Origin of the sequence: Hymenobacter nivis (assembly GCF_006439025.1) — a bacterium.
Classification (GTDB): domain Bacteria; phylum Bacteroidota; class Bacteroidia; order Cytophagales; family Hymenobacteraceae; genus Hymenobacter; species Hymenobacter nivis_A.
Genome location: NZ_RCYZ01000005.1, coordinates 395,129 through 478,215, shown reverse-complemented (window position 1 = coordinate 478,215; position 83,087 = coordinate 395,129). Strand labels below are relative to the sequence as shown.

Annotated in this window: 43 protein-coding genes and 1 riboswitch (1 of these 44 cut by a window edge); of the genes, 18 read left to right on the top strand and 25 right to left on the bottom strand. The window is 65.2% G+C overall.

Going from position 1 to position 83,087, the window contains the following annotated elements:
* A partial coding sequence (locus EAH73_RS23135; protein WP_205013009.1) for a malectin domain-containing carbohydrate-binding protein occupies nucleotides 1-655 on the top strand: 655 nt, incomplete at its 5' end.
* Nucleotides 652-6,540: a malectin domain-containing carbohydrate-binding protein gene (locus tag EAH73_RS14445; RefSeq protein WP_161599560.1), complete on the top strand. Its 5,889-nt coding sequence runs from the start codon at nucleotides 652-654 to the stop codon at nucleotides 6,538-6,540. The genes EAH73_RS23135 and EAH73_RS14445, both read left to right, overlap by 4 nt.
* A gap of 130 nt (nucleotides 6,541-6,670) precedes the next feature.
* Here the strand turns inward: EAH73_RS14445 and EAH73_RS14440 are convergent, their stop codons facing one another.
* The 9 genes from EAH73_RS14440 to EAH73_RS14405 form a co-directional block, all read right to left on the bottom strand.
* Nucleotides 6,671-8,011 (bottom strand): family 1 glycosylhydrolase, encoded by a 1,341-nt coding sequence (locus EAH73_RS14440; protein ID WP_170214090.1) that lies wholly within the window; start codon nucleotides 8,009-8,011, stop codon nucleotides 6,671-6,673.
* Nucleotides 8,012-8,100: 89 nt separating this feature from the next.
* On the bottom strand, nucleotides 8,101-9,792 hold the full coding sequence (locus EAH73_RS14435) for a GMC family oxidoreductase (protein ID WP_140467702.1): 1,692 nt from the start codon (nucleotides 9,790-9,792) through the stop codon (nucleotides 8,101-8,103).
* A gap of 96 nt (nucleotides 9,793-9,888) precedes the next feature.
* On the bottom strand, nucleotides 9,889-10,494 hold the full coding sequence (locus EAH73_RS14430; protein ID WP_140467700.1) for a gluconate 2-dehydrogenase subunit 3 family protein: 606 nt from the start codon (nucleotides 10,492-10,494) through the stop codon (nucleotides 9,889-9,891).
* 202 nt (nucleotides 10,495-10,696) lie between these two features.
* Nucleotides 10,697-10,837, bottom strand: coding sequence for a hypothetical protein (locus EAH73_RS23305; RefSeq protein WP_170214087.1), 141 nt, complete (start codon nucleotides 10,835-10,837; stop codon nucleotides 10,697-10,699).
* 36 nt (nucleotides 10,838-10,873) lie between these two features.
* Nucleotides 10,874-12,283 carry an OFA family MFS transporter gene (locus EAH73_RS14425; RefSeq protein ID WP_170214086.1) on the bottom strand — a complete coding sequence of 470 codons (1,410 nt, stop codon included), beginning with the start codon at nucleotides 12,281-12,283 and terminating at the stop codon, nucleotides 10,874-10,876.
* Between the two features lie 219 nt (nucleotides 12,284-12,502).
* Entirely contained in the window at nucleotides 12,503-13,348 is an 846-nt protein-coding gene (locus EAH73_RS14420; protein ID WP_170214089.1) for an SDR family oxidoreductase, read from the bottom strand.
* Nucleotides 13,349-13,523: 175 nt separating this feature from the next.
* Nucleotides 13,524-14,306 (bottom strand): MIP/aquaporin family protein, encoded by a 783-nt coding sequence (locus EAH73_RS14415; RefSeq protein ID WP_140467697.1) that lies wholly within the window; start codon nucleotides 14,304-14,306, stop codon nucleotides 13,524-13,526.
* Nucleotides 14,307-14,364: 58 nt separating this feature from the next.
* Complete coding sequence (locus EAH73_RS14410; RefSeq protein ID WP_140467695.1) at nucleotides 14,365-14,928, bottom strand: hypothetical protein; 564 nt, start codon at nucleotides 14,926-14,928, stop codon at nucleotides 14,365-14,367.
* A 14-nt stretch (nucleotides 14,929-14,942) separates the two neighbouring features.
* Nucleotides 14,943-15,419 carry a tetratricopeptide repeat protein gene (locus EAH73_RS14405; protein ID WP_140467693.1) on the bottom strand — a complete coding sequence of 159 codons (477 nt, stop codon included), beginning with the start codon at nucleotides 15,417-15,419 and terminating at the stop codon, nucleotides 14,943-14,945.
* A gap of 291 nt (nucleotides 15,420-15,710) precedes the next feature.
* Here EAH73_RS14405 and EAH73_RS14400 point away from each other — a divergent pair, with 291 nt between their 5' ends.
* Entirely contained in the window at nucleotides 15,711-16,004 is a 294-nt protein-coding gene (locus EAH73_RS14400; RefSeq protein WP_140467692.1) for a hypothetical protein, read from the top strand.
* On the opposite strand, the gene metF is transcribed toward EAH73_RS14400, so the two are convergent.
* From metF to EAH73_RS14385, 3 genes are all read right to left on the bottom strand, one after another.
* Complete coding sequence (metF, locus tag EAH73_RS14395) at nucleotides 16,001-16,957, bottom strand: methylenetetrahydrofolate reductase [NAD(P)H] (RefSeq protein WP_140467690.1); 957 nt, start codon at nucleotides 16,955-16,957, stop codon at nucleotides 16,001-16,003. The genes EAH73_RS14400 and metF overlap by 4 nt on opposite strands.
* Before the next feature lie 87 nt (nucleotides 16,958-17,044).
* Nucleotides 17,045-20,806, bottom strand: coding sequence for a methionine synthase (metH, locus tag EAH73_RS14390; RefSeq protein WP_140467688.1), 3,762 nt, complete (start codon nucleotides 20,804-20,806; stop codon nucleotides 17,045-17,047).
* A gap of 73 nt (nucleotides 20,807-20,879) precedes the next feature.
* A riboswitch (SAM riboswitch) is annotated at nucleotides 20,880-20,988 on the bottom strand.
* A 173-nt stretch (nucleotides 20,989-21,161) separates the two neighbouring features.
* Entirely contained in the window at nucleotides 21,162-22,370 is a 1,209-nt protein-coding gene (locus EAH73_RS14385) for a molybdopterin molybdotransferase MoeA (RefSeq protein WP_140467686.1), read from the bottom strand.
* A 174-nt stretch (nucleotides 22,371-22,544) separates the two neighbouring features.
* Here EAH73_RS14385 and moaC point away from each other — a divergent pair, with 174 nt between their 5' ends.
* The 3 genes from moaC to EAH73_RS14370 all read left to right on the top strand — a co-directional run bounded on the left by moaC (nucleotide 22,545) and on the right by EAH73_RS14370 (nucleotide 26,663).
* Complete coding sequence (moaC, locus tag EAH73_RS14380; protein ID WP_140467684.1) at nucleotides 22,545-23,027, top strand: cyclic pyranopterin monophosphate synthase MoaC; 483 nt, start codon at nucleotides 22,545-22,547, stop codon at nucleotides 23,025-23,027.
* Nucleotides 23,028-23,143: 116 nt separating this feature from the next.
* Nucleotides 23,144-24,328 carry an NTP transferase domain-containing protein gene (locus EAH73_RS23490; RefSeq protein WP_205013008.1) on the top strand — a complete coding sequence of 395 codons (1,185 nt, stop codon included), beginning with the start codon at nucleotides 23,144-23,146 and terminating at the stop codon, nucleotides 24,326-24,328.
* Between the two features lie 73 nt (nucleotides 24,329-24,401).
* Entirely contained in the window at nucleotides 24,402-26,663 is a 2,262-nt protein-coding gene (locus EAH73_RS14370; protein WP_161599559.1) for a S41 family peptidase, read from the top strand.
* A 10-nt stretch (nucleotides 26,664-26,673) separates the two neighbouring features.
* Here the strand turns inward: EAH73_RS14370 and EAH73_RS14365 are convergent, their stop codons facing one another.
* Nucleotides 26,674-27,096 (bottom strand): molybdenum cofactor biosynthesis protein MoaE, encoded by a 423-nt coding sequence (locus tag EAH73_RS14365; protein WP_140467680.1) that lies wholly within the window; start codon nucleotides 27,094-27,096, stop codon nucleotides 26,674-26,676.
* A 46-nt stretch (nucleotides 27,097-27,142) separates the two neighbouring features.
* Nucleotides 27,143-27,385, bottom strand: a complete 243-nt coding sequence (locus tag EAH73_RS14360) for a MoaD/ThiS family protein (RefSeq protein WP_140467678.1) — start codon at nucleotides 27,383-27,385, stop codon at nucleotides 27,143-27,145.
* A 135-nt stretch (nucleotides 27,386-27,520) separates the two neighbouring features.
* Between EAH73_RS14360 and moaA the strand changes: the two genes are divergently transcribed.
* A complete protein-coding gene (gene moaA / locus EAH73_RS14355; RefSeq protein WP_140467676.1) occupies nucleotides 27,521-28,561 on the top strand; it encodes a GTP 3',8-cyclase MoaA in 1,041 nt (346 codons plus the stop codon).
* Nucleotides 28,562-28,596: 35 nt separating this feature from the next.
* Here moaA and EAH73_RS14350 read toward each other — a convergent pair whose 3' ends face one another.
* Together EAH73_RS14350 and EAH73_RS14345 are read right to left on the bottom strand one after the other, a co-directional pair.
* On the bottom strand, nucleotides 28,597-28,980 hold the full coding sequence (locus tag EAH73_RS14350; protein ID WP_140467674.1) for a DUF3037 domain-containing protein: 384 nt from the start codon (nucleotides 28,978-28,980) through the stop codon (nucleotides 28,597-28,599).
* Nucleotides 28,958-29,752, bottom strand: a complete 795-nt coding sequence (locus EAH73_RS14345) for a HipA family kinase (RefSeq protein ID WP_140467672.1) — start codon at nucleotides 29,750-29,752, stop codon at nucleotides 28,958-28,960. The genes EAH73_RS14350 and EAH73_RS14345 overlap by 23 nt, the downstream gene beginning before the upstream one ends.
* A gap of 402 nt (nucleotides 29,753-30,154) precedes the next feature.
* Between EAH73_RS14345 and EAH73_RS14340 the strand changes: the two genes are divergently transcribed.
* Nucleotides 30,155-31,333, top strand: coding sequence for an MFS transporter (locus EAH73_RS14340; RefSeq protein ID WP_240047258.1), 1,179 nt, complete (start codon nucleotides 30,155-30,157; stop codon nucleotides 31,331-31,333).
* Nucleotides 31,334-31,508: 175 nt separating this feature from the next.
* Complete coding sequence (locus EAH73_RS14335) at nucleotides 31,509-35,831, top strand: FG-GAP-like repeat-containing protein (protein WP_140467670.1); 4,323 nt, start codon at nucleotides 31,509-31,511, stop codon at nucleotides 35,829-35,831.
* A gap of 269 nt (nucleotides 35,832-36,100) precedes the next feature.
* On the opposite strand, the gene EAH73_RS14330 is transcribed toward EAH73_RS14335, so the two are convergent.
* Nucleotides 36,101-37,372, bottom strand: a complete 1,272-nt coding sequence (locus EAH73_RS14330) for a tol-pal system protein YbgF (RefSeq protein ID WP_140467668.1) — start codon at nucleotides 37,370-37,372, stop codon at nucleotides 36,101-36,103.
* 234 nt (nucleotides 37,373-37,606) lie between these two features.
* Between EAH73_RS14330 and EAH73_RS14325 the strand changes: the two genes are divergently transcribed.
* The 4 genes from EAH73_RS14325 (at nucleotide 37,607) to EAH73_RS14310 (ending at nucleotide 43,230) form a co-directional block, all read left to right on the top strand.
* On the top strand, nucleotides 37,607-39,166 hold the full coding sequence (locus tag EAH73_RS14325) for an MDR family MFS transporter (protein WP_240047257.1): 1,560 nt from the start codon (nucleotides 37,607-37,609) through the stop codon (nucleotides 39,164-39,166).
* Between the two features lie 136 nt (nucleotides 39,167-39,302).
* Nucleotides 39,303-40,184 carry a formate dehydrogenase accessory sulfurtransferase FdhD gene (fdhD, locus tag EAH73_RS14320; RefSeq protein WP_140467666.1) on the top strand — a complete coding sequence of 294 codons (882 nt, stop codon included), beginning with the start codon at nucleotides 39,303-39,305 and terminating at the stop codon, nucleotides 40,182-40,184.
* Between the two features lie 93 nt (nucleotides 40,185-40,277).
* Nucleotides 40,278-40,616 (top strand): DUF7009 family protein, encoded by a 339-nt coding sequence (locus EAH73_RS14315; RefSeq protein ID WP_140467664.1) that lies wholly within the window; start codon nucleotides 40,278-40,280, stop codon nucleotides 40,614-40,616.
* Between the two features lie 52 nt (nucleotides 40,617-40,668).
* A complete protein-coding gene (locus tag EAH73_RS14310; protein ID WP_140467662.1) occupies nucleotides 40,669-43,230 on the top strand; it encodes an FdhF/YdeP family oxidoreductase in 2,562 nt (853 codons plus the stop codon).
* A 134-nt stretch (nucleotides 43,231-43,364) separates the two neighbouring features.
* Here EAH73_RS14310 and EAH73_RS14305 read toward each other — a convergent pair whose 3' ends face one another.
* From EAH73_RS14305 to EAH73_RS14295, 3 genes are all read right to left on the bottom strand, one after another.
* Nucleotides 43,365-46,481, bottom strand: coding sequence for a GH92 family glycosyl hydrolase (locus tag EAH73_RS14305; RefSeq protein ID WP_205013007.1), 3,117 nt, complete (start codon nucleotides 46,479-46,481; stop codon nucleotides 43,365-43,367).
* Nucleotides 46,482-46,652: 171 nt separating this feature from the next.
* Nucleotides 46,653-49,172 carry a BamA/TamA family outer membrane protein gene (locus tag EAH73_RS14300; protein ID WP_140467658.1) on the bottom strand — a complete coding sequence of 840 codons (2,520 nt, stop codon included), beginning with the start codon at nucleotides 49,170-49,172 and terminating at the stop codon, nucleotides 46,653-46,655.
* A complete protein-coding gene (locus tag EAH73_RS14295) occupies nucleotides 49,169-54,352 on the bottom strand; it encodes a translocation/assembly module TamB (protein WP_140467656.1) in 5,184 nt (1,727 codons plus the stop codon). Before EAH73_RS14295 ends, EAH73_RS14300 begins: the two co-directional genes overlap by 4 nt.
* Before the next feature lie 213 nt (nucleotides 54,353-54,565).
* Between EAH73_RS14295 and EAH73_RS14290 the strand changes: the two genes are divergently transcribed.
* From EAH73_RS14290 to EAH73_RS14275, 4 genes are all read left to right on the top strand, one after another.
* Nucleotides 54,566-57,340 carry a 4-alpha-glucanotransferase gene (locus EAH73_RS14290; RefSeq protein WP_140467654.1) on the top strand — a complete coding sequence of 925 codons (2,775 nt, stop codon included), beginning with the start codon at nucleotides 54,566-54,568 and terminating at the stop codon, nucleotides 57,338-57,340.
* 530 nt (nucleotides 57,341-57,870) lie between these two features.
* Entirely contained in the window at nucleotides 57,871-65,847 is a 7,977-nt protein-coding gene (locus tag EAH73_RS14285) for a beta strand repeat-containing protein (RefSeq protein ID WP_240047256.1), read from the top strand.
* A 601-nt stretch (nucleotides 65,848-66,448) separates the two neighbouring features.
* Nucleotides 66,449-75,013, top strand: a complete 8,565-nt coding sequence (locus EAH73_RS14280; RefSeq protein ID WP_140467650.1) for a T9SS type A sorting domain-containing protein — start codon at nucleotides 66,449-66,451, stop codon at nucleotides 75,011-75,013.
* A 137-nt stretch (nucleotides 75,014-75,150) separates the two neighbouring features.
* On the top strand, nucleotides 75,151-75,879 hold the full coding sequence (locus EAH73_RS14275) for an alpha/beta fold hydrolase (protein WP_140467648.1): 729 nt from the start codon (nucleotides 75,151-75,153) through the stop codon (nucleotides 75,877-75,879).
* A gap of 147 nt (nucleotides 75,880-76,026) precedes the next feature.
* Here the strand turns inward: EAH73_RS14275 and EAH73_RS14270 are convergent, their stop codons facing one another.
* The 4 genes from EAH73_RS14270 to EAH73_RS23405 form a co-directional block, all read right to left on the bottom strand.
* Nucleotides 76,027-78,336: a patatin-like phospholipase family protein gene (locus EAH73_RS14270; RefSeq protein ID WP_140467646.1), complete on the bottom strand. Its 2,310-nt coding sequence runs from the start codon at nucleotides 78,334-78,336 to the stop codon at nucleotides 76,027-76,029.
* A 306-nt stretch (nucleotides 78,337-78,642) separates the two neighbouring features.
* The gene (locus EAH73_RS14265; RefSeq protein WP_140467644.1) at nucleotides 78,643-80,091 is read right to left on the bottom strand and encodes a histidine kinase dimerization/phospho-acceptor domain-containing protein; all 1,449 of its coding nucleotides are present in this window, start codon (nucleotides 80,089-80,091) and stop codon (nucleotides 78,643-78,645) included.
* 102 nt (nucleotides 80,092-80,193) lie between these two features.
* Nucleotides 80,194-80,880: a response regulator transcription factor gene (locus EAH73_RS14260; protein ID WP_140467642.1), complete on the bottom strand. Its 687-nt coding sequence runs from the start codon at nucleotides 80,878-80,880 to the stop codon at nucleotides 80,194-80,196.
* A 106-nt stretch (nucleotides 80,881-80,986) separates the two neighbouring features.
* Nucleotides 80,987-81,862 (bottom strand): hypothetical protein, encoded by an 876-nt coding sequence (locus EAH73_RS23405; RefSeq protein ID WP_193560203.1) that lies wholly within the window; start codon nucleotides 81,860-81,862, stop codon nucleotides 80,987-80,989.
* A gap of 264 nt (nucleotides 81,863-82,126) precedes the next feature.
* On the opposite strand from EAH73_RS23405, the gene EAH73_RS14250 reads away from it, so the two are divergent.
* Nucleotides 82,127-83,038, top strand: a complete 912-nt coding sequence (locus EAH73_RS14250; RefSeq protein ID WP_140467640.1) for an ion channel — start codon at nucleotides 82,127-82,129, stop codon at nucleotides 83,036-83,038.
* 29 nt (nucleotides 83,039-83,067) lie between these two features.
* On the opposite strand, the gene EAH73_RS14245 is transcribed toward EAH73_RS14250, so the two are convergent.
* Nucleotides 83,068-83,087: the final stretch of a zinc dependent phospholipase C family protein gene (locus EAH73_RS14245; protein WP_140467638.1), read on the bottom strand. Its footprint extends 973 nt past the window's final position; the window shows 20 of its 993 coding nt (coding positions 974-993); its start codon lies beyond the right edge, outside the window; it ends in the stop codon at nucleotides 83,068-83,070.

Sequence of the window (83,087 nt, the reverse complement as noted above, 5' to 3'; positions counted from 1 at the left end):
CGAGCGGGCGGGCGGCTCGTTCGGCTACGCCCTGCCCGTGAGCAACGGCAAGTACACGGTGGTGCTGCACTTCGCCGAGACGTACTGGACGGCGGCGGGGCAGCGCGTGTTCGACGTGGCGGCCGAGGGGGCGAAGGTGCTCACGCGCTACGACATTGTGAAGAAGGTGGGGCCGCTGACGGCCACGAGCGAGACGTTCGCCGTGGCGGTGGCCGACGGGGTGCTCAACCTGGACTTTGCGGCCCCGTACGCGGGCGGCGGGGTGGACCAGGCCAAAATCTCGGCCATCGAGGTGCTGGTGCCGGCGGCGGGCAACCAGGCCCCGGTGGCCAACGCCGGGGCGGCGCAAACCGTGACGCTGCCCACGAGCAGCGCGGCGCTGGCCGGCAGCGGCACGGACGTGGACGGCGCGGTGGCGGCCTACGCCTGGGCGCAGGTGAGCGGGCCGTCGGCGGCGGTGTTTTCGAGCCGGGCGGTGGCGGCCCCGTCGGTGAGCGGGCTGGCGGCGGGCAGCTACGTGTTCAGCCTGGTGGTGACCGACAACCAGGGGCTGGCCAGCGCGGCGAGCACGGTGGCCGTGACGGTGAACCCGGCCACGACGGGGGCGGTGGCCTACCGCATCAACGCCGGGGGCCCTGGGCGGCGCAAACCGTGACGCTGCCCACGAGCAGCGCGGCGCTGGCCGGCAGCGGCACGGACGTGGACGGCGCGGTGGCGGCCTACGCCTGGGCGCAGGTGAGCGGGCCGTCGGCGGCGGTGTTTTCGAGCCGGGCGGTGGCGGCCCCGTCGGTGAGCGGGCTGGCGGCGGGCAGCTACGTGTTCAGCCTGGTGGTGACCGACAACCAGGGGCTGGCCAGCGCGGCGAGCACGGTGGCCGTGACGGTGAACCCGGCCACGACGGGGGCGGTGGCCTACCGCATCAACGCCGGGGGCCCYCAGGTGACGAACGSCATCGGCRCGTTTGAGGCGGATAAACTCTTTGCCGGGGGYACGCCCAACGCGGGSAACGCGACCATYGCGGGCACGGCGAACGGGGCGATGTACCAGAGCGAGCGGGCGGGCGGCTCGTTCGGCTACGCCCTGCCCGTGAGCAACGGCAAGTACACGGTGGTGCTGCACTTCGCCGAGACGTACTGGACGGCGGCGGGGCAGCGCGTGTTCGACGTGGCGGCCGAGGGGGCGAAGGTGCTCACGCGCTACGACATTGTGAAGAAGGTGGGGCCGCTGACGGCCACGAGCGAGACGTTCGCCGTGGCGGTGGCCGACGGGGTGCTCAACCTGGACTTTGCGGCCCCGTACGCGGGCGGCGGGGTGGNCGAGCGGGCGGGCGGCTCGTTCGGCTACGCCCTGCCCGTGAGCAACGGCAAGTACACGGTGGTGCTGCACTTCGCCGAGACGTACTGGACGGCGGCGGGGCAGCGCGTGTTCGACGTGGCGGCCGAGGGGGCGAAGGTGCTCACGCGCTACGACATTGTGAAGAAGGTGGGGCCGCTGACGGCCACGAGCGAGACGTTCGCCGTGGCGGTGGCCGACGGGGTGCTCAACCTGGACTTTGCGGCCCCGTACGCGGGCGGCGGGGTGGACCAGGCCAAAATCTCGGCCATCGAGGTGCTGCCCGCCACTACCTGCCAAGGCATAGCAACGCCTACCGTTGCCACGCCCCCGGCGTATTGCACGGGAGCCACGGCCGCTCCGCTCGGCAACAGCGTGACGCTGGCTGCAGGGGCTACCCTGGTGCTCTACAGCGCTGCTACGGGCGGCACGGCACTGGCTACTGGTTTTGTGCCTTCCACCACGGCCGCGGGAAGCACTACGTATTACGCCGCCCAGCTGGTGGGGGGGTGCGAAAGCGCCCGGGTACCCCTCGTGGTAACGGTTACGAATGGCCCGGCCGCGCCCGTGGTCACGAGCCCGCTGGCCTACTGCGTGGGCACTGCTTCCGACTTGCTCAGTGCCAGCGTTGCGCTGACGGGCGGGGCCACGCTGCGCTTGTACAGCAGCCTTACGAGTACGGCGCCGCTGGCTGATTTCCGGCCCTCAACGGCCGTGGTGGGCAGCACAACCTACTACGCAGCCCAGGCCACGAGCAGCTGCGAGAGCCCCCGCGTTGCCGTGGTTGTTACGATCGGCAACGGGCCTGCTGCACCAGTTGTGGCCACGCCGCTGGCTTACTGCGTGGGGGCCCAGGCCGCCCTGCTGAGCGCCAGCGCTACGCTCACGGCCGGGGCTACGCTCCGTTTGTATGCCAGCGCCACGGCCACGGCCGTGCTGGCTGATTTCGCGCCCGCGACGACGACTGCGGGCAGCACGACTTATTACGCGGCGCAGGCGATTGGCAGCTGCGAGAGCAGCCGGACCCCCATCGTAGTCAACGTCACCAACGGCCCGGCGGTGCCGGTCGTGGTGAGCCCGCTCACCTACTGCGTGGGGGCCCAAGCGGCTTTGCTAAGCAGCAGCGTGACGCTGGCCACCGGGGCCGTGCTGCGCCTGTACGCCGCTGCCAGCGGCGGTACGGCTCTGGCCGATTTTGCCCCTTCAACAACGACGGTAGGCACCGCTACTTACTACGCGGCGCAGCTGCTCAACGGCTGCGAGAGCGGGCGCACAGCGGTTGTCGTCAATACAACGAATGGCCCGGCGGCTCCCGTTACCGTAAGCACGGTGGGGTACTGCATCGGCGACCAAGCCGCCCCGCTAAGCGCCAGCGTTACGCTCGCGGCCGGGGCCACGCTGCGGCTGTACGCCAGCGCCACGGCCACGGCCGTGCTGGCTGATTTTGTTCCCTCCACTACGACGGCAGGCGTTACGGTGTACTACGCCGCGCAGCTGGTGGGCACGTGCGAAAGCGGCCGGACTGCCCTGACCGTTGCGGTTGGCAGTGGCCCGGCAAAACCAAGCGTAGCTACCCCGCTTACGTATTGCCAGGGCGCGGCTGCGAACCTGCTGAGCGCCAGCGTAACGCTGTCCTCCGGAAGCTCGCTGCGCCTGTACACTGCTGCCAGCGGTGGTACGCCCATCCCTGATTTTAGCCCTTCGACGGCCGCCCTGGGCAGCACCACTTATTACGCGGCGCAGGTGACGGGAAGTTGCGAAAGCGCCCGGGCCCCAGTGGTGGTGACGGTGGTAGAAGGCACGGCCGCGCCGGCTGTGGTGAGCCCGCTCACTTACTGCGTGGGGGCCCAAGCGGCCCTGCTGAGCCGCAGCATCACGCTGGCCGCTGGGGCCACGCTGCGCCTGTACGCTAGCGCCAGCGGCGGTACGGCTTCGGCTGATTTTGCGCCCGCCACAGCAACGCTGGGCACCGCTACTTACTACGCGGCGCAATTGCTCAACGGCTGCGAAAGCAGCCGGACCCCCATCGTGGTCAACGTTACCAACGGCCCGTCTGCACCGGTCGTGGCGAGCCCGCTCACCTACTGCGTGGGGGCCCAAGCGGCTTTGCTGAGCAGCAGCGTGACGCTGGCCACCGGGGCTACACTGCGCCTGTATGCCAGCGCAACGAGCACGGCTCCGTTGGCCGACTTTATGCCGACTACGGCTACGCTGGGCAGCACCACGTACTACGCGGCGCAATCGCTCAACGGCTGCGAAAGCAGCCGGACCGCCATTGTGGTCAACGTCACTAATAGCTCGGCGGCTCCCGTGACGGTGGGCTCTGTGGGATACTGCGTCGGCGACCAAGCCGCATTGCTGAGCACGGGTGTCACGCTCACCACCGGGGCCACGTTGCGCCTGTACGCCAGCGCCACGGGCACCACGGCTCTGGCCGACTTCATCCCGTCGACGGCTACGGTAGGCAGCACCACTTACTATGTGGCCCAGGTACTCAGCGGCTGCGAAAGCAGCCGCACTCCGCTCACCGTTGCCGTCACCAATGGCCCGGCAAAACCAGTTGTACTCACTCCATTGGCCTACTGCCAAGGCGCTGCCTCCAGCTTGCTAAGCGCTAGCGTCACGCTGACCACCGGGGCCACGCTGCGGCTATACGCCGCTGCTAGCGGTGGTACGGCTCTGGCCGATTTTGCCCCGTCGACGGCAACCCTGGGTACCGCTACCTACTACGCGGCGCAGGTCACGGGTAGCTGCGAAAGTGACCGGGCCCCCATTGTGGTCAACGTCACCAATGGGCCGGCCGCGCCGGTCGTCGTGAGCCCGCTCGCCTACTGCGTGGGCACCCAGTCGGCGCTAATAAGCAGCAGCGTAACACTGGCTACCGGGGCCACGCTGCGCCTGTATGCCAGCGCAACGAGCACGGCCCCGTTGGCCGACTTCATGCCTGCTACGGCGGCGTTGGGCAGCACCACATACTACGCGGCGCAATTGCTCAACGGCTGCGAAAGTGGTCGGGCCCCCATCGTGGTGAATATCACTAACGGCCCGGCGGCACCAGTTGTCGTGAGCCCGCTCGCCTACTGCGTGGGTACCCAGTCGGCGCTAATAAGCAGCGGCGTCACGCTCACGACCGGGGCTACGCTGCGGCTATATGCCAGCGCAACGAGCACGGCCCCGTTGGCCGACTTCATGCCTGCTACGGCAGCACTAGGCAGCACCACGTACTACGTGGCGCAATTACTCAACGGCTGCGAAAGCAGCCGGGCCCCCATTGTGGTTAATGTTACCAATGGGCCAGCGGCGCCGGCTGTGGTGAGCCCGCTCACCTACTGCGTGGGGGCCCAAGCGGCTTTGCTGAGCAGCAGCGTGACGCTGGCCACCGGGGCCACGCTGCGCCTGTATGCCAGCGCAACGAGCACGGCAGTGTTGGCCGACTTCATGCCCGCCACGGCCACGCTGGGCAGCACCACGTACTACGCGGCGCAATTGCTCAACGGCTGCGAAAGTGACCGGGCCCCCATCGTGGTCAACGTTACCAATGGGCCGGCGGCGCCGGTCGTCGTGAGCCCGCTCACCTACTGCGTGGGCGCTGCTTCCGCATTGCTGAGCAGCAGCGTCACGCTCACGACCGGGGCTACGCTGCGCCTGTATGCTAGCGCGACGAGCACGGCCCCACTGGCCGACTTCATGCCTGCTACGGCAGCACTGGGCAGCACCACGTACTACGCGGCGCAATTGCTCAACGGCTGCGAAAGCAACCGGGCCCCCATTGTGGTTAATGTTACCAACGGGCCAGCGGCGCCGGCTGTGGTGAGCTCGCTCACCTACTGCGTGGGAACCCAGGCGGCGCTGTTGAGCAGCAGCATTACGCTCACGCCCGGGGCCACGCTGCGCTTATACGCCACCGCCACGGGCCCCGGCACCTTAGTGGAATCTGCGCCCTCAACGGCAGTTGTCGGCAGCACCACTTACTACGTGGCCCAGCAGCTCAATGGCTGCGAGAGCGGCCGGGTGCCGATGGTAGTGAACGTGACGGCGCCGCCGAAAGCCCCGACTTTGCTCCCGCCCGCTGGCGTCAACGGCACCAGCATTGCGGCCTGGGGCGATTCGTTCACCGACGCCAACTACGGGCTTTACCCGCAGCTACTGGCCAAGCTCACGGGGGGCACGGTGTACAACGGCGGCATTGGGGGCCAGACCTCGGTGCAGATAAAGGACCGGATGGTAGCCGCTCCCGCCATGTACAACTGGCCGGTTATCATTTGGGTGGGACGCAACGACTCCAGCGTGCCGGCCCAGATCAAGGCCAGCATTGCCACCATGGTGGCCACGCTGGGCCATAGCAATTACCTGATCATCAGCATTTGCAACGGCTCGGGTGAAGGCATTGGAACCTACGGCTACGGCTTGGTGAAGCCCCTGGACGACGAGCTGGCGGCGATTTACGGCAACCACTTCCTCGACGTGCGCTCGTTCCTAGTCGACCATTACGACCCCACCCAGCCGCAGGACGTGGCCGACCATGCTGCCGACGTGCCGCCTACTTCGCTGCGGCAGGACTTCCTGCACCCCAACAAGGCCGGCAGCACGCTCATTGCCAACTACATCTATGCCAACCTGAACCAGCTGATGGCCGCAAACTACTGCCAGGGCGCGGTCGCCCAGCCCCTGAGCAGCGGCGTAGCCCTGTCGGCCGGTGCCAGCCTGCGCGTTTATAATAGCGCCACGGCTACCACGGCCACCGGCGACTTCACGCCCGCCACCACCGCCGCCGGCAACACTACTTACTATGTGTCGCAGGCCCTCGGCGGGTGCGAAAGCCCCCGCACTGCCCTGACGGTGAACGTGACCAACTGCGCCAGTGGCGCTACGGGCGGCGCAGCCAGCAGCTTGGCCACCAGCGTAGCGGGTAGCCAGCAGGTGGGGGCCCCATCGGCTTCCGCCGCCAAAGCCCAGCTCGAGGCGTACCCCAATCCGTTTGCCAACGAAGCCAGCGTAGACTTTGCGCTAGCTACCACGCAGGCGTATGCCCTCGAACTGTACGACTCCAAGGGGGTGCTGGTCCGGCACATTGCCTCGGGTACGGCCCAGGCCGGCACCAAGTACCACTACCAAGTGAGTGCCCACGACCTGGCAGAAGGCGTGTACCTGGTGCGGCTGATGGCCGGCAAGGACAGTAAAATGTTCAAGCTCACCCTGGCCCGGTAAGCCCCCCGGCTGCGGTCCACAATAGAAAGGGCCCCCGTTTGCCAGCTGGCAGGCGGGGGCCCTTTCTATTGCAACGAATGGTGGAGCAAGCGCGGGATTTAGGGCCCTGGGGCCCTAAACCCCGCGCTACTTAAACTTCTACCTTGAGGGTGGCGGGGCGTTCGGTTACTTCAAACAGCTCGCCGTGGGGCACAATGGTAATCTGGCCGTATTCCTGAAGCAGCATCTTGTAGGCATCGGCTACGGGGCGGGGCTTGCGGTCGAGGTCGAACAGGCCGCAGGCATTCACGGTGCCGGTTTTGGTGGCCATGCCCTTGTCCCAGTCAATCTGGTCGATGAGCGAGTACCACGTGAAGCCGAGCACCGGCACGCCTTCCTTGCGCATGCGCAGGATGTTGACCCACTGCTTCCAGAGCCACGTGGGGCCCTCGTTGGCATCGAACACGTTGGTTTCGGTGTGCATCACCGGCTTCTTGTAGCGCAGGTAGTAGTCGCGGGTGATGTTGTACCAACCCAACACGTCCATGCTGGTCACCATTTCGCCGTTGGGCAGCATGATCTTCTCGTTGCGACCGTAGTAGTCGTTGCCCATAATCTGGTACCCGGGGGGCTCGCCGGCCATAAACCAGTCGTACTCGCGGCGGGTCATACCATTGTCATACAGGTAGTTGAGTACCTCGCCCTCCGGGTGGTGGGCATACAGCAAGTCCAGCGACGTAAAGCGCAACAGGTTTTCCAGTTGCACGGCCGAGGTGTGCTCGGCGCGCAGTTCGTGCGTGAATTCGGCGGATTCGCTCTGCACAATTACGCAGTCGGGGCGGTGCTTGGCAATCTGCTGGTTGCCCATGATGCTGGCCGCCACGCAGTGCTTCAGGGCCGTCACGAAGGCCTTATCCGACTTCAGCTGCTCGTTCCAGATGCCGTCTTTGGCGCTCATCTTGGCCGTCACGTAAATCTCGTTCACGGGCGTGTAGTAGCGCACCCACGGGTAGCGCTTGGCCACCTGCTCGCAGTAGTCGGCGAAGTGCACCACCAACTCGGGGTTCTGGAAATTGCCCAACCAGTCGGGCACGCCAAAGTGCATCAGGTCGAGGATGGGCGTGATGCCCAGGCGCTGCATTTCGCCCATCGCCAGGTCGGCAAATTCCCAGTCGTACTTGCCGGGGCCCTGCTGAATCTGGTAGTAGGGCAGGCCGTAGCGCAGCACCTTCAGGCCCATTTCCTTCACCAGGCCCAGGTCTTCCTTGTAGCGGTTGTAGTGGTCGCACTCGGCCAGCATGTCGCGGCGGGTTTTGCCGTTGTCAATGGTCGGGTAGCTGCACTCGATGCCGGTGGCGAACATGAAGTTGTTGGGCAAGCCCGTGGGCAGGCCGTTGCCGTTGTGGCCCCGGGCCCCGCCAAACTGGTCGCCCTCGTAGTCGCCGCTGCCGTAACGGTCTTTTATCTCAGTGAGAAAGGATTTCATCGGAATTAGTTGTTAGTTGCTCGTTGTCAGTTGTTCAGCTCGTTGAATAGCTCAGTTGTACCTGGCAACCGACAACGGGCAACCAACAACTAAAATCAGGCGTCGCGGCGCATCTCGCGCTCCAAGAACTTGTCCGCCGTGCGCAGGCTCAGGGCCATGATGGTCAGGGCCGGGTTCACGCTCAGGGCGCTCGGGAACGTGGAGTTGTCGGAGATGTAGAGGTTGGGCACGTCGAAGGCGCGGCCGTCACGGTCCACCACGGCGTCGTCGCCGCTCAGGCCCATGCGGGCCGTGCCGATGACGTGGGCGTAGCGGTTGAAGGCCCAAATGTCGGTGGCCCCGGCGGCCTCCCAGATGTCGCGCATGATGCGCTCGGCGTGGGCGTTCATGCGGTGCTCGTTTTCCTGGGCCGTGAAGTGCAGGCGCGGCTTGGGCAGCTGGCGGGCGTCCAGCTCGTCGCTGAGCTCCAGGTAGTTGCTGGTGTGGGGCATGCAGTCGCCGAGGATGTTGATGCCGGCGATGTGGTTGAAGTTGCGCATGTAGTCGCGCAGGGGCTGGCCCCACATTTTGCGGCCCCGGGCCACCTGGCCGGCGAAGGTCACGGGCATCACGCCGATGCTTTGCAGCAGGTAGCCGCCGGCAAAGTCGGCGTCTTTGGGCCGGTGGGTATCCTGCGAGATGAGGCCCCCGGGAATGCCTTTGTTGGGGCGCACCTCGTCGGCAAACGTGCCCCAGACCTGCACGCCGGGGTGGGCCATCAGGTTGTGGCCCACCTGGCCGCTGCTGAGGGCCAGCTCGTTCATCAGCAGCAGGCGCGGGGTTTCGACCGAGCCGCCGCAGAGGAACAGGTTGCGGCAGGGCTGGCGGTACTGCTGGCCGTTCTGGGTATATACCACGGCCGTGATGAGGCCCTGGGCGTTGCGCTCAATCTCGGTCACGAAGCTGTTGGGGCGAATTTCGGCCCCGTACTTCACCGCCAGCGGGATAAACGTGACGTCCATGCTGGCCTTGGCGCCGTTGGAGCAGCCGGCCTGGCAGAAGCCGCGGTTGGTGCAGGCTTCGCGCCAGCCCACGCCTTCTTGGTAATAGCGGGCCGACAGGGCCGCGTTGGGCGCGGGCGAGGTGCGAATGCCGATTTTCTCGGCCCCGCGCACCATCAGCTGGGCGGCGCTATTGAGCGGCAGCGGGGCCAGGGCGTAGCCCTTGGGCCGGCTGGGGCCCCAGGGGTAGGGCGTGGGGCCCGACACGCCCAGAAACTGCTCCACCTCCTCATAATAAGGAGCGAGGTCGTCATAAGTAAGGGGCCAGTCCTCGCCCTTGCCGAAGTCGCGCTTGATATGCAGGTCGTCGGGCAGGGGGCGGGGCGTGTAGGCGGTGTAGTGCAGCGTGGAGCCGCCCACGCCGGTGCCCGAGTTGTTTTTGCCCATGGCCAGCGGGTCGCCGCCGGCCGAGAGGCGCTCGTCGTTCCAGAACAGGAAGTCCTGGGCCTGCTCGTCGGTGGCAAAGTCTTTTTCGGGGTTGTGCCAGGGGCCGGCTTCCAGGGCCACCACCTTCAGGCCGGCCTGGGCGAGGCGGGCCAGCAGCGGGGCCCCCCCGGCCCCAAGGCCGATGACCACGCAGTCCACTTCCTCAAGCGGGGCGGTGGTGGGCTGGGCTTTTTCCTGCGGAACTTCTAAAGCGGGGGCGGTGGCGGGCGCGTCGGCCATCAGCTCGCGCAGCAGCGGGTCCTGGATTTCCGGCTGCACCGGGTTCAGAACGCCTTCTTCTAATACTTCTTCGTCGGGCATCTTAGCAATAAATGAATGAGTGAATGAGTGAATGGACGGGGAAAGGGGCGAAGGAATGGGACGGCTTTTTGGCCAATCACTCCTTCACTCACTCGCTCATTCACTCATTGGTACTTCGCGGGCTTCTTTTTCGTTGAGGCCAATTTTCGTCCAGGCGGGCAGGTCGGCCATGCCCACGTAGCCAATTTCTTCCTGGGCCAGCGGGTGAGCGTAGTAGATGGTGGTGAGCTCGGCCAGCATTTCCTCAAAAAAGCGGTCGGCGTTGAGCGTTTGCCAAGTGGTGCCGGGCGGGTTGCCGCCGGCCAGGGCCCCCACCACCTGCCCTTGCTGGCCGGCGTCGAGGCGCTCAAAATCCTGCCCAAACAAAGCCTGCGCAATCTCCTGGATGCCGCCCAGGCCCAGGCGGTAGGCCTCGCGGTCGGGGGGCAGGGCGTCGTAGCGCCAGCCGTCGGAGCGGCCTTCCAGCAGGCGCTGGTCCACGGACGGGGCCAGCGGGATGGGCTGCTCGGGGCGGTCGGGCTGCGGAAACAGGCAGGCGGCCACGGCTTCGAGCAGGGCGAAGGTTTCGGGAGCCAGGAACTGCGGGACGTAGTCGGCGGGGGCGTCGAGGCGCTGCTGCAAGGCGGCGCGGGTGGCGTCGGACACGTGCGCGGTGGGCAGCAGGGCGCGCACCGTGCCGGCCGGGTAGTGGGGAGCGGTCATCGGAAACAGGGGGGGGTGGGAAGGAACGGGCGTTGAAACGGCAGGAACCAGTAAGCTCAACGGCAGACGGCCGCTGCTGGTTTCTGAAAGTCTTCAGAATTGGTTAAACCGCCCAGGGCCCCAATCGGTTGGCGGCGGGGCCCAAAAAAAAGCAGCCGGCGCGGGCCGGCTGCTTTTGGCAACGAAACGGGTACGGGCGCGCTTACTTGAACAGCGCCAGCGCCTTGAGGAAGGTTTGCGAAACGCCCCAGGCGAGGGGCAAGCCCACGAAGAGCCAGGCGAGAACGGCGGAGCCGCCCGCCGACGATTCGGAGGCGTTGGGGTTGGGAGCTTGCGGATTCATGATCAGAAAGAGCTTATGAGGGTGGAACGCCGCTGCCTAGTGGCCGCCGGCTTCGATGGTGACGGGGCCTTTTTCCTGGTACTTTTCGTTGACGGCGGTGATGGCCAGGTCGGCCAGCAAGCCCACCACCAGCAGGCCCGCCATGGTGTAGAACACGTTCTGGTACGCGGCTGCGCCGGTCAGGCCCTGCTCCTTAGCGTGGTCGTGCAGCTGGTGCACAATCAGGGGCCCCAGCACGCCGGCCGTGCTCCAGGCCGTGAGCAAGCGGCCGTGGATGGCCCCCACCTGGTACTTGCCGAACAGGTCGGACAAGAACGCCGGGGCCGTGGCAAAGCCACCGCCGTACATGCTCACAATTACGCAAGCCGCAATTACATAGAAGGTTAGCTGGAGGTTGCGGCCCAGCGTGGGCACCAGGGCGTAGAGCAAAATGCCGAGGCCGAAGTAGATGGCGTAGGTGGTTTTGCGGCCCAGCTTATCAGAAGCCGACGACCAGAAGAAGCGCCCGAGCAGGTTGAATAGGCTGAGCAGCCCCACGAAGCCCGCGGCGGCGGCGGCCGTTACGCCTAGCCCCGCGCCCATGGCCTTGTCCGAAAACGTGTCCTGGATGAGTGGCGAAGCCGTTTCGAGCAGGCCAATGCCGGCCGTTACGTTGGTGAGTAGCACCACCCACAGCAGCCAGAACTGCGGCGTTTTGATGGCGTTATCGGCCGATACGTTGCCGGTGGTGATGAGGGCGCTGTGCTCCTCGTTGGGCACGTAGCCGGCGGGCTTCCAGTCGTCGGCGGGCACCCGGATGGTCCAGACGCCGAACTGCATGAACAGGAAGTAGATGATGCCCAGCACAATGAACGTGGGGGCCACGCCCTGCGGCGCGCTGCCCTTAAACTGCCCCATGAGGGCCACCGAGAGGGGCGAGGCAATCATGGCGCCGCCGCCGAAGCCCATGATGGCCATGCCCGTGGCCACGCCCTTGCGGTCGGGAAACCACTTGATAAGGGTGCTCACCGGCGAAATGTAGCCGATGCCCAGCCCGATGCCGCCCACGAAGCCGTAGCCGAAGTAGAGAAGCCAGATGTTGTGCATGCTAATGCCCAGCGAGCCGATGAGGAAGCCGCCGCCGAAGCACAGCGCCGCCGCCAGCATGGCTTTGCGGGGCCCCACGCGCTCGAGCCACTTGCCAAACAAGGCGGCCGACAAGCCCAGCAGCACGATGGCGATGGAAAACGTGATGCCGATTTGGGTGGGCGTCCAGTCCAGGGCGTCGGGCTTGGCCGGGTCGCCGCTGATGAGCGAGCCCAGCGGCTTGTTGAACACGCTGAAGGCGTAGGCCTGCCCGATGGCTAGGTGAATGGCCAGGGCCGCCGGCGGCACCAGCCAGCGGTTGTAGCCGGGGCCCGCAATGGTGCGGTTCCGGTCGAGGAGTGAGGTCGAAGTATCGGCCATGAAGAGAGAGAAGTAAGGGTGGGAAAAAGTAATAGCCTGGCAAACCGGGGCCCCAAAGGCTCAACAGTTAGCAGGAAGAAAGGTAGGCGGGTTTACGGGCTTTCGGCCCTCGGCGGCCGGGAAAGGTTGCTAATCAGCTATACCTGCCCGGAGCGCCAACGAAAAGCCGGACCGCCCACCCCGAGGGGCAAGCGGTCCGGCCCGGGGGCCCCAGGGGCCCTATTCGTCGCTGCTGAGCTTGCCGCCCGTCACGTGCACGAGGCTACCGGTCATAAAGGAGCCGTCTTCCGACGCCAGCAGCACGTAGGCCGGGGCCAGCTCGTCGGGCTGGCCGGGGCGCTTGAGGGCCACCTCGTGGCCGAACTTCGCCACCTCATCCAGCGGCATGGTGCCGGGGATGTTGGGCGTCCAGACCGGGCCGGGCACCACGGCGTTCACCCGGATGCCGCGCTCGCCCAGGTACAGGGCCAGCGACTTGGTGAGGGCGTGGATGCCGGCCTTGGTGGAGGCGTAATCCACCAGCAGCGGGATGCCCACGATGCCCACGATGCTGCCCGTGTTCACGATGGCGTCGCCTTTTTGTAAATGCGGAATGGCGGCCTGCGCCATCCAGATGTAGCCCAAGATGTTGGTGTCGAACGTGCGGCGGATTTGCTCCTCCGGGATGTCCTCAAATTTCTCCTGCGCCATCTGGTAGGCGGCGTTGTTCACCAGAATGTTCAGCCGGCCAAACTCCTGCACGGTGCGGCGCACGGCCTGCTTGCACTGCTCGGGGTCGCGCACGTCGAGCTGGAGCACCAGGCAGCGGCGCTCCTCGGCCTCCACCATGGCTTTGGTCTGGTTGGCGTCCTCCAGGTTTTCGTTGAACACGATGACCACGTGGGCCCCTTCCTTGGCGAAGGCCACGGCCACGGCCCGCCCAATGCCCGAGTCGGCACCGGTGATGAGGGCAATCTTGTCCTGGAGCTTACCGGCGGCGCGGTAGGCCCGCAGGTCCGACTGCGGCTGCATTTTCATGTCGGCCTGCTTGCCGGGGTAGGGTATTTTTTCGGCCACGGCCTTCATGTCCGCGGCCGTGGGGCGCACGGGGGCTTTGGAAGGCGCGGGTTTCTTAGGCTTGGGAGCGTCGGTGGGGCCTGGAGGCACGGCGGCGGTGGGTTTTTTAGGGGGCATGGCGTAAAGCAGAAAAGGTGGGCTCCTTACTTTACGGGAAAATGCCCCTGGCGGCCATGCCGGGGCCCTAAGCTGTGGGGTCGGGGTACAGGGGCGGGCGCTCGGGCAGGGCCTGGCGGGCGCGGTAGTGCCCAAACCACGCCGCCGCCGCCCACATGGCCAGCAGGGGCCCCGCGAAGTACACCCACAGCGCCGGGGCCAGCTGCGCGGCCACCGCCGTGCCCGTGCTGCGGGCCGGGTTCAGGCTCATGCCCGACAGGGGCGACTCGAACACGATGAACACGGCCAGCATCAGCCCCGACAGGGCCCCGGCCCAGCCCTTGAAGCGCGCCGAGTGCAGGGCCCCCAGCAGCACCAGCAGAAACACCGCCGAAATCCCGATTTCGGCGCCTAGCGCCAGCAGCCAGCCGTAGTCGCCCGTAATGGGCCGGGTGATGTTGTAGTGAATGGCGGGGTAGCCAAACCACTGCTGCAACAGGTTGAACATAAGGAATCCCGCCCCCAAGGCCCCCGCAAACTGGGCCAGCACGTACCACGCCGCATCGGCGGTGCGGATGTGGCCCAACCGCCAAAAGCCCAGCGTGACGGCCGGGTTAAAGTGGGCCCCCGAGCGCTTGCCCCAAGGCGAGTAGGCCATGGCCATAATCAGCCCGGCGATGACCAGCCCCAGCCCCACGCGCTGCACCAACTCGCTGGGCCCCAGGGCGCGGGCCACGGCCGAGTTGGGGTGGTGAAAGATGACCGCCGTGGCGCTCGACACCACCAAAAAGGCGGCGGGCCCCGCGGCTTCCGCCAGGTAGTAGGGCCAGTGGCGGCGCAGGGCCGGAAGCAGTTCGCGGGCAAAACCCATGAGACAAAGAGCGTTGGTAGAACCTGCCCAACGCCGATAGCGCCCCCGATGTTTGGCGCTAGCGGCCGGCCGCCGCCGCGGGGCGGCGGGTGGCGGCGTGCAGCCCGGCGGCGGTGTGGCCGGCTTGCAGGGCCACAAACTCGGCCTGCCAGGCGCGCACGCGCAGTTCGTCGCGGGCCGGTAAGTCGAGCCGCACGCGGGCCAGGGCGGCGTTCACGTCGGCGTACACGGCGCGGGCGTAGTCCCAGTCGCGGTCGGTCCAGGCCTGGCGGCGGGCGCGGGTTTGCTGCAGTAGTTGCTGGTAGGGGCCCCCGATGGTGGCCGGCATCATGGCGTCGAGGTGCCCGGCGTAGGGCCCCAGCAGGTTGGCGGCCATTATTTTTTTGCGGGCCGGGCTGAGCGGCTCGGCGCGGCGGGCGCGGTTGGCGGCGTCGTACTGGGCGGTTTGGCGGCCCAGGCGGGCCAGGGTTTTGCCGCCCTGGCGGGCCAACGTGTCGAGCTTGCGCGACTGCTCGCGCACCACGGCCTGGCGCTCGCGCGGGGTCGAGTCGCAGGCCGTCAGCAGGCTGGCCAGGGCCCCCAGGGCCAGCGCGTGGGCGGCGAAGGAAGAGAACGTTTTCATGTGCGAAATGTACTTTAGAAAGCGCCGCCGTCTTCCAGCTGCTCGCGCAGGGCCAGCTGCTGCTCGCGCAAGCCGGGCAGGTGCGGGCACAAGGTTTCCAGCTGCTTCAGCGTGCGCAGGGCCCGGCGCGGGTCGGCGAGCTGCCGCAGAATGGCCGCCTGGCCCCACAGGGCCCCAAAGTGGCGGGGCTCGCGGCGCAGGGTTTCGGCAATGTCGGCGAGCGAGGCGCGGTAGTCGCCGCGCTGGTAGTAGGCGGTGGCGCGCTTGTTCCAGCCCTCGGCCAGGTGCGGGGCGGCGGCAATCAGCTCGTCAAACACGCCGATGGCGCGGGTGAAATCGGCGGCTTGCAGGGCGCGCATCCCGGCCTCCAGCTGCTTGTCGAGGGCCGCGTCGCCGGTGGCCAGCCACACCTGCCAGATGCCGTTTTGCAGGGCCTCAATCTCGGCCGGCGCAGTGGCCACGCGGAGCTGGGCAAAGAGGTTGTCGAGCATAGCAGAAGCAAAATGAAATAGAGGGCAGCCGAATCATACGGAATTACAACCGTTTAAAACGACGCCACGCCTGGATTTTACGGTTGGCTGGTGCTGTAGCCGCCACATTCAGGCGTGGCGTCGGCCGTGGGTCGCTGGTGGGAGGCATCTTCTGGCATCAGAAAAATCTGCTTCTCAGCGGACAAGATGTATTATATAATAAGTAAAATATATAATTTAATAAATAATTTCTCTATTTTGGGTATTCGTACACTAAGCCACTGCCCGATGGACCCTGCTGAACTTCCTCCGATGCGTCTTGACCTCTACTTCGCCACAGCAGCGGGGGTGCTGGTCAGCGTTATTTTGCCCCTGATCCGGCCCTTGCTGCCCAAGCCCGACGCTGCTGCGAGGTCAATGGCACCGAGCTTCTGGAAAGTCGTGTCTCCTTACCTCGCAACGGGCTTGTTCTCCTTGATAGTTGCCTGCCTGATAACGGCTTATTCGAACAGTGCCGGCCGGCCAATCGAAAATATCTACGCAGCTTTTATCGCTGGTTATCTAGCCGATTCAACTTTGCAAAAGCTAAGCCTACAGATGGCTTAAAACAGCTCCTTGGCCACCTTGCGGATGTTTTCCGACTTGCCCATTGAGTAGTAGTGCAGCGAGGGCACGCCGTGGGCCATCAGCTCGCGGCTTTGGTTGAGGCACCACTCGGTGCCGATGATGCGGGCGGCCTCGTTGTCGCGGCACTGGCTGATGGCCTCCACCAGCGGCTCGGGGAAGTTGAGAAAGAAGTTGCGGGGCAAGGCCGAAAGCTGGGCCTTGGTGGTGAGCGGCTTGAGGCCCGGAATGATGGGCACCATAATGCCGGCCGCGCGGCAGCGGCGCTCGAAGTCGAAGAATTGCTCGTTGTCGAAGAACATCTGCGTCACGATGTAGTCGGCGCCGCGGTCCACCTTGTGCTTGAGGTAGCGAATGTCGGCCCCGTAGTTGGGGGCCTCAAAGTGCTTCTCGGGGTAGCCGGCCGTGCCGATGCAGAAGCTGGTGGCCCAGGCGTCGTCCTGCTCCTGGTCGAGGTACTCGCCCTTGTTCAGGTCGGCTACCTGCCCGATGAGGTCGCAGGCGTAAGCGTGGCCGTCGGGCTCGGGCTTGAATACGCCTTCCGACTTGATGGGGTCGCCGCGCAGGGCCAGCACCGTGTCGATGCCCAGGAAGTGCAAGTCAATCAGTGCGTTCTCGGTTTCCTCCTTCGTGAAGCCCCCGCAAATCAGATGCGGCACGGTGTCCACGTCGAAGCGGTTTTTGATGGCCGCGCAAATGCCCACCGTGCCCGGCCGGCGGCGCACGGTTTTCTTCTCCAACAGGCCGTTGGGGTGCTGGCGGTACACGTATTCCTCGCGGTGATAAGTCACGTCGATGAACGGCGGTTTGAATTCCATCAGCGGCTCGATGTTCGAAAACAGCGTGTGGATGTTCTCGCCCTTTTTCGGCGGCAGCACTTCGAAGGAAAACAGCGTTTTGCCCTTGGCCTGGGCGAGGTGTTCGGTGACTTTCATGGGAAGGGGCCCCGTGGCCGGTTCTTAGCCGGCAGGGGTTGGCAAGCGGAGTGGAAGGATAAGGGCGTAGCGTAGTAGCGCTGGCCTTTAGGCAGTTGCGGCCACCGCGTCGGCGGCCACGGGTTCGTAGTTCAGGTTGGGCATCAGCCAGCGCTCCAGGTCGGGCAGGGCCATGCCCTTGCGCTGGGCCATGTCCACCACCTGGTCGCGGCCGATTTTGCCGAGGCCGAAGTAGCGCGAGTCGGGGTGGGCGTAGTACATGCCGCTCACGGCCGCCGTGGGGTACATGGCCAGGTTTTCGGTGAGCGTGATGCCCGTTTGGCGCTCGGCGTCGAGCAGTTGGAAAAGCGTAATTTTCTCGGTGTGGTCGGGGCAGCCCGGGTAGCCGGGGGCCGGGCGCACGCCCTGGTACTTCTCCTGGATGAGGTCGTCGCCGGTCAGCTGCTCGCCGGCCGCGTAGCCCCAGAACTCCTCGCGCACGCGCTGGTGCAGGCGCTCGGCGAAGGCCTCGGCGAGGCGGTCGGCCAGGGCCTTCACCATGATACTGGAGTAGTCGTCGTGGTCTTTCTCAAAGGCCTCCACCAGCTTCTCGATGCCGATGCCGGTCGTCACGGCGAAGCCGCCCATGTAGTCGGCGCGGCCGCTGTCCTTGGGCGCCAGAAAATCAGAAAAGGCGATGTTGGGGATGCCGGGGCCCTTCTCGCCCTGCTGGCGCAGGGTGAAAAACTCGGCCACGGGGGCCCCGCGCTCGTCGTCGGCGTAGAGCTCAATGGTGTCGTGGCCCACCGTGTTGGCCGGCCAGAAGCCCACCACGGCGCGGGCCGTGAGCAGCTTCTCGTCCACAATTTTCTTCAGCATGGCCTGCGCGTCCTCAAACAGTTTGGTGGCCGCTTCGCCCAGGTTTTCGTCGGTGAGGATGCGCGGGTAGCGCCCCTTCAGCTCCCAGGTGTGGAAGAAGGGCGTCCAGTCGATGTACTGCGCCAGCTCGGCCAGGTCGTAGTTGTCAAACGTCTTGGTGCCCAAGAATGTGGGCTTGGTGATGGGGGCCCCAGCCCAGTCGATTTTCACGCCGTTGGCGCGGGCGTCGGCAATGGTTTGGTAGTTCTTGTCGCGCTGGCGGCCGGCGTAGTCGGTGCGCAGGGCGGCGTAGTCGTCGGCCACGGTTTGGGCGTAGGCGGCGCGGCCCGAGCCGAGCAGGCCGGCGGCCACGCCCACCGAGCGCGAAGCGTCGTTGACGTGCACCACGGGGCCCCCGTAGCCAGGCGCAATTTTGACGGCCGTGTGCAGGCGCGAAGTGGTGGCCCCGCCGATGAGCAGCGGCACCGCGAGGCCGCGCTTCTGCATGGCCTGGCCCACGTACACCATCTCGTCGAGCGAGGGCGTGATGAGACCCGAGAGGCCGATGATGTCGGCGCCTTGCAGCACGGCCTCGTCCAGAATCCGCTCCAGGGGCACCATCACGCCCAGGTCCACGATGTCGAAATTGTTACAGGCCAGCACCACGCCCACGATGTTCTTGCCGATGTCGTGCACGTCGCCTTTCACCGTGGCCAGCAGGATCTTACCGGCCGTTTGGCGGTCGCCACTCTGCTTGTCGGCCAGCAAGTAGGGCTCCAAATACGCCACCGCTTTCTTCATCACGCGGGCCGATTTCACCACCTGGGGCAGGAACATTTTGCCGGCCCCGAACAGGTCGCCCACCACGTTCATGCCGCTCATCAGGGGCCCCTCAATCACGTCGAGCGGCCGGGCCACTTGCTGGCGCACCTCCTCGGTGTCCTGGTCGATGAACTCGGTGATGCCCTTGATGAGGGCGTGCTGCAGGCGCTCCTGCACCGGCAGGGCGCGCCAAGCGTCGGCCACCACCTCGGTTTTGTCCTTCTTCTTAACGGTTTCGGCGAAGTCCACCAGGCGCTCGGTGGCGTCGGCGCGGCGGTTCAGCAGCACGTCTTCCACCAGCTCCATCAGGTCCTTGGGCACGTCGTCGTACACGGCCAACTGGCTGGGGTTCACGATGCCCATGTCGAGCCCGGCGCGGATGGCGTGCAGCAGGAACGACGAGTGGATGGCCTCGCGCACCACGTCGTTGCCCCGGAACGAGAACGAAATGTTGCTCACGCCACCGCTCGTGAGGGCCCCCGGCAGGGTAGCTTTTATCCAGCGCACGGCCTCAATAAAGTCGAGCGCGTAGGTGCGGTGCTCCTCCATGCCCGTGCCCACGATGAGGATGTTGGCGTCGAAGATGATGTCTTCGGCCGGGAAGCCGATGCCCATCAGCAGGTCGTAGCTGCGCTGGCAGATGACCTTGCGGCGCTCCAGCGTGTCGGCCTGGCCGTCCTCGTCGAAGGCCATCACCACCATGGCCGCGCCGTACTGGCGCACGGTGCGGGCCCGCTGCAAAAACACCTCTTCGCCCTCTTTCAACGAAATTGAGTTCACGATGCTCTTGCCCTGCACGCACTTCAGGCCGGCTTCGAGCACGCTCCACTTCGAGGAGTCAATCATCAGCGGCACCCGCGAAATGTCGGGCTCCGAGGCAATTAAGTTCAGGAACGTGGTCATGGCCTGCTCCGAGTCGAGCATGCCCTCGTCCATGTTCACGTCGATGACCTGGGCCCCGCCCTCCACCTGGGCGCGGGCCACGGCCAGGGCTTCTTCGTAGGCCCCCGTGCGGATGAGGCGGGCAAACGCGCGCGAGCCGGTCACGTTGCAGCGCTCGCCCACGTTCACAAACAGGCTCTCCTTGGTGATGCCGAACGGCTCCAGGCCGCTCAGGCGCGTGGCCGGGGCCCCGGGGGCAGGTAGCGGGCGCGGCTTGTATTTCTCGGCCAGCTTGCTCAGCTCGGCAATATGCTGGGGCGTGGTGCCGCAGCAGCCGCCCACCACCGTGAGGATGCCGTCCTTGAGGTAATCTTCCACCAAGGCCGCAAATTCCTGCGCCGATTCGTCGTAGCCACCGAACGCGTTGGGCAAGCCGGCGTTGGGGTAAGCCGAGATGTGCACGTCGGAAATGCGGCTCAGCTCCTCCACGTACTGCTTGAGTTGGTTGGCGCCGAGGGCGCAGTTCAGGCCCACGCTCAGCAGCGGCAGGTGGCGGATGGAGTTCCAGAACGCTTCCACGGTTTGGCCCGAGAGCGTGCGGCCCGAGGCGTCGGTGATAGTGCCCGAAATCATGACCGGCACTTGGCGCCCGCCATCGTCGAAGAACTTCTGCACCGCGTACAGCGCCGCCTTGGCGTTCAGGGTGTCAAAAATCGTTTCGATGAGCAGCGTGTCCACGCCGCCGTCTACCAGCCCGCGCACCTGCTCCAGGTAGGCCGTGGCCAGCTCGTCAAAGGTCACGGCGCGGAAGCCGGGGCGGTTCACATCGGGCGAGAGCGAAGCGGTGCGGTTGGTGGGCCCCACGGCCCCGGCCACGAAGCGCGGCTTGTCGGGCGTGGAGTACTCGTCGGCCGCGTCGCGGGCTAGGCGCGCCGACTCGTAATTCAGCTCGTACACCACGTGCTCCAAGCCATAGTCGGCCTGGGCAATGGTGGTGCCCGAAAACGTGTTGGTTTCCACCATGTCGGCCCCGGCGGCAAAGTATTCGGCGTGGATGCCGCGGATGATGTCGGGCCGCGTCAGGCTCAGCAGGTCGTTGTTGCCGCGCAACGGCTTGGGGTGGTCGGCGAAGCGGGGGCCCCGGAAGTCTTCTTCCGTGAGCGGGTGGCGCTGAATCATGGTGCCCATGGCCCCGTCCAGAATCAGCAGGCGCTGGCGCAGCAGCGCGGGTAAGGGGCTGCTACACGCGGCGTCGGCCGTGGGTGTTTCGGGGGCGGTAAGGGCGGGGGAGGAAGCGAAACCGGACATGCTAACCAGATAAAAGCGGCGGACGAACGCGCTTATCCAGAAAGAAACCCGCTCCTATCAGGGGCGGTTCCGGCTGGCATCTTCTTCCGCCAAACGCGTTGGCAGAACGGGAGTTGGCACCTACTCAAAGCAGGTTGCCAAGACGTCACAGGGCCCAGTCCCTCGGTCTTTCTGGATAGCAGCTACTGCGAAGATACGCACGGGAAGGAAGTAATAGCCGGGCCGGGCTGCCGGCTTTTCATCGGCTGCCCGGTAATCGCTGCATGGCCGCTGCTTGGGTTTGGCAACGGTGGCAACGATTACCGGGCAGCCAGCGAAAAGCCGGCGGCCCGGCCCAATTGCTGGTCCTGGGGCCCTACAGCGGCCACGCCGGCCACGCGGTGCCAGCGGCAAAGTCCGTCAGTTCCGCCGGCAGCTCCAGAAACGCGTCGGCCCCGAGCAAGCCGGCCAGGTCGCCGGAGCCGCCCACGGCCACCGGCGTGGCGCGGCGCACGCCTAGCGCATCCACCGCAATTTGCACCGGCAGCAGGTGCGCCAGCGCGGGGCGGAACTGCACGGGGGCGGCGAGCACGGCCGGTGTGGGGCCCGGGGCCCCGGCCGCCGGCTGCTGGCAGGCCAGCAGCCAGGGCCGCACGTAGCGCGCCGCCGTCAGCAGCGTCGAAACGGGGTTGCCGGGCAGGCCGAACACCACGGGGCCCCCGCCGGCCCGGACCCCGAACCACATGGGCTTGCCGGGGCGCTGGTTCACTTCGTGGAAAATTTCTTCCACGCCCAGCTCGCGCAGCAGCCCGGGCAGGTGGTCGGCGCGGCCTTTGCTCACGGCCCCGCTCAGCACCACGGCGTCGAAGCCGGCGGCGAGGATGTTCGTCAGGCCCTGGCGTAGCGTGGGCAGGTCGTCGGGCAGGTGGAACAGGTGCACGTCGGCCCCGGCGGGGGCCAGCAGGGCCTGCACGGCGTAGGCGTTGGAGCGCCGGATTTGGTGGGGCAGGGGCGTGGCGGCCACGTCCACCAGCTCGTCACCGGTGCTCACCACGGCCACCCGGGCCAGGCGCGTCACGTGCACCTCGGGGGCCCCCACGGTGGCGGCCACGGCCAGGGCGGCGGGCGTGAGGCGGGTGCCGGCGGGCAGCAGCAGGTCGCCGCGGCGGCGGTCGGCGGCTTGGGCGTGCACGTTCACGCCGGCCCGGGCGGGCGCCGCGATGTTAATGGCAGCCTGCTGGTTAGCGATGGTAATGTCTTCGTAGCGCACCACGGTATCGGCACCGGGGGGCAGCACGGCGCCGGTCATCACCTCCGCGGCCACGCCCGGGCCGGGCAGCGGCCGGGCGGGGGCCCCGGCAAACTGCGCGTGCGCGATGGGAAACACCGTTTGGCCGCCGGCCCAGGCGGCGTGGGCCACGGCAATGCCGTCCATCGCCACCCGGTCGAAGGGCGGAAAGTCGCGGTCGGCGGCCAGGGCCTCGGCCAGGATGCGGCCGGCAGCGGCGGGCAGGGGCAGGGTTTCGGGCGGCAGCGGGTGGGCGGTGGCCAGCACGCGGGCGTAGGCTTCGGCAACGGAAATCATGGGTTCGGGAAGCGGTAATCGAGCAGCGCGTGGCGCCCGGCTAGGCGGCCGGCGGCCGCGTTCCGTAGAAGGTACGGCGCCCGGCTAGCTTTGTCTGGGCCTTTCGCACAATTTGGGGCCTTGGCTGGTTTTAGCCGGGGCCCCGCACGCCCACCCACCCGAACCACTCGCCTCATGCTGTCCGACAAATTCACCCACGTCAACGCCGCCAACCAGCCCACGATGGTGGACGTGGGCCAGAAAACGCCCACCCGCCGCCTGGCCCGCGCCCACTGCCGCGTGGTGCTGGGCCCCGAACTGCTGGGCCGCGTGCAGGCCGGCGAGCTGCCCAGCCACAAGGGCCCCGTGGTGCACACGGCCATCCTAGCGGGCATTATGGGGGCCAAAAAAACGGCCGACCTCATCCCGCTCTGCCACCCGCTGGGCCTGGATGATTGCCAAATCACCATCGAGCCCGACGGCCCCGACGCCCTGCGCGTGGTGTGCACGGCCGTGGTCACGGGCCGCACCGGCGTCGAGATGGAAGCCCTCACCGGCGCCAGCGTAGCCGCCCTCACCATCTACGACATGTGCAAGGCCTTCTCGCACGACATCACCATTACGGGCGTGCAGCTGATTGAAAAAACCGGTGGCAAGCGCGACTTCCTGCGGCCGTGAGCTTGTACCACCAAGCTGTGCTTGGTCTCGCGTATGCTGCCTTTAGGGCTCCTGGGGCAAAACCAAGCCCAGCTTGGTGGTACAACCCTGAAATTCACTGATTCAATACCATTACTATGAATCCTTCCGAAAACAAGCGCGCCAAGCACGCCGCCCTGGCCCGGCCCGACGTGGGCGAATTTGGCCGCCACGAACTGGCCATCCTGGGGGCCCCGTGCGGCGACATCCAGGCGCTGGTGGCGCGGCTGCTGCCCCACCTGGCCCCGGCCCTGCGCGTGGCCTACGTCGATGCCGACCACGCCGCCGGCGACGCCGCGCTGGGGGCCCCCGCGCCCGCCAAGCTGGTGCCGGCCGTGGGCGAAAACGGCCTCTCGGCCGAGCTGGTGGATAAAATCACGTACCGCCAGCTGAACACCGCCCGCGCCCTCGACAAGTTCTCGCAGCCCGAACTGCTGGCCCACGAAAGCGTGGTGCTGGTGAATGGCAACCACTTCCGCGCCCGCCAGCAAGTCGTCATCGTTGACCCGCGCAAGCCGCTGGACAAGAAGCTCGACCGCCTCACCGACGTGCGCCTCGTGCTGCTGGCCGATGGCCAAACCGAGCTGCCCGCGGTGCTGCTGGCGCACTTGGCGGGGGCCCCGCAGCCACCCGTGCTGCCGCTGGCCGACGCGGCCGGCATCGCCGCGTTCATCCAAAACTGGTACGCCGCGGCCGTGCCCGTGCTGCGCGGCCTGGTGCTGGCCGGCGGCCGCAGCGAACGGATGCGCACCGACAAAGGGGCCCTGCACTACCACGGCGCCGCCGACCAGCGCCAGCACACCGCCGCGCTGCTCCACGAGTTTTGCGCCGACGTGCGCGTGTCCGTCCGCCCTGATCAGGCTGACGAACTGCCCGCCGGCCTCGTGCCACTGCCCGACACGTTTGCCGGCCTGGGGCCCCTGGGCGGGCTGCTCAGCGCCTTCCGGGCCGACCCCAACGCCGCGTGGCTGGTGCTGGCCTGCGACCTGCCGCTGCTCACCCGCACCACGCTGGAATTCTTGGTGGGTAACCGCCAACCCGCCCGCTTCGCCACTGCCCTGCAAAGCCCCTGGAACGACTTCCCCGAGCCGCTCGTCACCATTTGGGAACCAAGGGCCTACGGCGAACTGCTGCGCTTCCTCAGCCTCGGCTACTCGTGCCCCCGCAAGGCCCTCATCAACTCCGACACGGCCGTGCTGGCCCCGCCCGTGCCCGAGGAATTGCGCAACGTGAACACCCCCGAAGAGCGCGCCGCGGCGGAAACAGCGCTGCAAGGAGGGTAGCCAAACTGCGGGACGCCGGGGTAAATGTTTGGTGCTAAGCAACCTTATGGGGCCCCCAGCCATCTGTGTTTTGATGAAACACCTCTTCCTTTGCCTGGGGCTGCTGGCCGGGTGCACGGCCGCGCGGGCCCAAACAACTCCTGCCGCGCTGAACCTGGATTTTGAGCGCATTGACCACCAAACCAACCGGCCCACCGGCTGGCGGGCGCAACTAAACGGGACGAACGGGGCCTATGAAATGGTCGCCGACTCGGTTGTGCGCCAGCAAGGAAAATATTCTTTGCGCATTCGTTCGGTAGATAAGAAGCCGGATAGCAAGGAGTTTGGCGTGGCTATTCTGCGCATTCCGGCCAACTTCCGGGGCAAAACCATCAGGCTGACGGGCTTCATGAAAACCGAGAACATCCAGGGCAGCTACGCCGGCCTCTGGCTGCGGGTGGATGGCGACGAGGGCACGCTGGACTTTGATAACATGAGCAAGCTGAACGTGCAGGGCACCACCGACTGGAAGCGCTACACCATCGAGCTTGCCCTGGACGCCAGTGCGCAATCCGTCTGGCTCGGCGGCCTCACGTCCGGCACGGGCACCATGTGGATTGACGACCTGGCGCTGACCGTGGACGGCAAGCCCCTGGCCAAGGCTCCGTTCAAGGAAATAAAGCGCTACAAGGCGGCGCAGGACACGGCCTTCCGGCGCGGCTCCGGCATCGCGCTGGACAACCTGAGCCCGACGCAAATCGATAATCTGGCCGTGCTGGGTCGGGTGTGGGGCTTCGTGAAGTACTACCACCCCGCCGTGGCCCGCGGCGACTACAACTGGGACGCTGAGCTGCTGCGCGTGCTGCCCAAGGTGCTCAGCAGCGCCACCCCGCAGGCCCGCAACGAAGTGCTGAGCGCCTGGCTGACCAGCCTGGGCCCCGTGCCCGCCTGCGCCACCTGCCGCCAAACCAGCAGCCTCCCCATCCGCCTGCAACCCGACCTGGACTGGCTGACCGACGAAAAGCAACTGGGCCCCGCCCTGAGCCAGCAGCTGGAGTACCTGCGCCGCAACCGCAACCAGGTCCCCCACTACTACGTGAGCGACGCGCCTTACTCGGGCAACCCCGTTTTCCACCACGAGCAAGCCTACGCCAGCCCCACCACCCCCGATGCCGGCCTGCGCCTGCTGGCCCTGTACCGCTACTGGAACATGATTGCCTATTTCTACCCCTACCGCTACGCCATTGGGGAAGATTGGCAAAAGGTGCTGCCCGCGTTCATCCCGCAATTCGCCGCCGCCCGCACCGACGAGCAATACCGGCTGACCGCACTAGGCCTCATTACCCGCATCCACGACTCACACGCCAATATTTTCGGTACTGACAAAGTGATGAGTGCTTACTACGGCCTGTATTATGCACCGGCGCAGGTGCGCTTTGCGGAAGGCCAGGCCGTGGTAACGGGCTACTACCACGACCAGCTGGGCCCGGCTACCGGTCTGCAAAAAGGCGATGTGGTGCTGCAAATAGATGGCGTGCCGGTGCCCGACCTAGTGAAAGCCCGGCTGCCGCTCACGCCTGCTTCCAACGAGCCCACTCAACTGCGCAACATCGCCCAAAACCTGCTGCGTGGCCGCACTGACCAAGTGAAGCTGCTGGTGCGCCGCGACGGCCGCGACTTACCTCTCACGGTAGCCCGCGTGCCCGCAGCGCAGCTCAACCTGGCCCTGAATAACGGCACGCCCGACCCCAAGGCCCCGGCCTGGCACGTGCTGCCCGGCAACATTGGCTTGCTCACGATGGGCACCCTGCACAAAGACCAGCTGCCCACCATTATGCAAGCCGCCAAGGCAACCAAGGGCCTAGTGATTGACGTGCGCAACTACCCGGCCGAATTCCTCGTGTCCTACGCCCTACCGCAGTACCTGATGCCCAAAAAAACGGCATTTGGGCAGTTCAGCGGCCCCCAGCTTAACTACCCAGGCGTGTTTCTAACTGCTCCACCCCTAACGATACCGGCCAGCAAAGGCGCGCCGTACGCAGGCAAAGTCGTCGTTCTGGTAAATGAGCTCACCCAGAGCCTGGCTGAGTTCACCGCTATGGCTTTGCGCGCCGTGCCGGGGGCCACCGTGGTGGGCAGCACTACCGCCGGGGCCGATGGCAACGTGTCTACTATCGTCCTGCCCGGCAACATCTCCAGCTGGATTAGCGGCCTGGGCGTGTACTACCCCGATGGGCGCGAAACCCAGCGCGTCGGCATCGTGCCCGATGTAGTGGTGCAGCCCACCATCGAGGGCATCCGCGCCGGGCGCGACGAAGTGCTAGAACGCGCCGTGCAGCTCATCGAAACCCCGTAGCTGCTCGCCCCTACGGGTGCGCCGCTACCCACTCGGTGCCGTCTTCGTATTCCTCGCGCTTCCAGATGGTTACCACCTGCTTGAGCGTGTCGATGATGAACTGGCACGCGGCGAAGCTTTCGGCGCGGTGGGGCGTGGCCACGGCCACCACCACGGCCACGTCGCCGAGGTTCAGGGTGCCTTTGCGGTGCACCACGGCCACTTCCTGCAGCATGGGCCACTTTTCGTAGGCCTGGGCCACCACGTGGCCGAGCTGCGTGAGGGCCATGCTGTCGTACGACTCGTAGTGCAGGCGGCGCACCCGGCGGCCCCCGCTCTGGTTGCGCACCGTGCCGATGAAGGAATTGACGGCCCCCGCGGCGTCGGTTTGCACGGCGGCCAGGGCCGCGGCCACGTCAATGGATTGGTCAGTAATGGAAAGGTGGGGCGTCATTTAAGGAAGAGAAGCGAGAAACGGGTGCCGATTAATATTTAAAAAACTAGCCGCCGGCCACGGGCGGAATCAGCGCGATTTCGTCGTTCGGGCCGATGGCTTGCTCGGCGGGGGCATATTCGTTGTTCACGGCCACGGCACAGCTGCGCAACTGGCCCAGGGCCGGGTAGCTGGCCCGCATACGGTCGAGCAGGGCCCCCACGGTGGCGGGGGCGGGGGCGGGCATTTCCAGCGTGGGCTGGCCCACAATGTCGCGGGTGATGCCGAATAAGGCGATTTTCAGGGCCATAATTTTTGGTAAATTTACCCGAGCGGAAACGCCCGCCGGGGCCGTTGGCGTTGCGCCCTTGAACACCGGCGGCCGATTAGAGGTTTAGCTGAACCCGCCCGCTTTACGTACGAAAGGGCAAAACAGGGACTGAATATGCTGACTTCTGCGCTTTTGCCGGCCGCCGCCACGCCGGCCACTACTCTTATCGACCAGCACGGCCGGCCGCTCGAGTACGTGCGCTTGGCCGTGACGGACCGTTGCAACCTGCGCTGCTTCTACTGCATGCCCGAGCAAGGCATCCAGTATATGCCGAAGAACGAGCTGCTTAGCTACGAGGAAATGCTGCGCTTGGTGGGCCTGCTGGCTGGCCTGGGCGTGCGCAAAGTGCGCCTCACCGGCGGCGAGCCCTTTGTGCGGCGCGACCTGGTGCCTTTCATGGAGCGCCTGGCCGCCCTGCCCGGCATCGACGACCTGAGCCTGACCACCAATGGCGTGCTGACGGCCCCCCACGTGCCAGCTCTGGCCCGCATGGGCGTTAAGGCCGTGAACCTGAGTCTGGACACACTCGACCGGGAGCGGTTTTTCCAAATCACGCGGCGCGACGAGCTGCCGCGCGTCATGGAAACTTTTCACGCGCTGCTGGCAGCCGGCATTCAAGTGAAAATCAACGCCGTGGTGATGGACGGCCGCAACATTGACGACCTCGTGCCGCTGGCCGACCTCAGCCGCGAGCTGCCCGTGGACGTGCGCTTCATCGAGGAAATGCCCTTCAATGGCGGCAGCCACGTGGCCACGCCGGCCTCGCTGCCCTGGCACCACGGCCGCATCCGCCAGCACCTGGAAAACCACTTCGGGGCCCTTGCGCCGGTAGCCACCGGCGCCGGCGCCACGGCCTCGGAGTACCGCATTGCCGGGCACCGGGGCACGGTGGGCATCATCGCGGCGTATTCGCGCACCTTCTGCGGCACCTGCAACCGCCTGCGCCTCACGGCCGAAGGCGGCATCAAAACCTGCCTTTACGACCAGGGCGTGCTCGACGTGCGGGCCCTGCTGCGCGGCGGTTCTTCTGATGCGCAAGTGGTGGAAGCCCTGGCCAACGCCTTCCGCCACCGCGCCGCCAACGGCTTCGAGGCCGAGCGCCAACGCCCGCTGCACCAGCTCAACTTCGAGAGCATGGCCACCATCGGCGGGTAAGCACGGCTAGCATTATGCAACCGGCGTTGGGGCCCCTACTCCACCAACTGCGCGTGCAGGTGGGCCAAGGTTTCAGCAGCGCTAGTGCATAGGCCGGGGTGCACGGGCGAGGTTTGCACCACGGTGCTGCGGGTGGCGGTGAGCCAGCGAAACCGCTCGGCAATGCCGAGCTGCCCGATGGGGCCCCCGGCGGCGCGGCCCTGGCAAATGCGCTCAAAGGCGTGCAGGCGCGCCGCTAAGTCGTCTAGGTCCAGCTCGGCCGAAAAGGCGCGCAGGCGGGCTTCGGGCAGCGCAAACCGGGTTTGCAAAAAGCCTTGGGCCCGGCAGTACACGATGACGCCCACGTTGAGGAATTCCTCCCGCTCGACGCGCGGCACCACGCGCAGCACGGCGTACTCAAATAAGTCCTTGGCGGGCATCGTCGACTTCCTGAACAAAGGTGGGGGAGGCCGCCAGGCGGCTTTCGAGGAAGCGCACGTAGCCGGCGCGCTGGGCCTCGGGCGGGGCGTCGTCCGTGAGCCATTCGTCGGGCACCAGGGCCACCACGGCCCGGATGACCTCGGGCGTGAGGCGGGCGTGGCCCTCGGCGTCGGCCGCGGCCAGTTCCGTGGCCTGGGGCAGCAGCACGTGGTTTTTTATTTGAGGAAACAGGCGCTGGCCGCCGGGGCGCTCGGCCCAGTCGGGGCTGGTGTGGTGAATGTAGAGGGCCGCGCCGTGGTCAATCAGCCACAACTCCTTGTGCCAGAGCAGCAAGTTGGTGTTGCGCACGGTGCGGTCCACGTTCAGCGTCAGGCAATCGAGCCAGACTACCAGCGAGGCCAGCTGGGCCCCCACGGGGGCCAGCAGCGGGTCGTAGGTGCTGGCACCGGCTAGGAAATGCAGGGCCAGGTTGCGGCCGGTGCTGGCCCGCAGCAGGTCCTGGATTTCCTCGTCGGGCTCGGTGCGGCCGAAGGCCTCGTCGAGCTCGCAGAACACCAGCTCGGGCATGCGCAGGCCCAGGGCCCGGGCCAGCTCGCCCACAATCAGCTCGGCCACCAGCGCCTTCAGGCCCTGCCCCGCCCCCCGAAATTTCAGCACGTACAGAAACCCATCGTCGGCTTCCACCAGCGCGGGCAGCGAGCCGCCCTCGCGCAGCGGCGTCACGTAGCGCGTCACGTGTACGGTGCGAAGTTCTAAAGCAAGGTCGGGCATAAAGGCAAGGGGAAACGGGGCCGCAAAGGACGCACGGATTGCCAGGTTTTGCGCCGCGCCGCCTCACTTGGGGCCCCACGGGCTGCCGGTAGCGTCGGCGTTAGGCAACGTTGTCTTTTTGTGAAATTTAGTTTACACGAAATAAAGCGCGCCGTACAGCTGCCGCGCGCTTGCTTCGGTGCTATGCGGTGCGCCCGGGGCCCTAAGCCGCGGCGGTGGCCGTACTTTGGGCCGCCGGGGCCCTAAATGGGCGCTGCCCGGCGGGCCGGCTTAAAAAACAATGGTTTGCGCCCGGCGAAAGCGCAACCCTGGCCGCCGTTTGGGGTTAGGTCAGATTGGTTTTATCGCGCCCGGGGGCCCTGCAAGGCCGCGGGCGCCAGCGGTGCACAGCGTATGATGGCTTTGGATTCTTCGGTTTTGGCAGCAGCGGCGGCGGGGCGCAAAAAGCACCGGGCGGCCGTGGGGGCCCTGTTTTTTCTATTAGGGCTGTGCTTTGCTACCTGGGCCTCGCGCATTCCCAGCATCCAGCAGCGCATGGGCGTCAGCGACGGCCAGCTCGGGCTGGTGCTGTTCGCCATTCCGGCCGGGCAGCTGCTGAGCCTGCCGCTGGCGGGGTGGCTGGTGGCCAAGCGCGGCAGCCGGCAGGTGGTGCTGGCGGGCGTGCTCATCTACGCCGGGGCCCTGGTGGCGCTGGGCTGGGCCGCCAACCTCTACCAGCTGGTGCCGCTGCTGATGGTGTTCGGGGTGGGCAGCAACCTCACCAACATCGCGGTTAATACCCAGGCCGTCAACGTGGAGCGGCTCTACACCAGCCCCATCATGGCCTCGTTCCACGGGCTGTGGAGCCTGGCGGGCTTTGCCGGGGCGGCTGTGGGCACGGTGATGATCGGGGCCGGGGTACTGCCAGGCTACCACTTCCTGCTCATCGCGCTGCTCATTGCCGCCGGGATGGCCGCCAGCGCCAGCCACGTGGTGCGCCACGACAGCGGCGTGGACCCCAACCAGCCGGCCTTTGTGCGGCCCGACGGCCACTTGCTGGGCCTAGGAGCCATTGCCTTCTGCGCCCTCATCTGCGAAGGCGCCATGTTCGACTGGAGCGGCGTGTACTTCAAAAAAGTGCTGCAAGTAGACAAAAACTGGGTGGGGGCGGGCTACACGGCCTTTATGAGCACGATGGCCTTGGGCCGCTTCGGGGCCGACGGGCTGGCGGCGCGGCTGGGGGCCCGGCGCGTCATCCAGGGCAGCGGGCTGCTCACGGCCACGGGGTTGGCGCTGGCGGTGGCGTTCCCGGTGTTGCCGGTGGCGCTGCTGGGCTTTTTGCTGGTGGGCTTCGGCACGTCGTCGGTGGTGCCGCTGGTGTACAGCGCGGCGGGGCGCTCCACCACCATGTCGGCGGGCATGGCCTTGGCGGCGGTGTCCACCATCGGGTTCGTGGGCTTTTTGCTGGGGCCCCCGGTCATCGGCCTCATCGCCGGGGCCACCAGCCTGCGCGTGTCGCTGGCCCTCATTGCCGTGATGGGCCTGTGCGTGTCGGGGGTAACTTCGGTGGTAATGAAGGCGGAAGTGCCGATAAAGGAGTGATGCAATAAATGCCTGGCGGCTACCTAGCCGTGCTATTTGATCTATTTTCTATTAATCTTTCGTTACTTATATAAAAATAGATAGATTAACTTTATGTTTTATAAGAAGTGAGGGATATTCGTGGGCTGCTACGGCCGGACCGGCCGGCGCAGTGCCCATCCTTTCCCTTCACTTTATGAAACTACCTTCTACTGTTTTTGGCCGGCGGCTGGCCGCCGGCGCGGGCTACGCCGCGGCCCTGGGGGCCCTGCTAGCGGGCCCCGCCCAGGCGCAGGGCCCCATTGCCACCAGCGTTTCGCCGTCCCGCAACACCGCAAACGCCCCGCGAAACACGACCGTAGCCGTCACCTTCAACCAAGCGCTGGCAAACAACGCCACCACGCTGGGGGCCCTAAAAGTATTCAGCGCGCAGGCCGGCGGCAAAAAAGCCGGCACGGCCACCGTGAACGGCAGCACGCTCCGGTTCCAGCCCACCACGGCCTTCAAAGCCGGCGAAACGGTGCTGGCCACCGCTACGGCGGGGGCCCAAAGCAGCAGCGGGGCTCCCGCCAAGCCGCAAGTGTTTCAGTTCACCACGGCCACCACCCCCACCAATGGCCTCTTCGGCGGCGGCCAGGATTTACAAGTGGGCAGCAGTATTAACGGGGTAGCGACCGGCGACCTCAACGGCGATGGCACCCTAGATTTGGTGACGACCGATGAACGCGGCGGTACGGCTAACATACGCTTCAATGATGGCCGTGGCATATTTGCCGGTGGCCAATCGCTGCCGCTGGGGGATGGGCCTCGGGATGTGGTGCTGGCCGATGTGAACGGTGATGGCGCCCTTGACATCGTGGCGATTAACGGAGGCTTTAGAAGTACTACGCTAAGCATCCGTTACAACGATGGTCGCGGTGGCTTTCGCGGCGATAATGGCCAGAACCTGGCGGTGAGGCGCTCGCCCACGGGCGTGGCGCTGGGCGACCTCGACGGCGACGGCGACCTGGACCTGGTGGCCAGCTCTTTCGACAATGGCAATGGGGGCATAGACGTCCGCTTCAACAATGGGGCCGGCACCTTTAGCGGCGGGACATCGACTGCCCTGCCGGTTGGGATGCTCAGCTTGGCCCTGGGCGACTTTGATGGCGACGGTGACCTCGACCTAGTGAGCGCCAACCCCGCGGGCTTGGGTGTGAGCCTCAACGACGGGGCCGGTGCGTTTGGCGCGGCGGGGCAAGTGCCGACGGCGGCCAGGCCCAGCAAAGTAATGGTGGGCGACGTGGACGGCGACGGCGACCTTGACTTGCTGGCCGTGGAGTACCCCTACGCCGTGGGCATACGGCTGAACGATGGCGCAGGCAACTTCCGCACCGGCCAGGAAATTGCGGTGCCCGTGAGCTACGGCGATTGCCTGGCGCTAGGCGACGTGGACGGCGACGGCGACCTCGACCTGGTGACGGGCAATAACAACGGCTCCCCTAAGGCGGCTGTACTTTTGAATAACGGAGCCGGTACTTTCGTCCCGGGCCCCGAAGTGGACACGGGTAACGGTAACACCAGCCTGGTGCTGGGCGACGTGGATAACGACGGCGACCTCGATGTGGTAGCCGGCGGCCTCAGCAGCCAGGTTAGCGTCCGCCTGAACCAGCCCCCCGCGGTGGTCCTCAACCCGCCCACTCTGGCCAGCGCTTCCCCGGCAACGGGCGTGGCGGGCAGCGACGAGGTAATTGTCCTTACGGGCACCAACTTCACGCCCGCCGCCAAGGTTACATTCAACGGCGCGGCGGCCACCGGCGTGGTAGTAGCGTCGGCCACCGAGCTGCGCGTAACGGTGCCCGCCGGGGCTACGAGTGGCCCAGTAGTGGTGACAACCGCCGACGGGGTGAGCAACGGCTTGGCGTTCACGGTGCGGCCCGCGGGCTTCCCCCTGCTCAGCATCGCCAGTGTAGCCCCCACGGCCAACGCCAATGGGGCCCCTACGGCCACGGCCGTGGCCGTCACGTTTGCCCAGGCTCCGGCCAGCGGCTCCGGCATTGAGCAGGCGCTGCAGGTATTCAGCCAGCAGGCGGGCGGGCGCAAGGCCGGCACGAGCCGCCTGAGCGGCAGCACCCTCACGTTCCAGCCCGCGGCGGCCTTCAAAGCCGGCGAAACGGTGCTGGCCACCGCCGTGGGCAGCCCGTCGCGGGTGTTCCAGTTCACGACGGCCACCGCGCCGACCAGCGGCATTTTTGGGGGCGGCACGCAGGTGCCCACCGGCACCACGCTCACCGACCTGGTAACCGGCGACGTGAATGGCGACGGCAACCTGGACATTCTGACGGCCAACGGCGGCAACGGCGACGTGAGCATTCGCCTGAACAACGGCGACGGCACCTACAACGACGGCTTTAACTCGTTTTTCCCAAGCGGTAACCTCGCCCGCTTGGCCCTGGGCGACGTGGACGGCGACGGTGACCTTGATGTGCTGGTGACCACCTACCTGCGGTTTAGCGTGAGTACCAGCAACATTTTGGAGTACCTCAACGACGGAAAGGGAAACTTTACCGCCAAAGACTACATCCAGCTGGGGGCCAGCACTAGCCGGTTGGTGCTGGGCGACGTGGACGGCGACGGCGACCTCGACTTGCTGGCCCCCAGCATAGCCGTCGATGGCAACTTTCTTCGCTTCGAGGTGAACGTGCGGCTCAACGACGGCCGCGGCAAGTTCAGCGGCAACCAGAACCTGGCCCTAGGTGCTTCGGAGCTGGCCCTGGGCGACGCGGACGGCGACGGCGACCTCGACCTGTTCACGAGCCAGTCCGATGGAATAGGTTTGAGCCTAAACAACGGCCAAGGCATTTTCGGCGTCAGCCGGCCGCTGGGCCTGGGCGCTGCCACTGGCCGCCTGCTGCTGGGCGACCTGAACGGCGACGGCCGCCTCGACGTGGCGGGCGGTGCGGCGAGCATCGGCCTCAACGATGGGACGGGCACCTTTGCCAGGGCCCCGGCGGCGGGGCTGGCCGCCACGGCCCTGGGCGACGTGGACGGCGACGGCGACCTCGACCTGGTGGGCCCCGGCGGAACGGGCGCAACCGTGAGTGTGCGGCTTAATAATGGCCAGGGCGGCTTCGGGGGCAGCCAGGAAGTAGCGGTGGCTGGTGCCGCGTCGGCGGTGGTACTGGGCGACGTAGATAGCGACGGCGACCTCGACATCCTCGCTGGCAGTGCGGCTACTCCCTTCAACAACAGCACCGTAAGCGTGCGCCTCAACCAGAAGCAAGCTCCCGTGCTGGCGGCCTACCGCCTGAATGCGGGTGCGGGGCCCCTGACGACCTCGCGCGGAACTTTCGCCACCGACCAGTCCTTCGACGCGGCCAACAGCGACCAGTTCACCACCCAGGCCCCCATTGCGGGCACCCCCGACCCGGCTCTCTACCAAACTGAACGGTTCAGCACCCACGGCGTGCTTAGCTACGCCCTGCCCGTGGCCAATGGCAAATACAACGTGGTGCTACACTTCGCCGAGCTCTACTGGACCAAGCCCGGCCAGCGCGTATTTGACATCAACTTGGAAGGGAAAAAAGTGGCCACCAACTATGACATTGTGCAGAAAGTAGGGCCCCTGACGGCCACGACCGAAACCTTCGCCGTGACCGTGACCGACGGGGTGCTGAACTTGGATTTGAGCGTGCCCTACCTGAGCGGCGGTATGGACCAGGCCAAGCTCTCGGCCCTGGAAGTGCTGCCGTTTAGCACCGACTACCGCGTGAACGCGGGCGCTGGGGCCCTGGCCACCTCACGCGGCGCCTTCGCCGCCGACCAGTCCTTCGACGCGGCCAACAGTGCCACGGCCACCACGGCTGCCGCCATCGCCGGCACGCCCGACCCGGCCCTGTACCAGACCGAGCGCTACAGCACCCACGGCACGCTCAGCTACGCCCTGCCCGTGGCCAACGGCCAGTACAACGTGGTGCTGCACTTTGCGGAAATCTACTGGACCAAGCCCGGCCAGCGCGTGTTCGACATCAACCTGGAAGGGGCGAAAGTAAAAAGCCTGTACGACATCGTGCAGAAAGTAGGGCCCCTGACGGCCACGACCGAAACCTTCGCCGTGACCGTGACCGACGGGGTGCTGAACCTGGATTTGAGTGTGCCCTACCTGAGCGGCGGCATGGACCAGGCCAAGCTCTCGGCCCTGGAGGTGCTGAGCGCAAACGGTAGCGCCGCGGTGGCCCAGGTGGCGGCCCGGCCCAGCGCGGCCAAGAAAACCAGCTTGGCTGGCTCCTTGAGCGCCTACCCCAACCCGGCGCCCGAGGGCAACTTCACGCTGGCCTACACGGCCGCCCAGGCCCAGGCGGCCACGCTGGTACTCACCGACGCGCTGGGCCGCATTGTGCAGCAGCGGGTGGTGACCCTGGCCGAGGGCCCCAACCAGGTGCCAGTGCAGGCCCCGGGCTTGCCCGTGGGCATTTACCAGCTGACCCTGCGCCTGGCCAATGGCCAGCACCCAAGCCAGCGCCTGGCCATCATTCATTAAGCAACGGCATGGTTGCGTGCATGTTGCGGAGGCAAGGCTGCGGAATACGGCCGCTCGCCCCGCCTCCGGTAAATAACCGACTACCTGACGCGCCAACCTCACTCACGCATAAGTTCAGCCAATAAAGAGGCCCCGACTCTCGATAGAGTCGGGGCCTCTTTATTGGCTGCCACGGCGTTGGGTCGCCCCGCCGGGGCTTTGGCGCTCAACAGCAACCACTTACTGCCGACGGGCCGCCCCTCCGGGGCTATTTCGATTATTTGCTAATGCTACTTGTGGCCCCGCAGCCAGGTGGTGGCTTCTTTGTACGAGGGGGCGGTGCGGTCGCCGCCGGTTATCACCATTTGGTAGTAGCGCTTGGTGCCGCGCAGGTCGTCGTCGGCCTCGGCCAGCTTGCCCAGGTTGAAGGCCGCGCCCTGGTAGTAGCCGCCGCTGGTGTTGGCCAGGGTTTCCGAAAACACGATGCAGCGCTGGTAGTAGTCGCGGGCTTCGGCCAGCTTGTGGTAGCGGTACTGCATCAGGAAGCCCAGGAAGTAGGTGGCGTAGCGCCCCGAGTAGCCCTCGTAGCCGGGCATGCCCGCGTTGAGTTTGGTCAGGATGGACTTGCTGGCCTGCTCGCAGCCCGCCCAGTCGCCCTCGCGGAAGCAGAGCATGGCGTAGTTGCGCTCGAAGTAACTATTGTCGGGGTACTCGGCCACCAGTTGGCGGGCCACGTTAAGGGCCGCATTTTCTTCGTGCTCGCGCTCGCTGCCGAGGATGCGCATGAGGAAAAACCGGGCCTCGGTGGCGGTGTAAAAGCCGTTTTTGCCCACCGTGCGCAGCTGCGTGATGCCCAGGTCGTGGTTGCCCTTGGGGAAGAACAGCAGCACCGGCCGCAGCCACGGGTACTCGTCAGAAATCCACCCGGAGTAGTAGTTGAACAGGCCCTGGCCGAACAGAAACTCCGGGCTCAGGTCGTTGGCCTCCTTGCTTTTATCCATATACTCGAGCGAGCGTTTGACGCCCACCGTGGCCTTGCGCCAGTCGTGGCGCTCGGCGTGCAGGCGGGCGTCGAAGGCGTAGGCGGCCGAGAGGAAAAAGCAGGCTTCGTAGTTCGTTTTGTCGGCGTCGTACAGGGCCTTGGCCTTGGTGGTGGCCGTGTCCATGTAAGCAAAAAAAGTGCGGTCGTACTGCTTGGTGCCCAAGTTGGTGGGCAGGATTTTCCACCACGTGCTCAGGCCCATCAGGAAGTAGGCCATCGGGTGCTCGGGGTAGCGGCGGCGCAGCGACCGGAACTGTCGGTCGGCCCGGTCGAACTTGAAGTTGTAGAGGTTGTGCACGGCCCCGTTCAGCTCCTGCTGCACGTCCTGGTTGAGCAGCAGCCACCCCTTGGTATCCACGGCCTGCGGGGCCACTTCCACGTCGGCGAGTTCGACTTCCTTAATGCCGCCCATGTGCCGCGCCGTGTCGGCGACCTGGGCCGCGGCCGAAAAAACCGGGAGCAGTAGCGCCAACGCCAGCAGGGCCCGCCGGCCACGTGCTAAGAATTGGACAATATCCATAAAATAAGTGTATAAAGAATTATTCAAGCTATTATAACCTTTCAAGCCCTTAAAAGTAGGTTTTTTGATTGATTATCGCCCTACCGTAGGGGGTGGCAACAGGCCTATTTTCTTGAAAATATTCTAAAAAATTGCGGCGCACCTGTCTGCCGGGGCTCCAAACCCCGGCCCCGCGGCAACCGCCGCGCCCGCCGGCCAGTACACAGGCGCACCCACGTTTCCCCTCCTTTCGTTTTGACCGATACCTTATCCCATCGCCAGAAGATGCTCACCTTCGGCGGCATCCTGCTGGCCATGTTCCTGGGGGCCCTCGACCAGACCATCGTGTCCACGGCCCTGCCGCGCATCGTGGCCGATTTGCACGGCCTCGACCGTTTTACGTGGGTGGCCACGGCTTACCTGGTGGCCAGCACGGCGCTGGTGCCCATCTACGGCAAGCTGGCCGACATGTACTCGCGCCGCACCATCGAGGTGGTGGCGGTGAGCGTGTTTTTGCTGGGCTCGGGGCTGTGCGGGCTGGCGGGCGAGTTTGGGCCCCTGCCGCTGCTCGGCGACGGCATGACGCAGCTCGTGGTGTTCCGGGCGGTGCAGGGGCTGGGCGGCGCGGGGCTGTTTGCCATGGCCTTCATCATCATCGCCGACCTGTTTCCGCCCGCCGAGCGGGGGCGCTACCAGGGCTTCACGGGGGCCGTGTTCGGCACGTCGTCGGTGCTGGGGCCCCTGCTGGGCGGCTTCCTCACCGACCGCGGCACCGGCCTCATTCCGGGCGTGGCGGGCTGGCGGCTAGTATTTTACGTGAACCTGCCGCTGGGCCTGGTGGCGCTGTGGTTCATCGTCAGCCAGATGCCACCCCTGCGGCCGCGCACCGCCCCCAAGCCGTTCGACTTTGTGTCGGCGCTGCTGCTGGTGGCGGGGCTGGGGCCCCTGGTGGTGGCCCTGCAGCTCAACCGGGCGCAGTACGGTTGGACGGCCCCGCTCACACTGGGCCTGCTGGGCGGGGCGCTGGTGGCACTGGCCCTGTTCGTGGTGCGCAGCCTGCGCCACGAAAACCCCATCCTCAACTTCAGCTTGTTCAACAACAAGGTGTTCCGCACGGCCAATGCGGCGCTGTTTCTGATGGGCGGCGCGTTCCTGGGGGTCATCATCTTCGAGCCCCTGTTCATGGTGAACGTACTGGGCGAGTCGGCCACGCGGGCCGGCGTCAGCCTCATTCCGCTGTCGCTGGGCGTGGTCACGGGCTCGCTGCTGGCGGGCCAGATGGTGTCGCGCTTCGGCCACTACAAGTACTGGATGCTGGGGGGGCTCACGCTGCTACTGGGGGGGCTGTCGCTGCTGGCCACCATGCCGCCCACCGTGCAGTACCACCAGGTGCTCATGTACTTGGCGGTGTGCGGCCTGGGCCTGGGCCCCACCATGCCCCTCTACACCCTGGCCGTGCAAAACGCCACCGACCCCCGGCTCGTGGGCCAGGCCACCTCGGCCAGCCAGTTTTTCCGGCAGATTGGCGGGGCCCTGGCAGCCTCGGCGCTGGGCGCAGTGCTCAGTTTCACGCTGGCCCACGAGCTACCGGCCACCGCCGCCGCCGCCCCCCGCCCAACCGTGGTGGCCGAGGGCCCGGTCGTGGCCGCCGGGGCCCCCAGCCCCGCCACCCGGGCAGCCTTCTCCAAAGCCATCGGCCGGATTTACTTGTTCACCATCTTTTTGGTCGTGGGCGGGTTCGTCACCACGCTCTTCATCCCCGAGCTGCCGCTGCGCAAAACCAACGACGGGCCCCCGGCGGGCGGCGGGGAGTAGGGCTGGGGCGGGCTACGCCGGCACCCGCACCCGCACCAACCGTAGTCGCCGCACCTGGTTGTTCGGCGCGGGGCCCCGGGGCGGGGGCCAAAACACCGGCCCGTTTCGGCGGTTTCCTCCCCACACCCCTTCCCGCATGGAACCCGCCATCCTATTGCCCGCCGCCAGCTACGAATTCGCCACCGTGCAAAAGGTGCGCGGCGAGGGCCCCGCCGAGCCAGCCACCGACCAGCTAGCTGCTGAAGAGCCACTGGAAATCCGCTTGGGGTACGCCGTGGAAGGCGGCGGGCGCGCGCACCGCACGCTGTCCGTCACGATGCGTACGCCGGGGCAGGACGAGGAACTGGCCGCCGGCTTTTTGCTGACGGAGGGCATCGTCCAGGGAAAAGCCGACCTGCTGGGCGTGCGCCCTTGCCCCGACGTGCAGAAGCCCGAAGAGGCCGGCAACGTGGTGCGCGCCGAGCTGGCCGCGCACGTAGCCGTTGATTTCCAGGGCTTGGAGCGGCACTTTTACACCAGTTCGAGTTGCGGCGTGTGCGGCAAAACCAGCATCGACGCCATCCAAACCGCCTCCTGCCCGGTGCTGCCCGCCCAGGGGCCCCACCTGGCCTACGCCACCGTGCACGAGCTGCCCGCGCGCCTGCGCGCCGCCCAGGCCGGCTTCGAGCAAACCGGCGGGCAGCACGCGGCGGCCCTGTTCTCGCCGGCCGGCGAGCTGCTGCTGCTGCGCGAAGACGTGGGCCGCCACAACGCCCTGGACAAGCTCATCGGCGCGGCGCTGCTGCAAGATTGGCTGCCGCTGCACCAGCACGTGCTGTTGGTGAGCGGCCGCGCCAGCTTCGAATTAGTGCAAAAAGCTGCCGCCGCGGGCCTCGGCATTTTGGCCGCTGTGGGGGCCCCCAGTAGCTTAGCCGTGCAGGCCGCCGAGCGGTTTGGGATGACGGTGTTAGGCTTCGTGCGCAACGAGCGGTTCAACATTTATTCGCACCCGTGGCGGGTGGGGCCCGCGGACAAGTAGCCGGGGCCCTGGCGCATTTTTGCGTCCATTCGCCGGTCGTTCCGCGGCCAACGCCGTACCACTAGTTCGCAGCTTTTCCTTGATTCCTATTATATGAAGCTCCGCATCGAAGACGACACCCTCCGCCTGCGCTTGTCCGACGCCGAAGTGCAGGAGTTTGCGGCCACGGGCCGGGTAGCGGCGGCGGTGCACTTCGGCGCCACCGCCGACCAGCGGCTGACCTACGCCTTGGAGCGCACCGTGCCGGCCGAGGGCCCTGGCAGCACCGTGCGGGTGCGCTACGCCCCCGGGGCCCTCACGGTGCTGGTGCCCGAAGCCCTGGCCGATGCCTGGACCGGCACCGACCAGAACGGCTTTTCGGAGCGCGTGGCCTTGGCCGACGCCCGGCAGTTGCGTATCTTAGTCGAGAAAGATTTGGACTGCCGCCATTAGCCCTGGTGGCCCGTAAATAGATAATTCAACCGCTCCTAGCCCGTCCCACCCCATGGAAGAATCTCCCACCAACGACCCCGCCAAAGCCGGCAAAACCCACCAGCAAGGGGCCCAAGACAACACGCCTAAGAGTGGCGAACGCCCCGACCAGGGCGCTGCGCCCACCAACGACCACTACCGCCCCGACCCGCAAATGGAACGTGACCAGCGCCACATCCCGGCCCCCGACGTGGCCGGCGCCAAGTACCAGTTCCCGGTGCTGGCCCAGCCCCCCGAAGAACTGACCGGTCTGAAGCTGGAGCCGCGCATGAAAATTGCCGCCGGCGTCACGGCCGTTATCAAGTCGATGGAATTCAGCTGGACCGAGGGCGGCGTGAACCGCGGCACCCGCGGCTTGCTGAAAATGAACCAGAAGGACGGCTTCGACTGCTCGAGCTGCGCCTGGCCCGACCCCGACGACCACCGCTCGTTTGCCGAGTTTTGCGAGAACGGCGCCAAGGCCACGGCTTCCGACGCCGACGACCGGTCGGCGGGCCCCGAGTTCTTCGCCAAGCACAGCCTGGCCGACCTCTCGCGCATGACCGACCGCGACCAGAACAACTCCGGCCGCCTCACGCACCCCATGGTGAAGCGCCCCGGCGGCACGCACTACGAGCCCATCGAGTGGCCCGAGGCGTTCGACCTCATCGGCAAGGAGTTGAACGCGCTGGCCTCGCCCGACGAGGCGGCGTTCTACACCTCGGGCAAGGTGCCGAACGAGCCCGCGTTCTTGTTTCAACTGTTCGCCAAGCAGTTCGGCACCAATAACTTGCCCGACTGCTCCAACATGTGCCACGAGAGCAGCGGCGCGGCCCTGAGCCCCACGCTGGGCCTGGGCAAGGGCTCCGTCACGCTCAACGACCTGTACGATGCGGACGTCATCCTCATCATCGGCCAGAACCCCGGCACCAACCACCCGCGCATGCTCTCGGCCTTGCAGAAGGCCAAGCAAAACGGTGCCAAGGTTATCAGCATCAACCCGTTGATTGAGGCGGGCCTGAACCACTTCAAGAACCCGCAGGACTTCATGAACCCGCTGAAGGCGCTGGGCGTGTTGCTCGGCGACGGCACTACCATCACCGACCTCTTCCTGCAAGTGCGGGTGGACGGCGACATGGCCCTGCTGCGCGGCATTATGAAGCACCTGTTCGAGGCCGAGGACCGCAACCCCGGCAAGGTGGTGGACCACGAGTTCATCAAGGAGTTCACCACGGGCTTCGACTCATTCGAGCAAAACATCCGCAGCACCAGCTGGGAGGACATCGAGCAGATCAGCGGCATTAGCCGGGAAGATTTGCTGGAGGCGGCCAACATGCTGGCCACCAAGCAGAAGATCATTACCTGCTGGGCCATGGGCGTGACGCAGCAGCGCCAGGGCGTGCAAACCATCCAGGAGATTGTGAACCTGCACCTGATGAAGGGCGCCATCGGCAAGCCCGGTGCGGGCACCTGCCCGGTGCGCGGCCACTCCAACGTGCAGGGCGACCGCACGATGGGCGTGTGGGAGCAGCCCACCAAGCTGTTTCAGGACGCGCTGGGCAAGGAGTTCAACTTCACACCGCCCTACGAGCACGGCCGCGACGTGGTGGAAACCATCAAGTCGATGTACCGCGGCGAAACCAAGGTGTACTTCAGCCTGGGCGGCAACCTGCTCGCCGCGGGCCCCGACACCGAGGTCATCGCCGAAGGCATGCGCAAACAGAACCTGACCGTGTTTGTGGGCACCAAGCTCAACCGCGGCCACCTCGTTACCGGCAACACCAGCCTGTTGCTGCCGTGCTTCACCCACCTCGACATCGACATGCAGAAGTCGGGCCACCAGATGACCTCGTGCGAAAACTCGATGGGCGTGGTGAGCCAGAACAAGGGGGCCCTGGTGCCCTTGCCCGGCCAGATGCTGAGCGAAGTGGCCATCTTGGCCGGCGTGGCCATTGCCACGCTGGGCCCCGACCGCACCAACGTGGCCGACTGGGTGGCGATGACGGAGAACTACGACGTGATCCGCGACCACATTTCGCGCGTGATTCCGGGCTTTGAGAAGTTCAACGAGAACCTGCGCAAGCCCGGCGGCTTCTACCTGCCCAACGGGCCCCGCGAGCGCAAGTTCACGACCCACAACGGCATGGCCAACTTCACCACCACCGAGCTGGAGAAGTACACCCTGGAGCCGGGCCAGCTGGTGCTGATGACCGTGCGCAGCCACGACCAGTTCAACACGACCATCTACGAGTACAACGACCGCTACCGCGGCATCCACAACGAGCGGCGCGTGCTGTTCATGAACAAGCAGGACATTGCCGAGCGTGGCCTCAAGGCCAAGGACCTCATCGACATCACGAGCCACTACGAGGGCGAGGAGCGCACGGTGGAGAAGTTCATCGTGGTGCCCTACGAGATTCCGCGCGGCAACGTGTCGGCCTATTTCCCCGAGGCTAACCCGCTGGTGCCCATCGCCAGCGTGGCCAAAACCAGCAACACGCCCACCTCGAAGTACGTGGTGGTGACGGTGGCCCCCGCCAAAGTGGGCGCCGCCCCGCAAGCGCAGAAACAACGCGCCGAGGCCGTGCCCGCCTAGGGCCCCAGCAGTTTTTAGCAGGCACCAAAAAGCCCGGCTGCGCCACGCAGCCGGGCTTTTTGGTGTTTCCGCGCGGCTAGGCTGGCCATGCGGTGGGGCCAAGCGCAAGCGCTGGGGGCCCTAACGGACGGGGCTTATGGCGCCGCGGGTGGGGCCCCCACGCCCCAGGCGGGGTTGGGCCGGGGACCCATCTCTAACACTAGTGCGCCGCCCTTGAGCAAGTCGGCCGCCGGGAACCAGAAGGTAGACAGTGGCTGCCCGTTTAGGGTGGCGCGCTGCACGTAGCGGTTGCGCCGCGACGTGTTTTTTGCCTCGATGGTAAACGACTTGCCGCGGCCGTAGCGCTGCCCCAGGTCGATGACGACCTTGCTAAACAAGGGGCTGCCAATCTCGTAGATGGGGGCCACGCGGCAGCCGCCGTCGGTTTGAAACAGGCCCAGCGCCGCCATCGTGAACCAGGCACTCATCTGGCCCTGGTCCTCGTCGCCCAAGTACGCGTTGGCTTCGCCGTAGCCGTAGTAGCGGTCCACAATGGCCCGGCTCCATTGCTGGGTCAGCCAAGGCTGGCCCACCCAGTTGAACAGAAAGGCGAAGTGCATGGACTGCTGGTTGCCCTGCACCACGGGGTATTCCCAGTAAGCATCGTTGGGGGCGTTGAAGCGCCACGGGTAGCTGCGCGCGAAGCCGCCCGCCAGCCGCTCGGCGAACCGCTGCGGCCCGATGAGCCGGGCTAGGCCGGGTACATCTTGGGGCACGAAGTAGGTGAGCTGCCAGGCGTTGCCCTCTACGTACTGCTCGTTGGCGCCCGATTTAAATGGGTCAAAATCAGGGGCCCAGGAGCCATCGGCTCGCCGCAGGCGGGCGTAGCCGGTGGCCGGGTCCATCGTGTTTTTCCACCAGCTGCCGCGGTCGCGGAACTGCTGGTACTCGCGGTCCTTGCCCAGGGCCTTGGCAAATTGGCCCACGGTCCAGTCGTCGTAGGCGTATTCCAGGCCGTTGCTGAACCGGCCACTGTCGGCGGGCACGTAGTGGTGGCGCAGGTACTGGGCCAGGTCGCGGTTGCCGGCGAAGCCCTCGCCCACCACAGCGGGCAGCGTGGTTTGCATCTTGTACGCCGCCCCGAACGCTTTTTGTGCGTCGTAGTCGCGGATGCCCATTTGGTAGGCCCCCACAATCAGCGGGATTTCGTGCTCGGCCACCATTACGGGGATGTACTCCATGCCGGCGGGGCCCTTGGCCAGCCAGCCGTTGGCGTCGTACATGGCCAGCTGCGACTTCACCCAGCGCGACGACCACTCGGGCGTGACCAGGTTCCAGTACTGGTTCAGGTTCCAGAACGTGTTCCAAAACGCGTCGCAGCCCAGGGCCACCGCGTCGGGGTCGGTCAGTTGCTGCGGCCGTTCGGTGGCGTCCACCCAGCGGCCGTCCACGTCGCTCCACGTGTTGCGGCTGCACAGGCCCCGGTACATGGCGTTGTAGAAGCGCGCCTTCTCGCGGCGGTCGTCGGAGGTGACCGCCAGGCGGTTGAGCAGCTGGTTCCAGGTGGCCACGTGGTGCTGCCGCACGGCGTCGAAGCGCCAGCCAAACGGCTTTTCTACTTCTTGCTTCAAGTTGTTGCTGGCGCCCGCAACGTCCACCAACGACAGCCCCGACCGAACTTGCACCACGTTGTTGGTGCGGGTGTCGAACTCGACGTAGGCACCGGCGTCGGTCGGGTTTTGGCCCCGGGCGGGGGTCCCAGGGGGCAGCTCCTGGCCGTTGCGCCAGCTGCCGAACTTCGCAATGGGCTGGTCAAACTCCAGTACGAAGTGCAGGGTGTAGTCCTGGTTCACGCCGCCCGACCACGCGTTGGCCGTGCGCTGCTGGCTGTAGCCTTCGAGGCGGCGGTCGCCCACTTGCTTGATTTCGTAGTCCAAGATTTCGTACCCGTACTCGGCCGGGATTTTCAGGTCCACCATCACCCGGCCGTTAGGGCCCCGGGGATAGGTGTAGCGCTGGAAGCCGCAGCGGGTGGTTGACGTCAGCTCGGCCTTGATGCCGTAGTCCTTCAGCACTACCTTATAGTAGCCCAGCGGGGCTTCTTCCGTGCTTTTGTCGATGGCCGAGCGGTAGCCGTCGGTGCCGGTGCGCTGGTCGCCCACCTTCAGTTTCAGGGGCCCGGTCACGGGCAGCGTGCCCAGGCCGGCCATCGTCCACTCGTGCACGTGGCTGAAGGTGCCCACGCTTTCCATCGTCGGGTCGTAGCCCGCCATCCAACCGGCGTTCTGGTTGTCGGGGCCCAGCTTCACCATGCTGAACGGCATCCACGGGCCGGGCGCAATCATCCAGCGCGAGTGCGCCGTGCCGATTTTGGTGTCCACGTAGGCCGCCGCGGTTTGCCGCGGCTGGGGCCCCCGCCGCACCGTGCCTTGCCGCAGCAACTGGCCGTTGGCAAACACCTGGTAGCGGCTGGTGCGCGGGGCCCCCACGGCCGGCATGGGCGCCTCCAGCACATAGCGTCCGGTATCAAGGAACTGGGTGAGAATTGTTTGGCCGTCGAGCGCGACGGCTAGCGTGGGCCGGCCCCGCAGGTGCTCCACGTCCACTAGCAGGGGTTGTGCGGTGGTGCCTTGGCGGTCCACGGTATAGGGGGCCGCGGCTACTTGGCGCACAAACAGCGGCCGGCCGCGCTGTGCTTCCAGCACGGCCGGGCCTTCCAGCCGCACGTCGTCAAATACGAGCCACGACCCGTCCAGCGTCGTCAGCTGGATGTGGTTGCCGCCCACCGCCAGTTGGCGGCTGGTGAGCGGAATGGCCACTTGGTACGGTTTGGCTTGGCTAAAGTCGCCTTTGAGGCCCCCGCCGTGGCCGGCCGCGGGCAAGCGAAACGTGGAAGCTTGGCCGTTGACGGTGACCTTCAGCAGCGGCGGGTGCTGGGCGTCGTGGTCCAGCACGTCGACCACGAACCGGAACTGCCCGCCCGCGCGCATTTGCTGAAGCCCGAACAGGATGTTGAGCTGGTGGGAGCGAATGCCGGACGTGGGCCCGGAGCCGCCCCAGCCGTCGGCTGGGCCGGGCAGCACGTAGGGCCAATCGGTGCGCGGGGCCGACGACCCGACCAAGTAGTACCGGTCTTCCCAGCCAAAGTCCTTTTCCAGAAACTGTTGGTACGCCGCCGGGGCCAGGGCCATGCTCTGCGCCGACCCGTCTTTTTCCCCAATCTGCCAAACCGGGGCCTGCTGCGCCAACGCTGGCCAGGCGGCTAATAGCAAGAGCCCGAGCAAGCCGTGGCGTAGGCTTCGGCACGTGCGGCCAATCGGTTTGGGGCCCTGGGTCATGGGTGCGCGCTATCGGTGGGAGACAGACCCAAAGTACAGCGTTCCACCCGAATCGGCCAGGGCCCCCACCGTTCACCAAAAGCCGCCCGGAGGCCGCCGCCCAGGTTAGAAGGGGTAGCCGATGGCCAGGTTCAGGCGGCCGGTGCGGTCCACGTTGCCGGCGTCGTCCACGGGGGTGCCGTAGCCGGCGCGCAGCGGAATGGCGTAGTCGAGGCGGATGACGAAGAACTGCACGTCGATGCGAATGCCGGCGCCGGCGCCCACGGCCAGCTGGTTGAGGAAGGTGCTGGCGTTGAACTGGCCGCCGGGCCGGGCCGGGTCGTTGTTCACGAGCCAAATGTTGCCCGCGTCCATGAACAGGGCCCCCTTCACATAGGGAAATAAATCCTGGCGGTACTCGATGTTGCCCTCCAAGCGCATATCGCCTACTTGGTCGTAAAAGCTATTGTTAACGTCGGCGCCGGTGGGACGGTAGGTGCCGGGTCCGATGCCCCGGGCGGCGAAGGCGCGGATGGAGTTGGGGCCCCCCACGCCGTATTGCTTGATGTAAGGCAGCACGTCGGAATTGCCGTAGGGGCGGCCCACGCCGGCCAGCAGGCGGCCCACAATGCGGTTGCCCTTCGACGGGTCGGCTGAGAGGCGGAAGTACTCACGGATTTCCAGGTCGAGCTTGGCATACTGGCTGAATACTTGGTTGCCAATGGTATACTTGCCTTCGTCGTTCTTCGTGCCTATCTTGCTGGAAACCAAGGCGGCTAGGTTGCCGCTGGCTTCGATGCCGCCCTGGAAATAGATCTGCTGGCGGCGCTGCTCCAGCACCTGCTGGTTATAGGTGTAGCGGTAGCTGCTGGCCAGGATGAACTGCTCGCGGAACGAGTTTTCCAGGAACGGCTTGCGTTTTAGCAAATTGGTGAAAGCGGTATCGGTGTTCGAGAGCCGTACATACGACACGTCGATGGGCGTGATGACCTGCTCGTTGGTAATCTTGGTTTTGAAGCTGTAGCCGTAGTTCAGGTTGACGAGCTGCTCGGTAAAGAACCCAGCCCGCGTCACCATCTTGGCCCCCGCTCCGAAGGTGGTGCGGGGCTGAAAATCGGAGTTCACCAGGCGCGGGTTGAAGAACGGCAGGTTGGGCACGATGAGGCGCGGCACGAGCAGCTGCGCATCCACGCCCAACTCATAGCTCGTCAGGCCCAGGGCCCCCTCGCCGCCGGCGTTGCTCTGTGTTTCGGTCGAAGCCGTGGCGTTTATTAACAATTGCTCAGCGCCGCGGAAGGCCGAATGGTTGCGAAACGTTGCCTTCAAACCAGGCCCCACGAAGCCGTTGCTTTTGCTAACGAGGCCCAGTTCAGCGCGTAGACTTTTCTTCTTCACCTGGGTCATCAGCACATCGGCGTCGAGGCGGCCCAGGCCCAGGGGCCCGCTGAGGGCCGGAAACTGCTGGGTGGTGCCCACGTCCGTCGAATCGGCCCGCAAGCTGGCCGGGGCGTTGGCGCGGTAGCGGGCCGTGGGGCCCGCCGAGTCGCTGGCAGCCACGGGCCGGAACCGGATTTCGACAAACTTGAATGTGCCCAGACTCATGAGGCGGCTCAGGGTCTGGTCGCGCCGCTTGCGGCGGTACAAGCTGTCGGGGAACAGGAACGTAGCCCGCGTAATGGCCCGGGCCCGGAACATGGTCTCGTCGGGGAAGTACCGGAACCGGTCGGCCATGATGGGGGGCCGTTCGGTTGTGTCGGTCAGCACGTAGTTCGTGTTCAGCGTCACGTTGCGCAGCTGGTAGGGCTGGCGCGAGCGAATGGGGGTGCTGCCCTTCACCGTCACGAATACATTCAGCTCCTTGTGGTAAGTGCTGTCCACCTCAAACAGCAGCGCGTCAGCAGAGAAGTAGTAGTAGCCCGCATTTTTCAGGGCTTCGTCGATGCGCAACCGCTCATTGGTGAGCACGGCCAGGTCGTAGGGGTCGCCCACTTTCAGCAGCGTGTTGGGCGCCGTCTTCCGGATGGCGGCGTTGAGCAACGTGTCGCCCTGCGGAAACGTGATGCTGCGGATGGTGTAGGCCCGCTGCACGGTGGCCGTGTAGTCTACCTGGGCAGTGTTGGCTTTCTCTTTTACCTCGTGGCCCACCTTGGCGTCGAAGAAGCCGTGGTTGTAGAGGCGGTTGAGCATCAGGTTCTCGGTGGCCGGAATCTTCACCTGTGAAAACAGCACCGGGGCCTCGCCCAGCTTGTCGGCAAAGAAGTGGCCCAGGCCCTTGGTTTTGCCTTCGCCCAGGTGCCAGAAAAACAGCTTCGGCCGCATGCCCAAAAACGAGAAGTTGGGCGCGGGCCGAATCACGGCTTCCAACTCCGTCACCAGCGCCGATTCGTTTTTGGGTTTCTCTTGGGCCTCAATCTTCACCGTCGAGCCGGTGTAGAGCTTTTCGTTGGCCGGGATGTATTTCAGCCCCGAGCAGGCCGACAGCCACAGGGCCGCGCCGCCCACGAGCAAGTTGCGAAAGCGAAGCCGGGAGGGTAGGTGGGTCAACAGCAATACGATGGGATTAAAAGGGTGCGCGGGCCGGTGCGCCCGCGGGCGGTGGGCCGGGGCCGCGGGGGCCCCCAGGCGGTGGGTTGGGGGCTGAATCATTTCACGCGGCTGCTATCGGCCCGGGGGGCCGTGTTTTTCACCGAGTCACGCTCGGCTTTGCGGTCAATTTTCTCTTGCTGGCGGCTCTCCTTGCGCTGCTGCTTCACGGGGGCACTCACCTTGGCAAACAGCTCGGCCAAGTTGTTGTAGTCGCGCTGGAACACCAGGGCTGCCCCCGTGCGCACAATGGGGCCGTCGATGTCCTCGTAGCCGTTCTGGCGGTAGGCGCGCAGGCGCAGGCGGCCGTCGCGCAGCAAGGTGTATTCCAAGCTCACGTCGCCCACCAGGTTGCTGGCGCTGCTGGCGCCGGTGGTGTTCTGGGTGCCGGAGCCGCCGAGGGCAATGTCGGTGCCCACCCGCACGGTGAGGCGGTTGTTGAGCAGCTGGCGGCGCACGGCCACGTTCAGGTCGGTGCGGCTGCCCTGGCTGCCGTCGGTGCCGTAGGTGGCCTGGTTGGTCACGCCCAGGTCGAGGCCCAGGCCAGACAGGTACTTGCCGGTGAGGCTCTGGAGCTGGTCGGTGAGCACGGCGCTGGCCGAGCCGCGCAACTGCGAGGCCACGAAGCCCTCGCCACTGCTGCTCTGGAAGGGGTTCTGGGCCACAAACCGGCCCAAAATCAGCAGCGAAAACACCTGCTTGCTAAGTTCCGAGGTTTGGTTGGGCTGGCGCAGGGCGGCCAGGCGGGCCTCTACCTGGCTGCCCACGGCTCCCGAGCGCTGGGTTTCGGGCATCGTAATGTCAAAGCCGATGGTGGGCTTGCTGATCTGATCGGTTACGTTCAACAGGACGTTAAAATCCAGCGGATTGCGGGCCAAGCTGGCGGTGCTGGGGTCGTCGGCGCCCTGGCCGGCAATCAGTTCCGACGGCGGGGCTTTTACCTTATAGACTGCCGTGATGTTAAGGTCGGCGTTGTAGGGGTCGCCGGTCCAGTTGATGGTCGAGCCCCGGCGGATGAGGAAGTCGCGCGTGGCCAGGTCGTAAAGCGACAGGTGGTATTTGCCGCGCGCCACGGTTAGGCGCCCGCTCAGGGTGATGGTGCCGGCCGGGTCAATCTCGGTGTCGAGGGTACCGCTGGCACGCACCTGCAGGTTGTCGCCGCTCACCGGGTCGATGACGATGGTGAAGGGCGTGCGGTCCGTCACCGTCACCTGGGCCGCGATACTGTAGCCCGTGGCCGCCACCTGCACCGTATCGAGGCGCACCTTGCGGGCCAGCGAGGTGTCGAGCCGCGCGCGTTTGTCCACAAATTTCACGATGCCGGCGCGCTCCACCGCGGCCGGGTCGTCAGTCGGCGATTCCACCGTCAGGCGCGAGCCGTCCACGATGGTCACCTTCGTGTTCACCGCAATCAGCGACAGGGGCCCCGTGATGCGGGTGTCCGAGTCGAGCACCAACCGGCCGTAAAACAGCTGGTTGTCTTTGCGGGTGCTGTTCACGGCCACGAAGTCGTCGGTCACGGCGCGCAGGTCGAACACGTAATCGGTGAAGTTCTTGGTGCGCAGGTAGCCGTTGGCCACCGCCTTGTTAGAGGCCGAGTCGAGGACCGTGAAGTTGTCGAACTTGATGCCCTCGGCGTCGAATGCCAGCGCTTGGCTGGGCAAGCGGTAAACGGCCCCCAGCTGCGGTACCACGAAACTAGCGTCGTCGGTGGTGACGAGGCGGCCGCGCACCACGGGCGCGCTGGGCGTACCCGTCACCGCCAGTTCGCCGGTGAGGGCCCCGGTGGTTTTGCGCACCTGCCCCACCGAGAATGGCTCCACCAGTTTCAGGTTGAGGCGCTGGGCGGTGAGGGTGAAGTTGAGCGGGCTAGGGCTGTTGGGCGTGGTGAGGTAGTAGCCCGCCAGGCGCACGTCGTTGGGGGCCCCAGCGGGCACGCCGCCGGTGAGGCGGGCGTCCACGTCGTAGCGGTCGGCGGTGGGGTTGGTGGCGCGCAGGGTCAAGTCGCCCAGGTTGGCTTTCTGAAACACAAGGCCCTTCACATTGGCGTCGGCCACGAAGGCTAGGCGTGGCGTGCCCAGCCCCTGCAGCTCGGCCGTGCCGTTGAGGGTGCCGGCCACCAGCGAATCCTGCTGCTGCACAATCTTGGCCAGCTCGGCCAGGTCGAAGTTGTTGAAGGAAACGTCGAGTGGCGAGGTCTGCTGCGCGGGGTTCTTGCTTTGCACCGCCAGCGTGCTCTTGCCGTTGGTCAGGTTAAGCTTGTCGGCCACCACGGCGCCGCTGGGGTAGTAGCGCACGAAGTTGCCCACGCCCGCCGTCCAGTTTTCGTAGTTCAGGATTTGCTCGGGCGCGGCCTCGAACTGGTACACCACGGCCCCCGGGGCCTGCCCGCGGCGGGCCGGAGCGTCCATGGTTTGCAGGGTGCCGGCCAGCGCCAGCCGCTCGCGGTTGGCCGAGTCGCCGAGGATGGACGCGCGGGCAAACACCTTGTTGTCGGCCACGTTGCCCACCACGGCGGGCCGGCGCAGCTTGATGGTCGTGTCCTGCGCGGCCCGGGCCAGGCGCAACGCGTAGTCGAGCTTCTGGGCGTTCGAGCCCACGTTCAGGTTCAGCGAATCAATCCGGTAGTTCTGGTAGCGGATGATGGGAATGTTGGTGGCGGCCGTCAGCTTGGCCTGCTGGCGGCTGTACTCGCCGGCCAGCGTGAAGGGCGAAATCTCTTTCAGGCCCGCCACCAGCTTCGAGGCCAGCTTGGGGTCTTTCAGCGCCAGCGAGTAGGTGAAGTGGCGGTCGGCGCCGTTGGCCACGTAGCGCACGCCGGGCAGCTTTATGTAGCGCGCCAGGTGCTGCTGCAGCTCAGTGGCCAGGTCGCCCAGGTGCACGTTGCCATCCAGTTGGGCCCCCACCAAGTCGGAGTCAAACTCCACCGCCGTGCGCGCCGCCGTTTGGATGATGCGGCCCTGCAAAGTTTTGAAGGCGAACGGCTGGTTGTCGCGCACAATCACCACGTTGTCGCCGCCAAACGTGCCCTGAATCGTGTTCAGGCTGCTGCCGCTCAGGTCCGCTTTCAGGTTGCCCTGCAGGCGCAGGTCGCCGTCGTAAAAGCCCAGGGCTTTCAGGTTCACGCTCTTCAAGCCCACGTTGAAGGCGTAGGCCGGGTTGTTGCTGTTGCGTAGGTTCACCACGCCGTTCAGGTCGAAGGCCAGGTTGGGGTCTTGGCGGCTGCTGGCCTTGATGGTGTACTTGTTGCGGTCAATGTCCACCGTCGTAGCGATACCGCGGTAGTTGTAGCCGTTGTAGCGGGCGCTCTGCACGGTGGCGTTCACGCGGCCCACCAGCGTGGCGGGGTCCTGCAAGTTGCCGGTCGCGTTGATGCGCCCCGAAGCCGTGACGCGCCCAATCTGTGGGTCTTTCAGCAGTTGGCCAAAGTCGAAGTTCTTCACCGCGAACGTGCCTACCAGCGGCTGCTTGCCACTGGCCTGTGCCGCCCCCAGGTCGCCGCTGAACGCCAGGGCCCCGTAGGTGGTGTTCAACTGCAAGTTGGTGGCGAACTGCAGCGTAGTAGGCCGGCCCTTAAAGGTGCCGCTCAGCGCCAGGGTAGGGGGCACGCTGATGTTGGCCGGGATGCTGCCCTTCGGCGCCAGGCTCAAGATATCGGCCCGCGTGGTGCTGAACTGCTGAATATCAAAGTCAGTGTACAGCCGGCCGTCCACGTTGGGCAGGCCGGTAATGCGGGCCCGCCGCGCCTTCAGCACGGTGCCGCGCAGGGCCACGGCGTCGAGGTTGCGGATCGTAAGGTCGTCCACCCGCCCGTTGACCAGCCCGCTGATGAGCAGCGACTGGTTGGGCCCCGTGTTGAAGGGCGGCGTGCCGGCCAGGCTCGGCACCAGGTACAGGATGTCGCGGAAGCCCAGGCGCACGTTGCGCAGGTCGCCTTCCACGCGCATTTTGGCCAGTTGCTTGGGGTCGCTCAAGCCGCTTAGGCTCTGGTAGCCAATGGCCAGCGTGCGCCGGATGCGGGTATGTGGGGTAATCAGGTCGAGGCTGTCGAGGCGCACCTGCACCGAGTCGTAGATGACGTTGGCGCGCCACGAGTCGATGCGGAAGCCACTCTTCTCCTTGCCCGCCAGGTTGTCTACTTTCACCGTGGTGCGATTTTCCGAAAACGCCAAGTCGTGCGTGTTCAACACCAGGTCCGTAAACTGCAAGTGGTTGTAGTCCAGGGCTGGAAGCTGCGTTTTCTGCTTGGGCTCGTTGAAGTTGTCAAACGCCACGTCCACCCCGCTGATGTCGGATTCGGCCAGCGTTACGCGCCAGCGCAACGGCTCGCCCGCGGCGGTTTTAGCCTGGTCGGCGGCCTCGTCGATTTTTCGGACTGCCTCGGCCGGGTTCACCACGCGCTGGTCCACGGGCGTTTGGGCGTTTTGGGCGTAGGCGAAGTGGGTGCGCTTCAGCGTCAGCTTGGTCAGGTCCACGCGCTCCTTCTGCAAGTCGATGTTTTTGGCCGTCACGTCGGCTAGCCCTATGCGGGTGTCAATAAACTGGGCCGACGGCGCGTTTTTGTACACAAAGCTCACGCTGTCGAGCACGGCGTGGTTCAGTCCAAATTGCAGCGTGAGCGGCTCGGTGGGCTTGGGGTCGTCTACCTCGGGGGCCGTTTTGGTTTGGTTGATGAGAATGGAGGCGCGCCGCAGCGTGGCCTCGTCCACCTTGTAAATGGATTTATCCACGTCCACCTCATCCATCGTCACGGCCACCTCGCCCAGCCGGGCCCGCAGGTCGGAGCCCGTTATTTGGTCGTCCTGGGTGAAGTAGATGTTGCTTAGCTGCGCCTTGCCAATGTTGTACTTTATGCCCGACGCCGTGGTGTCCACCGGAGCCGTGGGGTCGGTGAAGGCCTTGATGATGAAATCGTAGTTGTTCACCGAATCGGGCGCGGTGCGGGTGAGGCGCACGCGGCCGTCATTCAGCTCCACGGCGCTGATGCTCACCTGCTTCTTGGCCAGCGCGAAGATATCGATGCTCACGCCCAAGTGGCCCACCGACAGCAGCGTGTCGTTCTTTTGGTCGGCCAAATACACGTCGTCCAAGTTGATGGCGTGGCGGAAGTCGGTGCGGAATTTTCCAATGCGCACGGTAGTGTTCAGCTTGCCCTGGAGGTAGCTTTCGGCCCGGCGGGCCACGAAATCCTGGGTGGCCGGGAACTGCAGCGCCACCACCACCGCCACGAGCAGCAATAGCACAAAGCCAATCAGCCCCAGCAGGGCGTAGAGGGCGCGGCGTAGGTAGAGGGAAGAGGTGTTGATGGTGCGGGCGGAAGAAGGTAAGGTCGTCTAAACGCAAACTTAAGCGCCGGGGTTGGGGCCCCAATCCTGGCGGCCAACGTAGAATCGTTTGTTTTAGCGCCCGGCGCGGCCGGGTGGAATTATCTTTCGGCAGTTTTTCAATCTTTGATTATGACCATTCAATTCTCACTTCCGTACCGCACCGCTTGGGGCCAGCGCCTGGCCGTGTGCGGTGCCGGGCCCGCCCTGGGCGACTGGCAAGTGGCCGCCGCCGCCCTCATGCACTACGATGACGTGGCCGGCCGCTGGTACCTCGACGTGGAATTGCCCGCCGGCCCGCTCTCCTATAAGTACGTGCTGCTGGCCGCCGACGGGGCCCCCACCTGGGAAGCAAGAGCCAACCGCACGTTGGACGTGGCCGGCCCCGCCCAGCGCCTGCTGCTGGCCGATTACTGGCACACCCCCGCCGTGCCCGAGAATGAGTTGTTCACGGCTGCCTTCACTAAGGCGCTGTTCCGCCGCCCGGCCGCCGGGGGCCCAGTAGGGGCCCCAGCAGCGGCCCCGGCCAAAGCTGCCAAGGGCAAGAAGAAAGCAGCCGCGCCAGCGCCCGCCAGCGCGGGGCCCCCGGCCAGCAGTGTGGTGCTGCGCCTAGCCAACCCGCGCGTGGCTCCGCACCTGGGCCTGTGCGTGCTGGGCTCCGACCCGGCTCTGGGGGCCTGGGACAACCGCCAGTGCCTAGTGCTGTCCGACGCCGACTACCCCACCTGGACGGGCACCGTGCAACTGCAAAACCCCGGCGAAGACTGCTTATATAAGTACGCCATTTGGGACGCTGCCGCTGGCCACGCCCTCGACATGGAAGGCGGCGAGAACCGCGTCATCCCCGCCAGCGGCGATGCAGACGCCGTACGCGTGTTCAACGACGAAGAGTACCGGCAGGCCAGCAACTGGCGCGGGGCCGGCGTGGCGCTGCCCGTGTTTGCGATGCGCAGCGAAAGCGGCCTGGGCGTGGGCGAGTTCACCGACCTGAAGCTGCTGACCGACTGGGCTGTGCAAACCGGCTTGCAGCTGGTGCAAGTGCTGCCCATCAACGACACGGTGGCCACCCACACCTGGGTCGATTCGTACCCCTACGCCGCCATTTCGGTGTACGCGCTGCACCCGCAATTTATTCACCTCGAAGGAATTGCGACGCTGAAGGACAAGAAAGCCGCCGCCGAGCTGACCCGCACGAAGCAGGAGCTGAACGCCAAGGACTTCGTGGACTACGAGCCCGTGATGGCCGCCAAGTGGAAATTCCTGCGCCTACTATATAAGCAGGAGAAAAAGGCTTTTTTGGCCGACGCCGATTACCGGCAGTTTCTGGCCGAGCAGGGGCCCTGGCTGGTGCCCTACGCCGCCTTCTCGGCCCTGCGCGACCGGTTTGGCACCGCCGACTTCACGCAGTGGCCCGCCGAGTTTAGCGCTCCGCCCGACCTGGGAGCTCTCACCGCCGAAACCGCCGCCGACTACGACGAGTACGGCCTGTTCTTCTTCCTGCAATTCCACCTCGACAAGCAGCTGCGCGAAGCCGTGGCCTACGCCCGCACCAAGGGTGTGGTGCTGAAGGGCGACCTGCCCATCGGCATCTACCGCCACTCCGTAGAAGCCTGGACGCAACCCGAGCTGTTCCACATGGACCAGCAGGCCGGGGCCCCACCCGACGACTTCTCGACCACGGGCCAGAACTGGCGCTTCCCCACTTATAACTGGCAGCGCATGGCCGAAGACGGCTACGCCTGGTGGCAGCAGCGCCTGGCGCACCTCGGCCGCTACTTCGACGCCCTGCGCATCGACCACATCCTGGGCTTCTTCCGCATTTGGGAGATGCCCGCGCACTCGGTCGAGGGCCTGCTGGGGCACTTTTCGCCTGCCTTGCCCTTGCACCGCCACGAGATTGAGCAGCGCCTGGGCTGGTTTGATTACGGCCGCCTCTGCGAGCCCTACATCCGCTGGCACGTACTGGAGGCCATTTTCGGCAAAGAGGCGCAGGGCGTGTTCGAGGAATACCTCGACGATGCCGGCTACGGCACCTACCGCTTCAAGGCCGGCCTGGGCACCCAGCGCGAGCTAGAGGCCTACGTGCAAGGCAAAATTGCCGCTGAGCCCCAGCACGCCGAATACTTCAACTGGCTGCTGCCCAATCTGTACCAGCTGGTGAACGAGGTGCTGTTCGTGCCCGCCGCCACGGCCGATTTCTACCACCCGCGCATCACGCTCAACAAAACTTGGTCGTTCCGTGAGCTGGACGGCGACGAAGCCCGCCGCCGGCTTTACGACGACATTTACGTGGACTTCTTCTTCCACCGCCACGAGGAGTTCTGGCGTCAGCAGGGCCTCACCAAGCTGCCGGCCGTGCGCTACGCCACCGACTTGCTCATTTGCGGCGAAGACCTGGGCATGGTGCCCGCCTCGGTGCCCGGCGTGATGAAGCAGCTCGGCATCCTGGGCCTGAACATCCAGCGGATGCCCGCCACGCCCGGCCTGGAGTTCAGCCATCCCAACGACGCGCCCTACCTGAGCGTCGTCACCACCAGTAGCCACGACATGAGCACGCTGCGCGGCTGGTGGCAGGAAAACCGGGTGGCCACCCAGCGCTACTTCGAAACCCTGCTCGGCCACTGGCGCGAGGTGGCCCCGTACTACTGCGAGCCCTGGGTAGTTCGCGAAATTGTGGTGCAGCACCTGCACTCGCCGGCCATGTGGGCCATCCTGCCCTTGCAAGACTACCTGGGCATGGACAGCCACTTGCGCCGCGCCGACCCCGCCGCCGAGCAAATCAACGTGCCCAGTAACCCCGCCCACTTCTGGAAGTACCGCCTCCACCTGCCCCTCGAGGAACTGGTGGACGCCGTCGGCTTCAACGAGCCACTTAGGGCCCTGGTGCAGGGCAGCGGGCGCGGCTAGCCGATTAATCTGCACAAACGCGTCTGGCTGCCCGCTGGGGCAGGCCGTCATCTTACACGCCAAAGGCCACCCCCACGGGTGGCCTTTTTGCTTGCTACGCGCCCGCGCGCTGCCGGGCCAGATGCCGCCGCTAGGGCCCCCGGGCTTATTCACCGCAGCCAAACAAATGACTCCGCCGTTGAGCGCAGCGAATTAAAAGGAAGAATCGCACAAATAAAAATATGATTAATCATAATTAAATCCGATTGCGATTAATTAATTATTAAGTGTAATAGTGCAATTTTAAAATAAAATTATTCAATAATGATGCTGAAAAAAAAATTGTATTTTATCATTTAAATCCCCTTTTTCAGAGGCTAAAATGCCCTTAAACATCGCTTATATGCACATAATGCAGATTCTTTTGAGAAGCTTAATGGATATTCAATGATTCTCTTACCTTTGTAAAGTTATAAAACCTGATTATAGGTCTGTAGCTAATAAACTTGCTTTTGCACTAATCTATACATTTCATTTCCCGCTTCTTCTTTATGCAAACACCCTTACGGTTACTCCTAGTCTTGCTCGCCTGGGCGGCCTTCGGCCCCCCCAGGGCCGCCCAGGCGCAGTGCACTACTGCAACTAGCACGTATGATTTTACTACTGCTGCCAATAATGTGGATTGGCAAGCGCGTAGCGGAATAGTGGGAAGCACCACTTTTACTACTAGTGGGTTTTCTTCTACCCTTAACGCTGCTACGTTTGGAACTAGTGAGTTCTTCGCAACCGGTGACCAACGGCTCGTCTGGTTTGCGAAGTATGCAGCTAGAAATGGCGTATCCACTGTCACATTTACTTTTGACAGAGCCGTTTCGAATCTGAAGATTGTAGTGTCAGACATTGACCGAAATCAGGCTGCTGGCGTCGCGAACGATTTTCAAGATGCTGTTACTTTCGATGGTTACACGACGGATGTGGTAAGCGCGGCTACTTTGATTAGTTTGGCAGATAACAACGTTGTTAACACACGTAATGCGTTAACTAGGTCTGGCAATACAATCACCGATGCGACCAATACTGATAATGGTAACGGAACAACAACCGTGACCTTCCCTCAGGCAGTAAAAAAATTAGTATTAACATACAAAAACACAGAGACGGCTGACGCCGTTCCTGCTCAACAAGCTGTAGGTATCAATTCGCTATCCTGGTGCCGCTCGGCAGCAGTAGCTAATAATGTAACCAACGCTGGCACTATACTAGCCACTGCTGCACAAACGGGCATCAGCGCGCTTAGCTCAACATTAGACGGTACGGTAAAAACCTACACGGTTACGTCGGTACCCGACGCTACTACGCAGGGTACACTTTACTACAATACCACGGGCACGACCTACGTTGCCGTAACGGCTGGCCGGACGCTAACTGCCGCTCAGGCTGCCAGTCTGAAGTTTGATCCGGTTAATGCAGCTGGAGGTAACGTCACCTTTGGGTACACGGTACAGGATGATGCTAGCCAAACGTCTAATACAGCTACTTATACTATTCCTGTACAGGCAGTGCCGGCCGACGTGGCCACCAGCATTGTAGCCACGCCTAATCCAGTAAGCGTTACTGGTAGCTTGACGTTGACGCTCAATTTTGGTAATAATGGCCCGAACACCGCGCAGGACTTTACCCGTACGGTGACCCTGCCCGCCGGATTGGGCACGAATGTGACTGTGACGGGCGGCAATTACAACAATGCCACCGGCGCCGTGGCCTTCACCACGCCGCCCACTACCTTAGCTAACGCAGCTAGTGCCAACGTAACGGTAACCATCCCAACCGTGCCGGCTACGCTTAGCTCCATAACAGTGGCAACCACCATTGGCACCAGTAACAGCCAAGGCAGCGACACTGGGGACAACTCAGCGACCAGTACCGTTACCGTGGTGCCCGTAAGCTGCGGCCAGCCTTCGTATCTCGATAATACGACCAGCTATAATGGGCTGACCGCCGAGTACTACGTTGGCGACATCAGTAACCAAACGGCGGCGCAGATTGCAACTTTCTTCAGCAACACTTCGCCGCTGCGCCGCACTGACGGCGCGGTTAACTTCAGTACCGACGGTACTACTTCCGGTACGTTCAACGCGGGCAGTGTTAGTGCCAACGGCCAGCAACTGACTGCCCGCTACCGGGGTAGCGTATACTTGCGTGCCGGTACTTATACCTTCGAAACCAATTCAGACGACGCATCTTACCTGTGGGTGGGGCCGGCTGCGCAGGCCGCTACACCGGTATTCCCAGCTAACTACCCCAGCACAACCGCCGGCCCGGTGACAATCAGTGGGGCCACGGCGGCCAGTAATTCGCTGTTTATTGGCAACGGGGGCGGGCATGGACCGCGCAATTCGACGGGTAATTTTACGGCTGCAGCCGACGGGCTGTACGATTTACAACTGCTCTACAGCAACGGCGGCGGCGGCGGCAGCGTGCAGCTACTGTATGCCCTTGGAGCTGGTATAGCGGGCGGCAACGCGGCTTTTGCCGTGGTACCGTCGTCTGTGCTATGCGCGGGGCCCTCGGCGGCCAATGCGGCGCCGGTGGCCACTAGCACCACCAACGCTGTTGTTCAGAATGGGGGTGGGGCCGTCGCGCTCTCACCGGGCCTAAGCGGTGCTGATGCCAGCCCTGGCAGCCTTGTGTATTACGACATCGTGACGTTACCCGCAGCGGAACAGGGCGTACTGGCTCTGAACGGCACGGCGGTGACGGCCGGCCAGGGTCTGACCCCGGCCCAGGCCGCGGCTCTTACGTTCAATCCCGTTGTGTCGTTCAGGGGCAATGCTTCGTTCACGTTCAGCGTGACCGATAATCAGGGCCGCACCAGTTCTGCGGCGGCTACCTACACTATTCCGGTGACGGGCCCTAACCGCTTCGTGACTTACAGCGACAATAATAGTTTGGCCGTTAACACGTCGGTCAACGCCAGCGTAATTCTGAACGACGACAATCCTGACGCTTCTATCAGCTTTACTGCTACCGTGGTAACGCAGCCCACGCACGGGGCCGTAACGCTGAACGCCGACGGCGGCTATGTATACACGCCCAACCCGAACTATGTTGGTAAGGACTCTTTCACGTACCAGATCTGCCAGACGAACACTGTGCCCGCCTGTTCCAACGTGTCCCCGGTCAACCTGAATATCTACGACCCCAACCTGGTCTGCATCTCGGGCACGGGTCCCAATTTGCTTATCAACCCCAGTTTTGCCAGCGGCAATACGGGGTTTGTCAGTGGGTATAATTTTGTGGCGCGTCCAGCAGCAAAAGTGACGGCTTCTCCAAACGGTCTCTACCCAGAAGGAACGTACGCGGTAGGCAACGATGCCAATTACTATCACGGTGATTTTCAAGGTACCGGCCGCACTGGCGCCGGCGACAACTTCATGATTGTAAATGGGGACGCCAACATCCAACGCGTGTACGCGCAGACGGTGAACGTGCTACCCAACCGTTACTACACTTTCTCAGTGTATGCCAACAGCGTGAACCCGGGCAGCCCAGCGCAACTAGGGTTTGTTATCAACAATGAATCAACGTCGGTGGTGACAACCCTCGACGGCACAACCAATTTTGTGCAGCTGTCCGATGTGTGGTTTTCGGGCACTAACACTACGGCTACGTTCGAAATCCGGGATGTGAACCGGGTCAAAGGCGGCAACGACTTCGGCCTGGACGACGTGTACTTCGGCACCTGCTCCAAAACCCTGCTCGTGGACAACATCACGGCACCGGCTATTTCGAAAGGTGCCGCGGCAACCACCATTCCTGCCCTGACCGGCACCTCGACGGGTGGGCCCACGTTGGCTTCGTTCACCATTCAAACCCTGCCCGACGCCGCCAGCGGCGTGCTGGCCCTGAACGGCGTGGCCGTAAAGGCGGGCGATTTGATTTCGCTAACCAATGCCAACAAGCTCACTTTCAACCCCACGGGGGGGTTCACGGGGGCCCAGGCAATCTTCACCTACTCGGCTACCGACAACTTTGGGGCCGGTAGCGACAACATCGGTACTTACATCATTCCGCTCGACGTGCCCCTGCTGGCAATCGACGACGCAATCACCACGGCAGTTGGCGTTCCCGTGACGTTCAACGTGACGGATAATGACCGCCGGGGTGCCGCCAACAGCCCCATCAGCCCGGCTACGGTGGACCTGCAGCCCGGCACGTCCGGTTCGCAAGAGAAATCAGTTACGGTAACCGGGGGCACGGCCTCCGTGGACAACCAAGGCCGGGTAACCTTCACCCCGAACCCCGGCTTCACGGGCACGGCCTTGATTCCGTACACGGTGAAGGACAACAGCGGCGCCACGTCGAACCAAGCCACGCTGGTGGTGCAGGTAGTGAGCCAGCTTGACTTGGCCACCACCATCACCTCGCCCGCCACGGGCGGCACCGTCACGGCGGGCCAAGCGGTAACCATCGCGGGCACCACGGCCAACAACAGCCCCACCGGCACCGGCAATGTTAGCGCCGTGCAGCAGCTTCAGCTTCCGGCTAACTTGACCGGCACGCCCACCTTCACCCGCAACGGGGCCAGCGTGGCCGCTACCTACGACAAGGCCACCGGCCTGGTGGTATTCCCCGCCCTGGCCCTGGCCCCGAGTGCTTCGGCTACTTTTGGAGTCACGTTTGCAGCCCCGGGCACGGGGCCCCTCACGGCCACCGCATCGGTGAACAACGGGGGTTCCGACGTGAACTTGGTGAACAATGTGGCCGCCATTACGCTGGCCATCACCCCGCAATTTGACCTGGCCACTACCCTCACCGGCCCGGCTTCGGCTACCGCCGGCACCTTGGCCACCTACACCGTGGTGACGGCTAACAACGGCCCGTCGCCGGCAACTGGCGCCCAGCAGACTGTGCAGCTGCCCATCAACCTGGCCGGCGTGTTTGCCACCAACGGCGGCACTTACGACAAGGGCACGGGCGTGGTAACCTTCCCGGCCCTGAACCTGGCCAGCGGCCAGGCCCAGACCAACAGCGTTAGCTTCTCGCCCTCGGCCAACTTCTCGCCCTCGGCTCAGGTAACGCCGAACACGAACGGCGCCGGCGACCCCGTCATCGCCAACAACACGGCCTACCTCAACGGTGCCACCAGCAGCACGGCTGTGGCTGTGGCGGCCCCCGCCACCACCGACCGCGCCAACCTCTACGTAACCGTGACGGGCCCCAGCCAGGTAGCCCCCGCGGCCACCGCAGCCTACACCGTGACGCAGGGCAACAACGGCCCCAGCGCTGCCGCCGGCGTGCAAACGCAGGTGAGCCTGCCCACCGGCCTCGGCACCTCGGGCTTCACCGTGAACAACACGGCCGGTACGCTCAGCACTGACAAGACCGTCATCACCTTCGGCACCAACGGCACTTACACCGTGGCCACGGGCCTGCTGGTGCTGCCCTCCCTGATGGGCAACCAGGCCAGCGGCGCGACCCCGCAGTCGTACGCCATCAGCCTGCTGGCCCCGGCCGCGGGCCCCTCGATGGCCATCACGGCCAGCGTGCGCGCCACCACCCCCGACCTAGTGCCGGCCAACAACGTAGCCACGGCCGAAACTGAAATCCGCCCCCTGGCCGACCTGGCCACCACGCTGAGCCGCGTTGAAGGCGGTACCGCCGCTACCGGCCCCGCCCTCACAGCGGGCCAGCTGGTAACGTACGCGGTGCAAACGGTGAACAACTCGGCCAACGCGGCCCAGAACGTGCTGCAAACCGTGGCCCTGCCCGCCGGCATCCCGGTGACGTCGCTTCAGTTCAACGGCTTGATCGGAACGCTCAGCAACAGCGTCATTACCTTCGGCAACGGCACGACCTACAACGTGAACAGCGGCTTGCTCACGCTGCCTACTCTGCCCACGCTGGCCGGCAACGCCGTGCTAACGAACACCCTCAGCTTTGCAGTGCCGGCCACCAGCGGGTCCCTGCAAGCCGTGGCTTCCATTAGCAGCCCTTCGGCCGACGGTACGCCGGCCAACAACACGGCTTCCGTTTCCAACCCGGTGACGGGCCTGCAAGATCTGGCCATCGCCCTGTCGGGCCCCGCCCAGGCGGTGCAGGGCAACTCAGTGTTCTACACCGTCACGGCCACCAATAACGGCACCTCGGCCATTGGTACGCAAACCACCACGGTGCAGCTAATTCCGAATTTGCTCGCGGCGGGCTTCACCGTGAACGGCGCCACCGGCACGCTGAACAACGGCGTCATCTCGTTCGGCACCAACGGTGCCAATGGCACCTACACCGTGGCTACTGGCCTACTGGCCCTGCCCGCCACCGCCGTAGGGGCCCCGGGCACCGGCACAACTACTGCGGTGCAGTTCACGGTGCCTACCACCACCAGTGCGGTTAACACGGTGCAGCTGGACATCGCCGCCGTTGTGACGGGAACGAACGAGAGCGACCTCTTGAACAACGCAGCCGTGCTGAGCACGCCCACGATAAACTCAACCTTGGGTAACGTCAACTTGGCCACCACCATCACCCCGTCGCTGAGCGGCCCCCAATCGGTGGGCACTACCGCCTCCTATACCGTGGTTACGACCAACGCCAACGCCAACGGCACCACCGCCGCCCAAAACGTGTCGCAGGTCCTGAGCCTGCCCAGTGGGCTGGATCCGGCCACGCTGCGGGTAAACAACATTTCCGGTGCCTATAACGCAAACGGCCTTGTAACCTACAGCAGCCCCACCGGCAGCGTGATTTCCTACGACCCCGCTACGGGGGCCCTGGTGTTCCCGGTTGTGGCGTCACTCGGCAGGGGCGCTTCCATCAGCAACACCGTCAGCTTCCCGCTTCCCGTGAACGGCCCCGTGGCAGTTACCGCCACCTCGTCGTCGAACAACCCCGACCCTGTGCTGACCAACAACACGGTTAGCAGCGCTCCGATCCCCGTGACGTCGGCGGCCACCGTGGCCTTTGGCATCAGCGGCCCGGCCACCACCACGGCCACCAACACCGTGAGCTACACGCTGGCGGCCACCAACAACGGCCCCGCGCCCGCCACCGACCTGGGTATGACCGTGACCCTGCCCGCAGGCGTTACCAGCTACACCCTCAACGGCGTGGCCAAAACGGGCAGCGGCACCATCACCATCTACGGCGGCGCGGGCACCACGGTGCCGGCTGGCCAGTCGGTCACGAACGTCATTGCCTTCACGGCCCCGGCCGGCACCTTCACGGTGAACGGTGCAGTGAGCAACAGCAACTCGCCCACCGGCGCGGCCACGGCCACCGGTAGCGTAACCACGACCCAGGCTAACCTGGCGCCCGTGGCCAACGACGTAGCTAATACCAAGCAGGGGCCCCAGGGCAACACCGGCAGCGGTATGCTGCTCTCGGCCATCAGCGGCACCGACGCCGACGGCAGCGTATCCAAGTACATCATTACCAGCTTGCCCACCACTGGGGTGCTCAAGCTCGGCGGCAATGACGTGGCACTGAACCAGGACATTACCCTGGCCAACGTGGCTAACCTGACGTTCACCCCGGCCAGTGGCTTTGTGGGCAACGCTTTCTTCACCTACACCGCCACCGATAACGCCGGCGCGGTATCGGCCCCGGCCACCTACACCATCCCGGTGGCGCAGGACCTGAGCTCGGTGTACACGCCGACGAACCCCAAGGGCGGGGCCACGCCCTACCAGAACGGCGACGTGCTGGCCAATGTGTTTGACGCCAACAGCGGCGCGTACAACAACGCCACGCCGCAGGCCGTGACCGACACCGGCATCCGCAGCGCCACGCTCACGAGCGGAACGCTGCCCGGCGCCACCCTCAACCCCGTGACCGGCGTCGTCACGGTCACGAACCGGGCGCTGCTACGCACCGGTAGCTACCCCGTGACCATCACGACGGTGGACGCCAACGGCGGCACGAACACGAACACGTTCACCGTGATTATCGGGGCCAACCCGCTGCCAGTGGAGCTGGCGGCCTTCACGGCCACGGCCGTGGGCAACCGCGACGCGGTGCTGGCCTGGGCTACGGCTTCGGAGAAGAACAACGACCACTTCGACGTGGAGCGCAGCCTCGACGGCACGGCGTTCGTGAAAATCGGGCAGGTTAAGGGCCAGGGCAGCACGTCCAGCGCGACCGACTACGCCCTGACCGACGCCAACGTGGCGGCCAAAGCAACCGGCACGGTGTACTACCGCCTGCGCCAAGTGGACGCGGACGGCACGGCGAGCCTCTCGCCGGTGCGCAGCGTCTCGTTCACGCAGGTAGGGCCCCTGGCCATTGGCCTGTACCCGAACCCAGCCGTGGCCAGCACGCAGCTCGACCTGAGCCAGCTGCCGGCGGGCACGTACCAAGTGAGCGTGGTGGACATGACGGGCCGCTCGGTGCTGAGCGCTTCGCTGGCCGGGGCCCAACTGCACACCCTGGACCTGGCCAAGCTGGCCAGCGGCAGCTACGTGGTGCAGGTGCGCGGCACGGCTACCGACGGCACGGCCGTTAGCCTCACCAAGCGCCTCGTGAAGGAATAGCCTAACCACGAGCTAACCTGAGGCGTTGTCGGGCAACAAAACGGCCCCTGCTTTTAAAAGCAGGGGCCGTTTTGTTGCCCGACAACGCATCTTTTAATGTGTAAAAAAAGGCAATTATTTGTTGGAAAACACCAAACTACTTAATAATTCAATATTATACTTGTTAAGTAAATAATATAATTTATCCAATACAATGGAAAATTTACCGATAATTATTTTATTATAAAATATATAAAAAATTAAACAATTCTAATTTGAATTATTCAGTGGCCAATATTTTTCTTGCAGAAAGGGTTGAATGAGTATTAAATGAAAATAGCATTCTTTACGAAACATACGCCGACGAAATATGCCCTATTAAGTCAATAGAAAGGGTTTTCAACCGCAATAGCAAAGTTTAGTAGCGAAATAGGTGCTGTTCAGCAGGGAATTATTTCTGTTCATAGAAACCCAAAACTAAGTTTAATAAGTAAGTAAGCCTCGGCAGGTCTTCTTGGTAAAGTGCTGATTTAGTTAGGCTCAAATTATTATCTTTGGCCTAACGGCAATAATACTTTTCTTATAAGCCACTCATTAAAAGCCATCCTTACTTCCTTGTTATATGAGACAATTCGTACGGTTTCTCACCTTTTTGCTGGCGTGGAACGCGCTGGGTAGGACGGTGGCCTGGGCGCAATGCACCGCCGCGGCAACGAGTACATTCAACTACACCACCACTACCGCTACTGGAACCCGCATGGGTACCGGTACCTCGAGTACGGCGGGGTCAACCAATACCTTCACCGATGCGGTTGGCAGGACATCGCTGACGTATAACAATTACGTCAGGCTCGCCACCGGCGGCACGAATACCTTCGCGGTAGGAAGCAATGGGGCATTGAGTAGCCAATCGTTGGTCTGGCAGCAGAATGACGTGGGCTCGACCTTGGCTAACAACCAGGTCAGCGTCACGTTCACGTTCACGCGCTCGGTTACCGGATTAAGGCTGGTGCTGCAAGACGTAGACCGGGATGATTTTATTCCGGCTACGGGTGGTTTATTTGGTACCCCCGCCAGTGGCGCGGATTTCCAGGATAACTTGACTTTCAACGGTTATACCACTTTGGATGCCAACGGCAACCCTGCTGGCACTCCCATTGCGCTTACTGCGGCCAACTTTACCACCGGCACTACTAACGCATACGTTACTGGCACTAATACTGTACAGGGCACCTCCATCAATGCGGCGGGCGCTTTGGGGGGAAATGTGACGGTTAACTTCGGAACCTCCAACGTGGCGGTGCGTGCGGTGACCATCGTTTACAAGAATACGCACCCTATCAGCGGCAGCAACGACCGTACGCAAACCCTCGGCATCAACACCATCTCGTGGTGCCGCGCCGCCCCGTTAGCCAACGACGTTACCAACGCTGCCACCATCCCGAGCAGTGCCGGCCAAGTCAATATCGATAACTTGAGCAGCACCTTGGATGCCGGCACGGTGCAGAATTATACCATCACGCAAATACCACCGGCTGCTGAAGGGGTCCTGTACTACAATTCGACGGGCAGCACCTACGCAGCCGTGGCCAACGGCCAGGCCCTGACGCCGGCCCAGGCTGCCAGCCTGCGCTTCGACCCGGCCGCCGGGGCCACGGGTGCCAACACTACGTTCCGTTACACCGTAACGGACGACGCCACCCTGACCTCGGCTGCTGCCATTTATACCATTCCGCTGAGCGAGCAAACGCCCTGCGCCGTTACGGCTGCACTCAACTTTAGCACCCGGCCTGCCGAAGACTGGAAGGCTCACGCACCCATTAGCGTGCCGGATGGCTCGCCGCTGACCACCATCGGCACCAGCGGTTACAGCGTGACAGGGAACCCATCGACCGCGACTTTGCAAACGGGTACCCTGAACACCGCGCAAACGCTGGTTTGGAACAACGCGTATCCAGCATCGGGTGCCAACAACAAGGCCACGGTTACCTTCAACTTTAGCCGGCCCCTGTCCAACTTCACGGTGCGGGTGCAGGACATAGATGCTACTACCGCTTTTCAGGACCAGGTAACTTTCACGGGCAGCAACGGCGGCACAGCAGTAACGCCCGTGCTCAGCCTGGTGAACCCCAACGCCGCTTTCACCAGCATTAGCGGCAACACCGCCACCGGGGTAGTGGCCACGGGTGGCAACGCCACCACTACCGATGCCAGCGTAATTGCTTATTTCGGAGGCCCCATTACGAGCCTGACCATTACCTACGCCAACATCACAAACACTACCGGCACCCCAGCCAGCCAATTCATTGGCATCGACTTGATGAACTTCTGCCGGCTGGCCCCCGTGGCCAACCCCGTGGCCAGCGCCGTGCCACAAGGGGCAACGCAGGTCCCCGTTGGCAGCCTAAGCTCGCAGGTGGACGGCACGGTAGCGTCGTACTCGTTCACGTCGGTGCCGACGGCGGCCCAGGGCACGTTGTTTCTCGGTAACACGGCGGTTACGGCCGGCACCGTGATAATGCTAGCCCAGGCCAGCCAGCTCACATTCACCCCCGCGGCGGGCTTTAATGGTACGATCAACTTGGCTTACACGGTTAAGGACGATGCCAATCAGGTCAGCACCCCGGCGGCCTACGCCATTACGGTAGCCCCGAGCATCTCGGGCTACGTGTACGAAGACGCCAACTACGGCGGCGGCGCGGGCCGCAGCCGCACCACCCTGGGCACCGGGGCCGTGGGCCGGGCCGGGGCCCGCGTCGAACTCTACAACAGCACGGGCACCTTCGTGACCTCGGTTCTGACGGATGCTAACGGCTTCTACCTCCTGCCAGTTGCGGCCAACACGGCCTACACGGTGCGCGTGGTTAACAACACGGTTATCTCGGCTCGTGCTGGGGCCACCTTCACGGGCTCAGCCGCGGCCGGCTACATCAGCAACCAGCTAGCTGTGCAGACCTACAATGGCACCACCGACCGCGTGGGTGGCGAGGCCCCGCAGAAAGTGGATGCCGCAGCCGGCACCACCGGCACCACGCTGGCGAGCCTGAACACGGCCACCACCATTGCGGAAAGTCAGTTTGCTGTCAACACCGGCACGGCTGCCACTACCAGCGCGGACTTCGGCTACAACTTCGACGTGGTGACGAACACCAATGACGCTGGCCAAGGCTCGCTGCGCCAGTTCATCACAAACAGCAATGCGTTAGGTGGCGAGGCTTTGCTGGCCCAAAGCGGCTCGCGCACCAACATCACCGGGGCCTCCGTGGCCCTGGCCGCCGGTACCGAAAGCAGCATTTTCATGATTCCGAACGGGGCCACCACCAATGCGCCGGCTGGCTTGCGCAGCGGCCTCGTCAGTGGCCTTGCCAACAACGTGGCGGCCCTTGCTCCGGCCACGGCGCTGCCCACCGTCACGGGTGCGAACACCAGCATCGACGGCACTACCCAGACCTTCAACATCGGCAACACCAACAACGTGGCCTTGGGCGCGGGCGGTACCGTGGGCACGGGCGGCACGGCCCTCGCGCAAGTGAACGGCCCCGAAGTGCAATTGAAAGGCGCAACCGGCTTCAACGGCTTCACGATAGGGGCTGATAACGTTACGGTGCGCGGGTTGAGCATTTACGGCTTTAGCACGGGCATTTTTGGCGGATCGAACAACACGGGCATGCGCATCGAGCAGAACGTAATCGGGGCTTCGGCCACCAGCTTTGCGGACCCCGGCGCAGGCAACCGCAACCTGAACGAGGGCATCAACCTGAACGACTCCGACAACGGCTCCATCGCCAACAACCTCATCGGCTTCAACGGCGGCATGGGAATTTGGGCACTGACCACCGCCAACAGCGGGTCGGTTGGGGCCAACGGTAACACCATCACCGGCAACGAAATCCGGGGCAACGCCATCCTGCGCGTTGCGGGTGGTGGCGAGCGCCTGGTATTCGACGGCATTGAACTGCAAAACAATAGCACGGGCAATACCGTGTCGGGCAACCTGATTACCGCCAACTACGGCCACGGCATCGACTCGTTCGGCAACACCGTTGGGGGCAATACGATATCAGGCAATACCATCAGCAACAACGGCGTAGGCGTGGCCACCGGTACGGGCGAAGAAGGCTCGGGCCTGCGCATATTTGGCGCCACCAACCCCACCATCATTACCAACAACGTGCTGACCGGCAACAACGGCTCGGGCGTGCTGGTGCTGGGCACGGCCAACCAGGTAACGATTTCGCAGAACTCGACCAGCGGCAACACCCGCCTGGGCATTGATCTGCTGAGTGCGGCCGAGGGAACAGCTGGCAACGGTACAACCTTTTGGAACGGCAACACCGGCACGACCCCGAACGCAACCCTCAACGACAACGGCGATGGCGACACGGGCGGAAACGGCCTGCTCAATTTCCCGGTGCTCACCACGGCCACGCTGACCAGCACGACGTTGGTTGTCAACGGCTACGCTCGTCCTGGCTCGCTCGTTGAGTTGTTCCTGGCCACGCCGCTCACTACGGACCCTACCAACACTGGCGCTAACACCGCCGTCAGCAACCGCAACTTCGGCCAAGGCTCCAGCTTCCTGGTTGGCCGCACTGAGGGCAACGCCACTGACGACAGCAATACCGGCACTGGCACCTACGGCGTCGCCAATGGCGGCCTCGTCAACGGCGTGAACCAGGGCACTGATAACACCAATCAGTTCACCTTCACCATCCCGCTGAGCAGCCTCACTGCGGCACAACAGACGGCCCTGCTCAACGGCAGCTTACTTACCAGCACCGCCACGCTCGCCAACAGCACGTCCGAGTTTTCGGCCAATCTCTCGCTGCCTGTGGTCGACGTAACGACGGTCTTGGCAGGGCCCCTGGCCCTCAACGCTGGCCAGCCTTCGGGCAACTTCACGGCCACGTACACCAACAACGGCCCCTCAGTGGCCAGTGGCGTGACGCAGAAAGTAACCATTCCGGCCGGGGCCACCAATGTGCTAGTCAACGGTATAGCATACACGCCGACGAACAACGTCATCGACTTCACGACGGCCAGCAACGGCACCCTGGCTAGCGGCGCCACCAACACGTTCACGTATAGCTTCACGGCGCCCGCCACAACAGGCTCGGTGATGCAGACCAGTAACGTAACGACGACTACCAGCCAGGGCAGCAACACGGCTCCCGATGCTGCATCCTTTACTTCGACCATCAATCCGGTTGCAGATGTTGCCACGACTATTTCGGTGGCCAACGCTAACGTAGCCACAGGAGCTACCGGTGCGTTCAACGTGACGTTCATCAACAACGGTCCTGTTACGGCCACTGGAGTATCCGCTTCGGTTCAGCTGCCCCCAGGACTAAATGGCGTAACGGTAAGTAACAATGGTACTTACAATATTAATACCGGCCTGGTGAGTTATCCTGGCATTGGTGGGGTAGTGACTGGCAGCGGCAACCGCGTGGATACACAAATTGCTTTCACTATGCCGGCTGCCGGCTCGGTTACAGCCACATCGTCCATTAGCACAACAACCAGCGAATTGGGGCGGACGGCGAATAACGCTGCATCGGCTACCATCACGGCAGCGCCACTATTCGACGTGGTAACGAGCATTACGGGCCCCGCAACTACGGTGGCGGGCACGCTGGTGACTTACAGCTTGGTAACGACCAACAACGGTCCTTCGACCGCCACGGCCATTGGCCAGAGCGTGAAATTGCCTGCAGGCCTAACGAACGTGTTCATCTCAAACGGTGGTACGTACAACAGCACGACGGGGGATGTGACCTTCCCCAGCTTGGCTACCCTAGCTAACGGGGCCCAGGTGAACAACACCATCAGCTTTGTGGCGCCGGCCGCCACGGCCAGCCCCATAAGCGCGGTGGCCACGATAACCGGCGACACGAACGCGGCGGGCAACACGTCAACTGCGTCGACCACGATTTCGGCGGCATCGACCACCAACGCCAACATCTACACCACCATTACCGCCCGGCAGAACGGGGTCGTGGTTGACGACGTACTGCCCGGCAGCGCAATCAGCTACACGGTGGTTTCGGGCAACAAAGGGCCGAACGCCGCCACGGACGTGGTGCAGCGCGTGTTGCTGCCCAAGGGCCTGACGGGCGTCACCATCACGGGCCCAAACGGGGCGGCTAACGCCAATTACAACGCAGCCACGGGCGTCGTAACCCTGCCCTCGGTTGACTTGCTGGCCAGTTCGAGCACTGCCACCTACACCATCACGGTGAACGCGCCGGCTTCGGGCATGGTGGCGGCCACGGCCAGCATTTCGGCCACCACCAACGACATCGTGGTGGCGGACAACGTGGCCACGGCCGACGTAACGGTGAATGTCCCCGGCGACGTGGCCACCACGCTCGTCGGCCCCACGGAGGTGGGCGCGGGCCAGAACGTGACCTACACCGTCACCACCGCCAACAACGGCCTCGCATCGGCCGCCAACGTGGTGCAGACCGTGACGATTCCGGCCGGCTTGCTGACCGTTACCATCACGGGGGCGGGTACTTACAATGCCAGCACGGGCGTTGTCACCTTCCCCAACATTGCCAGCCAGGCCAGTGGTAGCTCGGTGGTCAACTCCATTTCGTACACGGCTCCGGCGGCGGCTTCCCTGCTCAACGTAGCCTCCGTGTCATCAGCGTCGCCCGACAACGTGCGGACCAACAACCGTGCGGCCGTAACCACCCTGGTGGACCCCATCGTGGACGTGACGGTGGCCATCAGTGGCCCGCCGAGCATTGTGCAGGGCAACCAGGTTGACTACGCCGTAGTGGTGACCAACAACGGGCCCTCGATTGCCCCCTCGGTGGCCGCGCAGGTACAGCTACCTGCTGGCCTAGGCGGGTCAAACGTAATGCTCTCTACGGGGGGGAGTTACAATAACACTACCGGTTTGGTGACCTTCGCGGCCATCTCCAACCAACTGGTGGGTGCGGCGGGCACCGTGACGAACGTAGTACGCATCGTTGCGGCTCCCATTGGCCTGAGCCAGATCAACGCTACGGCTACCGTGAGCGTGGGCGCTGCTGTGGAAGAGTCGAACTACACCAACAACGTGGCAAGCGTCATCACGCCGGCAAGTGCCCCGACGACGGTAAAAACAGACTTGTTCAACAACGTCACGGTTTCGCCAGCTATGCCCAATGCCGGCGATGCCGTAACGCTCACCGTTACTACCTCCAACCTCAACTCGAGCACCGGCGCGGCCACCAACGTAGTGCAGCGGGTGGCCCTCGACGCAGGCCTCACGATTAGCTCCATCAGTGGGGGGGGCACCTACGACCCCATCACGGGCGTTGTAACGTTCCCGGCTATTGCCTCGCAAGCCGTTGGTGCCACCACCACCAATACCATTGTACTGGTGGCTTCGGGCACTACTCCGCTCCAGGCCCGGGCCTTCGTGTCGGGCGACCAGTCGGACCCGACCCCTGGCAACAACCAGCAGCTGCGGACCATCGCGGTAACGCCCCTTGCCGACGTAGCCACGTTTGTAAGCGGCCCCACAACGGTGGCGGTTGGCGATGCCGTGACCTACTCGGTGCTGACCCTGAACAACGGCCCTTCGCCGGCTAGCGGGGTGGTCCAGAAGGTGACGATTCCTTCGGGCCTGAGCCCCGCTTCGGTTACCATCTCGGGCGGCGGCACGTACGACTCCTCGACGGGAACCGTCACGTTCCCAACCATTGCTACGCAGGACGCGGGCGCTGGCGGGCAGGTGATGAACTCGATTTCCTTCACGGCGCCGAGCACTGCTTACACGCTAATCGGCACCGTAGCGACGACGACGACCCAGCCCACTACCACTACCGCGACCAACAACAACACGTCGACGGTGACGGTAGCACCCGGCAACACCGCGCCCGTGGCCAATTCGGTTGTCAATGCGCTGCAAACGCCGCAAGGCAATACGGCTGGGGCCCTGTTGCTCTCGCCGCTCAGCGCCACCGACGCTGACAACAACGTGGCCTCCTACAAGCTCACTTCGCTTCCCGACGCCGATACCCAAGGGGTGCTGACGCTGAACGGCGCAGTGTTGACCTTGACGGATGTCATTACGGCCGCCAACGCCGGCAACCTCCGGTTTGACCCCGTGGCCACCTTTGTGGGCAACGCTTTCTTTGGCTACACCGCCATGGACAACGCGGGTGTGGTATCGGCGGCCCCGGCCCTGTACACCATCCCGGTTGGGCAGGACTTGAGCAGCGCGGCCTACACGTCGGCCACGGCCAAGGGCGGGACCAACAAGTACGTGACCAACGACGTGCTGGCCTTCACGATTGACCCCAACACGGCAGTGTACAACACCGTTGGGGCGATCTACAACGCGGCCGGCGCGATTCAGCCCACCACGCCGGGCAACGTGCCGACCAACAACGGCCTGGGCGGCGCCGTGCTGGCAGCCACGGGCCCCGCCCAGAACCCGACCAACACCCTGCCTCCTGGCGTATCGGTGAACCCCACCACGGGCCAAGTATTCGTGAGCGACGCGAGCAAATTGCTCAACTACAGCAACGCCCGCACTTACTACCTGAACGTGGTAACCACCGACCTGAACGGCGGTACGAACACGGCGCTGGCCGCCTTCACCATCGGGGCGTACCCGCTGCCAGTGGAGCTGGCGGCGTTCACGGCCACGGCCGTGGGCAACCGCGACGCGGCGCTGGCCTGGGCCACGGCTTCGGAGAAGAACAACGACCACTTCGACGTGGAGCGCAGCCTCGACGGCACGGCGTTCGTGAAAATCGGGCAGGTGAAGGGCCAGGGCAGCACGTCCAGCGCGACCGACTACGCCCTGACCGACGCCAACGTGGCGGCCAAAGCAACCGGCACGGTGTACTACCGCCTGCGCCAAGTGGACGCGGACGGCACAGCGAGCCTCTCGCCGGTGCGCAGCGTCTCGTTCACGCAGGTAGGGCCCCTGGCCATTGGCCTGTACCCGAACCCAGCCGTGGCCAGCACGCAGCTCGACCTGAGCCAGCTGCCGGCGGGCACGTACCAAGTGAGCGTGGTGGACATGACGGGCCGCTCGGTGCTGAGCGCTTCGCTGGCCGGGGCCCAACTGCACACCCTGGACCTGGCCAAGCTGGCCAGCGGCAGCTACGTGGTGCAGGTGCGCGGCACGGCTACCGACGGCACGGCCGTCAGCCTCACCAAGCGCTTGGTGAAAGAGTAATTGTTGCCCCCGGCCGCGTTGGCCGGGGCCCTACGCAAGGCCCTTCCCTCAGCTTGGGGGAAGGGCCTTTGTGCGTTTGGGCCCTGGGGGCGGGGGTGGGATTAATCCCAGTAGGAGCGTTTGCCGTATGCGGGCCCATGCCTGACTCCACCACTCCCACCGCCGTACTGGCCCTGCACTACTGGGCCGGGGCCGGCCACGAATTTGACGCCCTGCGCCCGCTGCTGCCCGCGGGTACCGCCCTGCTCGCCCCCGACCTGCCCGGCTTTGGCGCTCAGGGGGCCCCCGCGGGGTTCGACTACTCGGTGGGTGCTTACGCCGATTGGGTGGCGGCCTTCATCGCCGAGCACCAGCTGACCGACTACGTGCTGGTGGGCCACAGCCTGGGCGGCAAAGTGGCCCTGGCCCTGGCCGCCACCCGGCCCGCCGGCCTGCGCCGCTTGGTGCTGCTCTCGCCCTCGCCACCCAGCCCCGAGCCGATTTCCGACGACGACCGCGCTGCCTCACTGGCTGCCTATGGCCAACCCGCCGAAGCCGAAAAAACCTTCCACACCATCACCGAGGCTGCCCTGCCCGCCGCCGCGCACCGCCAGATTGTGGCCGATAACCTGCGCAGCACCCAGGCCGCCTGGGCCGCCTGGCTGCTGGCCGGCTCGCTGGAAGATATTACGGCCCTGATGGGCGAAATTGCCGTGCCCTGCCACCTGCTGGTGGGCACCGCCGACCGCGCCATTCCCGCCGCCGCCCAGCGCCAGCATACCCTGCCGCTGCTGCCCCCCGGCACCCCCTTCACGGAGGTGCCAGGTACCGGGCACTTGCTGCCCTACGAGGCCCCGAAAGCCGTGGCCGCTGCCATTGCGGGCTAGTGCACCGCACCCACCAAGAAAGCCCTTCTGGCCGCATGGCCGGAAGGGCTTTCTTGGTATTAAGTAACTGGTATCAAGCGGTGATTCGTGGCGCGAACTGCGGCCGAAGATTAGCGTAGCCAAAGCTTGCGCCATGCCCCCGGGGCCCTATTCCAGGGCGCGGCCGCGGAAGAGCAGGTAGCCCAGGTGGGCGTACACGCCGAAGTGCTCGGTGGGGTCGTCGTAGTAGCGGGCGTGCAGGGCCAGGGGCCCCACGAGCGTCATGTAAATGAAGCCGGTGCTGGCCGTCAGGCGGGGCCGGTCGAAGCCACTGGTGCGGATGGCCGTCTGGTCGGCGGCCTGCTCGAAGGGCTGGAAGTTGAGGTGCACGTAGAGCTCGGAGCGCCACTGCAGGCTGCCCAGCACGGCCTGGCTGTAGCGCAGGCCCACGGCCCCGTAGCGCCCGCTGCGGTACTTGTCCAGAAACAGTGTGCGGGCGTCGGGCAGGGGCGCAAACACCGGCGCAATGGCCTGTGAGGCCCGGAAGTTGCTGAACCGGCCCTGCCCGGTGGCCATCAGCTCGCCGAAGTAGCCCCAGTTGCGGCGGTTGCCGGGCAGGGTAAAGTAGCGCTCCACGGTGGCCCGGAATTGCAGCCACTGGTGGTGGCTCGCGTTGGCTGCCACCAGCGACGTCGAGCCCGGCGTGTAGTCCGACGCCCCCGTGACGCCGCGCAATGTGTACGAGTAGCGGTGGCCGCCGGTGGCGTACTGCTTCTCGTTGAGCGTGTTGCGGTCCAGGCGCAGGGCCCCTGTGAAGCCGTGGAAAATGGTTTTGTCGAGCACGTCGCTGCTGCTCACCTCCGTGCGGTTCGTGTAGTCGTCGTGCGTCGTAAACAGGCCCGCGTCGAGCAGCAACCGGCTGCGGTAGGTCGGCGTCACGCCCACCTGGAAGCCCACCTTCGTGTCCTGCTGCCGGATTTGGGTGCCCAGGGCGTTGCGCCCCAGCAGGCCGCCCGTGCTCTGGAAATCCCACTGGTTGTAGGTGATGCCCGGCTCCACGTAGAACGGTACCTTGCCCGGCACGCTGATGCGAAACGAGCCGTGGGCCCCGTTGTAAAAGCGCCCCAGGCTCACGTCGGCCGCCGTGGTGTAGAGCAGCTTGCGCAGCACCCGAAACTCCAGGCCCAGGAAAAAATTGTCGATGGGCCGGGTGCTCAGCACGAAGCCCACCTCCGCCGTCACGTTGTTGTTGCGCTGCGCGTCGAGGCTGAAAATGTAGCCCTTGCGCGCCGCGTCGTAGCGAATGCGCGGGTAAATGTTCTTGAAGTAATCGTCCGACGCCAGCCGGTAGTAGCCCTCTTCAATCTCGTCGAGGCTGAACTCGCGGCCCTTGCGCTGGAAAAACTTGGCCGCATACGTGTTCTGGTCCGGCCGCAGGCCGTGCACCTGCACCTCCACAAAGCGCGGCTCGGGCACCCCCTGCTGAAACGCGAGCCGCCGCGCCGCCAGGGCCGCCGGGTCCTGGCGGCGGGCAATGCGCTGCTTGATGAGGTCCATCTTCAGCAGCGTGGCCGTGTCGCCCTTGCCAATGAATTGCTTCACCTGGTCGAAGTCGCCCACGCCCAGGGCCCCCAGGTTGGGCTGGATGTAGATGCCGTTCTTGCCCACGCTCGACGTGTCGGCCACGCTCGTGCCCAGGAACAGCACCGTGGTGGCCAGCAGCTCATCGTCGTTTTTGAAAGGGTACTTTTTGAAGGCCACGTCGCCCACGTTCACCCCGATGATGACGTCGGGCGCAAACTCCGTTTTCATGGCCGCCGTGGGGAAGTTGTCGAACACCGCCCCGTCGTAGTAGTACTTGCCGTCGAGGTTGCGGATGGGCCGGAAGGCCAGCGGAAACGTCATCGAGTTGCGCACCGCGTCGCTCAGCGAGCCCTGGCGCTGCACCACCTCCTGGCGCGTGAATACCTCCGACGTCATGCACCGGTAGGGCACAAAGAGCTTGTTGAAATCGTAGCCCGCCTCGGCTCCCGACGGGGCCAGCAGCTTGGCCAGGGCCAGGTTCAGGTTCAGGTCGTTCACCAGGTTCGAGCTCACCCGTGCGTGCAGCGTCGAGTCGAGGGCCACGCCCAGGCGCAGGGCCGAGGGCGAGGGCTCGCTCGTGACGTAATTGAAGGTTTTGCTCTCCAGGGTGCGGCCCGACGTCCAGTTCTGGAATTCCTTGCTCAGCACAATCTGCTCGATGTCGGCTGGCGAGTAGCCCGAGGCGTACATGGCCCCCACCACGGCCCCCATGCTCGTGCCCACAATGTAGTCGATGGGGATGTGGTTCTTCTCCAGCTCCTTGAGCACCCCCACGTGGGCGAGGCCCTTGGCCCCGCCGCCGCTCAGCACCAGGCCCACTTTTTGGGCTTGGGCCGGGCCCGCCCCGCCCAGCGCGCCGGCCACCAAGCCCGCGCATAATAGTTTTTTAATCATAAAATAATTCAATAGCGTAGCAGCCGGTTTAATCTATTTTCACCGAAAGTACGACACCGCCCCGAATGCGCCCAGGGCCCCCGGGGCCGGCTCCCGCGGGCCTCGCCCCCGTGTCAAAGACAAACAAGGCCGCAAGCAACCAGCCCGGCCCTGCTTGCCAGAGTTACAAAATTGCCGTTGGCCCCGCTGCGCCAGCAGCAGCGCCGTTAGCAGCGGCCAGCCCGGGGCGGTGGTTTGCGCATAAGTTGCCTTAGGGGGCAGGTCGGTAGTGGTTTCGGGCCGGGGCGCTGGGCGGTCCCGCCGCGCTCAGGCGGGGCTGGGGGCGGGCCAGGCCACGGTGGCGCACAGCTGGGGCCCCACTTCTTCGAATCCCAGGCGCACGCCCAGGCCCTGGGCCAGGCGGCCGGCAATCCACAGGCCCAGGCCGGTGCCGGGGGCCAGCGGGTCGGCCTGGTACCAGGCGGCGGTGAGGTGGGCCAGGTGGGGCCCCAGGGGTACGGCCAGCGCGTTGGCCACGCCGATGGTGGGGCCTGCGCCGGCCGCTGGGCCCGCCAGCCGCAGCGCCACCGGGGCCCCCGGGGCCCCGTGCTTGCGGGCGTTGTCGAGCAGGTTCAACAGCATGGTGGTGAGCTGGTCGGGGTCGGTGCCGACGGTTAGCTCGGCCGTGGTGGCGTGCTCGGGCAGCTCGATGGTGAGCGTGCGCCCCGCCGCCCGGAAGCGTGGGAGCTCGCGGTCGGCCAGGGCCAGCAGCAGCTCGTCGAGGGCCACGGGGCGGCGGGCGGCGGGCAGGGCCCCCGCGCCCAGGCGCCCCACCAGCAGGAAATCGTCGACGAGGCGGCCCAGGCGGGCCAGCTCGGCGTCGTGCCCGGCCAGGGCGGCGCGGGTGGCGGCGGGTAGGTTGGGGTCGCGCCCGCTCACGTCCAGGCCGGTTTGCAGGGTGGCCAGCGGCGTGCGCAGCTCGTGCGCCGCCGCGGCCAGGAAGTTGGCTTGGGCCGTGGCCTGGCCCTGCAAGCGGCCCAGCAGCTGGTTGAGGGTTTCGGCCAGCTCCTGCACTTCGTCGCCGGTGTTGGGCACGGGTAGGGGGGCAATGTCCTGCGCCTGCTGGATGCGCCGGGCCTGGGCGGCCATGCGCCGCAGCGGCCGCAGCGCCACGGCCGCTACCGCCGGGGCCAGTAGCGCGGCCAGCGCGGCGCTGCCCAGCAGGCCGAGCCACAGGGTGCGGCGCAGGCGGGCCAGGTCGCGGGCCAGGGGGGCGGCGGGGTGGGCCAGCCACAGCGTGAGGCGGCCGGTGGGCGCGGCCTCGCTGGCGCCCGGGCCGGGCGGCGCGGCGGCGCGGCCCACGGCCACCACGCGCCGGGGCCCCAGCGCGGCGCCGGGCGCGCCGGGGCGCGGCAGCCCGGGGGCCCCGGCCGGGAATTGCGCCGAGCGGAACAGCTCGCGGGCCGGCCGGCCGGGCTCCTCAAAATCCAGGCGCATGGCCTCGCCGAGCTGGTCGGGCAGGGGCAGGGTGGGCAGCGGGTCGAGGCTCACGCGGTCGAGTAGGCGGGTGGCGCGGGTGCGCAGCTGGGCATCGTCGGTGCGGGCCAGCAGGCGGGCCAGGCTGCGGTACTGGTAGCCGCCGGCCGCCAGCGCAGCCAGCCCAAACACCAGCCCGAACACCAGCAGCAGCTGCCCCCGCAGCCCCAGCCGGAACCGGCGCCCCGGCGCGGAGGACGTGGAGGAAGTAGGAGGGGATGGGGGCGTATCGGAACGCATTTATTTTATAAGGAGTGGCTTTTTTGGAATAAATAGCCCGTCATGCTTCGCTGCGCGCTGCATGACGGGCTAAAACACTTTTCTGCTGATTCAAACGACTCCTTATTCCACCGGCTCGCGCAGGCGGTAGCCCTGGCCAATCACGGTTTCGAGCAGGGCAGGGGCGGGGGCAAAGTCGCGGTCGAGCTTGCGGCGCAGCTGCGAGATGTGCACCTCAATCACGTTCGAGCCCATGTCGTACTCTACGTCCCACACCTTTTCGGCGAGGCGGGTTTTCGTCACCACCCGGCCGGCGTTGCGCAGCAGCAGGTCCAGCACCGCAAACTCGCGGTTGGTGAGGCTGAGGGCCCGGCCGGCGCGCGTCACGGTGCGGCCCAGCGGATCGAGCACGAGGTCGGCCAGACGCAGGGCTTCGGCTCCGGCGGGCCCCGCCGTTTTGCGCCCAATGATGAGCAGCCGGGCCAGTAGCTCGTCGAAGGCAAAGGGTTTGCGCAGGTAGTCCACGGCCCCGGCCTCGAGGCCGCTGACGACGTGGCGGGCATCGGTGAGGGCGCTGAGGATGATGACGGGCACGCTCAGGCCGAACTCACGCAGGTTGCGCAGCACGTCGAGGCCGCTCTGGCCGGGCAGCATCAGGTCGAGCAAAATGCAGTCGTAGGGCGTGGCGGCGGCGCGCTCCAAGCCCTCGGGGCCGGTGGCGGCCACGTCGGCCACGTGCCCGGCCTGCGTGAGGCCCTGTTGGATGAACCCGGCCAGCCGGGCTTCGTCTTCGACGATGAGAATGCGCATATAATCAGCCAGATGGCGAAGCAAAGTGGGAATGGTGCCAACCCAAAAAACGGCGCGGAGCCTGGGCCCCGCGTCGTTTTTTGGTAGGCAAAAGCCGGGCCCGGGGCTAGCGCACCAGGTACTTGGTGCCGCCCAGCGTCAGGGTTTCGGCGTGTACTACGCGGGCGGGGGTGGTGGTGGCCAACGCCTCGCCGGGGCGGGCGGTGCGCACCGCGCCGGTGGCCTCCAGGCTAGCGCCCACGGTGAGCTTGTCGGCGAGCTGCTCCACGGCGATGGGCGAGAGCTGGAGCACGGTTTGGTCGCTCAGCACCAGGCTGCGCACGCGGCCGTTGGGGCCCCGGCGCAACTCGCGCACGGTGCCGCGCACGGTGGCGCTGGTTTCGGTGGGCGGGGTGGCGGGCGGTGTGGGGCGGGCGTCGGCCACGGTTTGGCTGCCGCTGGTCAGGCTCACGAAGTGGAAGCGGTTGCGGCCGTCGGGCCCGGCCTGGCGGAAGCCGCTCACTGTCACGGCGCTACCGGTTTTGGCGGCGGCCATCAGCTGCTGGCCAATGTGGCGCGGGAAGTGCACGGTGTCGGCCGGGGCCCCGTCGGCACGCAGCACGAAGGCGTCGTACACCTGCTCATCGTTTAGGGCTTGGTAAGCGGTGAGGGTGCCGCGCACGTCGGTCAGGGCCTGCACTTGGCCGCCGCGGGGGCCGCCGGGGCCGCCTTTGGGCCCGGGGCCCTGGGGGCCGCGGCCGGGGCCCCCGTCGGGGCCGCCGGGCAGCGGGCCGGGGCCGGCGTTGGGGCCCCCGGGGCGCTGCGGGCCGCCCACGGGCGGAGCCAGCGGGGCGGGCGGCGGGGTGGTGGTGGCGTTGGCGGCGGTTTTGGCGGCGTTGCGGGCCGATTTGGTTTTGGTTTTCACGACCGTTTGCTGGGCGTGGGCGGTGCCGGCGAAAAGCAGCGCGGCGAAGAGGGTGGCGGAAGCAAGGAGGTTGCGCATGGCAGGAAAAGGGAAATGGGGAGAGAGAAATGGGTGGGTGTCGATCCGGCTCCGGTTGCCTTTTCGACGCTACAAAATTTCTACCGCGCCCTGAAGCCGGCCTGAGCCGGACATTAATTTTTCTTCAGTCGCCCAGCGGCCTGGCCCATCCCCGCCGGAAGCCGCCTACGCAGCGCCGGGCGCGGCGGCCGAACCCGGGGGCCCCGGCGCGGGCCGTTGCGGCCGGGGTGGCGTTCTTCGCGGCTCACTTGTCTTCCCGCACGCATGGCCTCGCTCGACCCCGGCATTGGCGAAAAATTCTCGCAGCGCACCCAGCGGGCCATCAACCACGACGGCTCCTTTAATGTGCGGCGGCGCGGCGGCCCGCCCATCCACGACCCATACCAGCGGCTCATCCTCATGCCGTGGGGCCGGTTCTTCACGGAAGTTGGGGTGCTGTTTTTGCTCCTGAACGCGGCCTTTGCGCTGGCCTACATGGCCTTGGGCCTCGAAAACCTGCCCGGCGTGGCCGCCCCCCACGGCTGGGTGCAGGATTTCCTGAGCGCGCTATTTTTCTCGGTCCAGACCTTCACCAGCGTGGGTTACGGGCACGTGTACCCGGGTAGCAACGGCGCCGGGGCCCTCTCCAGCCTGGAGGCGCTGGTGGGCGTGCTCACGTTTGCGCTGGCCACGGGCTTGCTCTACGGGCGGTTTTCGCGGCCCACGGCGCGCATTTTGTTCAGCCGCGTGGCCATTGTCAGCCGGCAGCCCAACGGCCAGCCGTGCCTGCAGTTCCGGGTGGCCAACCGCCGGGCCAACATCCTGATCGAGCTCACGGCCCAGGTTATCGTCAAGTTCACCGATGCGGCCACCAAAAATATTTCCTACGCCGCCCTGCCCCTGGAGCGCGACGCCGTGAGCTTCCTGCCCCTGACTTGGACGCTGGTGCACGACCTGGGGCCCGGCAGCCCGCTGCACGGCCTGCAAGCCGCCGACTACGCGGCCCGCGACGTGGAAATCATCGTCATGCTCAAAAGCTACGACGACACCTTCGCCCAGGACGTGTACTCCCGCTACTCCTACATCCCCAGCGAGATAGCCTGGCACCGCCGCTTCCGCCGCGCCTACGACGTGGCCTCCGACGGCATCGCCGAAGTAAACCTCGATGCGCTGGACGACACAGAAGAGCTTAGTTGAATGTCAGTTAACTGCCAACTGCTAGCTGTTCAGTCCTCGTGCCCGGGCA

Coding starts and splice junctions, on each gene's coding strand:
- EAH73_RS14435 (WP_140467702.1), bottom strand. CDS start 9,792: ATGCCCGACGAAGAAGTATTAGAAGAAGGCGTTCTGAACCCGGTGCAG.
- EAH73_RS14430 (WP_140467700.1), bottom strand. CDS start 10,494: ATGACCGCTCCCCACTACCCGGCCGGCACGGTGCGCGCCCTGCTGCCC.
- EAH73_RS23305 (WP_170214087.1), bottom strand. CDS start 10,837: ATGAATCCGCAAGCTCCCAACCCCAACGCCTCCGAATCGTCGGCGGGC.
- EAH73_RS14425 (WP_170214086.1), bottom strand. CDS start 12,283: ATGGCCGATACTTCGACCTCACTCCTCGACCGGAACCGCACCATTGCG.
- EAH73_RS14420 (WP_170214089.1), bottom strand. CDS start 13,348: ATGAAGGCCGTGGCCGAAAAAATACCCTACCCCGGCAAGCAGGCCGAC.
- EAH73_RS14415 (WP_140467697.1), bottom strand. CDS start 14,306: ATGGGTTTTGCCCGCGAACTGCTTCCGGCCCTGCGCCGCCACTGGCCC.
- EAH73_RS14410 (WP_140467695.1), bottom strand. CDS start 14,928: ATGAAAACGTTCTCTTCCTTCGCCGCCCACGCGCTGGCCCTGGGGGCC.
- EAH73_RS14405 (WP_140467693.1), bottom strand. CDS start 15,419: ATGCTCGACAACCTCTTTGCCCAGCTCCGCGTGGCCACTGCGCCGGCC.
- EAH73_RS14400 (WP_140467692.1), top strand. CDS start 15,711: ATGCGTCTTGACCTCTACTTCGCCACAGCAGCGGGGGTGCTGGTCAGC.
- metF (WP_140467690.1), bottom strand. CDS start 16,957: ATGAAAGTCACCGAACACCTCGCCCAGGCCAAGGGCAAAACGCTGTTT.
- metH (WP_140467688.1), bottom strand. CDS start 20,806: ATGTCCGGTTTCGCTTCCTCCCCCGCCCTTACCGCCCCCGAAACACCC.
- EAH73_RS14385 (WP_140467686.1), bottom strand. CDS start 22,370: ATGATTTCCGTTGCCGAAGCCTACGCCCGCGTGCTGGCCACCGCCCAC.
- moaC (WP_140467684.1), top strand. CDS start 22,545: ATGCTGTCCGACAAATTCACCCACGTCAACGCCGCCAACCAGCCCACG.
- EAH73_RS23490 (WP_205013008.1), top strand. CDS start 23,144: ATGAATCCTTCCGAAAACAAGCGCGCCAAGCACGCCGCCCTGGCCCGG.
- EAH73_RS14370 (WP_161599559.1), top strand. CDS start 24,402: ATGAAACACCTCTTCCTTTGCCTGGGGCTGCTGGCCGGGTGCACGGCC.
- EAH73_RS14365 (WP_140467680.1), bottom strand. CDS start 27,096: ATGACGCCCCACCTTTCCATTACTGACCAATCCATTGACGTGGCCGCG.
- EAH73_RS14360 (WP_140467678.1), bottom strand. CDS start 27,385: ATGGCCCTGAAAATCGCCTTATTCGGCATCACCCGCGACATTGTGGGC.
- moaA (WP_140467676.1), top strand. CDS start 27,521: ATGCTGACTTCTGCGCTTTTGCCGGCCGCCGCCACGCCGGCCACTACT.
- EAH73_RS14350 (WP_140467674.1), bottom strand. CDS start 28,980: ATGCCCGCCAAGGACTTATTTGAGTACGCCGTGCTGCGCGTGGTGCCG.
- EAH73_RS14345 (WP_140467672.1), bottom strand. CDS start 29,752: ATGCCCGACCTTGCTTTAGAACTTCGCACCGTACACGTGACGCGCTAC.
- EAH73_RS14335 (WP_140467670.1), top strand. CDS start 31,509: ATGAAACTACCTTCTACTGTTTTTGGCCGGCGGCTGGCCGCCGGCGCG.
- EAH73_RS14330 (WP_140467668.1), bottom strand. CDS start 37,372: ATGGATATTGTCCAATTCTTAGCACGTGGCCGGCGGGCCCTGCTGGCG.
- fdhD (WP_140467666.1), top strand. CDS start 39,303: ATGGAACCCGCCATCCTATTGCCCGCCGCCAGCTACGAATTCGCCACC.
- EAH73_RS14315 (WP_140467664.1), top strand. CDS start 40,278: ATGAAGCTCCGCATCGAAGACGACACCCTCCGCCTGCGCTTGTCCGAC.
- EAH73_RS14310 (WP_140467662.1), top strand. CDS start 40,669: ATGGAAGAATCTCCCACCAACGACCCCGCCAAAGCCGGCAAAACCCAC.
- EAH73_RS14300 (WP_140467658.1), bottom strand. CDS start 49,172: ATGATTCAGCCCCCAACCCACCGCCTGGGGGCCCCCGCGGCCCCGGCC.
- EAH73_RS14290 (WP_140467654.1), top strand. CDS start 54,566: ATGACCATTCAATTCTCACTTCCGTACCGCACCGCTTGGGGCCAGCGC.
- EAH73_RS14285 (WP_240047256.1), top strand. CDS start 57,871: ATGCAAACACCCTTACGGTTACTCCTAGTCTTGCTCGCCTGGGCGGCC.
- EAH73_RS14280 (WP_140467650.1), top strand. CDS start 66,449: ATGAGACAATTCGTACGGTTTCTCACCTTTTTGCTGGCGTGGAACGCG.
- EAH73_RS14275 (WP_140467648.1), top strand. CDS start 75,151: ATGCCTGACTCCACCACTCCCACCGCCGTACTGGCCCTGCACTACTGG.
- EAH73_RS14270 (WP_140467646.1), bottom strand. CDS start 78,336: ATGATTAAAAAACTATTATGCGCGGGCTTGGTGGCCGGCGCGCTGGGC.
- EAH73_RS14265 (WP_140467644.1), bottom strand. CDS start 80,091: ATGCGTTCCGATACGCCCCCATCCCCTCCTACTTCCTCCACGTCCTCC.
- EAH73_RS14260 (WP_140467642.1), bottom strand. CDS start 80,880: ATGCGCATTCTCATCGTCGAAGACGAAGCCCGGCTGGCCGGGTTCATC.
- EAH73_RS23405 (WP_193560203.1), bottom strand. CDS start 81,862: ATGCGCAACCTCCTTGCTTCCGCCACCCTCTTCGCCGCGCTGCTTTTC.
- EAH73_RS14250 (WP_140467640.1), top strand. CDS start 82,127: ATGGCCTCGCTCGACCCCGGCATTGGCGAAAAATTCTCGCAGCGCACC.